Below are 110,011 nucleotides of genomic sequence, written 5' to 3'. Positions count from 1 at the left end.
TTTCGCTGCGGCCTCGTTGCGGCGCCGACGTTTCGGCAAGCGGCGGGGCAGTCGGGGCCGCATGCCGGCCGACCCGGCCGAGCGGGGAGTAGCGACCATGCGCATCACCGCGATCGTCGAAGCCTTGGTTCAGTCCGGTGCATCGCCGGAGATGATCCTTGGCGCCGTGCGCGCCGCCGAAGCCGGACAGCAATCGGAGATCGAGCGGCGGCGGGCCAGCGATCGCGAGCGGCAGCAGCGTCACAGGGCGCGCGTGACGTCACGCGATGTCACGGCGACCGGCGTCAACCCCCTCTCTGATAAAGAAAGCTCCCCCGCACCCCCTAAAGAAACTAACTCTCCCGACACGACTCCGGAAGGCGGCGGCGATCAACTCCGTCTTCACCGGCAGGAAGCCGATGCGGCGCGGGCCCCACGGGGCCAGCGCAGGGCCAGCCGGTTGCCGGCGAGCTTCGTGCCCGACTGGGACTTCGCCGCCGGGCTCGGTTTCGGATCGGCCGAGGCGGCGATCGAATTCGACAAGTTTCGCGACTACTGGACCGCCAAGTCCGGCCGCAACGCCACCAAGCTCGACTGGGCGGCGACGTGGCGGAACTGGATGCGCAATGCCGGCCGGCCGGCGCTTCCGCCCCGCGCCGCAGGCCGGCCGGGTGCGCGGAACCCGGCCGGTGACGCCGGACCGCCGCGACGCGGCTCTCGCCAGCAGGCCCCGCCGCACGAGACCGCCTTTGCCCGCCACCAGCGGGAATGCAGGCAAGCCATTGAAAACGAACTCAAAGGAAACCGAGACGATGACGCATTCGGAGATGATGACCTTGCCGGCGGAGGCCCGGCTTTCGACCTTGAGCCGGGAGATTACCGCGCTCACTGAACGGCTGGCGCCGGCCAGCGAAGCGGCGGTGTTGCGCAGCCTCGATGCGATGCAGACGGCCGGCATGACCATGCCGCAGGGGATCGAGCCGAAGAAGATCCTCGCCGTCTACCACTATGCGCTCGCCGGCGTGCCGGGCTGCGGGCTCGCGGCTGCGACGCAGAAGCTGATCCGCGGCGACTATGCTGCCAACGCCAACGTGCTGCTCGGCACGATCCCGAAGCCGCCGGTGCTGGCGGCGCTGGCAAGGGCTGAGGCGCTGAGCATGCGGGCGGAGCTTGCGCGCAAGCGCGAGACGGTCGCCGCGCTCGACAGCCTGAATGGCGGCCGTTCGGAGGCCAGTCGCGCCCGTGTTCGCGCGCGGCTCGAAGCGTTTCGCCAGACGCATAGAGCAGCCAAGGCCGCGAGCCAGACCGGAAGCACGCCGGCAACCAGGGAGATCCACCATGCAGCCTGAGGTAGCGGAATTGGCAACGGGTGAGGCGGTCACCGGCAGGGCCGCGGGCAATGGTGCGGCGACGGCGAGGGCGGTGCCCGGGGTGGACGGTGCCGCCGCCGATGGTGCCGCTGCCGCGGGCAGGGGGCGCCGCCAGCGCGGTGGACAGGAGCCCGGCGCCAGCACCCCGGGGAAGCGGCGGACGCCGGCGGGCGACACGACCGGACACGGGGCGGCGGGGCCGGGCGATGCGCATGCAGAGGGTTTGACCGGGATGGCCGTGGCCGGCGGCGAGGCGGCACCCGGCGCGACGCTTGAGGATCTCGCCGGCATCGTCGCAGTTCAGGTGCGGGCGCAGGCGCGGCGGATATCGGAGCTGGAACTGGCGCTCGCCGACGCCGAGGCGCGGCTTCTCTCGCAGGCGCGGGTGATTTGCGGGGCGGCGGATGCGGCGGGCGGCGATCTCTTCGGCCGACGGCCGGTGCGGGAGATTATCGAGGACGTGCTTAGCGCCTATCCCGGCATCACCTGGGAGGAGATCATCGGCGTCGGTCGCGAGCGGCGCCTGGTCGAGCCGCGCCATCGCTGCATGGCGGCCGTCTACGAGGAGCGCAAGGATCTGTCGCTGCCGGCGCTCGGCCGCATCTTCCGCCGCGACCATACGTCGGTGCTGCATGCGGTGAACAGGTGCGGCGCCAGCCGATGAGGCAACCTTCCGATCTTTAGCCGATCCTGCATCCACGCCGGGCCGGGCGAAACCGGCCGGCGGCCATGATGAGCGAATGAAACGAGGAAACGACACGATGACATCCAAGGCAGAACGCATCCGCATCAAGCGCGCCAGCCGGGCGGGCCGGCCACGCAAGGCCGATGTGGCGCGCTATCCCGGCGGGCAGATCAAGCACGGTGAGACCGAGCGGGAGGCGCGCTCCGTGGCGCTCGACGCGCGCAAGCGCATGCATTTTTCCGGCAGGCGCGACGTCGACGTGGCGAGCCCCTTTGCCGGCTACACGCTCGGCCGCATGTTCCTCGACGGCAAGCTGACGGCGCATGAGCGCGAGGCCGGAGACGAGTATGCCCGGCAGATGGCGCGCTATTACAGCCTCACGGGCATTCCCTTTCCGAGCGTCAGGGCGCAGTCGCTCTTCAGCGTCAAGGGCTTTGCCGGCGAGACCAGCGCCGAGCGCGCCAGGAGCGCCCGCCAGGCGGCGAACCGGATGATGGAACTGGAAGGCGTGCTTTTGAAACTCAAGGACGGACCGCAGGTGAAGACGACGGTCTTCAACGTCTGCATCATGGACTACGAGATGCTGCGCACCATGCCCGAACCGCAGCTTGCCTGGCTGAAACGCGGGCTGACCGAGCTGCACTGGCACCTGGGGCTGTCGCGGGAGAAGGAGGTGGGGTGAGGTGCCCTGCGTGCCCGGCGCCACGGCGACGTCTTTCTCCGCGCAGGTGGAGCGCCGAAGCCGGGTCCTGCGGGAGGTTTCCGCGAGGCAGGCAGCCTGGCGCCATCACCGACCTTGATCGGGCCAGTCGTCCAGCAAGGTGATGCCGAATTTCGACGATGCCGTGCGCAGTCGATCAAGCTGCTCGGGCGTCGGCGGTTCGGCCGCTTCGCCTGGCCGGCGTTCGCGGCCGGCCTCTTCCAGGAACCGGTCGAAGATCGCCGGTGTGCCGATCAAGATATAACGCGCCGGCCGTCGGCTGATATTGATCAATTGGTGCGGCACCCCGCGCATGAGAAAGATGCTCTGGCCAGCGGTCAGCCGGTGCGGGGTGCCGTCGATCACCGCCGTCATTTCGCCCTCGAGCATATAGACGGTTTCATCGTCGCCCTCATGTACGTGGATCGGTGTCCTACAGCGCCGCGCGTCTTATCAGACGCGCAAAGGTCGCTGTAGCACTTTGAAGTGCTGCATGTTTTTGTCCTTTAATCGGCTACGATTAAAGGAAACATGCAGTAGTATCGCCCCCGCTGACATTTTCAAACAGGCAGAACTGGCCGTTGGTCTGGCTGCCGGCGAGCAGGCGCTTCATGACGACGCCGGCGAGGATGAATTCTTTCGTTTCCATGCTGCTCATCGCAAACATCCTTTCGCACTCTTGCCGGGGCGGGCGGCCGCAGTTTGAAGACCTGCGGCACGCGGCTTACACATCTGAATTAAAAAGAAATTTCCGTTAATAGCATGATCGACCGCCGCCTCAGGAAGCGTTCGCCAGCTTTTCTTCGCGGGCGATGCGGGCGTCGAGGTCTTTCAGGCGATGCTTGAGGGCGGGGTTGTCGGGCTGCAGCGACAGTGCGTCCGTCAGCATGGCGCGCGCCGTCATCAGATTGCCGTCGCGGATGTGGCGGTTGGCGCGGTGATAGAGGAAGTTGATCCGCTCGACCAGCGAGAAGCCATGGCCGATGCGGGCATGGAGGCGATCGGCCAAGGCCGGGTGGCGGGCGATGGCCGTGACGGCGATCTGGTAGGGGCGCATGGGCGCGTCGACCCGGGCGTTGCGGGCAAGGGTGCGCAGGCCGGCGCGGTCGTCGGCGCGGCAGGCCTCGATGAGCGACAGCGCGCGGGCCGTGCCGGTGAAGGCCCGGACGGTGCCGTGGCCGGTCATGTGCACGGGGACAAGGTGCGTCTCCGCCTGCAACGCGGCGATCCGCTCCGCATGCCGACGGTCGACGGCGTGGAACGGATCGTAGAAGAGATAGGCGCGGCCGGCGGCATGATCGGGCGCGATGCCCATATTGGCGTGCAGGTCAGGCGCGAAATGGCGGCTAAAGCGGCCATCGAAAGGCACGGCCTGGGGATCGATGGAGAGCTGCGGGCAGAAGGCGATGGCCGTGGTGGCATTGAAGCGCCGGCGGTAGCGAAGGGCGGCATAGCCACCCTGGGAATGGCCGTAGAGGATGCGCTCGGGTGCTGCACGCAGGATCGGTGCCGCGGCCTCGACCGCCCTGACCACGCTTGCGGCCGGAAACCAGTTGGGACGGCGGCTGATGAAGCCGAGGGCGGCGATATCCGCTTTCTCGCAAAAGCGCTGGCCCCAGTAGCGGCTGCCGTTTGCCTGCATTTCCATTTCGTTGAAGGTGATCAAAAGGTAAGGCGAGGCGCCCGGGCGATGGATGACCTCGAGGTTTTCGTCCGCGTAGATGAGCAAAGTGGAGCTCCGAAGTATTTCGAGATTGAAAATAGTATAGTTGTAATTTCAACCCGAATTTATGCCCGCCGATAGTGGTGTCGACTATACTTCAATTTCTGCGCGGAATTCCAGATGCTGGAGGTTTCTTTGCGCGCTTATTTGAACGACCGCTTATCCCGTTCGCTCAGGGAGTAACCATATTTAGGGGGTTCGCATGACAGACCGTTGCCGGCGCATTAATGGCGGACCGACAAAAATTCCGCAGGATGCTGGGGATTGGCCGTCGCATCGGCCCAACGACATGCCGCAGCATAGTCGGCGACACCCGGCAATGGAAGAAGGAGCACATCAAGGAAATCTTCAAGATGCTCCATCCGAACAAGCAGAAGATCGTCAGCGATCTCGTCGGCTACTACAGGGCTTCCCGGCTTTGAGGTCATGGAGAACCTGGTCTTGTGGGTTGACCGTCTGAGAGGAGGATCGGGATGCCTATCTATCCTTCAAGTGGGATTTCGACGGCGTTCGGGAGTTCAATGAAAAGGTTACCAAGCCACGAAAGAAGCCGGGCCGCCCCGTCCTCGTGCCTCGACGGCCGGGCGAGGAACGCCGAACAAGTCGACGCTATTCCAATCCGAATGCCCTGGTGCCGAGAATTCTGCCCAGATTTCCGGCCGCACGTCCGTCGGTCGCGCTTGCCGCTGAATAATCCGACACCATCAGCACCTTGGCGACATTTCTTGGGAATTAGTCGCATCTGCCACCAAATCGCTCATTTAACCTGTTGCTACGGCGATGTGGCTTGGATTTGAGATGCCCGGTGCATCTTGGCCTCATGCAGATTCCAGATCGTCAGAAGCAATGTCGTCACGGCGAAGAAGGCCAGCGCTGCCAGATGGATTTTACCGATGCGGCGCGCGAAATAGGATTTGGCTTTGGCCTCGACAGCCAGCCCCGCAACTCGACGCTCTCTGTCGTCTTCCAAGAGATATCGAGCTCTGCGTCCAACAGAACGATCCTGCGCGCTGGACCGATCATCGTCCTTTGGCCCTGCACTCAACCCCTGACGCACGCCGCTAAAGAGCAGGATCGCCAGCAACACCCAAAACACCAAGAAGGACAGGCCAGAAAGCTGCCCGCTGGGGGTAGTCATATCCATTGAAGTCTCCAGGCTTTGGAGCAACGATCGCCTCTGCCATCAAAAAAGCAACTGAAGCAGAATTTCAACCTCAGGACGCAGAATCCTGTTGGGCGACACGGTCGTTCACCACGCCGGTGGCCGTTGCGACCATAATTCCGGATTGTTCAGTATCCTCAAGGGTTATTGGAGATCGTGACTCCCTTCCCCGAATCGTGACATTCCCTGTCAGCCCGCCACCGACCGACCTAAATCCCTCTTTTCAGACCATTGGCGAGGGGAGGGTTCTCTTATCCTTCTACAAGATGTTGTAGTCCCCTGAGCGAAGGGGATAAGCAGTTTTGAACGGACAAAGGATGTTCTAGTAGTACAAAACTGGCTCTTGGTACCCGGTGAAAGGCCCGAGGCGAGCGGTCGCTAATCGACCTGATACTGAACAGTGATATGCTGGAACGGCGCCGTCTAAAGGCGACTGCCCCGACTTGAGCAGCGGAGAGCATCAGGGATGCAAGAAATGGTCGGACCAAACGGCGTTCTTACGAGTGTGTTCGGAATTAGTGTCTTTGTACCGGCGTCGCTCTTCATTATCCTGATCGGGTATATTGTATTGAAAGACCTGCCTCTTATGGACAAGCAGGGGCGGTATCTCAGTTATTTCTTCACCCACAGAAAACGAGAGGCAAAGGTTCTGGCCACAACATGGGTGATTGCTTTCTGCTTCTTCGTTACAACATGGTTTCTATCAACGCTTTAGCAGCCTTGGGGCCCATACCGGGTCGAGAGCGGCACCTCGTTTCCGACACCAAGTGGCGGGGTTTCACCGGCGCCGAGGCTCGGCCGCGCAGCGGCGGGTAAGCAGCTCGGCTTCCCCCTCCGTCGACTAAGGCGCGTCGCGATCTTTCAGATTCGCTCGTTGCGCTTTAAGCCTTTGATATTTCGCATGTCGTTACCGCAAAACCGCTTTAGATCTTCACCAGCATCGCCGTCGTGTACATGAAGGCGAGGCCGGCGGTCAGGCCTGACATGACCGGCACGGTCAGCAGTCCCGTCAGGCGTCCTTCATGGGTTCGGGTCATCGCTGCGGCCACCTCGACGATCACCTGCAGGATTGCGCCGGCGCCGATCGCGAGTGCGAGCGCCGACCAATGCGGGGCGTAGGAGAGGCTGCCCAGCCACATGCCGAGGACGGCGGGTCCGCCCGCGAGCAAGGCCAGCGCACCGAACCGCCAGAGCGGCGGTCTTGCCTTCAGGATCGGCGCGGCGATGGCAATGCCTTCGGTGATGTTGTGGAGGGTGAAGCCCATCACGAGGAAGGTTCCGAGGCCGGCTGCGCCGGCGGCGAAGGCGGCGCCGATGGCGAGGCCTTCGCCAAGATTGTGCAGCCCGATGCCGAGGGCGATGTAGGTGGCGAGCGCGAGCCCGCTCGGCCGTCCCTCCCGCCGCGCGATGGCCATCAGCAGCAGGAACGCCGCGGCGGCGGCGAGGAAAACCATGGCCGAGCCCTGGAAGATGGCGGCGGACTGCCCGGCAAACTCGAGCGCCTCCTCGATCGTATCGATGAACAGGAAGCCGAGCAGGCCGACCGTCATCGCCAGCAGGAAGCTCATCATGGCCGCTCCGGCCCCGCGAAGCGCCGGATAGAACATCAGGCCGATCACGATCGGGACGATGCCGACAAAGGCACCGAGCAGGGCCTGCGATGTCAGGGTATCGGAGGACGCGACCGGCGTCGGCACGGCGACGGGGACTTCATGCTCGAAGGTTGCCCCGGTATTGGTGACCAGCGTCACCTTATGCGCCTCCCCAAGCACCCAGGGGAACGGGACCGAAACCCAGGCGGAGCTGCCGCGTGCGATCGGCCCGGCCGGGGTCTGCTCGAACTGCCAGTAGGCGGCGTCCACCTGAACCTGCGCAATGGTCATCGCCTCGGAACCGCCGCCGCGGACGAGAAGGCGCAAGCCGTCATAATCGAGGATCGTGCGTTCGACCGTCAGGTTCTCGACCGGCGGTGCGCCGTTGTTGAAGCTGGCGAGCGGGTTGGCGACCATGAGCCACCAGAAAGCGGCGATCAGGACCGCGAGCGGGGCCAGCAGCCACAAGAGGTTCCGTCGCCTTGGCCCGGTTTCGACGGCCTGATTGCCTTCGATCGTCACACGTTCGTTCATGACAGTGCCTCGACGACATCGAACATGCCCATCCAGCCGAGTTCGGTGAACTCCGACTGGTGTGCGTGAAACATGTAGAGACCGGGTTCATGGTTCTGGTCGGCGTAGCTGAATTCGAGAATGCCGCGTTGCGCCTGGCATTGCGTAATGAGATCGACCGTCTTCAGCGTCGGCGTCAGCGACGTTCCGGTATCGAAGTAATTGAAGAAGTTTCCATGCAGGTGGAAGGAGTTGATCGGGTCGAACTCGGTCACGTTCATCAGATAGATGCGGACCGGCCGGTGGCGCACGATCTTGATCGGCTGCTTGGCGAAGCAATGGGCGATGGTGTTGCAGGCGTAGAACTCGTTCTCGCCATCGAAATTGGTATCGAAAGCATTCATCACCATCGCCAATTCCTGCCATTCGGCGTTTTCGGGCGTGCCGAGCAGACGCGAACGCGCGACGTCCAAGAACTCGGGATGGCGGTTAGGGTCGGGGTCGACCACGAACATGCCGTACATGCCCTTGTGCATGTGCCTGGCGAGCGGCAGCGCGTGACAGTGATAGAGGTGGCAGCCGAACGGCTTGGCATCGAATTCGTAGACGAATTCCTCGCCGGGCTGGATCACGCCCGCGCCCGGAACACCATCCATGCGCGCCGCGTGGATGCCGTGGAAGTGCATCGAATGCGGATGGGAGCCGTAGTTCTTGAAGACGATCCGCAGCCGGTCTCCCTCCGTGGCCCGAAGCGCCGGGCCGGGGACACGACCGTTGAAGGTCCAGGCGGGAAACATCACGCCCGGCGCGATCTCGATTTCCTTCTCCTCGGCCCTCAGCTCGAAGCTGCGCAGTCGGCGGCCGTCCGGCAGCGTCGATACCTCGCCCGTGTACCAATCGGTCAGCATCGCGGTCGGATCGAAGCCGTTGCGGGCAGTGTCGACGTCACCGACCGTGATCATCGCCCCGTGGGAAACCGCATGATTGGGCGCGGCCCGTGTCGGTGTTCCAACGCCGGGGGAACCGCCGTGGTTGCCATGGCCGCCATGACCGGCAGGCATCGGCTGCTGGCCGAGGGTCTCGCGGGCCGTCACGGCCGCCCCCGCCGTGGCGGCAAGGCCAGCGCCGAGAAATCCCCGTCGACTGAGAAGGGATGGCAACCAACGCGCCATGATCGCCTCCTTATATAGCAATTTCGATCAATAGAAGCACAATGACAAGAATATAGCAATGGCTATATTGCCGATTGTCACCCCGCGCGCCCGATGCCTGCTGCATGTCTTCCTCCTTAGATCGGCCGCGATTTTAAAAGACGCGCGGCGCTTTAGCGGCGTGAAAAACTGTAGTCCGTTGCAATATGGTATAGCTGAGGCTAAGATTTTTCCTGTGAAGTGCATCAAGGAAATCGCATGTCCATCAAGCCGACACCAGAGACCTTCCAGGGCGTCCTCGTTGACGCGGATACGCAGATCGAGAGCTTTCGCCAGACGCGCAACAGCCGACGGACCGAACTCGTCGAAGACTATGTGGAGCTGATCGCCGACCTGATCGCCGACGGCGGCGAAGCGCGCCAGGTCGACATCGCCCACAGACTCGGTGTCGCGCAACCGACCGTCGCCAAGATGCTCAAGCGTCTTGCCGCCGAGGGGTTCATCCAGCAAAAGCCCTATCGCGGGGTTTTCCTGACGGCCCAAGGCAATGAACTTGCCGAGCGCAGCCGCGAACGGCATCACATCGTCGAAAGCTTCCTCTGCGCGCTCGGCATCAGCCCGGAGACGGCGCGCATCGATGCGGAGGGCATCGAGCACTATGTGAGCGCCGAGACCCTCGAGGCATTCAAGATGCACCTCGCCAAGCTCAGCTAGAGATACCGGAGCTGCGCCTGCTTGCCCGCAGGCGCATAACAGCGCCGCGTGTTCTGTCAGACGCACGAAGGTCGCCGCAGCACCGTGACGTGTTTTTGGACTGCCGGGACTGGTTCCGTCGCTCAGACTCGATCGAGGAACGCGAGCACCCGTTCAGTCAGCAGCTTGGCGGCCTCCGCGTCGTAGGAGGGCAGCGAGCTGTCGGCGAAATAATGCTGGTCGCCCGGATAGAGGAACAGCGCGGCGTCCTCGGCCTTCTCGACGAGTTCCCGAGCGGCGTCGATATCGCCTTCGCCGACGAAGATCGGGTCGTTGTCCATGCCGTGGATCTGTACGGGCACGCGTTGCGGCCAGGGGCCGAAGGACCACTGGCCGCTGATCGGAATGCAGGAGTAGAAGAGCAGGGCACCACGGGCGCCGGGTCGGGTCTGCGCGAGCTTCTGCGCCGGCAGGACGCCGAAGGAGAAGCCGGCATAGACGAGACCTTGGGGAAGCGGCTCGGCGAGGCGCACGCCGCGCTCGCGCATCTCGTCGAAGCCGACCTCGCCGATATAGGCGAGGCCTTCCTCGATGCTCTCGAAGATGCGCCCCTCGAAGAGATCGGGCAGGTGCACCTTATGCCCGGCGGCCCGGAGTTCGTCGGCGAAAGCGTGCATGCCCGGGGTCAGACCCTGGGCGTGGTGGAAGAGCAGGACCTCGGCCATCGACGGTATCTCCTCTTCAAAATTGATCTGGCGTTTCAATTTGATGTCGCCGCCTGGAGGTTCAAGCGGCGTTGCGATCGATTGAGAAAATTTTCCTGTCGCAGCGATAGCACATTTCCTTGACGTCTTGTTGCCATCTTCCACCGCTTCCTTGCGAATCCGCATTGGCCACGATTCTGAAGGAAAGATGTCATGACAGGGAAGCTGCGTATTGCCGTGTTGTTTGGCGGCCGCTCGGCGGAGCACGAGGTTTCGCTGATGTCGGCGCGCAACGTCGTCGCCGCGCTCGACCGCAGCCGCTACGAGATCGTGCCGATCGGTATCGCCAAGGACGGGCGCTGGCTGCTCGTCGAGCTTGAAAACGGCGCGCTGCCGCCGGCCATTCCGGCGGTGGGAACGCAAGTTGCGCTGATCCCGGGCGGCAAGGGGCGGGCGGTGACCATCGCCGCCGACGGGACACAAGGGCTGCTGCCGGCCGTCGACCTGATCTTTCCTGTCCTGCACGGGCCGTTTGGCGAGGACGGGACGGTGCAGGGCTATGCCGAAACGGCCGATGTCGCCTATGTCGGCTGCGGCGTTGCCGCCTCGGCGGTGGCGATGGACAAGGCGCTCGCCAAGCGGCTGCTTGCAGCCGAGGGGCTGTCGGTCGCCCGCGCCATCGCCCTTCACCAGGGGGATGGCTATTCCGGCGAAACCATCCTGGAAACGCTGGGACTGCCGGTCTTCGTCAAGCCGGCACGGCAGGGTTCATCCGTCGGCGTCAGCCGTGTCGACAGCCTCGAGGGGCTTCAAGCCGCGCTGGACGAGGCGTTTCGCCACGACGACAAGGTGCTGATCGAAGAGTTCGTGCAGGCCCGGGAGATCGAATGCTCGGTGCTGGAAGACGCCAAGGGCGGGCTCACCGTGTCGCGGCCGGGCGAGATCATCCCGGCCGAAAGCCACGGCTTCTACAGCTACGACGCCAAATATGTCGATGCGGGCGGCGCGATCGTGAAGGCGCCGGCGGATCTGGCCGAAGAGGTGAGCGTGCAGGCGCAGGAGATGGCGGCGCGGGCCTTCCGGGCACTTGCCTGCGCCGGCATGGCGCGGGTGGATTTCTTCCTGCGGCCGGACGGAAGCCTTGTGATCAACGAGATCAACACCATTCCCGGCTTCACCAATATAAGCATGTATGCCAAGGCGCTTGCGGCAGACGGCATCTCCTACGGTGCGGCGGTGGAAACGCTGATCGCGCATGCGCTGGCGCTGCGCGGGACGCAAGCGCAGCGGCCGTGAGGCGCCCGCAACCACGCCTGCCGGTTGAGTTTTCATATTAGATTTGCCGCATTCATTGTGGGTTCACGTCATTCCGCGAAACTGGCGCCTGTTTCCAAATGGACAGGTGATGAAATGAAGAAGATTGCCATCGTCGTAATGGCGGCGGTTACGGCTCTTTCGGGCATCACGCCGGCGAACGCCGTGCCGGCTGTCGCCATCGAGCGGGTGCAGAAGAGCGATGTCGACCTGGTGCGTGACAGACATGGTAACGGCCACGGCTGGGGCCATGGCGGATATCGTCCGCGCTGGCATGGTCGGTACGGGTCCTATCGCCCGGGCTACCGGCCGGGCTGGCATGGCGGCTACCGCTATGGCTACTACAACGGCTACCGCGGCTACCGCTACGAGCGCTACGGCTATCGACGCCACTATGACGGCTGGTGGTATCCGCTGGCGGCCTTCGGCGCAGGAGTCGTGATCGGCGGCGCCATTGCCGCTCCGCCGCGCCGGTACGAGCCGGGCATGAGCCAGCGTCATGTCGACTGGTGTTACGCGCGCTACCGCTCCTACCGCGCCTACGACAATAGCTATCAGCCCTATGGCGGCCCGCGCCAGCAGTGCTACTCGCCCTATTGATCGAGGCGACGTATTCAGAAAAAGGGGCCCGCCGGTCGTCGTGACCGGCGGGCCTTTTTGTTGGGGCTTGCAAGCCGGCTAAAACGCTCGTTGCGTTTTACGCTTGATGCTTCGAATGCCGTGATCGCAAGACCGTTACGAACTTTGCGCTACGGGCCTTAAAGCGCGTCGCGATCTTTCAGATTCGCTCTTTGCGCTTTAAGTCTTTGATATTTCGCATGTCGTTATCGCAAAACCGCTACGCACTTTTGCGCCACATGCTTTAGCGGCTGCTTTTCGGAAGTTCCTCGTCGAAGCGGGTCTTTTCGCGCGCCGGGTCGTCCTCGATGATCTTCTCCTCGCTGTCTCCGGGCAAGGCGTCATCCGGCTTCACATTGGCCTCGTCGCGGCTCGGAACGGGCGGCACCCGGCCCTGATCGACCGGCGGCGGGTCATCGCCTTCCGGCAGCTGGTCGGCCGGCACGGGCGGAACCTTGCCGGGGCGCGCGCTGCTCGGCCCGGCCGGCCCAGGCCCGTCTTCCGGTGTCTGCCTGAGATCCCGTGATTTCGGGTGCGGCTTGCTCATCCTCGCATCTCCTCGGTTGATCCTCGTTCAAGGAGTAAGGCTAAGGGGGCGGGAAAGGTTCCGATTTCAGGGGAGTGGCGCGCTCCGTTTGCCTCGGGCATCGGGACATGCTGTAGCGCAGGGACTGCGCGTGCCGCGGCTGTGAGGCGGGGACGGGTCTGAAGCACGTCGGAATCTTCCGGATTCGCGCCTTGCCCTTCACGTTATTGATTTCGCATGTCGTTGTCGCAAAGCGGCTACGAACTTTTGCGCGACAGGCGTTAGAATTTCAACCGCGCGTCGTCGTGCTCGGGAGGTCGGTGGGCGTCCTTGCGGCGCATTCCGTAGGCAAGCGCGAGCCCCAGGATGGCGGAACCGACGACGATGGCGGCGAGTGCGAAGAAATTCTCCATGGCATTTTCCTCCCGAGGGGAAGCTTAACACAGAATGCGCGCAAACAAATGGCGCGGCACCGAGATTGCGCGTCATGGTTACTCAACGCGTATCGGCGCCGGAGGTTCAATCAACAGGCGACGAGGCGAGACGCGACATGCTTAAAGCGCGTCGCGATCTTTCAGATTCGCTCCTTCGCGCTTTAAGTTCTTGATATTTCGCATTAAGTTCTTGATATTTCGCATGTCGTTATCGCAAAATCGCGGCGCATTTTTGCGCGACATGCTTAGTAGCCGGAGCTTCCGCCGCCCTGGCTCATGCCCTGGGCGCCGCCTTGCATGCCCTGGCTTCCCTGGCTTGGGGCGGGGGCGGTGTTGCGACTGGCCTGGTCGGTGGTGCAGCCGGCGAGCGCGACAAGCGCCGCGAAAATCACAACAATCAGGTATCGTGGGGTCATGGAACCCTCCCGTCGTCGTGGGGGCGACCCTTGGCCGTCTCACCATCGAACCGGACACGACGTCGTGCGCCGATCGCCACTATATCACCAAATCGATGACGCGTGCCGGGGGGAGGCGGATGGGGCGAGCGCTGCCGCCGAAACGAAGCCGGCCAAGAAAAACGAACATAACGAGAACAAATTTTGTCCGAAGGGCTTGCCAAGCGTCAGGATGCGGGCTAAGGATATTACAGGCTGGCCGTTTCGTCATTGAAGCGGCCTTTTTGATTCCGGGCTTCAGCCGAGCGGCGCTCGCGATAACGGCGCAACCCGGTCATCGCCGATCGTTACTTTGCAGGCCTATGTGGAAGACGGGCTGGCGCTCGTCACGCTTCCTGCTTGACAATCTTGCCGGAAACGATGCGGACAGGTTCGGGGCGCGGGCGCCCGATGCTGCGAAGCCAGCGCGAGGCCTCTTTCGGGTCACGCTCGACGCCGAGCCCCCTTTGATAGATGGTGACGAGACGGGCTTGCGCGGCGGGATGACCCTGGCGGGCGGCCTGCCGGTTCCAGTGAAGCGAGGCGGCGTAGTGTTCCTCGCTGCCGTCGTTGAAGTAGATTTCGGCGAGTTTTGCCTGGGCGTCGACATTGCCGGAGGTCGCCAGTTCAAGCAACCTGGGCGAGATATTCGCTGCGGAGGGCCGCGGGCTGAAAATGGTCTTCAACTTACTGAACGCGTTGCGGATCATCTGACACCTGTTGCATCCATCGCATGGTTCCCGCGGCGGGACTTCCAGACTGACAAACTATTCAAAAATTGAACTACTTCGGCTCTTTCCCGGCTGCCGCCTGACCGGTATCGGCACCCATCACGCATTTCCGCCGGCAAGGCTCGAGGCAGGGCGATCTGGCGCGACGTATTGATGACTTAATACAACCTGAAGTCAAGTTTGCCGGCGTGACTTTCGGCGTGACACCAGCAATTTTTTGTGAGCTGCCGTCACGCCTGGCGCACCCTTTCGCGGCGGGTGCGGCTGGCGCTTGCCGATTGCCAAGTGCCAAGCCAAGTGGCCGGCTGCTGCAGGCGCCAAGGCAGGGTCGCTGGCCGGCGGTCGGGCCGCGTGCCATCTCTGTCAATGCCGTGCCGGCAACGGGTGCCTTGGTCCAGCGGAGCAAATCCCATGACAAGCAAACCGGCCAAGGACCCGAAGACCGGGCGCTTTTTGCCGCGTGCCGATCGCGCGGGCGCGATCCCCCGGTCGCGCGCCCGCAAGGCGGTGCGCACCAGGCTCGGCGAACTCTTTCTCGAAGACATGCTTTCGGCCTGGGAAGCCCGAGGGGCGGCGGCGATCCATGCGCTGATCGAGAAGAACCCGCATGATTTCCTCAAGGCCGTGGCGGCGCTGATGCCGAAGGACTTGACCATCAATCCAAACCAGATCGGCGAGATGACGGATGAGCAACTTCTCGAGCGGATCCGCAAGCTCGACCAGACCATCGGCCCTTTCCTTGCTGCTCAGGGAGCGGATGGAACTGGCGATGGAGATCGGGCGGCGGCAGAACACGAATAGGCTGCGCTACTACCGGCCCTATGCGAAGCAGACAGAATTCCACGCGGCCGGTGCCCGCTTTCGCGAGCGGCTGTTCATGGCCGGCAACCAGCTCGGCAAGACGCTGGCCGGTGCCGCGGAAGCGGCGATGCATCTGACAGGCGACTATCCCGAATGGTGGGCGGGCCGACGGTTCGAGCGACCGATCACGATGATCGGCGGCTCGGAATCGCACGAGCTGACACGCGATGGCGTGCAGCGGCTGCTCGTCGGCCCGCCGATGAGCGAGGAGGACTGGGGCACCGGCTATCTGCCGAAGGCGGCACTTTCCGGCTGGACGCGGCGTTCCAGCGCTTCCGGCGCGCTCGACAGCGTGACGGTGCGCCACGTTTCGGGCGGCACCTCGACGCTGCTTTTGAAAGCCTATGAACAGGGCCGGGCAAAATGGCAGGCGAACACGGTGGACTATGTCTGGTTCGACGAGGAGCCGCCGGAAGACGTCTATTTCGAGGGCATCACCCGCACCAATGCGACTGGTGGTTCCGTCGCCGTGACCTTCACGCCGCTGAAGGGCATGAGCGCGGTCGTCGGCCGCTATCTGCTGGAGCCTTCCGAGGACCGGACCGTGGTGACCATGACGATCGACGATGCCGAGCACTATACGCCCGAGGAGCGCGCGAAGATCATCGCCAGCTATCCGGCGCACGAGAAGGAAGCGCGCACCAAGGGTGTGCCGACGCTGGGCTCGGGCCGGATCTTCCCGGTGACGGAGGAGCAGATCCGCGTCGAGCCCTTTGAGATACCGCGGCATTGGGTGCAGATCGGCGGGCTCGACTTTGGCTGGGACCATCCCTTTGCTGCTGCGCTCTGTGCCTGGGACCGGGACGCCGATATCTTCTACGTGACCCGCTGTTACCGCGAGCGCGAGGCGACGCCGATCATTCATGCGGCGGCGTTAAAACCCTGGGGTGCCTGGCTGCCCTGGGCCTGGCCGCATGACGGGCTGCAGCACGACAAGGGCTCGGGCGAGCAGCTGGCCGCGCAATATCGCGGGCAGGGGCTGGCGATACTGCCGGAGCGCGCGACCTTCGACGACGGCAGCAACGGCGTCGAGGCTGGGATATCCGACATGCTGCAGCGGATGCAGACCGGGCGCTTCAAGGTGTTATCCACCTGCGGCGAATGGTTCGAGGAATTCCGGCTCTACCACCGCAAGGACGGCCGGATCGTCAAGGAACGCGATGACGTGATTTCGGCCAGCCGCTATGCGCTTATGATGAAACGCTTTGCCCGAGTGAAGGCGAATGACGCCTGGGCTTTTACTGATCGGAAGGTTCTCTAATCAGCCCTTCCAGGGCTTTGTTCCGACAAGTGTCTCGCTCCGGCGCACCAGGGCCGATGACCGATAGCGCCAGAGCCCGGCGCCGGTCGCGCAACACAGTGCACATCAATACAACGGTAGGAGAAATCAATGGTCACGAGCGTGGTTACTACGTCCGGAAACACGACATGCATGGATTTCAGCACGAACCAATGGCACGGCTATGTGGGCGGAAGCACGCCCTATGGCCTCTGGGTGGATGGTCCTTTGCACCCGTGGCGCGATGCCAACGGGACGCCGACGTTCATTACCGGTCATTCCGAAGGGTACCGCTACAACGTCGTCTACGACTGGCATGATGGCAGAACCTGGACCAACTGGAACGCGGGCAGGCATTGGAACTCCCCTCGCGACACAGTTGAAGGGCACTATGCCAACCGGCATTGGATCATGTCCCCATACGCCCGCGGCTCGCTGGTGGTTGGCCTGACGCACCACGAATTCTACCAATCGTCCACGACAATCGGTGGGGTGCCAGGCTTCAATTCCCATGCCTACGGGTTCAATACACGCTGGGTCAATGCAATCGGCTATGTGCGCTCGGCCAATGACGGCCAGGCCTGGACTGTCCCGAATCCCGGGGATTTCGGTCAAAATCATCACAATGTTCGCTGCGTGCTGATCCCGGAGCCGTGGTCCTATCAGTCCATCAACACCGCCTACGGGTTCCTGCATCCTTCGAACATCGTGAAGGAAGGCAATTACTACTATGCCTTCGTGGAGGTTCGTAACCTGCCGGGGAATACGACGCTGCTCGACAACGGCTTCGCGATCATCCGCACGTCCAACCTCGACGCTTCGGTCGGCTGGCAATTCTATAACAATGCCAACCAGTGGGAGATGGTGAACCACCAATACTATCAGGGCAACATTGCCCCGCAGCAGCCGAAGATCTTCTTCAAGGTGGCGGGCTACAACCCTTACACCATGTATGACCAGAACGGCCGCATGGCGCAAAGCATCCGCTATCATGTGCCCACGCAGAAATGGGTTCTGTTCGGCTATACCGGACTGCAGGCGAATGGTTTTTGCTACTGCGTGTCGGATAGCTTGGCCAACCCGCAATTTGAGGCGAACGGCCGCCGAATGGTCAGCCTCGCTGGCGGTGGCGCCATGAACGAATATCACAGCAATCACTACATCAGCGTGTTCGATCCGAATTCCCAGGATCAGAACTATCAGACGATCCTCGGCAACAGCGCGGTCGTCATCACAGCCGATGAAGGCGTGCGGTACAAGATCGGCACGATCCAGATCAGCTGATTTCACAAGCAAAAACAACGCGACGACGTTCTTCGGCCAGCCGCTACGCGCTGATGATGAAACGCTTTGCCCGGGTGAAGGCTGATACCCCGCCTGGGCCTTTACCGATCGGAAGGTTCTTTGATGGCAGCGATGACGAAAACGGAACTGACGGACCTGGTGAGCCAGCTCGTCAGGGATTGCGAGGACTATCGCGACCAGCTCTCGGCGGCGCGTGTTCGGGCGATGGAATATTACGATGGGGTGATGGCCGACGTGCCGGCGGAGGCGAACCGCTCCAAGGTGGTTTCGCGCGACGTGCGCGCGGCGGTGAAGAAGGTGCTGCCTTCGCTGATCCGCACCGTGCTCGGCAATGACAAGGTGGTGGAGTACCAGCCGGTCAACCAGGGCGACGAGGCGGGGGCCGAGCAGGCGACCGACTATATCAACTACGTCGTCTTTCCCGAAAGCGACGGCTATGACGCGGTGCAGGACGCCGCGCACGACGCGCTGAAGCTCGGCAACGGCGTGATCCGCTGGTGGTACGAGAAGAAGAAAAGCGTCGAAGTCTCGACCCATAGCGGGCTCGACGAGGCGGCGCTGGTGCAGCTCATTGCCGACGACACGGTGGAGGTGCTGGAACAGGCGCAATCGGTCGAGCGGATCGAGCTGCCAACCGGACCGGTGGAGCAGCCGGTCTTCACCGTGAAGATCCGCCGGACGGCCGAGCGTGGGGCGACCCGACTTGCGGCGGTGCCGCTCGAAGAATTCCTCGTTCATCCCGACGCGATCTCGATCGACGAGAGCCCGATTGCCGGGATCAAGCGGCGGATGCGTCGTTCGGACCTGATCGCCATGGGCTATGACCGCGATCTGGTCGAAGGCTTTGCCATTGCCGGCAATGCCGACGGCGAGGACGAGGAATTTGCCCGCAGGCGCGGCATCTTCGGCGACGGCGCGGAGACCGCGACGGCGCTGCAGGAGGTGGACTATTACGAGCTCTATGTGAAGGTGGACGCCGACGACGACGGTATTGCGGAGCTGCGCCGGCTGGTCTTTGCCGGCGGTACCGGGGCCGACAATCTGCTCGAAGATGCGGAATGGGACGAGGTGCCCTTTGCCGACCTCATCACCGAGCGGCGGCCGCACCAGCGCGAGGGCAATGCGATCACCGACGACATGGCGGAGATCCAGCGGGTGAAGACCGTGCTTCTGCGCCAGACGCTCGACAATCTCTACTGGCAGAACAACCAGCAGCCGATTGTGCAGGAAGGGGTGATCCAGAACCCGGAATCGGTGTTGAACCCGAAATTCGGCCAGCCGATCCGCGTCGGCCAGGGCGTCGATGTGCGCGGCGCCATCGGCTATACGGCGGTGCCGTTCGTGGCGCGGGAATCCTTCTCCATGCTCGGCTATCTCGACCAGGAGGCGACCGACCGGACCGGCATTTCCGACGCTTCGAGCGGGCTGGCACCGGATGCGCTGCAGAACATGACGGCGAAGGCGACGGCACTCGTCGAGCAGGCGGGCATCGGCCAGACGGAGCTGATGGTGCGCACCTTCGCGCAAGGGCTTCGCCGCGTATTCAAGGGCCTGCTTGGTCTTGTCATCAAGCACCAGGACCGGCCGCGCGTAGTGCGTCTGCGCGGGCAATGGGTGAGCTTCGACCCGCGCCACTGGAACGCCGGCATGGACGCGACCGTCAACACCGGGCTTGGCGCGGGAACGCGCGAGCGCGACATGCTGATGATCCAGATGATCCAGCAATTGCAGGAAAAGCTGCTGACGACGCTCGGGCCCGATAATCCTTATGTCTCGCCCGACAACCTCTACAACGGCATTGCCAAGACGGTGGAGGCGGCGGGGCTGAAATCGCCGGACCTCTATTTCACCAAGCCGACGCCTGAGGATATCCAGCGGCGGATGCAGGCGGCTGAGCAGCAGCAACAACCGGACGCGGCGATGCAGCGCCTGCAGATGGAGGCGCAGCTTGCAGCCGAGAAGGCGCGCATGGAGAGCGAGACCGCACGGCGCAAGCTGGAGATGGAGCGCGAGCTGAAGCTTGCCGAGATCCAGCAGAACGGGGCACTCAAGCGCTACCAGATCGACGCCGAACTGAACCTCAAACGCGAGCAGAACCTGGCCGAAATGGCCGGCGGCACGGCACCGACTGCGGCGCATATCGGGGGACTGCCGGGATGAGACCGAGATTGTATTGTAGGCTAATTGTGCGAGAAATTATGGCTTGGGAGCATGCTGTGACTTAGTTGCTCTCAACCGCACACGATAATTATTTGAAGCGCGCGGCTCTCAATACAGAGTTGTACTCTTGGATGTGACCGTCAACACCGGGCTCGGTGCCGGCACGCGCGAGCGCGACATGCTGATGATCCAGATGATCCAGCAGTTGCAGGAAAAGCTGCTGCTGCCTGTTTCCTTAAATCGTATCCGATTTAAGGACAAAAACATGCAGCCATCCAAACTGCTACAGCGACCTTTGCGCGTCTTTTAAGACGCGCGGCGCTGTAGGCCACAATATCTTGTCTTTCTGATCGCTTACAGTTCGCTTAAGCCTGTTGTCGGAAAACTGGACGCCGGAAGGAAGCTGGTGTCGGCGAGCGCTTAACTTCTGGCCGGTCGTATTGATTTGGCATCGGTGCGATTGGCGGCACCCTCCAGGACCTGCTAAGAGCGGGGAAACTCGCAGCGGAGGGGCGTGAATGTTTCTGATCGACCGTGAACTTGAGGCACTCACCGCCTTTCGGCGCGACCTGCACCGGCGGCCGGAGGTGTCGGGCGAGGAACGGGAGACGGCGGATACGATCCTCAAGGCTCTGGCCGAGACGAAGCCGGATGCGGTGATGACAGGCCTTGGCGGGCACGGGGTGGCGGCGATCTATGAGGGCGGAGAGCCGGGGCCGACGGTGATGGTGCGGGCCGAGCTCGACGGACTGCCGATCGAGGAGATTTCGGAGATTTCCCACCGTTCGGAGATCAAAGGCAAGGGGCATCTCTGCGGCCATGACGGGCATATGACGATCCTGATGGCGCTGGCCAAAGGGCTTGGACGCGAGCGACCGGCGCGGGGCCGCGCGATCCTGATGTTCCAGCCGGCCGAGGAAAACGGCGCGGGTGCCGCGGCCGTGCTTGCCGACCCGAAATTTGCGGAGATCAGGCCGGATCTGGTCTTCTCGCTGCATAATTTTCCAGGCCTCGGTTTCGGCCATGTCGCCCTTCGTACTGGTCCGGTCAATTGCGCCTCGCGCGGCATGCGGATTTCGCTGTCCGGCAAGACGGCGCATGCCTCGACGCCGGAGGACGGCATTGCGCCGACCTTCGCGATGGCCGCGCTGCTTTCCGGGCTGACGGCGCTCGGGAACAATGGGCCGCTCGACGAGACCTATACGCTTGTCACGGTGACGCATGCGCGGCTCGGCGAGGCGGCCTTCGGCATCAGCCCCGGCCATGCCGAGATCTGGGCGACGCTCCGGACTCTCACCGACGAGCGCATGGCCGATCTCGTGGCCCGCGCCGAGGCGCTGGTTGCCAGGGAGGCGGAGGCTGCCGGGCTGAAGGTGACGATCGGCTACGAGGACGTGTTCCACCAGTGCAGCAATACGGAAGTCGCGGTCACTGCGCTTGGGCGGGCCATGGACGAGGAGGGCGTCAGCCACGACAAGGGCGAGGGCGTGCTGCCGATGAAGGGATCCGAGGATTTCGGCCTTTTCGGGCGCGTGGCGCCAGCGGCGATGTTCTTCCTCGGCGCCGGCGAAAACCATGCGCGGTTGCACAATCCGGACTATGACTTCCCAGACGATCTGATCGGCATCGGCGCCAGGGTGTTCATGCGGGCGATCCGCAACGAACTGGGGTGAGGGCGGCGGGCGATCGCTTGCACGGCGGGTGTCGTGGCGGCGCTCGGTGACAGTGCGCAGTTCCGGAGGAGAGCCGTTTCACGTCGCGTCGGATATGCGCTGAGGAGGAGCAGGGGATGAGGCAGTCCAGCATTCGAGTCGCGCTTTGCCTGGTGATGGCCATCGCGGGGATGACCGCCGCTCACGCGGCGGATACTCCCGTTGCGAATGCCGCTCCCGAGCCGCGACAGACCGAGAATTCCAGTTTGCAGGACTTCATCAAGGCCAATCCGGATTGCCTGGAATTCACCGACCAGTGCTCGCATTGCGCGGTCGTCAACGGTGTTGCCGAATGCTCGACGGCGGAGATCGCCTGCATCAAGCGAGAGAACCAGTGCACCAGGCGGGCGGGGAAATAGGGCGGCGTTAAAGCCCACGAATGAAGGTGAGCGCCCCCTGCTGCTTCCGTTGCCAAGCTCTGAGTGCAAATCCCAATACGGCTCATCCCAAAAGCACCCCTAAAGCACCGATGTTAGCGCCATGTTCAGGATCGCCGGTTCTGGACACCTATAGAAGCCGGCCCAACAACCACCAATTTGCGCAACAGTGCGCGGCCTTCATCTGACGCACCTCGATGGGTCGTCGGAACGAGCGGTCGCGCGTGTGAGAAGGAGAATGACATGCCTCAGAAGAGATTACTGCGTGGAGTAAGGAATTTTCGAAACGAGCTGTTTCTGAGGATGCTGGACGATAAGGCCAATATGCCCGAAGCATATGCTGATAGGATCGCCCGAGAATACGGGAATGATTGGCACAGCGCATACGATACATACTGGCAGGATCCGGAGTTTTGGGAAAACGCCTATGAGAATGATCCTGTTCATAGCCGTGTTGGCCCCGAAACAGTTCCAGTAAAACGTACGTCGCGGCTGCCGGCAGTCCCTGCCAGCGATCCATCTGCTGGCGGTGGTTTCTGGGACGGCCTGTTCCCCGGCCGATCCTCGCTACGAGAGGCGCAGGGCCGATGGCGTGAGTAGTCCGAGGTGCCAATTGCTCTTCGCTAAAACCCGCGGGTGACGGCGAGGTAAGCCACCAGGCACAGAACCCAGAAAAGCGCGGCTGCGACCATGCTCATGTCGGAGTTCAGGAGCAGGCGTCCATCCTCCTGGCGCTTCAGGCCCAGCCAGTTGAAGCCGGTGCCGGAGGCATAGATATCCTCGACCTGCACCCGACCGAAGTTGAAAAGTGGAACGATCAAACGTGCTACGCGGTGCAGCAGAAAGCCGACGACGATGAGATCAAAAATCCCGAGGACGAACCCGGCGATGGTGTCCAAGGCAACTCCGACTTTCTTCATGCACCAATTCCCCTAACAGTGGAGCCAATGGCGGCGAGGCACAGCACCCAGAAGCAGATGGCTATGATCTTTGCCATGCCGGCGCTCATTATCAGACGGCCATCCGCCCCACGTTTCACGCCGAACCAGTTAAATCCAGACTGATTGTCGTAGAAATCTTCCACCACAAGTCTGCCGAAACTGAAAAGGCGCACAATTAGGCGCGCGGTTCCGTAGAGGAAAAACTCGGCAACCAGCCAACCGATGTTGTCCATCGCCAGCCAGAAAGCGCCATCGAGCGCGAAGCTTTCGAACCATCGTTTCTTGCCTTGCTTTTCCATCGCGAAGTCCTGTCGGAAAGATCCTTAAGGCCGCGCTGCGCTGCCCGGTCAGGTGGCATTTCAGCTCCGGCTTCGCATACAGGTAGCGCGGAACAAAAGCAGAATCAATCCCGCACACGATCGGCACGCACCGCGAGCCGCCGACCAATTCAGATTGGCCGGCATTGCATGCGGGAGCGCAAGCAGTTCCTGGCCGGCAACAGCCATTTTGAAAGGGACAATCCATGGATGATTTCATTTCCTACGAGGATCCCTTTAGAAACCACCCGCGGTTGCCAAAGAACTGGCAAGATATACCCTGGAACAATCCAACGCGGGAGCAGCCCATTTCACTGAGGACAGCGCTCGATAAATGGAAGGAGTGAGCCGCAGCTACGGCTATTTGAGGTTTTCGAACGCGATGTAGAGTGTGCCGAGTTCCAGGCGGCCGGAGTTGGCCCTGTAGTAGAGCACTTCGGCGTGCGGTCGAACGCTTCCGACGGAGGTCTCGTCGGTTCCATTCGCGAAGAAGCAACAGGGATTGTCGCCATCCCAGGATGCAACACGTAAGCGGTAGCTTTTGTACCCCATGAAGAAGTCCACGCCAACCTCGTAATCGCCGACCGTGAGGGTGCAGATGCTGTCGTAGCCGCACCAGCTCGTCGCGTGATCGAAGGTCTTGTCGGCCTTGAGCAGGAAGGCCTTGACGAGCACACGCGGCTTTCCTGACTGGCCGATCGCCGAGGCCGGCGAAGCCGCGGCGGCGAGAAGCAGGGCGGACAATATCAAGCTCGATAATCTTCTCACGGGTTCCTCATTCGATAGACGAGCGGGTATCGGTGACTGACGCCAAACGGCCGGCAGGCAAAATCTCATTGGTAATCGCGATGGCGACCCAGAGTAGCAAATCGCCCCGTTTCGCACATCGGTAGCGCGGAACAAAAGCAGAATCAAGGCGACGTTCGACGCAGAATTTCGGTCGAAAACGACTGCTCTCCAAACGAGGCCAACAGCATGAAACCAGAGGAACGGGCGGCGGCTGCGCGCGCCATTCTCGATGTGCCCTATTTCAACGAGGTGATGAACGAGCTGGAATGGGCGGCGATCAATGGCTGCATTCATGCCGGCCTCACCGACGATCAGGGCCGGGCGGCCTATGCGGCCGAAGCCCGCGCTATCAGAAACTTCCGCGCCAGGCTCAAGTTCCTCACGGAGCAAGCCAAGGCTGACGGCAAGGGCGCACCCGCCTGACGGGCAAGCGCTTTCATGAGGCTGTGTCAGGCAGGTGCCTGTTCGGCCCAATGCATTGAAATATCCTTTAAAAAAAGGTCACGCCATGACGAACGATAGTGCCAACCCGCCTTTTGGCGGGAGCAAAACCGTTGACCCCGCGACCGGGCTTGACGATGCCGATCTCGATTTCTGGGAACCCGAAGACGAGGCCAACCCGGAGCCGGGAGGGGCAAGCGAGTACGGACGGGATGAGACCCGTGGCGAGGGCCACGACGACCCCGAACACCCCGACGACGAGCCGGCCGAGCCTGACGAGGATGCGGCGGCCAACGAAGCCGAGGATTTTCTGGTTGTTCTCAAGGGCGGCGAGGAAGTGCCGTTTTCCGAGCTGAAGCTCGGCTATATGCGCGACCGCGACTACCGCCACAAGACGCAGGACATCGCCAATCGCGGGCGGGCGCTGGAAGGCATGGCAAGCCGCGTGGCGCAATCGGCCAACGCCTTTGCCCATCTCATCGCCAGCGAGATCCCGCCCGAGCCGCCCGAACACATGGCCGCACTCGACCCGGACGGCTATCGCCGGCAATGGGCGCTGCACCAGGCGGGGCTCGAGAGGATCGACGAGATCCTTTCGATTGCCGAGGCGCCGGCAATGGTGATGGGCGCGCTTTCGCAAGCCGCGAGTGACGAGCAACTCGAGGCGGAAAACTTGAAGCTGATCGAAGCCTTTCCCGAAACGGCCGATGCGGAGGGGCGGCTTTCCTTCTTTGCCGGTGCCTTCGACGTGGCCGAGGCGCTCGGCTTTTCCGAAGCCGAAGTGCGCGAGGTCACCGACCACCGCCTGTTCAAGCTTGCGCATTATGCCCGCCTCGGCCTTGCCGCCGAGCAGGCGAAGAAGCGGGCAATGAGCAAGCTTGCCCGAGCGCCGGCGCCGGTGGTGAGGCCAAGGCCGGCCGGCAAGGCAGAGCAGGCGCCGGGACGGAGCCGGGAGGCGATGCAGCGGCTCGCGAAGAGCGGCTCGATCCGCGACGCGATGGGCGTCGATTTCGACTGAGCGGTTCTGGAGGGCTGTTCATCACAAACAGAGTCCGGAAGCCAATGTAACTCATTGTTTTAACTGGGCTCTGCCTGGAAGTCGCCCTTTCCGAAAACCTCCGACCAAGACTGATCTCGCAGTGCGCGCGCTTTTTTGGGCGCGGGCGGTGCGGCCTTCTCAAACAATCAAGGACACTATCATGGCTGTCGTAGCAAACACCTTCACGACCTCGCAGGCCGTGGGCAACCGCGAGGAGCTTTCCGACGTCGTTTCCCGCATCACGCCCGAGGATACGCCGATCTATTCGCTGATCGAAAAGGGCAAGTGCAACACGCACCACCCGGAGTGGGAGACCGACGAACTGGCCGCCCCCGGCGAAAACATCCGCCAGGAGGGCGACGAATACACCTTCGGCACGATCATCGCGCCGACCAGGCTCGGCAACTACACCCAGATTCTGCGCAAGGACTGGATCATCTCCGCCACCCAGGAAGTGGTGGCGGAAGCCGGCAACGTGCAGAAGCGGAAATACCAGAAGCTGAAGAAGGGCGTGGAGATCCGCAAGGACCTGGAATATGCGATCACCGACACCAATGCTTCGGTCTCGGGCGCCACGCGCGAGCTCGGCTCGCTGCCGACCTGGCTCACCACCAACGTCTCGCGCGGAGCAGGCGGCGCCAATGGCGGCTTCAACCCGACCACCGGCCTGACGGTGGCGCCGACCGACGGCGCCCAGCGCCCCTTCACCAAGGCGATCCTCGACCAGGTGATGCAGACGGGCTACCAGAACGGCGCCAATTTCCGCCACGTCTCGGTTTCGCCCTACGTCAAATCGGTCTTCGTCACCTTCATGTCCGACGCCAATGTGGCGCCGTTCCGCTATGCCGTCTCGCAGGGCGGCGAACGCAACACGATCGTGGCGACCGCCGACTATTACGAAGGCCCGTTCGGCACCGTGATGATCCACCCGAACCGGGTGCAGGCGGGCAATGCGAAGCTCGCGCGCAACGCCTTCTTCCTCGACACCGACATGCTCTCCTTCCTGTGGCTGCGCCAGATCCAGGAGGACAAGGCGGTGGCCAAGACCGGCGACGCCGACAAGGGCGTGATCATCGGCGAGGGCACGCTGAAGGTGCACAACGAAAAGGGTCTGGGCGTTGCGGCCGACTTGTTCGGGTTGAGTGCGGCGAGCTGATTTTTCGCAGCGAGCAACCGCATCATCATCCTTGCTTGCGGGCGAGGGTGATGATCGCCGTTTAAGACGCAGCTGACACTACACGTAATCTCACAGGCTGGAAGAAGGAACGGTACGTTGGATCAAAGGAACAGCGGTAAAAAAATCAAGCTTCACTTCGATGGCAAGCGGCTGAATGCCACCGAAAACGGTCGCTATTCCGGCGGCTGGGACGGGGTGAGTGGCGCAGAATACTATCAGCGACCGTCTGACCAGCATCTGCCTGACAGGGGCCCGATACCGGAAAGCGTCTATTCCGTCGGCGAGCTCCAATATCCGCCGCGGGGAGGCTGGGACCGGTTCTGGGGGCACCTCAATCGCGGAAAATGGCCGAAACTCGAGAGGGCCTGGGGAAATTCGCGGGCCTTTCTGCAGCACAAAGCTGGCGACAATCCGGCTTTCGACCATCGCGGCGGGAACGATTTTTCAATTCACGGCGGCTCGGTTCCCGGCTCGGCTGGTTGCGTTGACCTCACGGATCAGATGGACCGTTTCGCTGATTTCTATAAGAAAACCGGAGAGTCGGCTGACCTGATTGTTTCCTATCCGGAATACCAGAACGATATATACCCTGACCCTGCTTCGGATGGTGGCGCCAGTCCCGGTTCTCAGTCGGGAATACGACGACCGGGTCAGGATGGGCCGAGGTCAGGACGCCGACAGCAGGATGGCCGCTGGAATCCGGACCCTACCTCGCAGAACCGGCGGCCGTTTGGCGGCATTTCGCTCAGGGACGCCCTGAGATTCCTGGAGTGATGGTGGAAACGATGCCTCAATCATTGAGAAATGAGCTTTTGTTGCTCTAGCCCACCATTGCATTTGTTCTCTTTGTGTTCTATTTGTGCGATGGTTGATTTGGTGGACGAGATGCAGCCTTTGATGGTGTAGGCGGCAATTGATATCGGCGGTGTGAGCGATGATCGTCACCCAATTCAGGCGTGGCTCGTGTTGTCGCGCTGCGCTACAGGAGGTGTGGAGTTGAGATTTTTTGCTCTCGTACTGGTTGCCTTGATCGCCAGTTCTTCAAATGCGTCCGCTTCCTCAGGAGAGCGCGTCCTCAATGCGCTTCTGGCCTGCAATCAGCAATTTTTCGCTGTTGTCGAAGATGAGAAGGAGACTTTCGGGCCGGTGACGATTGAATACCGGATGGAAGATGGTGAGATCGCAGATTACATCGTGTCTTTCGAGAAGCCGGTCGAGATCTGGGGCCTTCAGTTTATTGGCTACCGGCAATCGGTTCTGGCCCACGGTCGTGCCTATGCGTGGGCACTCATTGCGGACCACGACCCTGCCACGACTTTCAACGCAGTCAAGAAGCACTACGCGGAGGCCGCGCAATTTTCAAATTACAGGGACAGCTGGATCAGGAGCTATGGCGAGCCAGGCAAAAGGACACGTCATCTCCTAGTGCACGTTCTCGCATCCGAGCAGAGATCGCAGTCTCTGTTGGCATGTCAAATGACAAGAGATGCCATGGGTTGGCTTTCGCCCTGGCCCGATCCAGCGGATATTTTTATCGATGACAAAGACCGGGCTGGTTGGTTTTCAACGTGGCTGCCATGATCCCCGCTTCGTCGACGCCTTCTTCGGATGCTCCGGGCTTTTGGGATTGTTTGAACGCCACAGGTTACCAAGGCGATCCTCGACCAGGTGATGCAGGCGGGCTATCAGAACGGCGCCAACTTCCGCCACGTCTCGGTTTCGCCTTACGTGAAATCGGTCTTCGTCACCTTCATGTCCGACGCCAATGTGGCGCCGTTCCGCTACGCCGTCTCGCAAGGCGGCGAGCGCAACACGATCGTGGCGACCGCCGACTACTACGAAGGCCCGTTCGGCACCGTGATGATCCACCCGAACCGGGTGCAGGCGGGCAACGCGAAACTGGCGCGCAACGCCTTCTTCCTCGACACCGACATGCTCTCCTTCCTCTTGCTGCGCCAGATCCAGGAGGACAAGGCGGTGGCCAAGACCGGCGACGCCGACAAGGGCGTGATCATCGGCGAGGGCACGCTGAAGGTGCACAACGAAAAGGGCCTCGGCGTTGCGGCTGATCTGTTCGGGCTGAGCGCGGCGAGCTGATTTGGCGAACGCGATGTGTGGGGCGGGCGTTTGGCCCGCCCTTTGCCGTTTCGGCGCAGTGCCTCAGGAGTGCTACCTACCGGAACGCCTCCGCATACCCATTCACCAGGGAGAAAACACTTGGCCAATCCAATTGCCAAATACGTGAACTATGACCGGCATAACAAGACTGTCGAGGCTTTCAACGGCCAAAAGTATCCGGAGCTCAATCATCTATCGCCTGAAAGGCTGCGAGAACTGAGCGGTATCAGGAATGCGAATGCGCATGCCTATGTGAGCGCCATGATAGAGCGTGAAAATTTTCCGGGATTGGCCAAGTCTCTCGGCACGGCCCGAGAGTGGCAATCCTGGCTTTCCGACAAGTGGAACGGGAATGACAACACCAAGGACCACCTGCGTGATGAGTGGAACAATGATGTCGGCCGGCAGATAGGACGCTACGCCAAGGAGCGCGATCTTGGCGAAGCGGATGTCATGGGACTGGTGGATTATGCCCGACGGAACGGCGACCTGATCCGCTCGATCAGCGACAGTGTGCCGGACCCGCGTCTGCAAAGCTATTCGGAGTCGTCCGAGCGTCCATCCTGGTCAGGACCACCTCCTCGCGATTTGCCGCCTCTGGAGGCGCTGCACGAAAAGCGGGACTTGCAGAGAATGCAGGCCAACGCCGACAACTGGCAGTCGAAACCTCCTGTACGGGAAGAAGCGTTCTGGAGCGGGCTTTTTCCCGGTCGCGGCACGCTCAAGCAGATGATGTCGTCATGGGGTGACTAGCTGTTCGCGCAAGCTGCAGAAACAGCGCGATCTCAACCTTGCGTTCGTTCACGGAATGTTCTAATGGACAGGCATCTGGTTAAATTCCGCAGGCGAGGAGGCGGCATGAAAAAGTGGCTAAAGGCAATAGTTTACACTGTTGTCGCCCTATTCGGGCTGTTCGTCGTGCTGGTTGGGCTGGTGCTTGCGACAATCGATCCGTATTCGTTTGAAGACATGAGCCGCGGCGCAGTTTGCGAACGAAGTGGCGGCGATGTAGCGCCGGAATGCACGATGCCGCCGGAAAGCGCCGAGAAGGTGTTGGCTGCGTTGTTCGCGTGTGACGCCCAATTCTTCAAGACCCTTGACGAGGAGAAGGCTGTTTTCAAGAGGGCCGATATCGTGGCTCACCCCTACAATCTTCTCGATACGGGCGAGCCGCGGACTTCCGTCGTCACGTTCTCTGAGCCTGTCGAGGCTTATGGACTTCACCTCACCGGTTACGCGCAACAGGCATCGCCGGGAAAGAGCGACTACGCGTGGGGGGTTTATGCGTTGGAACAGCCCGCGGACGTCGAGCGCGCGCTGGAAACGGCCCGCAACGACGCTTCGGTAGCGAACGCCGGGGACGACGCGTTTGAGGTCACCGCATCCGATACCCCTGATTTTCCTGGAACACGGCTTGGTTGTCGCGCTGCCGGGGCCAGGGCCTCCAGAATCGAGAACTTGCCTTCGGTTTACGACCTGTTCCTGTCTCGAGACATCAGTACGGCACTTGCCGATAAGTTCGATCTCTTCGTTGCGTCGGCGATGAAGACCATTTCGGATTTCGGGCGATAGAAAGGTCCTATCGACGATCGTCGAGGCATGCAGTGGTCATGTCGTTCTCTTAGCATTACAGTTGCATTTTAGTTTTCAGATGCGCTCGTCGCGCGGCCGCCTGATGGGCGCGTCTCCAGCATGACCATGCGATGACGTAGGCGGGGGTTATGCGACGCTGGGCGAGTCTGATGGCGATGCGCCGGACTTCCTGGATAGACCAGCGGATCAAATCCTGATGGTCGGCATCCGCAGTCTTTTTGGGGGCGCCACGTCATTGGCGCGGTATCGGATCACCGCCATCATGGCGAAGGCGAGCATGACCAGGGAGACGTGGCGATGCCAGCCATGCCATGACCGGGTTTCGTTGTGATCGAGTCCGAGCTCGTTCTTGGCGGTCTCGAAGCTGTCTTCGATCGCCCAGCGATGGCCTTCAACGGAAACGAGCGTCTGGATGCCAGTCCCGGCCGGGCACCATGTGGTGAAGAAGGCGAGATCACCGTCGCTGATATTGCGACGGATTAGTAGGCCACGGGTCCAAAGCCCCGATTTCGTCTCGTTATATTCGTCGGCATCGAGATCGGCGAGTTCGCAGTAGGCCCAGTCATGAAGCCGCGCGCCTTTGGTGCCCTCACCGGCGGAAAGACGTTGCCATGCACTTGGATCGAGATCACGGGCGATCTCCTGCGCTGTGCCGGCGACCGGAGGCTTACCCGACCAGGAGCCGAAATGGTGGTCCGATTTAACCCCAAGAACGTAGCCTTTGCAGGCTCGGCGGAGAGTCCCTTCGACGTCCCCGACGCCATACACCGCATCTGCGGCCACCCATGAAAACGGCACATCGGCTGCCAGCGCACGCCGTATCATATCGACAGCCAGGCCTGGCTTGGTAGCGAAGGCTGTAGCCTGAGGAACATGGGCTGCTGCGAGTCTTGCCGGATCGCCGGTCCAGCTCTTGGGCAAGTACAGGGCTCGATCGATAAAGGCATGACCGCGAGCGGACACATAGGCGGCGAACACACCGATCTGGCAGTTCGTTATCTTGCCAGCCGAACCTGTATATTGACGGGCAACACCGCACGATGTCTTGCCCTGCTTGAGGAAGCCCGTCTCGTCGATGACCAGGACCGCGTCATCCGTGGCGAGGTTTTCTACGACATACTCTCGCACGATGTCGCGAAGTGCGTCCGCATCCCAGCGCCCGCGCCCCAGAATGGCTTGTTGCCGCCACGGGCCGGGATCACCGGCCGCCTCAGCACGCATCCAACCAGTCTTCCGCCGCTCGTCACCCAGCAAACCGTCCAGGAAAAGGTTCGCAGAGGCTGCAACGCGCTCCTGCGTAAACAGTCCGCGCATACGAGCCTTCACGTCACGCAGCGATGATGCCCAAAGCTCAAGCGTCGTCTCGATCGATGCACCTGCCATCCATGACCTCCGAATCATGGAGACCCATAGATTCAGACCATAGATAAATATGCAACTGTAATGTTAGGTGGAGATATAAGACTTCAAGGATTGGGCCAAGCAGAACGGCTGCGACGAACAATCGTATGAAGCAAACTACGGCTTTCTGGAGCATGAGCTTCTGCCGGAAAAGAAAGTTCTGGAGAAACTGCACCAGGCGGACACGGCCAATGAAGCCGCGCGTATCATCGAGCGAGAATATCTGAGATCAGGCGAACCCAAGCTTGCCGAACGTCAAAAGCTGGCGCGCCGTGCCATGAATCTTCCAAACTATGAGCCGCCCGTGCCGACACCGCGCCCTTCCGATGGGCCGCCTTGGTACCCGCTCCGGAGTAACTCAATCCGCTAAACGGACTCCGCTGCGCGATCGACAGGTGCAGCGGAGACACGGAAAGGCGCTGGGCGCCGGCTCAATATCACGAGATCGGTCGATGTGCCGTTCATGACGCGTCTCCGACTGAACAGCGCTGCCAAATTCCCGTTGCGTATGTTCTTGTAATGCGGAACGGGTTCTCAGTGGATGTGAAGCTGCCCGGTTGCGCTGGCATCAAGAGCGCGGGCGGCGCTGCACTAACCTTTGCTTGAGCAACAAGATTCAAGCTACAAGGCGAGTTCGGCAGATGGAGTCTGACATTCTTAAGCGTCTTTGCGCGGTGTTCTATCTGCTCGTGCTTGCAACGCCTGCGGAAACGAAGGCTGGTCGCTTGACCTTGAGGCCGAAGCGACCGGCTATACGCCCTCTGAGGCACTCGGCTTTGCTGACGGTTTCATCGGCTGCACCACACCTCTCGCTTCCGGCCAGACGCCGCGGCCGGCCTCTTTCGGAACGAACATGGAAAGTAGCGACCAGGGGATATCGTTGGCCGACGGGTTTTGCGCTGGCGCCGACTGACGGCACTTGAGCGCTCCTTCACCAAGGCGATCCTCGACCAGGTGATGCAGACGGGCTACCAGAACGGCGCCAATTTCCGCCACGTCTCGGTTTCGCCCTACGTGAAATCGGTGTTCGTCACCTTCATGTCCGACGCCAATGTCGCGCCGCTCCGCTATGTGGTCTCGCAGGGCGGCGAACGCAACACGATCGTTGCGACTGCCGACTACTACGAAGGCCCCTTTGGCACGATGATGACGACCTGTTCCTGTCTCGAGACATCAATACGGCACTCGCCGATAAGTTCGATCTCTTCGTTGCGTCGGCGATGAAGACCGTTTCGGATTTTGGGCGATAGATCTCTGCAACAGGCCGCAGCTCTGAAGGATGCCGCAGGCGATTGGTTCGAATGCGCTCCTTACAAAGGCCGAGTTTCACGGCCAGCCCATTGGAAGTAACTGGTCGGACGAAGGTTTGCGGACAGATTTGTCGGCTGCACCACGGGCGCGCACTGCCGGGAAGGAGCCGCCGGTACCGGTGTCACTTTCGGAATGAAGACAAGGAAGGGGCGCAGTAAATGCCAGGCGATGCCCTTTGGCCAACGTCCACCAACTGGATCGCGTGCGGGGCGGGCGGCGCCAAGGGCGACGCTGAAGGTGCAAGACAAGCATAGCCTATCGGCAGTCAAGAGTTGGGTGGTGCACGCGGCGCTCCCGCCGCCACCGCAGCGCGGCTCAAAAAACGAATGATCATTGGCAAGGCGGTTCTTTGGAGCCGCCTTTTTTCATGGAGAAATCGATGACCGAAATAAAGAAATCGGTGCCTGTCCGTCTCGTCTACGATGTCTGGTTCCGGGATGGCGAGCGGACAGCGGCCGGGGCCGTCGTGTCGCTCGGCCTGGAGGAGGCGAAGGCGCTGATTGCCGCCGGCAAGGCCGAACGCGCCGATCCCTTGCCGGGAGAGTGAGCGATGCTGATCCGCGATGGGGCCTGGACGCTCTACGATCACGACAGGATGACGGGCCGCTCGGTCTGGCACCTCTTCGACGGGGAGAAGGACGTCTATCGCGTCGATTATCCCGTCGACAATCTGCTTAGCGAAAACCGGGACGTGCGCAACAGCGCCGAGCAGGCCTGGCGCGGCGACTGGCACCGCGTCGCCTCGGTCCCGCTCAATATTGCGCATGCCTCTGGCCTGGTGACGGCGCATTCGGAAGGCGACGACCGCTTCGTCAAACGCTTTCTCAACGACGGCGATAACCGTGCCTGGCGCACCAAGGAGGGCCGGCTATGAGCATTGCAGACTACGCCGCATTGCTTGTCGATGCAGGAGAATACAGCGGCCGCAACGACATCGCCCACCTCTTTCCTCGTTTCATCGGCCTTGCCGAGCTGAAGCTCAACCGGATGCTGCGTGTGAGCGATATGGAGGCGACGGCGGCGATCACCGTCGGCGATGGCGATGCGCCGTTGCCGGCGGATTTTGTCGAGGCGCGACAAGTGCTGAGCGCGAGCGGTCGGCCGATCCGTGCCATGGCCTTGCAACAACTGGCCGAGAGCAATCTTGCCGGAGCCTGTGAGCCACTCGGCTATGCGATCGTCGGCAACAGGATCAAGCCTTTCCCGGCGGGAAGCTACGGGCTCACCATGACCTATTATCGCAAGATCCCTCCGCTGACGGCGGAGAACCCCGTCAACTGGCTGCTCGAAAGGGCGCCGGACGTATATCTCTACGGGCTGGTCGAGGAGATCGCCATCTGGGAGCGCGACGCCGGCAAGGCGGGAGCGGCCCAACAGCTGAAAATGTCGGCGCTTGCGGGGCTCGGTGTTGCCGACGAGCGCGCCCGCTGGGGCGACGCGCAAATGACTGTCGCAGGGGTGACGCCATGACCTTGCTTTCGGTAATCAACGAGGTCTGCGATATCGTTTCGCTCGACCGCTTCGACAGCATCTACGGTTCCAACGATCCGAACGCCCAGACGATGGTGGCGCTGGCACAGGAGGCGGGCGAGGAGATTGCCCGCCGCGGCGACTGGCGCCGGCTGCTGAAGCAGCATGTGGCGATCCTCTCGCCGCTGACCCTGCCGGCGGACTGCCAACGGCTGACGCCGGGCGGCGCCGTGCGCACTGCATCCGGCGCCTTTTTTCGCCCGATCACCAACAGCTCGCAATGGGCGGTCGCAACGAGCACCGCTTCGGCGCAGCCCTATTTTTTCCTGCGGGACAACCAGATGCTGTTCTCGCCAGCGTCAGCAGGCGTCGGAGCCATCGTCGACTACATCTCGAAGAACTGGGTGCTGGGCGACCCCTTCGAGGAGCGCGACACGCTGCAGGCGGATGACGACCGGACACTGTTTCCCGAGCGGCTGCTGGGCAAGGGCATTCTGTGGCGCTGGAAGCGGCAGAAGGGTCTGCCCTTCGACGACAGCCTGGCCGAGTTCGAGGCGGATCTGCTGCAGGAACTCAACGCCGACCGGGGGGCATCATGAGAGTGGACCTAAGGCCTGGACGCGTCGGCCAGAACAATCGCGGCGCAACCAGCATCGGGCGGCACCAGACCTCGCAGCCGATCACCTTCCCGGCGCCGAAAAACGGGCTCGTGACGACGGCCGACATGGCGGCACAGCAGCCAGGATCGGCGAGCGTTCTGCGCAACTTCTTCCCGACGCTCGTCGGCTGCCGCATTCGCGGCGGTTCGCAGAAGCGGGGGCGGGTGGCCGACGGCGGCACGATCCGCAGCGCCTTCAAATACAAATATGGCGCCACGGAGAAGCTCTTCATGGCGACGGATACGGCAATCTACGACATGACATCGCCGGCCGCACCGCCCGCGACGACGGCAGCCGCCGTCAGCGGACTTTCGGGCGGCGACTGGTGCACCTTCCAGCACACCAATGCGGGCAACTCTTTTCTCATCTGCCTCAACGGCGCCGATCAGCGCCGGGTGTACAACGGCAGCACCTGGGCGACGACGCCGGCGATCACCTTTCCCGACGCGACCACCATGGCGCAGCTCAACTACGGCTGGCTGTTCAAGAACCGGCAGTTCTTTTTGAAAAATGCCACGCTCGACGCCTATTATCTGCCGGTCAACGTGATTGGCGGGGCGGCGGCGCTGTTTCCGCTGGGCGGCGTGATGAAGAAGGGCGGCTCGCTGCTGACGGGCTTTTCCTGGTCGCTCGAAAGCGGCGACGGCCTTTCCGATCTCTGCGTCTTCGTCTCGACCGAAGGGGAGGTGGCGGTCTATGCCGGCGCCGACCCGAGTGACGCCAACAGCTTTGCCCTGAAGGGCGTCTACCAGATCGGCAGGCCGCTCGGCAAGAACGCCTGGATCCGCGCCGGCGGCGATATCCTGATTGCCACCAGCGACGGGCTGACGCCGATTTCGCAGGTGTTCCAGCGCGATCGCCAGGCTCTCAGCCAGGTCTCGGTTTCGCGTCCGATCGAGGATGACTGGCGGCGGGCGGCCAATGCCACCGGCGCCGGCTGGGTGGTGAAGCAATGGCCCGAACAGAACCTGGTCTTCATCGCCTTTCCCGGCAACAGCGTCGTCGCGGATACGACATTCGTGCTCAATGTGCTCAGCGGTCGCTGGTCGACGATCAGCAACTGGCGGGCGAGCTGTTACGAGACGCTGCAGGGCGGGCTGTTCTTCGGCGCCGACGCCGGCTTTTGTTGGCAGGGCGACACGACGGGGACCGACGACGGGCTGACCTTTACGGCCGCCTATCTCTCGCAGTTTGCACCCCCCGGCCAGTTTGGCCAACGCGCGCAAGCCACGCTCGCCCACATGTTCTCCCGGGCGAAAAGTAAACCGAAAGTGCGGCTTTTTGCTCGAGCGGACTTCGACCGATCGATCCCTGCGGCCACCAGCGTGACGGCCGGCGATGCCGCATCCTCCGACTGGGACGTCGGACTGTGGGACAAGGCCGTCTGGGACTCGCTGACGCAGCAGCTTCGCTACAGTTTTCGGCAGAATGTGCGGGCGGCAGGCGACATGCTGGCAGTCGGTTGCGCCATCACATCCGGTGGAGCGGCAAGGCTCGATCTGGAAGTGGATCTTGCGACGCTGCAGATCGAGGCCGGGGAGGCGAGTGCATGAGGATCATCTGGGGCGGTGCCGGCGACCCCACGGTGAACCAGACGATCGCGGACTTCGTGGCCGGCCATATCGCCGGCTGCGAACGCGGTTTTGCCGACTTTACCACCATGGGCGTCGTCGAAGGCGACGCGCTCCTGGCCGGCGTGGTGTTTCACAACTTTGCACCGGAGGCCGGTGTTATCGAACTGTCGGCCGCTTCCACCAGCAAACGCTGGCTGACGCGGCCGGTGCTCAAGGGCATGTTCGGCTATCCGCTCCAGGAGATCGGCTGCCAGATGGTCGTGCTCAGGGTTTCCGAGCGCAATGCCGGCATGATCGCGATTGCCGAACGGTTCGGTTTCACGCCGCACCGAATTCCCCGCCTTCGCGGGCGGGATGAAGCGGAAATCATCTTCACACTCACAGACAACCAATGGCGGGCGCACCCCGCCAACCAGAGGTAGGCACCATGGGAAAACCCAAAGCTCCTAAGCCGCCGGATCCGCGCGAGACCGCGGCGGCGCAGACCGCGACCAACATCGGCACCGCCATTGCCAATGGTACCCTCGGCAATGTCAACCAAGTGACGCCGGACGGCAGCCTGACCTATTCGCAGACGGGCAGCACCAAGTGGAAGGACCCGTTGAGCGGCGCTTTCTACGACATTCCCACCTGGACGGCGACGCAGACGCTTTCGCCGGCACAACAGGCGATCAAGGACCAGACGGACGCCGCCGAAAAGAACATGGCGACGCTCGCCAACAGCCAATCGGCACGGTTGAACGATCTGCTGGGACGGCCGCTCGATCTTTCCGGCGCACCGGCGGCGGGCAACCCGAACGCAATCAACCTGCCGCAGTATCAGCAATACGCTCCCGGCCCGGCGCTGCAGACGACACTGCCCAATACGGGCAGCGCTCAAGGAACGGTCGCCAACGCCGGAACGATACAAACCTCGCTTGGCAATGCAGGCGACATCAAGCGCAGCTACGAGACGAACTTCGACACGAAGCGTTATGAGGATGCGCTGATGGCGCGCATGAACCCGCAGCTCGACCGAGACCGCGCGGCGCTGGAGACACAGCTTGCCAACCAGGGCTTACAGCCAGGCTCCGAAGCCTATAACCGGGCAATCGACCAGGCAAACCGCCAAGCGAATGACGCTCGCTTCGGCGCAATCCTCAATGCCGGGCAGGAGCAATCCCGGCTCGTGGGTCTTTCGCAGCAGGCGGCGGCCTTCGAGAATGCGGCGCAGCAGCAGGCCTATGGCCAGATGCTGCAACGCGGCCAGTTCGCCAACCAGGCGCAGAACCAGCAGTACGCCCAGAACGCCAACAACCTTCAACTGGCAAATGCCGCCCAGCAGCAGAATTTCAGCCAGGCGCTTGCCGCTGCCGGCTTCAACAATGACGCCGTGCAGCAGATGCACCAGAACAACCAGTCGACGACCACCGCCAACAACGCGCTGAAGGACCAGAGCTACAACGCCCAGCAGGCGCAGCTTGCGGCGCAGAACGCGGCGCGGGCGCAATATCTCAACGAGATGTATGCTCAGCGCAACCAGCCGATCAACGAGATCTCGAGCCTGCTTTCCGGCGCCCAGGTGAGCAACCCGAATTTCGTGCCGACACAGGGACAACGGATCGAGCCGGTGGACTATGCGGGGTTGGTGCAGAACAAGTATCAGGGAGAGCTTGACGCCTATCGAGCGCGCCAAAGCGCCGCCAGCGGTGCGCTCGGCAATCTGCTGGGCATGCTGCCCTTTGGCAAGAACGTCTCGGACCGCCGCCTAAAGAAGGACATCAAGCGGGTCGGCACGCTCGACGGGCATTCGCTGTACGAATACCGCTACAAGGGCGAGCCCGGGGGTGGCCCGAAACACCTTGGCGTAATGGCGCAGGAGGTGGAGAGGACTCGCCCCGATGCCGTCAGCCGCGGGGCCGACGGCATGCGCCGCGTCGACTATGGCCGGCTTTTTGCCGCCGGACGGAAGAAGCGGTAGGGCCGCCGATCCAGGCTTCGTGCCTTCCATGCCGTCCGTCGACGGCGTCTTTCCGTACCCTTCGACAGCCATGAGACCGGCACGCCGCCCGCAACAAGGCGCGCGCTGCCCGCCAGGGCGCGCCTGCGCGCAGCACCGCGCATTCCATCGATATCAGGAACAACAGGGAAGCTTGCGGCCCGCACTTCCATGGAGACAAGCCATGCCCAGAACAGGTGGCGTCTATTCACCTCCCGCCGGCACCAAAGGTGTGCCCAATACCACGATCCAGAGCGTGCCCTACAACACGCTGATCGACGACCTGACGGCCGACGCCAATGCGCCGCGCCCGCTGACCGCGGGTGGCACGGGAGCAACAAGCGCAAGCGGCGCCCGGATGGCCCTCGGTCTCGAGATCGGCACCAATGTCCAGGCGCAGGACGCAGGCCTGCAGTCGATTGCCGGCCTGACGACAACGCCCAATCAGATGCTCTACACGACGGGGACCGACCTCTATTCGACGACGGCACTGACACCATTCGCCAGGACCATCCTCGACGACGTGGATGCGGTGTCGGTGAAAACGACTCTCGGGCTGGCGACGGTAGCCTCGTCTGGATCCGCGAGCGATTTGACCTCTGGCACGCTGGCCGATGCGCGGCTGCCGGGGGCGATGTCGGGAAAGACGTTTAATGGAAGCGTAGTAGTTTCGTCGGCCGCGAGCGCAGCGCTAATTTTGAATGGCCCTAGTACGAATGGCATTGAAGTGGGGCGAACGGACGGTACGGCTACTAACACCTACATAGATTTCCATTCGTCTGGGAATAACATCGACTTTGATGCACGAATTTTAGCCTCAGGAGGAAATGGTTCTATCGGCCAAGGCGGGTTAACTGTCACCGCTCAAGGAGGGGGGCTTACGCTGGCCGGAACTTCACTTTCAGGAACGTCAGCATATTTTTCCAGTACATTGACGGCTCAAGACGTCCTCTCCAACGGCTCGATCCAAATCCGAAACAGTGGCAATCGCGTATTTTGGTTGATGAACGCTTCCGGTATCAACCGCACCGCGGTCTTCCACGACGACGGCAGCGAATATGTCGGCATTAATCTTTACAACACCTCGGGTTCGTTTGTTAGGGCTTTGCAGATTTGGCAAGCTGGTGAGTTGACGTGGAATGGAACTAACTTCGTAATTGAAGGCAACGGTTCCACTTCTTGTCAGTTGCGGATGAATGTCGACACGGATAGTCAATATCGCTTTATCGGCACTAATTCCAATGAGCTTTACATTCAGAGATCCTCAAACAATTTCGGCAGCGCGACTACGCTGTTGCGGTGGGATAATAGTAACGACGCGCTCTTCTCCAGAGACATCTACGCGAACCGCGTAGTTTCGAGCTCCTCTGGCCTTGGGACCAATTTTGCTGTTGGTGATGATATTTGGATTGGCGACGTCAACGTTGCCAACCATATGAAGATTAGCGGACGGCAGGATGGAACCAAGGGATTTGTCCGCTTTGGCAACAGCGCCAATGCTCTTGGTGTGGATGGAACCACTTCTGTAGACAGATTAATCTGGGGTTCTTGGTTACTGCAGAGCGACGGGAATCAGTATTTACCCTACATTGGTAAATGGATGAACGTTGCTTTTGAAGAAAAGGCTACTGTCTACACCGGTTCCAACCAGGACGAAACAAACTTGCCCGTTGGCCATTCTGTGCTCTGCTACTCAAACGGTGTGCGAAACCGGAACCAGGGGTATGCCACTTACCTCTCCACTGCCGCCTATCAATACACCCTGGATGTCGGGGCGAGCTCTCAGTTGGGCGGGACCTGGCGGGCGCGCGGGCAGATCACCTATTCCAGTGGCAACTCCATGGTACAGATGCAGAGGACTGCGTGATGGCGCTTTCGTTGAATGAGGTCTATTCCGTTCAAAAGACCAGGGAAGACGGCGTGTTGCTGGTCAAATGCAACATCACCGATCTGCAGGATGCGGTTTACGATTGCGATTACGTATCGCGGCCTGAAGATGGCTTTGGTCTCAATCCGACTATCCGCAAGTGGCTCGACGACAACCGCGATTTTCCGGTCGCCGACTATGTTCCCCCGACAGATGAAGAGAGCCGCCGGGTGATGCCGTCGCTCTCCGCGCGGCAATTCCGTCTCGGTCTCGTCGGCGCGGGCGTTTCGCCTGAGGCGGTGGTCGTCACGATTGCCGCCATGCCCGCGGGCACCGATCGGGACCGGGCACAGATCGAGTGGGAATATGCCGAGACATTCCAGCGGGGGCACCCGCTCGTCGCGACGATTGCGATCGGGCTCGGCCTGTCAGAGCTGCAGGTCGATGCCCTGTGGCTCGCGGCGGTCAATCTCTAGGTACTCTTCACAAGACAGGTGACTTATGAATCGGTCGGTATTCTTTGCCGCTCTCCGGCGACGGGGAAGCGCGGCACTCGGCAGATCTTTTTCTCAGCAGCAAGAGACGGGCGTCGAGGCGATCCTCGCGGAGGCGCGGCGCCGCGGCGTCAGCCTTTGCCATCTCGCCGCGATACTCGCAACCGCCTATCACGAAACCGGCGGCTCCATGCAGCCGGTTGAGGAAAATCTCAATTACACCGCGAAGCGGCTCACGCAGGTGTGGCCCGCTCGTTTTCCAACGATTGCGGGTGCCGAGCCTTACGCCGGTAATCCGCGAAAGCTCGCGAACCGGATCTATGGCGGGCGGCTCGGCAATGTCGAGGCCGACGATGGGTGGCGTTATCGCGGGCGCGGTCTGGCCCAGATCACCGGCAGGGCGAACTATGCGAAGTTCGGCATCGCGGCTGCCCCCGATCAGGCGAAGGAGACGGCAACGGCCGTGCGCATCCTGATCGACGGCATGGCGGCGGGGCTTTTTACCGGCAAGCGGCTTTTGGACTTCGATACCGGCGAGAGTCTATCCGAGGCTGCGACCGGCTATCGTTATGCGGCATCCCGCGCGATCATCAACGGTGATGTCCGGCAAAATGGTCCAAAGATCGAGGCCTATGGCAGGGCATTCGAGACAGCATTGCGTGAAGCCGGATATGGCCAGAGCGGCCAGGAAAGGAGGGGTTCGACCGAGCCGGGTGTCGTCGTCGTGCTTCGGCCCGGAAGGTCGGGGTCAGGGGCCAAAGGTCAAGGCGACAGCACCGCTTTCCGGTCCATTGGCAAGACTTTCGAACGCCTTGCCGCCGCGATCGTCGCGATTATCGCGAGGTGGGCGAAATGAGCGCCGTGGTGATCCGCATAGTGTTGCGCTACGGCGCGGGCTTGCTTGTCGCGAAGGGCCTGCTGGCGCCTGAAACCGGTCCTGCGCTTGCCGATGATCCCGACATCCAGATGGTGGTGGAGGTTGGCGTCGGCCTGGTTGCCGGCGTGCTCTCCGAAACCTGGTATGGGCTGGCACGACGTTTCGGCTGGGCGAAATGATGCTGTCCTGGCCGAAGCTTCTTCTCGGCGGGCTGTTGCTCGCCGGCGTCGTCTGGCTTGTCCATGAGATCCGTGCGGACGGTGCTCGTGCTCTCGCCAGTCTCATCGAAAGGCAGAACAATGACGCTCAGAGCCGCGCTCGTGAAAGGCGCCTTGATTACGATTCCTGCCTTGATTCAGGCAGGTTGTGGAACTTCGCAACCGGCCAGTGTTCCGGGCCTGCGGGGCGTGGTCGGAACTGATCTCATCGGCGCACGCGGTGCGACGCCTGCGGACCAACGCCGGATCGACCGCACGGTTGTCGGGCTTTGTGCAGCGGAAATCTGGACCCGGGCGGAATGCGCCCGACATGGGGAGCGCGCCGATGTCGGCAGTTGAAATCGATGTAGCCGTTCACCGCCAGCTCGGCGAATTGGTCGCGGGCATGCGCGGCTTGCAGGAATCCATTCGCCGGATCGAGGAGGGCGCCCAGCGCGCCGAAGACAAGACCGCGACACGGCATGCCAATGTGCATCTGCGCATGGAGCAGCTTGCCGATCGGGTTGGCGAACTCGAGGCGTCGGTCCTGGCGATCGGTACGGACGTCGGGGAGATGAAACCGGTGACCGACGACGTCAGGCGCTGGAAGCTGATGGGGATAGGCGCGCTGGGCGTCACCGGCATTGCGGCGATGGCGCTGGGCGTCAGCTTTGCCGAAGCGATCCGCCGCATCGTCTTTGTCGTCATTGGCAAGGGGTGAGGGGCCGAGTGCCTGAAATGAACGAACACGAAAACGCCGCGCGCCCCCTTGGGCGCGCGGCGTTTTTTGCGTTTCGATCGCGCCTAAGGCTGATGCGTCTCGCGTCTCAGGCTGCGTCGGCGAGGATCTGACGCCTGTCGCGCATGACCAGGGTGGCGATGAAGAAAGCCTGGACGAGCAGCAGGGCATAGGCGGCGAGGATGACGCCGCAAGGTACGACAAAATTCAGTTGCGGTGCGGCGCCGAGGATGACGGGCACGCTCCAGGAGACGATCGAAATCACGCCGCACCCGATCAGCGCCGTCTTCGTGGCGGGTTTGGCGCCGGCGAGCAGCGTCGAGCCAATCTGCTGGCGGACGAAGGGCAGTACGAAACGATGAATGGCAAGGCCGTTGACGGTAAGGATGCTGACGATCGTCACCTTGGCCCAGATCTTCGGGTTCAGCAGCTTTTCCGTGTCAGTCAATTGGTAAAGCAGGAGGAAACCAAGACCAGAACCCCACAGCAGAAACAGTCCGGCTGTGATAAAGCGGCTGATCCATTCGACGTGACCGACCAGTTCGGCGCTGACGATCATCCGGCGGTAGCGCGACAGCATCAGATCGAGAAACACGGCGCCGCCGAGGCCAAGCACCATGCCGGAGAAATGCACCAGCCGCAGCGATGTGCGGATATATGAGACCAGCGCCGGTGCCGACGACAACGAAAAATCCAGAACGCCCAATTTCAATTCCCCCAAGAAGGCACACCAATGCGTTCGCACCCCTGGAGGGGGCACGTCCGATGCCGACGGACTGTCGTGATTGTTGCTTCCGGCCTGGTCGCCAATGACGCCGGCGACCAATGTCGGAGTGTGCTCCTTCTATTAAAAGGTGAGTTTGAGTGTCAAGTATACGATGACGCTAATTCAGTAATTTATAGAGTGACGAGGATGGTCCCGGCAGGGATGCGAGGTCGATCACAACGCAGGCAATGCGTTCGACGTGCCTGCAACCATTCGCCGGCCGCCGTCCGGCACGGAGAAGCGCAGGCGGTATTCTTTCGGCGAAAGGCCGAGGATCTTGCGGAAGATCTTGCGATAAGCGTTGGTGTCGTCGTATCCGCTCTGCCAGGCGACCTGCTCGATCGACAGATGCGAACGCTCCAGGAGATCGCGTGACTTGGCGATCCTGAGCCGCTGGCAATATTCGGTGGGATTGAAACCGGTCGCCTTCTGGAAACGGCGCAGGAAGGTGCGGTCGCCGAGCCCGGCGCGTTCCGCCATCATCTGCAGCGTCACGCCTTTGGTGCTGGTGCCGTGCAGCCAGTGCTGAATCTTGAGGATGACGTTGTCGCCGTGGTCGAGCCTCGGCGCAAAGACGCTGTAGTAGCTCTGCTCGCGCGCGCCGGGGTCGATGATCATGAAGCGCGCGGTCGCCAGCATGATGTCGGTTCCCAGGAACCGGTCGACGAGTTTCAGCCCGAGATCGATCCACGCCATCATGCCGCCGGCGGTGATGATGTCGCCCTCGTCGATCAGCAACCTGTCGGTGTCGACGCGGATGTTGCCGTAGCGGCCGGTGATCAGGTCCTGGTGCGACCAGTGCGTGGTGATGGTGCGGCCAGCGGCGAGGCCGGATTCCGCCAGCAGATAGGCGCCGCCGCAGACGGAACAGATCGTCGTGCCGCGCTCATGCTGCTCCCGCACGAAGGCGGGCAGGCCCGCGATGCGATCGCCGACCGGCAGATCGGACAGCGTCGGCGGCAGGATCAATGCCACCAGGCCCGAAGAGGGACCCTGGTGGGTGTCGCGCGATTTCGACACCGAGCCGTCTTCCTGAAGCCTCCAATGGCTGATGCGGATCTGCGGAGCATCCACTCCGCTCTGTTCGGCCGACTGCATGCTGGCCACCTGGAACATGTCGGTCAGGCCGTGGATCGCCGACATCAGGGCGCGGGGATAGACGACGATGCCGATCTCCGCCGGTTCGTTTTCCGGTCGTTTTGTCACTTCTGCCCCCATCGTTGTCAGCTTTGCCGGTCGAGAGGTTAGGGCCGCCGATTTATCAATTCAACCATCGCTTCCACGGAATGGAAGCCGGGCAACAGAGATCAAGAGGCGAGGACAATGACACAGGCAAAAGCAGTTTCCGCAAGCGTTTCCAGTGGCCTTTCACGGCGCACGGTTCTTTCGGCGGCATTTGGCGCCGCCGCCACCGCCGCCGCGGTCAGCGCAATGAACACGCCGGCCAAGGCCGCATCCACCACCGCATCAACCGCCGGCGTCTCCGGCACTGAGGGAGCAAAGACCATGGGCAGCCGCATCATCACCCGCGATGGCGTCGAGATCTACTACAAGGACTGGGGGCCGAAGGATGGTCCGGTCGTCGTGCTCAGCCACGGCTGGCCGCTGTCGTCGGACAGCTGGGAAGCGCAGGCGTTCCATCTCGCCAACAATGGGTTCCGCGTCATCACCCATGACCGCCGTGGCCACGGCCGCTCGTCGCAGCCCTGGGACGGCAACGACATGGATCATTATGCCGACGATCTGGCCGATCTCATCAATGCGCTCGATCTGAAGGACATCTTCCTCGCCGGCTTTTCGACCGGCGGCGGCGAGATCAGCCGTTACATCGGCCGCCACGGCACGGGCCGTGTTGCCAAGGCCGGGTTGATTTCGGCGGTGCCGCCGCTGATGGTCAAGACCGACGCGAACCCCGGCGGCCTGCCGAAGGAGGTGTTCGACGGCCTGCAGGCGGCGAGCCTCAAGGATCGCTCGAAGCTCTATCGCGACATCGCCTCCGGTCCGTTCTTCGGCTTCAACCGGCCGGGTGCGGTCGCCTCTCAAGGCATGATCGACAGCTTCTGGCTGCAGGGCATGATGGGCGGTCACAAGAACACCTATGACTCGATCGTCGCCTTCTCGCAGACCGACTTCACCGAGGACCTGAAGAGGTTCGACGTGCCGACCTTGATCATCCATGGCGACGACGACCAGATCGTGCCGATCGACGCGGCGGCACGGGCGTCGAAGAAGCTCGTCCCGCATGCCGAGCTCAAGGTCTATGCCGGCGCGCCGCATGGCATCACCGACACGCACAAGGATCAGCTCAACGCCGATCTGCTGGCCTTTGCCAAGGCGTGACATCGCCGGCCGGTGTCGCCGCGTGCGGCACCGGTCGTTCGCCAAACGCATCCAGATCCCCGAATTGCTCCAGCCAAGGACCAGAGCCATGACCGCCTCCCGCACTTCTTCTGACGCTTTCCGCATCCATCGTCGCGAATTCCTGGCGGCCTCCAGCGCGCTTGCCGCTTCACTTTTGCTGCCGAAGGGCGGCTATGCCGCCGACAGCCATCGCCTCCAGCATGGCAATTTCGACATTTCCGTCGTCAGCGACGGCTTCCTGATGCTGCCTGTCGAAATCGTGTTGCCGGATGCCAAACCCGAGGAGCGGCCGGAGATCATGCGCCGCCTTGGCGGCACGCCGGAACACGCGCCGTTCCAGACCAATATCCCTGTGATCCGCGCCGGCAATGACCTGATCGTCGTCGACGACGGCTCCGGCACTCACTTTCAGGAAAGCGCCGGCAAGCTGAGCGCCAATCTCCTGGCGGCCGGTATCAACCCAGACCAGGTGACGAAGGTGGTGCTGACCCATGCCCATCCCGATCATTCCGGCGGAACCGTCAAAACCGATGGCAAGCTCACCTTTGCGAACGCGCAGTATTTCGTCTCGGAGAGGGAGTGGCAATTCTGGACGGATCCGAACTTCGAGAAGGTGATGCCGCAGGTGCTGCATGGTTTTGCCAAGGGCGCGCAGCGCGACCTGTTTGCCGTTCAGGACAGGCTGACCCTGGTCAGGCCCGGCGACGAAATCGTCAGCGGCATGCAGGTGCTCGACACGCGGGGCCATACGCCCGGCCACATCTCGCTCCAGCTTGCCGGCGGCGACGGCGCCGGGCATGAGGGCCTGGTGATTACCGGGGACGCCGTGACCAGCAATATCGTCTTCTTCGAGCATCCCGACTGGCATTTCGGCTTCGACACGGATGCGGAGCTTGCCTTGAAGAACCGCAAGGCGCTGATCGATCGGGCGGCATCGGAGAGGTTGGCGCTGCTCGGTTACCACTGGGCCTATCCGGGCATCGGGCGGGCCGAGCGAAACGGAGCTACCTATCGCTTCGTGGCGGCGTAGCCGCGCTCTTTCAGGGCGGCGGCATGAGCCACGGGCGCGTCTTCCAGGAGACACGCCCATCGCTCCATCGTCAGAGAGCGAGCTCACTGTCCTTGATGTCGCTGATCGGCGCAAGGAACGGCAGTTCGAACGGGCGCAACTCATGGCGCTCGGCGGTGAGCCGCGGCCAGTCGGGATTGACGAGCGCGCCGCGGCCGAGCGCGATCATGTCTGCCCCGGCTTCCATCACCGCTTCGGCGCGCGAAAGATCGTGCAGGCTGCCATTTGCAATGAGGAAGAGACGCGGCGCGTGGCGACGGGCAAGCGCGACGAGCGAGGCCTCTCCGCCCTCGAAGGCCGGCTGCCAGGCTTCGAACTCGGTCACGTGCACGAAATCGGCCGGGCTCTCGGCTAAAGCCCCGAAGACCCTCGCAGCACCCTGTTCCCGCTCCGCCCATTTGTGCCGGAAGTCGTTGACCTTGCCCTGCGAGATGCGCAGCCCGAGCGGCACGGAAGGGCCGATCACCGCGCGCACCGCCTTCAGGACCTCGAGTGATAGCCCGAGGCGCTCGACAATGTCGCCACCCCAGCGATCGGTGCGCCGGTTTGAGAAGTCGGTGAAGAACTGGTCAAGCAGATAGCCGTTGGCGCCGTGGATCTCGATGCCGTCGAAGCCGGCGACCTCGATCGCCAGGCGGGCGGCATTGGCGAAGCCCTCGATCGCCTCGGCAATCTCGGCCTCGCTGATCTCGCGCGGCAAGGCATAGGGGCCGTCACCGTGGTAGCCGGTCAACTGGCTGCCCTTCGGACGGATGGCGGAAGGGCCCACCGTATCAGGACGATGGGGATTGCCCTGTGCCAGGGCGCCGCCATGCATGAGCTGCGCGAAGATGCGACCGCCGGCAGCATGGACCGCGTCGACGATCGGGCGCCAGGCTGCCGCCTGTTTCCTGTCGGTGAGGCCGGGCTGGTCCCTGTAGGTCTGGGAATAGGTCTTGTCCGTGTAGATGCCTTCGGTCGTGATCAGGCTGAAGCCGCCGCGGGCGAAGCGTTGGTAGTAGCTGAGCATGCGTTCGCCCGGGACGCCGGCGGCCGAAGCGCTGATGCGGGTCATCGGCGCGACCGACAGGCGGTTGGTGAAGTCGAGCCCCTTGAGGGTGATTCCGGTGAGAACGGGAGACGGCAAGATCTGCGGCGCGTTCATGTCAGCGGTCTCCGTCGAGCGCGATCGCTTCGATCTCGATCAGCGCCTGCGGCGAATAGAGCGAGGAGACCTCGATGATGCTGTCGGCGGGGTAGGGTGCGGAAAACCACTTGCGGCGGAGTTCGATGATCTTTCCGAAATTCTCCATGGAGCGCAGGAAGATCGTGACCTTGACGATCCTGTCGAGCCCGGAGCCGGCCGCCTTCAGCGCGCGGTCGAGGTTGCGGAAAGCCTGATCGGCCTGGCGGTCGAAGTCGCCTTCGCCGACGAGCGCGCCGTCGTCGCCGATCGCCGCCTGGCCCGAAACGAAGACGAAGCCGTTGGCCTTGATCGCCTGGGAGAGCAGGAAGGGCGCATAGGGATCCGGCTTGGTGACGACCTGTTCGAGAGACATGACTTGTCCTTTCATGCTTGAGATTTTCTCAGCTCGGCGCTGTTGCCTTGGCTGTTGCAGGCAATATGCTGGGCCGAAGTCAGGCTGACAAAGGACGATTCCTCAGCCGACAGATGAGTTGAATTCATCCATTGGGGGGGTGCGATGAGAAAGCTGCCGCCGCTCGGCGCCTTGCGGGTCTTCGAAGCGGCTGCCCGGCGGTTGAGCTTCAAGCTGGCCGCCGAAGAACTGAATGTTTCGGCGACTGCCGTCAGCCACCAGATCCGGCAGTTGGAGGAATTGCTGGAGGTCAAGCTCTTCGAGCGCGAGACGCGACAGGTGAAGCTGACGGCGGCCGGCAAGACGCTGTTCCCGGTGCTGCGCGACGGTCTCGATCGTTTCGAGCAGGCGATTGCCGACGTTCGCCGTCAACAGGCGGGCAAGGTGGCGCGTCTAACCTCCACCGTCGCCTTCGTCGCCAAGCGGTTGGCACCGCTTGCCGGCTCCTTCCGCGAAGCCTATCCGGACTGGACGCTGAGGCTCGACGCCTCCCACCGGACGGTCGATCTGGAGGCGGATGCCGATGCGGCGATCCGTTTGGGCGGCGGTGACTATCCGGGCCTCGTCATCGAACCATTGTTTGCCGATCGTTTCGCCCCGGTCTGTACGCCACGGCTGGCACCGGCGAGTACTGCCGATCTCAGACACATGACGCTCATCCATTACGACTGGGGAACGCTGCGCCGCCACGATGCCCGTGCGCCGGTGTGGCGGCACTGGCTGGAGCAGGCGGGCATCGCAAATGTCGATGCGAGCGCGGGGCTTTCCTTTACCGATGAAATCCATGCCGTTCAGGCTGCGGTGGCCGGGCAGGGCATTGCCCTTCTCAGTCTCACGCTCGTGGCGGAAGAGCTTGCCTCGGGCATTCTCGTCCAGCCCTTCGAACTGACGCTCGAGAGCGACCGCTACGATCTCGTCTATAGCCCACGGATGGCCGATCGGCCGGCCACCCGTCTGCTGCGGACCTGGGTTCTGGCCCAATTCGGCGGGGGAGACTGCCGCTCCCTACCGTAATCGCCGATCTTCTCAATCGTCGAAGAGGAATTCCGGCTGCCAGCGCCGGCTGGTCAGGCGCAGGGACCGGTCGGGTTCGATGATGTAGGTTTCATAGACCTTCCGGCCATAGGAATCGATGAACTGGTGCGGCACGATGCTGCCGACCGGCGCCTTCTTCAGCTTGGTGCGCGGCTGGCCGCCATAGGTGATGCTGCCGGGGATCGGCTCGAGATTCGTCGAATAGCCGTAGTAGCTGGAGCCGCCCGCGGTGCAGCCGCTGAGAAGCAGAACGACGGAGAGGGCGGCAAGGGCGTGTTTCATGGCGGCGATCCTCGAATTGCGGGGGGCGCTTGTTGCGGAAGGCGCAGGCAGGTTCCTTGCCTTCGGACGGATTGCGGAACGCGCTGCAACGCTTTGATCTATTGTACAATTTCCTGATGCAAATCCAAGAGTGGGCAATCATGTCGGCAGCCATGGGTTTCGGCGGTGCTCACCTTGGGCGGGGCGACGGACGAGACAGCGCCGTGACCGCTCCAGGCCGCCGGGTGATGTGGGTGCGTTGCGGCCGTAACGGGAGAATTTCGCCTTCGTACCCAGATTTGTCGCTGAGCCGAATTCCGGTCCGGGGAAAGATACGTTACTTCTCCCGTGAACGTTCCGGCGGGTCGTGCGTTTCGGCTTCGTGCCTTACTCATTGCTCCGTCCGTCCCTTCCTGTGTAGACCGGGTATTGCATGACCGCCGAACAGTCTCTCGCGTTTATCGTCATCGGCGCCATGATGGCCTTCTTCATCTGGGGCCGGTTTCGATATGACGTGATCGCCTGTTCGGCGCTGATGCTGGCGGTGGCGGTCGGCATCGTGCCATTCGATCATGCCTTTGACGGTTTCAGCGACGATATCGTCATCATCGTCGGCAGTGCGCTGATCGTCAGTGCCGGGGTTGCGCGCTCGGGCGTGGTGGATGCGGCGATCCAACGGTTCCTGCCCAATATTTCGTCCGTGCGGGCGCAGCTCGCGCTGCTGGTCATCACCGTCACCGTGCTTTCCGCCTTCATCAAGAATATCGGGGCGCTCGCGATCATGCTGCCGGTCGCCTTCCAGTTTGCCCGGCGGTCAAACGTCCAGCCCTCCATCTTCCTGATGCCGATGGCCTTCGGGTCCTTGATCGGCGGATTGATGACCCAGGTCGGCACCTCGCCGAACATCGTCGTTTCGCGCGTTCGCCAGGAACTGACCGGCGAGAGCTTCACCATGTTCGATTTCACGCCCGTCGGCGCGACCTTGGCGCTTGTCGGCTGCATCTTCCTGCTCTTTGCCTATAAGCTGGTGCCGCAGCGCACCAGCCAGCAGGTCTCCGTGCACCAGGCGATCGAGATCACCGACTACACGTCCGAGGCCGTGGTCGCTCCCGGCTCGCCGGCGATCGGCAAGCCGCTCAGCAACCTGGTCAAGCTCGGCGACGGTGGTGCCGTCGTCATCGCCATCTTCCGTCGCGGCCTGCATCTGGCGCCGCTGCCCGACATCAAGCTCGAAGCCGAGGACATTCTGCTGTTCGAGGGTGGCCCTGCGGCGCTGGATCGCATCGTTTCCCAAGCCAAGCTGAAGATTGCCGGCGACCGTTCGCCCAATGGTCGCGAGAAGGCCGGGTCCGAGATCGAGGCAATCGAAGCGGTTGTCGGCAGCGGCTCGCCGCTCGAGGGCATGTCGGCCCAACGGCTGGCACTCTTCAACACGCACAACATCAACCTGCTCGCCGTCAGCCGCCAGGGCGAAAGGCTGAAGCAACGGCTCGGCAGCATCCGCCTGAGGGCAGGCGACGTCGTGGTGCTGCAGGGCGCGCGGCACGAATTGACATTCTTCCTGCAGGATTTTGGCTGTCTGCCGCTCGCCCAGCGCGAGATCCTGCTCGGCACCAGACGCAAGGCGCCGCTGCCGATCCTCGTTCTCGCCGCCGCCATGGGCTCGACGGCAGTCGGTGTCGTGCCGGTACCGATCGCCTTCTTTGCCGCTGCTCTTGCCATGGTGGTGCTGCGCATCATTCCCTTGCGCGATTTCTACCGCTCGATCGACGGGCCGATCCTCGTCATGCTGGCGGCGCTGATCCCGGTCAGCGATTCCCTGCGAACGACAGGGGGGACGGAGCTCATCGCGGGGTGGCTCGGCACCGTCGCCGCCGGCCTGCCGCCTGCGGGCGCGCTGACCCTGATCCTGCTTGCGGCGATGGCCGTAACGCCCTTTCTCAACAATGCCGCCACGGTGCTGGTCATGGCGCCGATCGCGGCCAGCTTTGCCGGGGCGCTCGGCTACAAGCCGGAAGCCTTCCTGATGGCGACCGCCATCGGCGCCGGCTGCGATTTCTTGACCCCGATCGGCCACCAGTGCAACACGCTCGTCATGGGCCCGGGCGGCTACCGCTTCAGCGACTATCCGCGCCTCGGCCTGCCGCTTTCCGTCGTGATCGTCATCGTCAGCGTGCCGACGCTGATGATGGTGTGGCCGCTGCGGTAGTTACTCAATGAATTACTCGGCCGGTGAACCTGTGCAAGGGCCTCTGTTGGTCCGGGGCGGTCACTCCCATTAATTATGGCTCAGGAGAATTTCGGCGCTTGAGGTGTGCCCGTAGATAATAAAGAAGCCATCTTCTTCCCTGAACGGGATACGCAGGTCTTTCAGAATGTCGCGCAAGGGGGCTGCGCAGTCGTCAATGCGGGGAGCCACCAATTGCCCCATGTGCACGCTGACTCTCGGTGCAACCTTGAGCCATTCAATAAAGATACCCATCGACGCTTCAGGCGTTCTCGCCCAGTCACCCCAATATGAAGGAGCCGCCTCAAACACCTCTGGATCGGCCGTCTCTGAAAGAACGAGCTTCGCCTGATAGGGTGGCGGGAACGGAAGCTTTTGGGCTATGGCCGTGCAAAGTGCCCGCCATTTGGTGTCATTCATATGAGATGTCAGGCCGCGCTGCTCGACGGCGCGGCGCACCTTGGCGGCCTCGTCCCTGCTACGCAAGCCGATGTACAGCATTCTACGATCCTATCCACCAAGAGCGCGGTTATAGGTCCCAGACTAGCCATTGACCTACCGTTGAGCAAGAACGGCCGTTGGTGCGAGGCGCTTGCGGCCTTTGGCTATATGGAGCGGTCCGAGTTCGGCGCGCGATTTGGGCGTTGGACCGAAGCAGGGCGCGCGCTTTTGCGTTGCGACGATCGTGCAGCTACCGCGGCAGAAGACTTCCCAATCCCTCCTGCAACTCCATAACAGCGAACCGCTCCTGCCGAAGCACCGGTGCCCTGTATCGGTTCATACGCTACCCGAGAATCGTGACGAGCACCGCCCCCCAGAGCGCCAAGAGCACGTTGCCGATCGCGTAGCCGAGACCATAGCCCAATGTCGGTACCTGGCTTCCGGCACTTTCCTGCACGGCGGCGAGCGCCGGCGCCGACGTTCCGGCGCCGCAGCAGGTGCCGGCGAGCACGCCTTCATTCATGCGGAACACCCAGCGGCCGAGCGCCAGGGCCGCGAGATGCGAGACCAGGCAGATCAGGAAACTGGCGATGACGAGCGCCGGGCCGGACTGGACGAGGCCCGTGACGAAGCTCGGGCCGGCCGAGATGCCGACGCAGGCGATGAAGGCACAGAGCCCGACGCTGTCGAAGAACCAGAGGGTCGCCTCCGGCACGAAGCCGAAGGTACGCCGGACCGAGCGCAGCCAGCCGGCAACGAGGCCGGCGATCAGCACGCCGACCGCAACGCCGAGGCCGATTTCCAGCGCTCCGAGTTTCAGCGCCGGTATGCCAATGAGGCCGCCGAGGAAAATGAAGACGCCGACATAGACCATGTCGGTCGCCGTCGTCTTGCGATCGGCATAGCCGAGCAGGGCGGCTACGTCCTCGACATGGCGCTTGGCGCCGGCGATCGACAGTACGTCGCCCCGGCGGACCGTCAGCCCGGGGAAGATCGGGATCGGCTGGCCGGCACGCAGGATGCCGCGCAGGAAGACCGAGCGCGCTTCCGGCTGCTGCTTGAGCTGCCACAGGCGTTTGCCGGCGACATCCCTGTTCGTCAGCACCACGTCGAGGATTTCGACCGGGATGTCGAGAAGCTCGCGATCGTCGACCTCGGTGCCGATCCGGCCTGCATAGTCCACCAGGAAACCGCGAAGGCCCGCGACCGCGATGATGTCTCCGGCCTGCAGCCGTTCTTTCGGGGCGGGGGAGATGATCTCGTTGCCCCTGCGGATCTGCTCGATATAGGCCTTCTGATGCTCGGGCACCTTCGCTTCTGCTTCCGCGACGGTGAGGCCCACCAATGTGTCGGCGATCTCGAAGGCGCGCGCTTCGATTTCGCGGCGGGCGGTATCGCCGCGGTTATGGGGGGCGATGTTGAGCTCGGCTTCGAGCTCGGCGCAGGCCTCTTTCAGGCTGCGGCCAAACAGGCGCGGTGCGAGCTGCGACTGGACGAGGATGGCGGTGACGACGCCGACGAGATAGGCGACCGCAAAGCCGGTGGCCACGGCGGATTCGAACTGGCTGGCGGCTTCGGGTGTCGGCGCCGTCTTGCGGAAGGTATCGATCGCGACGCCGACGGTCGCCGATTCCGTCGCCCCGCCGGCAAGCACGCCGGCGGCCGTGCCGAGATCGAAAGCGAAGAAGATCGAGAGAAGGACCGCTACCGCGAGGGCTGCGACGCAGAGCGTCACCGTGACGGCGATCTGGGGCAGGGCATCGGCATTGAGGCTCTGGAAGAATTGCGGGCCGGTGCGATAGCCGATGGCGAAGAGGAACAGCAGGAAGAACGCCTGCTTCACGTCGTTGGACAGTTCGGCGCCAGTCTGGCCAATGAGCACGCCGGCCAACAGGCAGCCTGTGACGGCGCCGATGGTCACGCCGAAGATGGTGATCTTGCCGATCGCGTAGCCGATGCCGAGCGCGAGGAACAGCGCGAGCTCCGGATGCGCCCGCAGGATGCTGAAAAGGTGGTCGATCACGCGGCGTCTCCTCCTCGCTCAGGCCGAATGGGTGCCTTCAGCCTGATGATGCGCTGCCTGACTGCCGGCAGGATCCCGCCGGAAAATCGGGGTGTGGCTGAACTACAGGGGCGTCTGCTTCTGGCTGAACCGCATGTTCCTTCAAACGCGATCGCAGGACAAAAACACGCGGGCATTCAAAGTGCCTGCGCCGGCCTATGTGTGTCTCACAAGACGCGCCGCGCTGGAGGCGGAAGCGGCCGGCCACCGACTGGTCGGCCGCCTCGATTGGTCAGCTGATCTTCAGGCCCTTGGCCGCCTGGTAGGTCTGGACGTAGCCGCGCGCCACGGAGCGCACGGCGCGGCCGATCTGCGAATAGGCATCGTCATTGAGATTGGCGAAGGAAACGCGCGCCGACCAGCTTGGCGCATCGAAGCCGGAACCGTTCAGGAGAACGATGCCGTGGTCTTCGGCGAGCCGGAAAGGAATGTCGAGCGGGTGGATGTTGTCCTTCACCCAGGTGACGACATCCTGCCCGACATATTTGCGCAGCCAGAACTCGAAATCGATGATGCCGTAATAGTGGTCGAAGTAGATGCCCGGGTTGGACTCGACCCCCATGCCCTCGACGAGGTTCCAGAAGCGCTTGACGCAGATGGCGATGCAGGCCTTCTGGTAGGCCTTCTCGACGTCCATCAGTTCGACCAGGCTGAAGAGCGTCATCATGACCTGCTGGGGAAGCGAAAGGCCGGCGGTGTGGTTCAGCGCCACGTCGCGGCTGTCGGCGACGATGCGGTCGATGAACTTCACCTCGCGCGGCTTCGGCGTCATTGCCTTGTAGCGCTTTTCGAGCAGTTGCTGGATCGGCTCGGGATGCGCCTTGATCTTCGCGTCGAAGATATTGTCCTCGGCAACGGCGATCACACCGAGGCGCCAGCCGGTGCAGCCGAAATATTTCGAATAGGAATAGACGCCGATGGTGTTGCGGGGCAGATGGCCGAGCAGGGACTGAAACCCGGGCACGAAGGTGCCGTAGACGTCGTCGGTGAGGATGATCAGATCAGGACGCTTGTTGTTGACCAGATCGACCAGTCGTTTGATCGAATCCGGATCGAGGGCCACGGCCGACGGGTTACCGGGATTGACCAGGAACAGCGCCTTCACCTCGGGGTTTTCCAGCGCCTTGATATCCTCGTCGGTGAACTGGAAGCGGTCTTCCTGCTCGGCGCTGACATTGATCGTCTTCAGCGTGTAGTCTTCAAGCTGCGGCATTTCGAGGTAGGGCGTGAAGATCGGCGTGCCGAGCGCGATCGTGTCGCCGGCGTTCAAGATGCGGGCGTTCTTCAGCGCCTTGAAGATGTAGCACATGGCGGCGGTGCCGCCTTCGACCGGATAGAGATCGAACTTCACGTCCGGCCGGTGGCCGGCGCACATTGCCCACATCAGATATTCATGGGTCACGATCTCGTTGTGGTGCAGCGCCCGGTCCGGAACCGGATAGTTGTCGCCGATGATCGAGTCGGTCAGTTCGTGCACGAAGGCATCCGGGTCGAAGCCGAAGGTGGTGATGGCGTAGTCGACCGCGCTTTGCAGGGTCCTTGCCGGCGGAACGCCTTCGTCCTCTTCGTCCACGTCGGACGTCACCTGCAACTGCTTCTTGATCCATTTCTGGAAGCGCTGATGCGCGCCGTCCTGGGGCGGCATGCCCGCGACGCCGGCCTTTGGGTCGTAATAAGCGCGCTTGGCTTCCGTCAGCGCGAACTGGCCGAGCAGGAAGAAGGCTTCGCGGGCCCGCGTCGCCGTCCAGTTGGGGTTGCCGCGGCCGGCATTGAGGAAGGCCTTTGCGGATTTCTGGGCGCTGACCTTGGCGAGCTTGATCAATTCATCCTTGATCTCGAACGGGCTGAGGTCGGAAATGCTGTCGTAGAAGTTTCTGTCCAACATGATCCACACTCCCTGTGAATTTTGAATGATGTTTTGATTTCAGGCCCGCCTCAGGCGAGCATGATGACGATGACGAGGCCGAAGATGGTCAGCAGCGTGTTGCCGATGGCGTAGGGCATGCCGTAGCCGAGCGCAGGGACCTTGCTCTTGGCCGCTTCCTGGATCATGCCGAGCGCCGCCGTCGTCGTCCGGACGCCGGCGCAGGCGCCAAACAGGATCGCCGGGTGGAAGCGGAAGACGAAGTGGCCGATGAGCACCGAGGCGATCATCGGGATGGAGGTTGCGACCACGCCCCAGATGAAGAGCGAGATGCCGACTTCCTGCAGGCCCGCGACGAAGCCCGGGCCGGCGCCGATGCCGACGACGGCGATGAAGATGTTGAGGCCGAGCGTGTTCATCAGCCACAGCGCCGGCGAGGGGATCCGGCCGAAGGCGGGGTAGGTGGTGCGCAGCCAGCCGAGCACGAGACCGGCCAGCAGGGCGCCGCCCGACGTGGAAAGGCCGATCGGGATGCCGCCGATCGTCAGTGTCAGCGCACCGACCATCGCGCCGATGAAGAGGCCCCAGCCGAGGAAGGCGATGTCGGTGGTTTCGACCGGACGGTCGGCAAAACCGAGCGCCTTGATCGCCGCTTCGACATGCCGCCTGGCGCCACCGATGGTGACGATGTCGCCCCGTTCGACGGTGGTGCCCGGCAGGACCGGGATCTCGACCAGCGAGCGCACGATCTTGCGGGCATAGACGCCGCGTGCCCAGTCCTCGGTGCTGACATCGGCAAGCGTCTTGCCGGCGAGCGCCTTGTTGGTCACGTAGACGTCGACGACCTCGGCCTCGGCGTTGAGGAGTTCCTTGTCCTCGACTTCCGTCAGCTTGGAATCCAGGTTTTCGACGAGCAGGGCTCTGCGGCCGGAGAAGGCGACGATGTCGCCCGGCTGCAGCACGGTATTACCATCCGCCTCGATGATCTCGTTGCCGCGGCGCAGGCGTTCGACATAGACGCGGATGCCGGGAAGCAGGTTTCTGACCGGAGTTCCGGTGAGGCCGCTCGCCTGATCGATGCGATAGGCCCGGAGCCCGAAATCGTGATAGGCGCGGGTAATCCCGGGTTCGCTGCTCTCGGAGCCGCCGCCGAGCTTTGCCTCATATTCCTTGCAAGCGGCCGGAAGATCGATACCGAGAAGTCTTGGCCCAAGCTGGGCGAGGATAATCGCGGAGCCGATCGTGCCCCAGATATAGGTCACCGCATAGGCGATCGGAATCTGGTCGGCAAAGGTCTTGGCCTGCTCGGGCGTCAGCCCGAGCGAATTGATCTGGTCGGTCGCAACGCCGATCGCGGCCGAGATCGTCTGCGATCCGGCATACATGCCGGCGCCGTAGCCGAGCGGAAGGCCGGCAATCAGCGCGCAGAGATAGGGAACGACGAGGCACAGCACCAGGACCGAAAGGGCGAAGGCGATCTGCTTCGGCCCGTCGGTGCTCAAGCCCCGCACGAATTGCGGGCCGACACCGTAACCGACGGCGAACAGAAAGATCAGGAACAAGGTGGATTTCAGGTCACCGGACACCTGGATGCCGAGCTGCCCGATAAGAACGCCCGCAAGAAGCGTGGCGGTGACGTTTCCGAGATTGAAGCCCGCGACCTTGATGGGGCCGATCAGGAAACCGATGCCGAGGGCGAGGAAGACGGCAACCGGAGGATAGGTCCGAAGCGTCTCGACGAAGAAGTCAATTGGGTTCACTGCTATCCCCTGTAGAACGTTGAGTGGCCATCACTTCATTTCGGGACTTGCGCGGCTAGGTTGATTTTCGGTGGCTTGTCGATGCCCAATCCCAGTTCGCCAATAGTCTCTTCGGCCGTTGATTTTCTCAACGGTCATGGGGTTACGTAAGCGTAACGTACGTTAAACTTCCCGGATTTTGGGCATAGTGCGTGCCAAGGAGGGCGCGTCGGCGTCGGTCCGCAAGCATCGGTCCGGGCGGTGGTGATCGGCGTGGGAAGGCAGCTTCGGGAGCGCGGCGGCGTTTCGTTCCGATCCGCGGGCGCGGTCGCGTCGCGGCACGACCACCAATTTTTGCATTGATCTTTGTAATGTTATTTTATAACAGTCACGCATGACGAAACGCCGCATGTTGATAGATTCGGAGCCCATGCCCCCAGCAGTTGTTTCATCCAGCGATTCATGCGAGGAAGGCGTTGATGGTGCTGCGTCCGCGGAAATGCGGAAGCGGCTGAAAAGGGAACACGGAACGGACGACCCTGACGGGACCGAAACCGTGGCTGCCCCCGCAACTGTGAGCGGAAAGCGCATTCACACCATGTCACTGGCGACAAGCCGGGAAGACGTGGATGCGCCGCGACCCGCGAGCCAGGAGACCTGCCATCGAACCGATCAACCACAACGGACGGGGTGTTCCGATGGAAAAGAACTGGCTTCCAAGCGACGGTCATCCGTCCTCCTGCCGTTTCGCCATCTCTTGCCGTCAGTCCCACGGAGAGAGAACATGGCCGAGACGACTTCCCGACAGCACAAGATAACGGTCTCTACCGATTGCCGCTTTACCGGTGGCCCGTGCATGCCCGGCGCCGAGCTCATAAAGCGTCTCAACCGCAGCATTGCCGCGCTCGGCGAGCCGCTCGATCGCGATTTCTCGATCGCCGGCACGGTCTGCATGGCGGCCTGCACGCGACCCTGCACCATCGCTTTCCAGGCGACGGGCAAGGCGACCTATCTCTTTGGCGGCATTTCGCCCGAGGAGGATATCGACGATCTCGTCCGCTTTGCCGCCACCCATGCCGAGCGCGGCGACGGCATGGTGCGTGCCGCCGACCGGCCGCGCGGGCCGAAAGGCAAGACGCTTGCCCGCATCCCGGCGGCGATGCTCGTCTCCGAAGACGTTGCGGGTCACTTCCAATGACGGTGCGGGGAGGGATGAGACCATGACCTGCACCGCAACAGGAGCCGCACTTCGCGTCGAGGGGCTTTGCTGGGGGCCGCGCCCGGGGCTGAAGCTGGTCGACGACATGGACTTCGCGATCGCGGCCGGCAGCCGGCTTGCGATCCTTGGGCCGAACGGGGCGGGCAAAACCTCGCTCTTGCGCTGCCTTTACCGGGCGGTGCAGCCGAACGCGGGCCGTATCAACATCGACGGCGTCGACCTCTGGTCGATTTCGGCGCGCGAAGCGGCAAAGACGATCGCCGTCGTGCTGCAGGAAATGCCCGGCGATTTTCCGTTCAGCGTGCGCGACGTCGTGATGATGGGGCGTATCCCGCGGCGGGAAGGGCTCAACGGCTGGACGGAGACGGACCGCGAGCGCGTGCAGCACGCGCTCTCCCATCTCGATCTCGCCCATCTTGCCGGCCGCCAGTTCTCGACGCTCTCGGGCGGCGAAAAGCAGCGGGTGCTGATCGCCCGGGCGCTTGCCCAGGAGGCGCGCGTCATCATCCTGGACGAGCCGACCAATCATCTCGACATCCGCCACCAGCTCGAAATCCTCGAGCTGTTGCAGACGCTGAAGCTGACGATCGTCTCGACGCTGCACGACATCAATCTCGCCGCCGAATTCGCAACCGACGTGGCGATCGTGACGGCGGGGCGGCTGACGGCCTTCGGAACGCCCGAGGACGTGCTGAGCCCGCGGGCACTCTCCACCGCCTTCGGCGTCACCGCCACCGCCCACGGCACTGTCGCTGCCGGCGGCGCGCGCTTTTCCTTTTCACTTCCTCGACAGGGATCCATTTCATGAAGATCAACATTGCTTCCTCTGCCTTCCTGTTTCTCATCGCCACGGCTGCGCCCGCGCTCGCCTATCCGGTCACGGTCAAGAGCTGCAACCGCGAGGTGACCTTCGATGCCGCGCCGAAACGGGCGATCGCCAACGACGTCAATCTGGTCGAGATGATGCTGGCCTTGAAACTGCAGGACCGCATGGTCGGCTACACCGGTGTCTCCGGCTGGAAGACGCTGGATGAGAAGTTGCGCGAAGGCGTGAAGGAACTGCCGGAGCTCTCGGAGAAATATCCGACCAAGGAAGTGCTCCTCAACGCCGACGCGGATTTCTTCTTCGCCGGCTGGAACTACGGCATGAAGGTCGGCGGCGAGGTGACGCCCGAGACGCTGGCCCCCTTCAAGATCAATGTCTACGAACTCACAGAATCCTGCATCCACGTCATGGCCAGGGAAAAGCCTTCGATGGACGACATGTTCGTCGATCTCCTCAATCTCGGCCGCATCTTCGGCGTCGAGGATCGCGCCGAGGCGCTGGTCGCGGGTTATCGCAGCCAGCTCGCCGACATCACCAAGGCCAATGCCGGCCGCGGCAAGCCGATCCGCGTCTTCGTCTATGATTCCGGCGAGGAAAAGCCGTTCACCTCGGGCCGCTTCGGCATCCCGACGGCGATGATCGAGGCCGCCGGCGGCGCCAACATCATGGACGATGTCGACAAGAGCTGGGTGGAAGTCTCCTGGGAGCCGGTGATCGATCGCAATCCGGAGGTCGTGGTCATCGTCAACTACGGCGAGGTGAAGGCCGAGGACAAGATCGCCTTCATGAAGAACAATCCGGCCTTTGCCAATATCGATGCGGTCAGGAATAACCGTTTCGTGGTGCTCGATTATGTCGAGGCGACGCCGGGGCCGCGCAACGTCGACGCCATCGCCCGGCTCGCCAAGGCTTTTCACGGCGAAGGCCTGTAACCGATGCTGGCCGAGGATACGTCGCCTGGTCCCGTTGCCGTTTCGCGGGTCCCTCCCGTTCGGGCGATCCGCGGCGGGGTAGGGCTGTTCGCGGCCCTGCTGCTGCTTCTCGCGACCGTGACCGCGGGCGTGTCGCTCGGCTCGGCGCCGATTCCTGTCGCCACCGTCTGGTCGATCGTTGCAAGCAAGCTCGTGCCCGGCAGCATCGAGGCCCTCTGGTCGGCAGGCCGAGAAAGCATCGTCTGGGACGTGCGTCTGCCGCGGGTCTTGCTGGCGGGGCTCGTGGGTGCCGGCCTGGCGCTGACCGGCGCCGTGCTGCAATCGGTCACGCGCAATCCGCTCGCCGATCCGCATCTGCTCGGCGTCTCCTCGGGCGGCGCGCTCGGTGCGATCGTGGCGCTGCTCCACACCGGAATGATCCTTGGTCTTCTCACGGTGCCGCTCTTTGCCTTTGGCGGCGCGCTCCTGGCAACCGTGCTGGTCGCCTTCGTTTCCCGCGCACTCAGCACCAGTGCCGATCGCCTGGTGCTCGCCGGCGTCGCCGTCGCCTTCGTGCTGACGTCGATCGGCAACCTCATGATCTTCCTCGGCGACCCGCGGGCGACCCACACGGTGATCTTCTGGATGCTCGGCGGCCTCGGCCTCGCGCAATGGCCGCATCTCATCTATCCGGCGCTGGTGCTCGTCGTCTCGCTCGGCTGGCTGGTCGTCCGGTCGCGCGAGATCAACGCGCTGGCCATGGGCGATGAGACGGCGACGACGCTCGGCATTCCCGTGCGCCGCTTCCGCCTGACGCTCTTCGTCGTCACCGCGCTCCTGACCGGGGTGATGGTGGCCTTTTCAGGCGCAATCGGCTTCGTCGGGCTGATGGTGCCGCATTTCGTGCGGCTCTTTGCCGGCAGTGACAATGTCCGGGTCATTCCGCTCTCGGCCTTCTTTGGCGCCTTGACGCTGATCATGGCCGACCTCGCCGCCCGCGTCATCATGGCGCCGGAGGACATGCCGATCGGCGTCGTCACCGGCATCGTCGGCGGCATCGCCTTTGTTGCCATCCTCACCCGGCGCGCGTAAGGCGTGCATCGACATTGGGCGTGCGTGCATGGACATGGGCCGGTCCGCGCCTATGTCTTAGAGCATCCCACTTTCAAGTGGAATCACTTGAAAGCGGAAAGATGCTCTAGAATCAAAGTGCTAGAGCGACCTTAGTGCATTCATCTGAATGCACGGCGCTCTACAGCGCCGCGCGTCTAATCAGATGCGCAAAGGTCGCTGTAGAACTTTGATTTGCTGCATGTCTTTGTCCTTAAATCGAGGTCGATTTAAGGAGACATGCAGTAGCGCATGCATGGCTGCCGATCAGGCGTCGAAAGGGGCGGGAGTGGCAGCAGAGGGGCACGAGGAAGCAAATGACGAAGGACGTTGAAATCTGCACGCCTGACGACGTTTTGAACTTCTGGTTCGGCGAGCTCAGCTATGACGACTGGTTCACGGTGAGCGGCGAACTGGATGCGGCCTGCATTCGTCGGTTCCAGGCGTCGCATCTGGCGCTCGCCCGCGGGGTGAGCGAGATCTGGCGGGCGACGCCGGAAAACCGGCTGGCGGCGATCATCCTGCTCGAGCAGATGCCGCGCAACATGTATCGCGGCACGCCGCTGGCCTTTGCGACCGATTGCCTGGCGCTGCACGAGGCGAAGCTCGCCGTGGGCATCGGCGCCGACATGGCGATCAAGCCGGAGGCGCGCGCCTTCGTCTATCTGCCGTTCGAGCATTCGGAAAACCTGACCGACCAGACCATGTCGGTGAAGCTTTTCACCGAACTCGGCGACGCCGACTATCTCGACTATGCCATCCGGCACCGCGAGGTGATCGAACAATTCGGCCGCTTCCCGCACCGCAACGCCTTCCTGGCCCGCGTCTCGACGGAGGCCGAGCTTGCCTATCTGGCACAGCCCGGCGCCGGTTTCTGACGAAAAATCCGGCGTTGGAGTGCAATTGGCAGCGGCTTTTGCATCTTTCCGCCGTCTTTCGTATTCACATCGCATTGTGATGACCACTGACGCGATTCCGCATCACGGTCTCAACCTGCAAGGATCATGAAATTGCGTTCTGTCGGAAAATTGCCTGCCATTCTCCTCTGCCTGCTGGCGCTTGCCGCTGCGGGGCCGGTCATGGCGCAAAAGCCGGCGCAGCCGGCACAGGCGACGGCTCAGAACGCAGCACAGCCGGCGCAGAAGACGGCGCCCGCTCAGTCGGGCCAGACGGCAACGCAACCGGCCGGCAAGACGGCGCCGGCGCAGGAAGGTGCGCAACCCGCTGACAATAGTGCGACGCCGGGCGCGACTCCCGGCGCTGCCACCGAGCCGGCCGCGACTCCCGCTCAACCGGCGCAGACGGCAACGCCGCCCGCCGAGCAGACGGTACCGGCCGATGCCGCGCCACCGGCTCAAACCCAGGCGACCGAGCAGCTCGCCAAGGCCGGCGAGGAGCTCAAGCGGCTGACCGACCTCGTCGACAAGGCGAAGGACGACGATACCGCGCTTGCGGAACTGAAGGTCCAGGTCGATGCGCTCTCGAAACAGATCATCGGCGTATCGGTCTCGACCCGTCCGCGCCTCGACGAGATCAAGGCGCGGCTCACCGAACTCGGCGACCCGCCGGGCGAAGGGCAGCCGCCGGAGGCGGACATCGTGTCCGCCGAGCGCAAGCGGCTCGTTGCCGAGCGCGGCGCCATCAACGCGCTGACCGGCGAGGCCGAGGGCCTCTCGGTTCAGTCGACCAAGCTTTCCAACGCGATTACGGCCACGCGCCGCGCGCTATTTTCCAACACGCTGCTGAAGAACACCGAAGTCTCCGGCACGATGTTCAACGACGCCCTGTCGGCGACGGCCGACGAGACCCGCGTGCTGACCCGCAGCGTCACCAGCTGGTTGAGCTTTGCCTGGAACTACAAGCGCGTGCAGTTGCTGACGGCGCTGTTCCTGTCGCTGCTGGCTGCGCTCGTCTTCCTCGCCGGCAGCCGCAGGCTCTTCCGCCCCTGGATCCAGCACGATATCACCGACGAGGAGCCGAGCTATTTCCGGCGTCTGTCGGTGGCCTTCTGGTCGACCATGATACCGACGCTGGCTTCCGCCGCCTTCGCCGTGTCGAGCTTCTTCTTCCTGCACTCGTTCAACGTGCTGCGCTCCGACATCGCGCCGATCGTCGCCATCACGCTCGGCGTCAGCGTGGTGGTGTTCTTCATCACCCGGCTTGCCCAGGCAGTGCTTTCGCCGCGCGATCCGCGCTGGCGGCTGGTCCGAGTTTCCGACCGCGGCGCCCGGATGTTGATGATCGCGATCTTCGCCATGGCGCTGGTCAACGGCCTCGACTACCTCTTCGGCGGCGTCAGCGAAGCGCTCGGTTCGCCGGTCGTCTTGACCGTGGTCAAGAGCTTCGTCGCCTCCATCGTCATCGGCCTGATCATCATCGCCTCGGCCTGGATCCGGCCGACGCTTCGCAAGGACGACGACTTCGACGCGCATGGCCGGTCCTGGCCGCGCTTGGTTTCGATCGGGCTTGTGCTGATCGGTCTCTCGCTGATCGTCGCTGCGGCCTCCGGCTATGTCGGTCTTGCCCGATTCATCGCCACCCAGATCATCATCACCGGCGCGATCCTGGTGACGATGTATATCGGCATTCTCACTGGCCGGGCGGTGGCGAAGCAGGGCGCATTCGGCGAGACGGCTGCGGGACGCTATCTCGAACGGCGCTACAATCTCGAGCAGGTGGCGCTCGATCAGATCGGCCTCGTGGCGGGTCTGAGCATCTATGCGCTCGTCGTCCTGTTCTTCATTCCGCTGATCCTCCTGCAATGGGGCTTCCAGATCGCCGATATCGAGGCCTGGGCCTATCGCGCGGTCACCGACATCAAGATCGGCTCGATCACCATTTCGCTGGTCGGCATTCTCGCGGGCATCCTGTTCTTCGCGCTCGGCTATGCCGTTACCCGCTTCGTCCAGCGCTGGATCGACGGCAACATCATGGCGCGAAGCCGCGTCGATGCCGGCGTGCGCAACTCCATCCGCACCGGCATCGGCTATACCGGCGTCGGCCTTGCCGGCCTCATCGGCCTGTCGGCGGCGGGCATCGATCTCTCCAACCTCGCGCTCGTCGCCGGTGCCCTCTCGCTCGGCGTCGGTTTCGGCCTGCAGAACATCGTCTCGAACTTCGTCTCGGGGCTGATCCTGCTCGTCGAGCGGCCGTTCAAGGTGGGCGACTGGATCGTCAGCGGCACGACGGAAGGTTTCGTCAAGCGCATCTCGGTGCGCGCCACCGAGATCGAAACCTTCCAGCACCAGTCGATCATGATGCCGAACTCGCTGCTGATCAACGCGTCGGTCGGCAACTGGACCCACCGCAACAAGCTCGGCCGTTCCGAAATCGCCGTTACCGTGAGCTATGCCAGCGATCCGCGCCGGATCATGGAGCTGCTTTCCGAGATCGCCGCCGCCCATCCGATGGTGCTGAAGAACCCGTCGCCGAGCGTCGGCTTCACCGCCTTCGGCGACGAGCGCATGACCTTCGAGCTCAGGATCTACGTCGCCGACGTGTTGACCGGCGGCGGCGTGCGCAACGACCTGCGCATCTCGATCTACGAGCGCTTCCGCGACGAAGGCATCGGCGAGCCGTTCCCGGTGAAGATCGAGGACGTGCCGGTCGAGGACCAGACCGGCATCGAAAGCGACGAGCCGGAGAAGGTGGGCGAGCCGAAGGGCGCCACGTCCGCCGAAGCAAGGGCGTCCGCCGAGGCAAGGGCGCCGGGCAGGACGAGCGCTTCCGGCAGGAAGACCGCGTCCGCGGCGCCGCTCGACGAGGAGGGCGAGGTGGAAGAAACGCGCAATCGCCGAAGCGCCAGCCGCCGCGCGAATCCAAACCGCTGATAAACGGCGCATTCACGGCCTATTCAGCCAGCCCAGGATAAAAAGCATGCAATTCTTCCGGTGAGCGCTTGCAGCGCCGCGCGTCGGATCAGACGCGCAAAAGGTCGCTGTAGCACTTTGATTTGCTGCATAATTCCAATTCTCAAATCGATTTCGATTTAAGAAATTATGCAGTAGGCTGGCACCGGCTGAAGAGGTGGCCGGCGCAACGTCGCGAAACCGACGGGGCGGCCGGCTCGGCGAGAGGGGCGGCGCGTCGGGCGCCGATGGGCGATGAAGAAATTTGTGATTGCATTGCTTTCCGGCGTGCTCGTGGCCGGCGCGCTGGCTGCGGAAGCGGCATCGGCCGCGACCGTCACGAACAAGGACGGCGAGACCGCCGTGCTGGTCGTCGTCGAGGGCGAAAGCCGTATGGAAGTGGCAATCGCATCCGGAGCGACGGAAATGATCTGCCCGAGCGGCTGTTTCGTGACGGCGCCGAGCGGCGACCGCATCGGCCTGCAGGGCGACGAGAATGTCGAGATCGTCAACGGCAACGTCGTCGTGAAGTAACCCTCCATCCTACGGCAACGGTGCAAGGGGCGTGCGCCGTTGCCGGCAGCGTTCAGGCTTCGAGCGTGCGGCCTATCCCATAGGATGATCGCATCAAGCAGCTACGGAACCAGTCGCCGCAATGGCGGTTTAAAGATGGTTGATGATCCATTACCGGGGTCATGGCACGGGCCGGAGTCTTCCTCTTGGCTGGGCCCAATTTGAGAAGCACACTCTTTCCCTTGGCCCCACGTGACGGCGGGGCCATTTCTTTGCGGCTCTGCTTCAAAAACCCTCGCGGTTGGTTGCCTTATTGTCGGATCAGCCCATACTGTTCTTACCTCCGGGCAGGTGATACGGGCCCCGGCGGCTGGAAGACTAATCGCTTTCGCCCCAATTCAGGAGGTCGCGCGATGTTTTCCACGGCCAATCCAAAGGCGCTTCTCCCTCACGAAATGAACCAGATCGAGCAGATCTTCACCGACATTCTGCGCGCGCGCGGTCTACCACGCGATTGCGAGACAGCACGCTCGATCGCAAGACAGCTGATCAGTGGCTACCAGAGGGGCATCCGCGACAGCGTCGCCCTGAAATACATGATCAGTTTCGACAAAAGATCGGTGTCAGGCGCGGATGCCGATACACACGACCAGGGCAGCCGGGAGATTTCAGTGCCGGAGATTGCCGGTGGAATGAACGACCAGATCAGCCCCGACGACCTCGATATGCTTCAGGGCATCATCGACCGCGTGTGCACCTGTTGCAGCATTCCGCGTCATGGAAAGCGGGCCGATCGCCTGGCTCGGCATCTGACGGATCGGTTCCGCAAGGGAATGTCCGATGAGGGCGCGCTGTTCGAGACCGCCATGTGGCTGGAGCTGCACCCTTTAGATCAACACCGCTCGGACGCCTGAATGCGGAGCGCCCATTCGGGGCGGTTCCTGCTTGATTTACGCAATCTGAAGCGGCGGGGCTTGCTCGCGCGACACTGGCGGCCTTGGGGGAGCCTCTACTGGAGGCAGAGGCTCCTGGGGGCTGTTCGCGACTACAATGGATGAGGCCTCTGCAGTCGCTCCTCACATGCTACACTCGAGCGATTGGAGCACAACTCATCCATTTTGGGTAAGGATCGGCCCCGTCAGATCGAGGCCGATGCGGTGACCGTCACCCAGGCTGGGTATGAGGTCGAGGAAGGAAGGACCGCCATGAAACTCCAGCTTATCCGCAACGCCACCCTCAAGCTCGACTACGGCGGTCACACGGTGCTCGTCGATCCGTTCCTTGGGCCGAAACACAGTCTGCCGTCCTTTGCCGGGCGGTCCCCCAATCCGCTGGTCGACCTGCCCGTCGCGATCGACGAGATCCTTGCGGGTGTCGAACTCGTCATCATCTCGCATCTGCATGAGGATCACCTCGACGATACCGCCAAGGAGCGGGTGCCGAAGGGCCTGCCGATCTTCTGCCAGCCGGGCGATGAGGAGGCGATACGTGCAGCCGGCTTTCGCGACGTCACGCCGCTCTCCGGCAAAGCCAGTTGGCAGGGCCTGACGCTGACCCGGCGCGACGGCAGCCATGGGCTTGGTCCTGTCGTCCAGGACATGGGGCCTGTCATCGGTTTCAGCCTCGAGGCGAAGGGCGAACCGACGGTCTACTGGGCCGGCGACACGGTCTTCTATCCGCCCGTCGAGACGACGATCCGCGAAACCAGGCCGGACATCATCGTCACCCATTCCTGCGCCGCGCGCTGGAACGGCGATCTCATCGTCATGGATGCCGAGCAGACGATCAAGGTCTGCGAGATGGCGAAGAACATCGCCGCGCACATGGAGGCGCTCGATCACGCGACGCTCAGCCGCAGCGAGCTCAGGGCAGCCGCCGATGCCCATGGCATACCCTTGACGAAGCTGGTGATCCCTGATGACGGCGAAGTGCTGACGTTGATACCGCCGGTGGTGTGAGGCGCGGCGCGATCTTTCAGTTCGTGCGTAGGCTTCACGGAATCGAAAATATGCTGATTTCGTTGGTGATGCCGCGTAGCGCGACATTGTGCGACTGCGGATTGAGGCCGCGGTCGCTGAGGAGATTCGAGGCGCGCGGGTCGTCGAGCACGGAACTGGTGGCGAAGATCTCACGCGAGCTTGCAAGGTGCTGGACGCGCGAGGCGATGTTGACCGTCTGGCCGAAATAGTCCTGGCGCTCGTTGAGGCTGACGGCGATGCACGGTCCCTCGTGAATGCCGATCTTCAAGAGCAGATCCTCGGAGCCGCGATCCTCGTTCAACTGGCGCATCGCCTCCCGCATCCGCATGGCCGCCGCAACCGCCCGGTCCGGCGTCGGGAAGGTCGCCATGACCGCATCGCCGATCGTCTTGACCACGGCGCCGGCTTCGGCGGCAACGATCTCGTTGACGACGCTGAAATGGGTCTTCACCAGATCGAAGGCCGCGAGATCGCCGACCCGTTCGTAGAGCTCGGTGGAGCCGCGCAGATCGGAAAAGAGAAAGGTGAGGCTGGTGATCTTCAGCCGCTGATCCACGTCGATCGTGTCGGTGCGGTAGATGTCGCGGAAGGTCTGGTTGGAAAGCAGCCGCTTGGCCGTCAGGAACGGCCGGCGACGGCCGAGAATGTCGTGCAGGGCGTCGTTGGCGATGCACACCGAGGGCAGGGTGCGGACATCCGTATGGTTTTCCACCTGGATGCGCAGCGGTCCCGGCGGCATGGTCAGCGCCTCGTCGTGGCGGTGGCCGCGATCGAAGACCAGCGACAGGGTGCGCCGCTCCCTGGTCGGCTCGCCCTTGACGTCGATGAACTGCGCGGCATGCGTCACCGGTTCGAAGACGATGATGAACTCCGCGGGCAGTTGCAGCGAGATGACGGCCTTTTCTCCGGGCGGCAGCTCCAGCGCCTCCAGCACGAAATCGTCGATCCTGGCTTCGTAGTCCTCTTCCGGCAGCTCGATGCCGGAGCCCCAGTAGATCTGGCGGAAATACTCGAAGGGCGACAACTCGTGCGGGCTGTGGGCTTCGATATGGCGCACCCGCGGGTTCACGGTGAAGGTGACCTCCACCATCTCGTCGAGCGTCGGCTCATAGCCGGCGGCGCAGAGCGAGCAGGTATAGGTATCGCTCTGCACGGTCTTCAGCGAGGTGTTGGCGTCGAGCACGCCGCCGCAGCCGGGGCAGAGCACGTTCCAGGAGAGTTCGAAGAGGCCGAGGCGGGAAGCGTGCAGGAAAGCCGCGATCGTCTTTTCCTCGTTCAGCCCGTGCTCGGCCGCGAAGGCCAGCGCATTGACACGGCAGAGCTTGCGGTCCGGCGCTTCCCGGACAAAGCGCTCCAACGCGTCGGCGATCTCAGGCTGCACGGTTTGGCGCAGCATGTCGAAGAGAGGCTGAGCTTCACTCATGGTGGCATCTTATACTGAAAAGAGCCGGCGCGGCAGCCGGTTTGTCGGGCAGGTTCGAGTGCCGGAGACGGCGCGGGCCGGCCTTCCGCCACTGTAATCCACCCGACGACGAGGCCGGAGAACGGCCTCGCAGCTCATTCCGAACTACGCCGCCTTCCGGTCGCGGCCGAAGGGGTCGCCGCGCACCGATTCCGTGTGCAGCGCGGCCACCCATCCGCCGTTCTCGCGGATCCAGGTCGTGGCGTCGGCGGCCTTCAATGTCAGAGGCTGCCCGTCGACCTCCATCTCTTCGGTCACCGTGTAGGCGATGACGGCCACGTCCTCCCGTGGAAAGATGACGCTGACGTCGTCGAGCCGGAACGATCTGAGGCTCCAGGAGCCCTCGGCCTGCTCGGCCATCCGGCGGTAGTCGTCCCGGGTGAGCACGGTCGCACCTTGCGCCCCCACGACGATCGACCGTTCGGGCAGCATCGCCACGGACGCCTCGGTATCCTTCTCCATAATGGTTCGCCAGAATTCCTGTTCGAGGTCGATGATCTCCTGTCTTTCGGCATGCATGGTTCGTATCCTCCATCCGGAATACCCGCAGAAGACGTGGAAAGCCGAAAAGTTCCCTGCCGACACCAGGCCTGCGGGACCAGGCACGGCATCGCGCGCTGAGATCGCTTTAAAGATCGCCGTTACGGGAACCCAACGCCCGCGTGCGTCGTTTCCCGGTCTGACATCAGCCGTTGCGCGACAGGATAAGGTCATGACGATGCTCTCGGGAAAGTGCCTTTGCGGTCAGGTGCAGGTTTCGGTGCGCGGTGAGCCAACGCGGGTCGGTATCTGCCATTGCACCGATTGCCGGCAGGAAAGCGGCTCGGCCTTCACCTTCTATGGCATCTGGCCTGCCGATCGCTTCGAACACACCGGCGAGACCTCGGTGTTCCAGGGGCGCCGCTTCTGTCCCCGTTGCGGTTCGCGGGTCTTCTCGGCCGACGACCAGGAGGCGGAAGTCAAGCTTGGCATCCTGTCTGAAGCGCCGACGCCGCTTGTGCCGAGCTACGAGCTCTGGATCAAGCGCCGCGAGCCGTGGCTGAGGCCCGTCGAGGGAGCCGCGCAATACGAAGAAGACCGCATATGAAGACAAGCGCCCGCGTGCGCCTTGCGAATATCCCCCAGAGCTTCGACGTAGCGGCCGAGCGGATGCGCGGTTCATTTTTCGCTTCCCTTAAATGAGCATCGATTCAAGAGTAGGATTGTGCTTTAGATCAAGGCGTTGCTGCGGTGCCGCGTTGCGTGTGAAGTCGGCGGGCTGCTGGGGGAGTGTATGTCGGCACGGCCATTGTTGAGGATATCGGACGTTGCCAATGGCCTTTTGGCGGCGGCGGGTCTCATTGTGGTTGCCGCGCTGACCGCGCCGAACTTTGGCGCCGGAGTGCGGCTTGCCCTCGAGGGGTTCCTCGCCGGTATCTGGGGCGTCTATGCGCTGCAACTCACCGACACGCTGATCGCGCTTCGGACGAAGGGCGGTCCTGTGCCGATGTCCGAAATCACGATCGACCTCCTGGCCGTCGTCGTTCCGCTGGTCGGCTTCCTCCTTGCCGGCCCGCAGGATCAGAGCCTTTATTGCGGCATCTGGCTGTTAAAGCCGCTGCGCCATTCCACCTTCTTCCGGCTGCTGGGCCGGGTCGTGTCACGGGCTGCCCCCAGTCTTGTCGGTGTCACCTCGCTCTTCGGCATCGTCCTCTTCGGCGCATCGCTGATCGCCTATCTCATCGAGCGTGATGTCCAGCCCGACAAGTTCGGCAGCATTCCCCAGGCCATGTGGTGGGCGGTGGTCACGCTGTCCACCACCGGTTATGGCGACGAGATCCCGCAGACACTGGCCGGGCGGGTGCTTGCCGGGCTGGTGATGATGAGCGGCATCGGCATCTTCGCGCTCTGGGCCGGCATTCTTGCCACCGGCTTCTTCGAGGAGGTGCGCCGCCAGGATTTCGTGCGCAATTGGCAGTTGGTGGCCGCGGTGCCGCTGTTCCAGAAGCTCGGCTCGGCCGCCTTCGTCGAGATCGTCAGGGCGCTGCGTCCGCGGATGGTGCCCGCCGGCGCCGTCATCTGCCGCAAGGGCGAGGCGGGTGACCAGATGTTCTTCATCGTCGAGGGGCGCGTGAGCATCGCGACCCCATCGCCGACACCGGTCGAGCTCGGCCCCGGCAGCTTCTTCGGCGAGATGGCGCTGATTTCGGGCGAGCCACGATCGGCGACCGTCACTGCCGCCACCGAGGTCTCGCTGCTGTCGCTCTATTCGGAGGATTTCCAGATGCTGTCGAGCAGCAATCCGGAGATCGCCGAAGTCATTCGCAAGACGGCCGAGGCGCGGCGCGGCCAGGCACCCAAGGGCTGACGGCAGCGCTGCGTCGGGAGTGACCGCGAAGTCCCACCTTGACACCCGGCCGCGTCACTTGGCCGGCCGCTCATTAACACCAGAGAAAGCCTTTCTCCTCTAGCATGGCGGCTGCAAGTTACAGTGACTTTGCGGGCATGAGGAACGCTTGGGCGCTGTAGGGGGACACTCTTTCACATAGGCGTTCAATGTCGTTTTTTGGCATTTCCGGAATGTATTATTCCGGCGAATCCCTTGGCGAGCACCGCATCGTGCTGGCCGAGGACTCCAACCTCTTCTCGTCGATGGTGTCGAAGCGGCTGAAAGAGCTGTTCGACATCGATGTCATCGTCTGCCGTGATTATGACGACCTGCAGTTTGCCGTCGAAAATGCGACATTTCCGGCGTCGCTCGCCATCTCCAACATCAACCTCCCGGGGGCGGAGAACGGCGAGGCGCTCAACTACCTGATCGATATGAGCGTGCCGACCATCGTCTTCACCGGCTCCTTCCAGGAATCGACGCGCGAGAAGATCCTCGCCAAGGAGATCGTCGATTACGTCATCAAGGACAGCGTCTTTGCCGTCGACATGCTGGCGGAATCCGTCTGCCGCTTCCTCACCAACCACAAGCATCACGTGCTGATCGTCGACGACAGCCCGACGGCGCGCGCGCTTTTGACGACGCAGCTCAAGCGCTACAACTTCCGCACCAGTTCGGCCGACAGCGGCGCAGCTGCGCTCGAACTTCTGAAGAACAACCCCGATATCGGCCTGGTCATCACCGACTACAACATGCCCGATATCGACGGCTTCGAGCTGACGCGGCGCATCCGCGGATCCTATGGGCCGCATCAGTTGCGCATCATCGGCGTATCGTCGTCCACCAACCGGCTGCTGTCGGCGCGCTTCCTGAAGGCGGGCGGCAACGACTTCGTCGTTCGTCCCTTCGTCAACGAGGAATTCTACTGCCGCGTCAACCAGAACCTGGACACGCTGACGAAAATCCGCACGCTCAGTGAAAAGGTTAGGGTTCCGGCGCAGGTTTCGGCCTGATACGAGAAATAATCCCCAAAATATTATGGCAAAGGGCGCGAACTCCCGCGCTCAGGTTGCTGCATTAACGAAATTGCAATCCGTTCGGGCTTCAATCCGCCGCAACAGGAGCGGGGAGCCCGGTCACGCCAGATCACGCCGGCCAAAGGGCCGGTGCGGTCAGTGGCGGGTTTATTCACATATTCGGAGCCAGCGTCACCCCTTGAGGGCAGCACGCCTGCGGCTCGAGAGGGGTTGCAGGGACGTGAGATTGCGCCGCACGCCGGGCCGGGTGAATTCTGTGCAAAAGCACAGCGACAAGCGCATGCTGCTTGTCGAAGATTCCCGGATGTTCGCGACGGCGCTGAAATACGGGCTCGAGTCCGTCCACGGCATCCGCGTCACTCATTGCAGCTCGCTGGCGGCGCTCAAGGAAACGCTGGAGCAGGCGCCGGAAAGCTTCTCGCTTGCGGTGCTCGATCTCAACCTGCCGGATGCGCCCAATTGCGAGGCGCTCGAATTCGTCCTCGACAATCAGGTGCCGGCCGTCGTCTTTACCGCGGCCTTCAACGACCATACGCGCGAAGAGATCCTGTCGCGCGGCGTGCTCGATTGCGTCATCAAGCACCAGCCGGAATCGATCAACCTTTTGATCGGCGCCGTCGACCGGGCGCTCACCAACGGCAAGACGACGGTGTTGCTTGCCGATTCCGATGCCGCCTCGCGTAGCGAACTCTCGGGCATCCTGAGAAGGCAGCGGATCGCCGTCTGCGAGGTCGCGTCCGCGGCCGACGCGCTGCAGGTGCTCGACAGCGGCGAGGCGGTCGATCTCGTCGTCACCGATCTCGATCTCGCCGACATGTCCGGTGCGGCACTTCTTGCCGAAGTGGAGCGCCGGCAGGGCGACGGCGCGCTGCCGGTGATCGGCCTTTCCGACAGCGGCGACCGGCGCGCCGGCGCCCGTTTCCTGGAGGCCGGCGGCACCGATTTCATCCAGAAACCGTTCCTCGAAGCGGAATTCAACGGCCGCATCGCCCAAACCGCCGGCGTGCAGAAGCGCCTGCAGACCCTGCAGCGGCAGGCGGCGAGCGACTATCTGACCGACCTCTACAACCGCCGCCATTTCTTCCTCGCCGGTCCGCGCCTGGTGGAACAGTGCCTGAGACGCGGCGAGCGGACCGCGATCGCGGTGCTCGACATCGACCATTTCAAGCGGCTCAACGACACCTACGGCCACGAGATCGGCGACATCGTGCTGAAGCATGTGGCCAAGCGGCTTTCGGCGCTGCTGGGGGAGGAACACCTGCTTGCCCGCCTGGGCGGCGAGGAGTTCGGCATTCTCTTCAACGGCTGCGACGTGCGGCGCGCCTTTGCCTTTTGCGATGCGCTGCGGCTGGAACTGGCGAAATCGCGGATCGTTGCCGACGACGAGGAACTGACGATCACCGTTTCGATCGGCCTTGCCACCATCGAGACGGCGGAAGCCTTCGAAAACTACCTGCACGCCGCCGACCAGTTTCTCTATATGGCGAAACATGCGGGCCGGAACCGGGTGATCTCGGAATTGGCGCTGCTCGACGCGCTGGCGTCCTAAGCCTGTCGCAGGCCCCGCCGTCCCGAAAAATCCACTGCCCAATCTGTCGGCTTGGAACGAAGTCGGACGTCCTTTGGTTACCCGCACATGATCAAGCGGGACGAAGAGGAGCCGACGGATGAAGAATGTTGTTTCAAATCTCTGGTTCGAGAAGGAGGCGCGCGAGGCGGTCGAATTCTACGTATCGCTCGTGCCCAATTCGGCGATCACCCGCATCGCCACATTGCCGGCCGAGAGCCCGAGCGGACCGCCCGACAGCGTCAAGATCATCGAGTTCACACTCGGCAAGCAGGAATTCCTGGCGCTCGAAGCCGGGCCGCTCGATCCGTTCAATCATTCCTTTTCGATCATGATCCAGTGTGACACCCAGGAGGAGATCGACCGGCTGTGGAATGCGATCCTCGAAAACGGCGGAGAACCCGAGCAATGCGGCTGGATCCGGGACCGCTGGGGCCTGTGCTGGCAGATCGCCCCGCGCGTGTTGGGCGACATGATCGCCCATTCCGACCGCGTGCGCGCCAAGCGTGCGGCGGAGGCCATGCTCGGCATGATCAAGCTCGACATCGCCGAACTGGAGCGGGCGTTTCACGGTCAGGTTTAGGAGCCGGGAGTGGCTGTTCCGACCGTCAGGACGGCGGGCGGGGCAGCCGCGTCACTTCCGTCCCTGCGGATAGATCGTTTCGCCGCGCTTCAGCATCTCGACGAAGGTCGCGATCTTCTTCTTGCGGCCGGCCTCCGTCTTCATATTGTGGGTGCGGAAGGCCAGCGCGAAGCGGTTCTGCTCGCTCAGTTTGGCGAGCATCGCCTTTGCCAGTGGCTCGGCGTCGATCGCCGCCTGCAGGTCGTCGGGAATCTTCAGGTCCTTGCCGCTGGCATAGGCGCGGTCCCAGCGTCCATCGGCCTTGGCGGCGTCCACCTGGCGCAGGCCATATTCCGTCACGCGGCCTTCCTTGATCAGCCGGGCGACATTATCGACGTTGATCTTGCTCCAGATGCTTTTCCTGCCGCGCGGCGAGTAACGTTGCAGGAAGCTCTTGTCGTCCAGCCCCTTGCGCACGCCGTCGATCCAACCCCAGCAAAGCACCACGTCGATCGCCTCCTTGGGCGTGATCGAGGGTAGGCCGGAGCTTACCTTGTGGATCTTGATCCAGACTTCGTCCTCGCTCTGGTGATGGGCGCCAAGCCAGTCGTAGAAGCTCTGGAAATCCTTGAACTCGTGGACCTTGGCGGGATCGATCTCAACCGGTGCCATGGGATGGCGTTGCTCCTGATGATGGCGTGTCTGGGTTCTCGTGCGCGGAGCGAAGGCGTCGACGGCTTGCCGGGTGATTCCCGCACGCAATCGACCTTCCTATCGAAATGGTGGGCGTGCAACCGGATCGGGTCGCCACACGCGACGAGTTGCCTCGAATGCAGGAGCAAGCAAAAGGCGGGCAGGGCTGCCCACCGCCACCTTCTCCATTCGTCATCCTCGGGCTTGACCCGAGGATCCATGCCGCACGGAGAGCTGGCGCCTGGATGCTCGGGTCAAGCCCGAGCATGACGGAAAGGGAGGCTCGCGGTCGGTCCCAAAACGAAAAGGGCGGATCTCTCCGCCCTTCAGCCTGTCTCTATCGGGCTGTTATCGCGCCATCTGCAGCGTCAGCTTGCGGTCCGCGCGTTCCTGCTGGGGCGAGCGGTTGTAGAGTTCGCGATAACACTTGGAGAAGTGCGAGGCGGAGACGAAGCCGCAGGCAACGGCCACTTCGACCACCGGCATCGATGACTGGATAAGCAGGTGCCGGGCACGGTCGAGGCGGATTTCCAGGTAGTAGCGGGCGGGCGAGCGGCCCATTTCCTGGCGGAACAGCCGCTCGATCTGGCGGCGCGAAAGATCTGCGCCCTCGGCGATTTCCAGAAGCGACAGCGGCTCGGCGAGGTTGGCTTCCATCAGTTCGATGATCGACAGCACCTTGGCGTTCTGCACGCCGAGGCGGGCGCGCAGCGGCAGGCGTTGGCGGTCATGCGGGCCGCGCACACGGTCGGTCAGCGCCTGCTCGCAGACGCGGTTGACGAGGTTCTCGCCGAAGTCCTGGTCGATCAGGTTCAGCATCATGTCGAGCGAGGCGGTGCCGCCGGCGCAGGTGTAGATGTTGCTGTCGATCTCGTAGAGGTCGGCATAGACTTCCGCCTGCGGAAAGCTCTCGGAAAAGCCCGGCAGGTTTTCCCAGTGGATGGCGCAGCGCTTGCCGGTCAACAGGCCCGCCGAGGCCAGCACATGGGCGCCCGTACAGAGACTGCCGACGGCGACGCCGCGGTTATAGACCTCGCGCAGCCAGGCATTGACCGACTTGTTGTTGAAATCTTCGACATAGATGCCGGAACAGACCAGCACCATCGACGGGCGGTTTTCGCCGCCGAGGAACTTGCGCTCGTCGGCCAGCGACGAGTTGACCTCGAGCGCGATGCCGCTGGAGGAGAGGACTTTTTCGCCGTCGGTCGAAGCGAGGCGCCAGGTATAGGCCTCGTAGCCGAGCATGCGGTTGGCGATGCGGAGCGTTTCGATCGCCGCCGAAAAGGGCAGCATGGAAAAGTTCGGCACCAGGAAGAAGACGAGAGAACGCTTTTTGGTCAGTGGCTTGTTCATGAGGCTTCCCATGCTTGGCGATGCGGGTATATTCGTCGCTTGGAAGATACTCTTCGGCTTGTCTATTTGCGACATTGACATGGAAAGCCGCGACCGCAAAGTGATTTCGCATTGCGACATCGGGCGGCAAAGGGCGGTTCCGTGGATCTTTCAGGCTTTTGTAAGGAAAGCGACAGTTTCTCCAGCACCGCTGACGTTATCTGACAAGAACTGCCAGAGATACGCAATAATTGCAAAGTGAGCGCAAAGGTTGTGTTTGCCGATTGCGACGTTTTCGATGCGGAAGCGAGGTGTCGGTATGAGGCAAGTCGCTCTCCGCTGGTCATGCGTTGGACTTGCTGCAACCACAACCCGGACCCGCGCCAGCGGATCGGCCGAAAATGCTCTCAGCCTGTCCTTGGGTCTCCAGCGGGCGGATCGAAAACAATTCGCCGACTTGGGATCCTCAGCTCTTCAATCATACCGGGTCCTGCATGGATGAAACAGGCACTGCTTGTATTAGTAAGTGTTAAATGGTAGTGATTTCTGTCGCATGCAATCACCGGTCGGTGGCACTGCCTTGGAGCACTTCACGGCTCGGTACCGCGTCTCGTCCGGAGGGTTGCTCCTGGCGTCTCTGAAACATTCGGGCGGGGGCATTGCCGGTATGGCGCAATCGAAAAATGTCCAGGTCTGGGCCAGCCGCGCTTTCATGGACTCAACACGGATCAAGGGGTTTACCGCTGATCCGCTGCCAACGGGCATGAGCCTCGGTCAGATGGCCAAATTGAACGAAGCGGGCGAGCGGATGTCCGCGGAGCATTTTCCGAAGGAGATCTTCGCCAAGTATCCGGACAAGAAGGAAAAGAAGCAGGCCGATCTCGTGCTTGCTGCAGGCGCGGTGGTGGTTTCGGCGGCCTGTGCCGATATCCTGCGGCAATTCGACCTCGGCCATTCCTCGCTCTATCCGATCAAGCTTCTCCAGCACGACCGCAAGACGCCGGTGGAGGGCGAGTATTTTTGTCTCAATATTGGCGAGCGCAAGGATGTTTTCCTGCCTGAATTGTCGCGGGGGGTCACGACCCTCGGCTCCGGGAAACTGCTCGTCCGATCCTATCTGCCTGATGATGACGTTGCCGTCAGCCCTGCCGCACTCGAGGGCCCCGACCTGTGGGTGAGTCCGCCCTTGATCGAAATATTTTTTCTGAGCGACCGCCTGACGCAGGCTTTGCGGGCAGCAAAAATGGGCAGGGTCTTTGGTTTCCGCGCCTGCCGCATCGTCGAAGCCGACTAGTCATCCGAGGGGCGGGTCTCTGGAAAGATATCGGTCAAAACAAGAAGGGCACCGCCTTCTTGGCGATGCCCTTCATGGGGATCAAGCATTTCGTCTCGCCCTTCGAGGGCAGCTGACGCCATCCTTCATTGTTCCGTCTTATGCACCGCGTCGTCGACCGACGGGAAGCCGATGTCCTTCAGCGTGTCATAGGACAGGTTTTCGAGCGCCCGTTCCTGGCGGTGACGCTTCCACGCCGCCCAGGCGCGGACGCGCAGGTTGAAGAGACCCGGAAGGGACGAGTGGGAGGATGCCCGTTCCGAGGCCGATGAAAAATGAGTGTTGGACATTTCATGGCTCCTTCTGAGTTTCTCAGCAGGTCGCGACCATGACGTTATCTATGGCGCAACCTGATCTATCATTCCAACGAATATGTTTGATGCTTTTCATCAAACATGGTGATCGATTAGCGGGTCTGCAAACATCACGTCGTCGCGGACCCTCTGGGGCAGTCTGGCCAGTTCGCGCTCGGTTTCCACCCGATTCCTGGCAATCTGCTTCCGGCGCCGGCGGCTCGCGATACCCTCGAGCACGGCGATCACGTGATTAAGGGCGGCAAGCACCATGTCCGTGCTACGTCGCTCTTGATATTCTGCCACCATCCGCAAGCCGGCGGTGTTACGCAGGGAACGGTTGGGCGTGGCGATGACAAGCTGGGCGGCGGACATGGGTTTCTCCTTCCTTCGTCGTCCTTGAGCTTGACTATCGGGCATCGGTGATATTCAATCAAACGAAATGAAGTGAACCAATCTTTCAGTTTTTCTGATCGAGGATGCCGCCATGAACATGATGATGCGCCACGCGCTTCCGCTTCTTGAAATGGACGTGCTGAAGACCTTCGTCGCCATTGCCGAGACCGGCAACTTCACCACCGCCGCCGAGACCGTTTACCGCACGCCGTCTGCCGTCTCGATGCAGATCAAGAAGCTCGAGGAGATGCTGAGTTGCACGCTCTTCCTGCGTGACGCCCGCTCGGTGACGCTGACGCCGAAGGGGGAAACGCTGCTCGGTTATGCCCGCCGGCTGCTGTCGCTCAACAATGAAACGGTTTCGCGCTTCCTGCTGCCGGACATGAATGGCGTCGTGCGCGTCGGTGCGCCCGAAGATGTCGGCGAGCGCATCCTGCCGGAGGTGCTGAAGCGTTTCGCAGAGTCCTATCCCAATGTGACGATCGACGTGTCGATCGGCATGAGCAACGCCATGCGCAAGAAGGTCGACGAGCATCGGCTCGACATCGCCATCTTCAACAGCCTGACCGAGGGAACCCCGAAAAACGGTGAAATCCTGATGCAGGAGAAGCTGGTCTGGGCCGGCGCCAAGTGCGGCAACGCCCATCTCAAGGATCCGCTGCCGGTCTCGATGTGGGAGGATGGCTGCGTCTGGCGCGCCGATGCGGTGGAGAAACTGTCGCGCGCGGGCCGCAAGTTCCGTATAGCCTTTCTCAGTGCCTATACGACCGGCCAGCGCGCCGCCGTCCTTGCCGGCCTCGCGATCGCGCCGCTGCCGCGCTATCTCGTCCAGGGCGAAATGGTGCAGCTCGGCGAGCGCGACGGCCTGCCGGATCTCGGCCACTACAATATCGGCCTGCAGGTGATCAATGATGCGCCGGCGCCGGTGCTGGCGGTGGCCGACCATGTGCGTGACGCCTTCGCCGAACTGCAGATGCAATAGGCCGCGCTCGTCATGCTCTTCGCCGTCGGCGCGGCTCGGGCAATATATGGGCCGCAGCCCCTGGCCGATGGCCTTGGCGATGACGGCGATCGGCGCCGTTCTGGTGGTGGTGACGATCGTGTTTGGCGGTTAGCCTTCGCGGCAGGGCCGCGCGCGACGCGATCGCAAGAGGCGTTCCAATTCATGCAATCTTCGCCGCCGATCCATGGCGAAAGGGGCAGGTTCCTGGTCTGCGTCCGGTGCCGCCTTATCGAAAGCGGATGCGATGCTCCAATCCATCGTCATCCATTGACGTCGGCATTTTTCTTCACAATAGGGTCAGCCGACGAATGTGGCGAGCCCCAGCCACGCAGCAGCAGGAGTGTAACAGTGAGCGAACCGACCGTAGCCGATGCAACAAACCGCATTTATGAATCGCTCCAGGCGGACAATGCCGACATCGACCTGCATATTGCGACCCTCAAGGCAGCGTTGACGCGAGAGGGTATGAAAGAAGCCGTGTTCGATCCGGCGAGGCTCGTGCAGAACAACCGTTCGGGCAGGAAGCTGATGCAGGCATACTTTCGCCAGCGCGGCGTGACGGTGAAATTCGCGGGTTCGTGAAACCTTCCGATGACGTCAAAGGCGGCCCAGCATGACGGCTGACCTGATTACCCTCGTTGAGGCCTGACAGCGAGCTTGGCCTTCGCACTCGAACTGAAGTGCCGCGTCCGCTGTCGCCTGCGACGGACCAGATGCGGTTGGCTAACCCGCCGGCGCGCCTGAAAGGCGAAGCGCCTGGCGGTCGAAGGCTTACGCCTTGATCGGTGCCTGGCGGATATGGATCTCGATCAGCCGCTTCAACTCGGGGAGGTCTCTCGCTTCCAGCGCATCGACCATCAAATGATGCTCGCGCGCCGATTGCTCGATGCGCGCCAGGCGCCGCGCATTCCGCCGAATGCGCGGCGCTTTTGCGTCAGAAGAACTTGACTTTCATAAGTCTGCCCTTATGATAAGTCATGACTTATGAAGGAAAAGTGCTCGCTGCGCTGGCGGATCCGACGCGAAGGGCGATCTTCGAGAAGCTTGCCAAGGGACGCTCCTCGGTCGCCGACGTCGCCCGATCCTTGCCGGTCTCGCAGCCGGCGATCTCGCAGCATCTGAAGGTGCTGAAGGAGGCGGGGCTGGTCAGCGACGAGCCGCTGGGCCAAAGGCGCATCTATTCGATCGATCCGGCCGGGCTCGGGCCGCTTCGGCAATGGCTGGACCGCTTCTGGGAGGATCAGCTTGCCGCCTTCAAGGCGCTGGCCGACAGCGACGAGGCTTCGGGAGCGGGGCCGAGGAAACCGGAGCGATAGGGCGGAAGCGATCGGCGCACGTCCGCCGACATCGGGAGCAATGGAGGAAAGGACATGCATAGGATCGAGCCGGCGCCGGTGGTGAAATCCGTAACCGTCAATGCGCCGCCGGAGCGCGCCTTCGAGATCTTCACGGCGCGCATGGGCGACTGGTGGCTGAAGACCCACAGCCTGACGGCGAGCGGCCAGAAAACGGTTGTCGTCGAGCCTGCCGACGGCGGGCGCTGGTATGAGATCGGCACCTCGGGCGAGGAGAAGGAATGGGGGCGGGTGCTCGCTTACGACCCGCCGAAGCGCATCCTCTTCGCCTGGCAGCTCAATGCCGATTGGACCTTCGATCCGGATTTCGAGACGGAGGTGGAGGTGACCTTCGAACCGACGGCGGAGGGCGGCACCACCGTGCGGCTCGAACACCGCGACCTCGCCAACTACGGCGCGAAGGCGGAGGTGGCCCGTGCGTCGCTCGATTCCGAAGGGGGCTGGGCAGGGCTGCTCGGGGCCTTCGCGGCGAAGGCGGCGTGAGGCTTCGGCCGGTTGGTTTTGGCACTGCCTCGAGGCAATTCGCGACCGAACTTGTTTCGGACACAATCGCTCCCTATATAGCCGCCATCGGCATTGCTGATGAGCGCTGAATTTTTCGCCGCTCGCAATTGCCGCGTCGCCTTAGACTTTTGACCACGGATGTACTGGCACTGGTGTGAGAGCGATGATGAGGAAGGTCGGTGCGGTTTCGCCCCGGCCTTTTTTGTTGGCCCCACTACGGAATGACAATCGTCATCTGGTCATGCGCTCCCACCGCTTTGAGGTTCGACACAGCGCCAAGCCGCGCACGTTCATCTGAGGTTCATGGCGGATTCCGGAAAATGGCCCGACGAAAAACAGTTGGATGATATCATGAAAAGAATAGGTGCAGTCCTCGTAGCCGCCGCTACGGCACTGTCGGCGGTCTCGGCTGAGGCCGTGCCCATGTCTCCCGTTTCGGTGGGGCAGTCAGCTTCCCAGCCGGTCGAGTTGGTCCACCACAAGCCCGGTCATTACGGCGGCCCGCCGCACAAGCGCGGCTACAACGGCTATCGTTACGATGCGGGCCCTCGATACGGCTATTACAATGGCTACCAGGGTTACCGTTACCGTCGCGACGGATACCGTCGGCACAGTGACGGATGGTGGTATCCTCTGGCCGCATTCGGGGCAGGCGTAGTCATCGGTGGCGCGATCGCGTCGCCACCCCGCAGGGTCTATTCCAACGCGCCGTCAGCGCATGTCGAATGGTGTTATGACCGCTATCGGTCGTACAGAGCCTACGACAACTCTTTCCAGCCGCATTATGGGCCGCGCCAGGAATGCGTGTCGCCGTATTACTGAGCCGCACGCCCAATTGACGGCGGCCACGGGTTCGAAGCCTTGACGGCCGTCGACGCGGCAAATCAAAGTGCTACAGCGACCTTTGCGCGTCTGATAAGACGCGCGGCGCTGTGGGACCACCTTCATCCGCCGTCAGTTTGCCCTTCGGCAGTGACGGCGATGGAAACATTTCGGGAAGGCATGGACATCGGCGGGCGCCGTCTCCTGACGTGGCCTTCCGATCAATCCGACGGCATGCTCCCACGAGGAGCGGGGCTGGAGCGAGCGTTGCGGCCAGCCGCTATTTCGTCGGCGTCGGCCGTACCAGCGTGACGACGCGCGGCTTCGAGGGCGCATCCAGCCATTCGATCCACTTGTCCCGTTCCTCGATCGTGTCGAAGAACCGCCAGAGCTTGTAGTCTTCCTCGGTGGTCTGCAGCATCTCGCCGATCGAGACGAGCTCCATCGGCAGTTCCACCTCGTTGCCGTCGAAGCGGATGAAATAGATGCCTTCGGCGGCGGGACGAATGACCTGCCCCGTGCCGTAGGTGCCATCGGGATCGTCGACGGTGAAGTACATGCCGGTCAGAGTGTCAAAAATCTTGTCGTTCATGGGTCTTGGGTGCCAGTTCAAAAGATACGGTTCATCAGACCGTCGCTTGCTGCCGGAATTAAGGCAAGCTGAAATCTCCAGTATCCACGTCTGGTGAAAGGTATGCGGCCCAGACGTCCGCCCCTCATCCCGCTGCCGCGACCTTCTCCCCGCAGGCGGGGAGAAGGGACGTGCCGTGCCCGCCCGTCCGTCTGATCCGTTTGCGATTGCCGCCATTTCTCGACAACAGCCGTCGGATCGCAAGCGTGCCACGGTCTCGTTCCCTCTCCCCGCCTGCGGGGAGGGTTAGTCCTCGGGTTGAACCCGAGGAGAGGGGCGGATGCTCTGCGCTATCTTAGGCGCTGCTCCCCGAACACCGACCTACTCGCGGCTGCGTCTCCGCCTGCGCCCGCCGCCTTCGCCATCGTCGGCATTCACCTTGCGCTCCGGCAAAGTCACCACCGTCGAAAGCTTCGGGAAGGCGTCGACCTTGTTCGGCAGTGCCATGGCGTTGACGAAATGCTCCTGAAACTTTGATTCAAGCGCCGTCTCTATCTTCTCGATTCTGCTGACGGTTTGCTCGATCTCGCGGCGGTGGCCGCGGTTCAAGAGCGCCATCAGCGCGCCGGTGCCGGCGGCGTTGCCGACGGCCTTTACCTCGTCGAGGTCGCAGTCCGGGATCAGGCCCAGCACCATCGCGTATTTCGGGTCGATGAAGGAGCCGAAGGCACCGGCGAAGCGGATGGTGTCGACGTGATCGATGCCCTGTTTCTCCATGAGCAGCTTGATGCCGGCGTAGAGTGCCGCCTTGGCGAGCTGGATGGCGCGGATGTCGTTCTGCGTCACCGTGATGCGCGGCTCGCCGTCATGCAGCAGGTAGGAGAAGGTGCGCCCGTTCTCGATGATGCGCGGGCTTTTCGCAGCCATGGCGCCATCGACGACGCCGTCCTGCGAGATGATGCCGGAGAGATACATCTCGGCGACGATCTCGATGATCGCCGAGCCGCAGATGCCGGTGACGCCGATGCTGGCGGCAGCCTCGGCAAAGCCTTCCTCGTCCGACCACTTGTCGACGCCGATCACGCGGAACCGCGGCTCCAGCGTTACGGGGTCGATGCGCACGCGCTCGATCGCGCCCGGTGCGGCGCGCTGGCCCGAGGAGATTTCCGCACCCTCGAAGGCGGGGCCCGTGGGCGAGGAGGCGGCGACGACGCGGTTCCTGTTGCCGAGCACGATTTCGGCATTGGTGCCGACATCGACGAGCAGCATCATCTTGTCCTGGCGGTAGGGGCCTTCGGAAAGCGTCGCACCGGCCGCGTCGGCGCCGACATGGCCGGCGATGCAGGGGAGCATATAGAGCCGGGCGCCGCGGTTTACGTCGATCTCGAGCTCATGCGCCCAATATTGCAGCGCGCCGGAGACGGCGAGCGCGAAGGGTGCCTGGCCGAGTTCCGTCGGGTCGATGCCGAGGAACAGGTGGTGCATGATCGGGTTGGCGACGAAGACCATGTCGAGAATGTCGTGACGGTCGACCTCGCCCTCGGCGCAGACCTTGCCGATGAGGCCGTTGACCGCCTCGCGCACGGCCTTGGTCATCGCCTCGCGCCCATCCGGGTTCATCATCACGTAGGAGACGCGGCTCATCAGGTCTTCGCCGAAGCGGATCTGCGGGTTGGAGGCGCCCGAGGAGGCGGCGATGCGGCCCGAAAGCAGCGATACGAGATGCATGGCGATCGTCGTCGAGCCGATGTCGCAGGCCACTCCATAGGCCTCGTTCTTCAGGCCCGGCCAGAGGCCGACGATGAAGGGGCGGGAACTATCCATGTCGCGGTGGATGGCGGCGGTGACGGCCCAGTTGCCCTTGCGCAGGATGGTCTGCACCTGCGGAATCAGGTGCGGTGCGATCAGGAGATCCTTCCAGCCCCAGTCCTTCTCCAGCATCACCTTCAGCCGGTCGAGGTCGCCGAGCGGCTTGTGCATGTCGGGTTCGTCCACCTCGACATAGCAGAGCTGGACGGCGGCATTGCGCTCGATCACCCGGTCGGTCGCGGCCTTGCGCACGACCTGGGCGTTGATGACGGTGTCCTGCGGCACGTCGACGACGAGGTCGCCGAGGATCTGGGCGGAGCAGGAGAGGCGGCGGCCATCCGGAAGGCCGCGGATCTTCTCGTAACGCTCTTCCTTGGCGCCCTTTTCCGAAATGTGCTCCAGCGAGGAGACGATCTTGTGCTTGGCGAAATTGCCTTCCTGCACCTCGATCTGACAGCGCCCGCAGGTGGCGCGCCCACCACAGACGCTCTCGACATAGACGCCGAGCTTGCGCGCGGCATCGAGAACCGGCGTACCAACCGGGAAGCGGCCGCGCTTGCCCGAAGGCATGAACAGCACCAGAGGTTCCTTTTGCGCGGCTTCGGTCATGTTGGTCTCGATCTCGGAAGTGCCTTCGATGCGCATGCTTTCAGGTCTTTCGTCAGGTCCGCTCTTTCCAGAGTGAAGCACCGGTAGGGTGATTCATCTCGCGAGCGAAGCATGGGTAAACGGTTTCAGACTGCACCGGAACGCCGCCCGATAGTTGTCCAATCCCGACATGGAACGATCTCAAAGCATCATTTCAAGTGGTGGTGACGATGAAGGGTAAATTGCTCACGGCTTCTTGCGCGACAGACGCCGGGCGTTGCTGCGCACCCGTTTGCCATAGGGCCTCAGCGCCGCGGATGCAATCGCCGTTCCGTGGCCGGAGGCCGTGCCGCCGGTCATCAGCCGCATGGTGTTGTCGAAGGCGGCTTTCCAGAGTGCGACATTGACGGCGACGACGCTCTCGGCCGCCGCCGCGATCTTCTCGGAGATCATGCGGTGAAGCTCGGTCACATCCTGCGACTTGCCCGTCAGCGCCGCCATCTGCATCTCCTGCAGCCGAACGGCGATGACGAAGGGCGCTTCAAACCAGAGCGTTGCGGCATCGAAGCGAAGGCGGCGTGTCATGGTGATCCCCACTTTGCGTTGGCAGATGGAAGCGGTGAAGTGCACTGCTACCGTGTCCCGCCCAGCCTATGACGGTGAACGGAGAAGGACGGCAAAAAGCGCAGTTGGCTTCTCGTCGTCCTTCTCCCTTCAAAAACGTTCAGTGCCGAAGCAGGATTATTCGCGGGCGCCGCCGGCGCCCGCACGGGCCGCGCGGCCGCCACGGCGACCGCCGCCACCGCCAGCCGGAGCGGCCGCAGCAACGACGTGGCCGCCTTCGGCGGGCTTGTGGTCTCGGTAGGTCATGATCCAGTTGGTGCAGTTCGGGTCGGTGCCATTCAGCACGTTTGCGGCGCGTACGGCTTCCATTTCCTGCGGGCGGCAGGGGTTCATGATCGCTGAGGTCATGCCGGCGCCGATGACCATCGGGATGAAGCCGGCGTTGATGCCGTGGCGGTGCGGCAGGCCGAAGGAGATGTTGGAGAGGCCGCAGGTGGTGTTGACCTTCAGCTCTTCGCGCAGACGCCGGAGCAGCGCAAAGACCTGCTGGCCGGCGGTGCCCATGGCGCCGATCGGCATGACCAGCGGGTCGACGACGATGTCATGCGGCTTGATGCCGTAGTCGGCGGCGCGCTCGACGATCTTCTTGGCGACGGCGAAACGCACGTCCGGATCTTCGGAAATGCCGGTTTCGTCGTTGGAGATGGCAACGACCGGCACGTCGTACTTCTTGCAGAGCGGCAGGATCGCTTCGAGCTTCTCCTCCTCGCCGGTGACGGAGTTGACAAGCGGGCGACCCTTGGCGACACGCAGGCCGGCTTCGATCGCGGCGGTGACCGAACTGTCGATCGACAGCGGCACGTCGACGAGGCCCTGGACGATTTCCAGCGTCTTGACCAGCAGCGGCGGCTCGGTCTCGTTCGGGTTGACGGCGGTGACGCCGGCATTGACGTCGAGCATGGTGGCACCCGCGGCAACCTGCTCCAGCGCATCCTTGATGACGGTGTCGAAGTTGCCCTCGATCATCTCGGCGGCGAGCTTCTTGCGGCCGGTCGGGTTGATGCGTTCGCCGATGACGCAGAACGGCTGATCGAAGCCGATGATGATCTCGCGGGTGGCGGAAGCGACGATGGTGCGGGTCATGCGGGGTCCTTTGTCTTGAAAGCGTCGGGCTATGTAATCACGCCCTTGAAATCGATGATAGGCGTCGAATGGCCGGCGCCGATTTGTCTGCTGGTCAGTGCGGATGATGGGCCGCGGCTTCGGCCATCTGCTGCTGGTTTTCTTCCTTGCCCTCGCGGATCTGCTCCAGGCGCTCGGCAACCAGCGCGTCGGCCGGCAGTGTCTCGCGCTTCCAGGGCTTGCGGCCCTTCAGCACGCCCGATTCATGCACGATCTCTGCGACATATTCTTCCTGGCGGTAGGCCATCACGTGGATGCCGGAGACGCCTTCGATCTCCTTCACCTCGTTGATGATGTCGATGCAGAGCTGCTTGCCTTCCTTCTTCTGGTCCTGCGCGCCTTCGAGGCGGGTGATCACGCTGTCCGGAATATGGATGCCCGGCACGTTGGAGCGGATCCAGCGGGCGGTCTTGGCCGACGCCATCGGCCCGACGCCGACGAGGATATAGCATTTCTCGTGCAGGCCGAGGTCGCGCACCTTCTTCATGTATTCACGGAACATCGGCACGTCGAAGCAATACTGGCTCTGGACGAACTGGGCGCCGGCCTCGATCTTCTTGGCCAGGCGATAGGGGCGGAAGTCGTAGGGCGGGGCGAAGGGGTTGATGGCTGCCCCCAGGAACACATGCGGCGGCGTCGTCAGCTTGCGGCCCGAGAGGAACTTCGAGTTGTCGCGCATGATGCGCACGGTTTCGAGCAGCGACATGCAATCAAGGTCGAAGACGGGCTTCGCGCCCGGCTGGTCGCCGGCCTGCACGCCGTCGCCGGTGAGGCACATGATGTTCTGCACGCCCATGGCGGATGCGCCGAGCACGTCGCCCTGGATGGCGATGCGGTTCTTGTCGCGGCAGGCGATCTGCATGATCGGCGCGTAGCCCATGCGGGTCAAAAGCGCGCAGATGCCGACGGAAGACATGTGGCAGTTGGCGCCCGATGCGTCGACCGCATTGATGCCGTCGACCCAGCCGTCGAAGATCGCCGCGCGCTCGTAGACGTCCTGCGGGTTGGCGCTGTCGGGCGGGTTGAGCTCGGCGGTGACGGCGAATTCGCCGCGGCGCAGCACCCGCTCGAGACGACCGCGGGAGGAGTGGCCGGGCAGGGGCTCGAGCGGCGCGCCGGGATCGAGGGGATTGATGTCGGGGCTCATGCCTGGCCTTCCTTTGATGCCGCTTCACGGCGCGCTGCGGCTTCCGCCGTCACGCGCAGCCAGGACGAGGTTTCGCGCAGCGACTGGTTGACCGGCTTCTGCACATTCATGATCGCATCGCCCTTCACCATGTTCTGCGAGCCCTTCCAGGCCTGCACCCAGACGCAGGGCATGTCCGGCTCGACCTCGCAATTGCCGTTGGCGCGAACGCCGCCGCAGGGGCCGTTGCGCAGCTGCTTCGGACAGTTCATCGGGCAGGACATGCCGGTCGAAGACAGCGCGCACTGGCCGCACATGCGACAATCGAACAGGAAGCCCTTAACGTGGCGCTCGACGAAGGTCACGGGACGCTCGACCCGGCCGTAACCGATGGCGTTCCACAGCGGGTGAAGCAGCAGGAACAGGTCGGCGAAGCGATTGTAGAACCATTCGAGGAAACGGGAGTGCCGGACCGCCCAGAGACGGACCGTATATTTGTGGCGCGAGCGGCGGCTCGGCGAGACGCCTTGGGGGGTGTAGGCGCCGGTCGCGGCCTTGGCGGCGGGCGCGGCATTACCCTTCATGATCTTCGGCTCGCCCGCAGGCTTGGCGTCAGCCATTGTCCCGGCCTCCGGCTTTGACGAGCGCGACGAGGCGCTCGCGGTCATAGGCGGCTTCGAGCTCGGCAACGGCGCTGTCGGCCTCGGCGTCGAGATCGTCGGAGACCGGTACCGGATCGGCCTTGCGCCACTCGGCGAGATAGTCGTCGGTTTCGGCAGCGCCGGTGCGCATGGCGCACATGTCGATCGCTTCGGTGAAGCGCAGCGAGAGCTCGCGCTTCGCCGTCGTGCGGCCCTTCTTGATGATGACCTGGGCCGGAATGTCGCGCCAGTAGACGATAATGCGATCTGCCATCGGGTGTTGTTCTCCTCCCCCTGCATGTTTCCTTTGATCTGAGCCGATTAAAGATCAAAAACATGCAGCACTCTAAAGCGCTACAGCGACCTTTGCGTGTCTGACGGGACGCGCGGCGCTGTAGGTGCGACAATGCGCATGTACCGGCTTCCGGGCTCATCTCGCCACGACGTCGGATATGTCCAAAAACGACGCCGGCGCAGAAGCCATATCAGGCGTCTTGGGCGTGATGCGCAAGTGTCGGTTGACGCTTGGCAGGGCGACCTCCGCGATCAGGGCGGATTGCCCGCAGTTTCAGGCTTTTAGGTCGCAGCCAGCCGACAGGAGCGCAAGAATTCCGTCTACCAGATACGACGCGTCAGGCCGTTCCACACCCAGGTCCAGATCGGCGGGTGAAACCATTGCCGTGACGGGCCTGCGACATCGACAGTCCTCAGATTTCCGGCAAGCGCATCCTCGACCGCGGCAATCGCGATATCGGTGGAGGCGGCGGTCTGCAGCAGCGGATAGGTGTGCATGGTATCTTCAGGCGCGGGTTTCTGGCGCGACTGATAGAGCACGCCGCCGGTATCGACGCCCGCATCGACCAGATGCACGGTGGCGCCGAAATTCTTCGCGTCGCCGTTGACCAGTGCCCAGTAGCCGCCCATCAGCCCACGATAGGCGGGGTTGATGCCGGCGTGGAAATTGATGATCGGGCAGGGGATCGCCGCAAGGGTTGCGGCCTTCAGCATGCGGCAACTGATGAGGAAGACGACATCGGGCTCAAGCGCGCGAAGCTGCCGGACGGCTTCGGCATCGTTGATCGAGGCGACGGGTTTGACCGGGATCGACGGATCGGGCGTGCCCGAGACCTTATAGGTGGCGAGGATCTCTTCCGCCCGCTTGCGGGTGAAGCGCTTGCCAAAGCGCGAGGCGATCATGGTGGCAAGCTGGCCGAGCGCGGTCACCCAGCCGAACTTGCGGGCGCGGCGGCGCAGGAAGGGGCCCTTCGGTTCCGGCTGTTCCCCGATGACGGTGACATCGGCAAAGCGCGCAGCCAGCGCATTGATCATGATCCACGGATTTTCGCCCCCCGCCGTCACCACGACGATGCGGCCCGGGCGCTTGGCCGCGGCTTGATTCTGGCTGGCGATTTCGGTCATGGCGGCCCCGCGGATGAACAGGGCCACAGATATGCCGGCTTCCCGTTACCGCCGGCTTAACCGGTTCCAGTACCACTCGGCCACACCGCCGCCGAGCACGACCAGAGCCACGGACTCGACCATCTTTATGTCGTCGGTCAGGTTGCAGACCTCGCCGACCAGCAGCGCAAGAAGCATCCCGGCAGCGCATCCAAGCGCGTAAGGCAGGTAGTCGAGGAATTTCACCGGTTTCCTCCACGTGGATGCAAAGGGGCTGCTTCGGTCTCAAAAGCCGGCCCCGCGGTTGCGCGCGAGCAATGTACAAGTTAGCGCAGAATCGCAATCGAGGAAGAGCTGATTTTTGCGCCTGTGCCGCGTGATCGGTGAGGGCTTGTTGGTCGGGCCTTTGCGCATTTCGACGACGGCGAGGACATTGCCCCTCTCCTCGGGTTTAACCCGGGGACTAACCCTCTCCCCGCAGGCGGGGAGAGGGGACGTGGGCACCGGCACGGCCGCCGCCAGGCTCGGCTGCCGGTGAGATGGCGATCAGCAACGGTCGCTGTGGTCCGAGCGGACGCCACGAGCCTCCTTCCCCCGTCCTTACGGGGAGAAGGTCGCGGCAGCGGGATGAGGGGCTTGTTCCGCCGCGCCATAGCCTCACGACGCAGCAGTGATGCGCCGGTGAATACCCGCGAGACTGTCCTTGAACCGCTCGAACGTCCCGTGCTCTGTCAGTTCGCGCAGCACCTGCTCGTTGATGCCGCCGCGTGTTGCATAGTCGGCGGCCAAGTGTGCGAAGCTGGCATCCGGCGTTGCCTCCGGCGCCTGACCCAGAGCCCCAAAGAGGGAGGCGACATAGTCGCGACCTTTCGCGTCTTCGACGCCGTGATCCTTTAGCCAGCTATGGATCGTTTCGAGATATTTGAAGTAGCTGGCATAGGTGGCGGTCGCGACGCTCAGCGCATCGAATTCGCTTTCGCTCGCAACCTCGATCGCCTTGCCGAGCCTGCCGAAAAACGCCGCGATTTCCGGATCCGGCGGAAAGATGATCGTCGGTCCCTGGCGGATCGCGATCATCGGCATCGGCAGGGCCTTGGTCACCCGCTTCACCGGACCGATCATCGCAGCGATCTCGTCGCAGGAGAAGGTCGCGATCAGGCTGACCACATGATGATCGGGCCGGAAGCGCAAGCCGGGCAGGACGTCGCGGGCAATCTGCGGTCGGACGGCGAGCATGACGGTGTCGCAATCATCCAGCACGTCCTGATTGTCGACCGCAACGCGCACATCCGGAAACCGGGCAGCGAGGCCTGCCGCGATCTCTTCGTTGCGCGGCGAGAGCACCACCGTTGTGGATTCGCCCGGAAGCGATTTGAGCCCCGTGACGATCGCAGAGGAGAGGGCGCCGGTGCCGATGAAGCCGAGTTTCATGGGATGTCCTGTCGCTTTGGTGCGTTGCCGCTGCACAATAGTGCCCGGCGCCCCGGCGGCAAGTCATCGCGATTGGCTTGCCCACAATCCTTTGCCGCCGCGGCGGGAACCGGGCCACTCACGATTGGCCGGAGACTGCTGCCATGTCCAGCGGCCGCATGCACGGCTTCGCGCCGTGCATGCCTATTTCATATAGGCGCGCACCACGTCCACCAGTTCCGCTGCCGCTTCGTCGCGCTCCTTCTGCGACAGGTCGGCCGCGGCCAGATGCATGTGGATGTGGTCTTCGACAACTTCCGCCATCAGCCCGTTGACCGCACCGCGGATGCCGGCAATCACCTGCATGACCTCGGTGCAGCCCTTTTCCTCTTCCAGCATCCGCTCGACCGCCTCCATCTGCCCCCGGAGCCGACGGACCCGGTTGATGAGTTTCTGCTTTTCGCGGATGGTATGGGTCATCGGATACTCCGGTTTCGGGCGCCGTTACTATGCGGCCCGTGGTTCCACCTCCACCGTCACATGCGACAAATCGTGAATGGCGGCAAGCTTCTCGCGATAATAGGAGGGCGCGCGCGGGTTGTCGGCGACAATCGAGACGATGGCGCCGTGGTGGCCTGGCCCGAGCTGCCAGACGTGCAGATCGACGATCTCGGCATCCTCCTTGGCGACGATCTCTCCGATTTCCTCCGGCAAGTCCTCGCCTTCGGGAATGTAGTCCAGCAAGGTTGCGCCGGTGTCGCGGATGAGACCGAAGGACCAGCGCGCAATGACGATTGCGCCGACGATGCCCATCGCGGGATCGAGCCACAGCCAGCCGTAGATCGCGCCCAGGCCGAGAGCGGCAATCGCGAGAACCGAGGTCAGCGCGTCGGCAAGCACGTGCAGATAGGCAGCCCGCAGGTTCCGATCCTGTCCGCCATGGTGTCCATGGTGATGCCCGTGGTGATCGTGGTGGTGATGGCTGTGATCGTCCTTCAGCAGCCAGGCGCAGACGAGGTTGACGATGAGGCCGGCGACGGCGACGAGAATCGCTTCGCTGAAATCGATCGTGACCGGAGCGTTGAGGCGGCGGAGGCTTTCCCAGCCGATCAGCAGCGCGATGAGCGCCAGAACGATGGCGCTGGAGAAGCCGGCGAGATCGCCAAGCTTGCCGGTGCCGAAGGTGAAGCGGCGATTGTTCGAGTGCTTGCGCGCATAGAGATAGGCGAGCGCGGCGATCAGCATCGCGGCCGCATGGGTCGACATGTGCCAGCCGTCGGCAACGAGCGCCATCGACCCGAAGATCTGACCGGCCGCGATCTCGATCACCATCATCGTCGCTGTGACCGCGATGACGATCCAGGTCCGCCGTTCGTTGCGCTCGTGATTACCACCGAGGAAAACATGGTCATGGCGCGCCGCGAGCACGCGCGCCTCGTCGTGCGAAGGCGCGTGGTGCCCATGATGGTGATGATGATGGTCGTGCTGGTGATTGCTCATGCCGATGACTCCAATATGATATAGGGGGGTACCCTATTTTGAGGCCGGCGTAAAGCGCTCGTTTTCGCTGGCGTTCCGCGGGCGATCGTTGTCGTCGGGAAGAAGGAGCCGGCACCTTTGGAGCCGCGGTCGGCTCTAGAGAGGGCTGCGCTCACATGCGTTCTCGCCGCCGCTCTAACCCTCTGTTTTGCCGCATTTGTGCGACGTCAGGTGTTTCCACCTGACTGCAAAATGCTCTGGCCGGCTCCGCCGAGAGCGATGGCCGAGCCCGTAAACGGCAGGACCCGCTTGTAGCCCATAGGCGGCGGCTCGATCTGTGTGGCGGCGGACGTGCCGAATTGCGTGATGCCCGCGCCGAGATACTCTGCCAGATTGTGGCGACGCCCGCCGAAATCGAACGAAGCGCTTGCGATCAGCCGGGCCGAAAACACATTGGTGCCAAACAAGGCTGCCGTCGTCCCGCCGATGGTGTCTGAGAGCGTGGTGCCGACCACAAGGCTGGTCCGCCGGAACGTCGCGATGCATTCGCCTTCTGCGAAGGAGGCGGGGTCGTCGAAAGTTCCTCGCGGCTTGCGTTGCAAGTAGAGGGAGAACTCGCCGACGGGGTCGAGCCCGAGGGACAGCGCGCCGTTTGCCATCTCCTGCGCCTTGAACGGCTTGGCGGCGAAGGTGAAATGCGCCGTCGTTTCGCCCGGCTCACCGTCGAAGATCTCGGCATCGGACAAAGGCAGGTGCAGGAAATAACCGTAGTCGGCCAGCGTGCCGTCGTTCGCCTCGTAGAAGCGACCCGTGGCATACCAGGCGAGTTCGGCAGGAAACAGTGCGCTCATGGCGGGCAGTCCTGTGGTCAGCGATGGCGTTGCAGCCAGCAGGTTGTGCAGCTTTCTGACCCGGGCGGAAAGGTCCGCCGCGGTCTGCGCGCTGCTGGAAGGCGCTATTCAGCCGATAGCGTAAACATGCGCCGGCATGGTCGGCGAATATTGGCCCTCTTTGCTACACGGCGCGCCATGGAATGACACGGCGCAGGCGACCCGCGCGCCTTCGCCTCACGCCCTCAGGAGTGACGTCGCGAGATCCCCGTAGCCGGTGAAGCGGTACTCGTATTCGAGCCCGAGGTAGTCGGCGGCCTTCTTCGCCTTTTCCTGTAGGGCCGGATCCTCCTGCTGCGAGAGATAGACCAGCTTGCGGTAGTGGCCGAAATACATGTCCCTCAGCTCCGGATGCCGGTTGAGGCCGAGCGGTTCGATGACGAAGGCCTCGAACTGGCGGGCGAGGAAGTCGGTCAGGAAGAAGGCGGTGATGTCGTCGTCCCAGCGGCGGGCGAAATCCGCGTTGCCGACGAAGAAGGAATAGCAGTGCGGGCCGGGGATGCGCTCGACCTTTTCCTCCTCGCACAACCGGTCGAGATGGCCGCCGGTGCCGCAATCGGCATAGGCGATGAAGATGCGCTCGAAGCCTTCGGTGCGCGCCTTGGCAATCGCGTCACGAATGCCAGGCGTGATCTTTTCCGGCGTGTTGTGCCAGATGGCCGGCAGACAGTTGAGGTCGATGTGGGAAAGACCGTTTGCTTCGCAGATCGCCAGGATTTCGCGCGCGATGGCGCCACAACCGATCACGTGAACTTTTTTCGGTTGTGCAGGTTCTGTTGGCGGCGATAATTTTTCCATCTTGATTCCACTTGGCTATGCGGGAAGGAACCGGACCATGAAAGTAAAAAACCTCGCCATCGTCGGCGCCGTTCTCGTTGCCATGGCAACGCTGAGCGCCTGCGGCAACACCATCCGCGGCATCGGCAGGGACACCGCAAATGCGGTCAACGCGACACAGGACGCCGGCCGCAGCGTGGCGAAGGCCGCCAACTAAAGCGGTGCCCGTCACCTGACAGCACGCCGTCGACGCGTTCATCATATATAAGAAAGCCGGCCGCAGATTTCACTTCTGCGGCCGGCTTCATCAATTCGGATGACCCGAAGCTCAGCCAGCCGCCAGGCGGTTGTGCTTGCGCTTCATGAAGTCCTTGGCGGTTTCGACGGCGATCGCCGCGTCGCGGCAATAGGCGTCGGCGCCGACGGCCTTGCCGAATTCCTCGTTCAGCGGCGCACCGCCGACGAGAACGACGTAGTCGTCGCGCATGCCCTTTTCCTTCATCGTGTCGATCACGACCTTCATGTAGGGCATGGTGGTCGTCAGCAGCGCCGACATGCCGAGAATGTCCGGCTGCTCGCGCTCGATCGCTTCGAGGTAGTTCTCGACCGGGTTGTTGATGCCGAGGTCGACGACATCGAAGCCGGCGCCTTCCATCATCATGCCGACGAGGTTCTTGCCGATGTCGTGAATGTCGCCCTTGACGGTGCCGATCACCATCTTGCCGAGCTTCGGCGCGCCGGTTTCGGCGAGAAGCGGGCGCAGGATCGTCATGCCGGCCTTCATGGCGTTGGCCGACAGCAGAACTTCCGGCACGAACAGGATGCCGTCGCGGAAGTCGATACCGACGATGCGCATGCCTTCGACCAGTGCCTGGGTCAGGACGTCGTAAGGCGTCCAGCCGCGTTCGAGCAGGATGCGGGTCCCGTCCTCGATTTCCTCCTTCAGACCATCATAGAGGTCGTCATGCATCTGCTGCACGAGTTCTTCGTCGGAAAGGTCCTCGAGAATGATTTCATCGTCTGCCATATTGGGGTTCCTCGGTTCCTGGCACGGCCGCGCGAAAATTTCGGGCGCGTCCACCAATCCATAGCGTTCGATTTCTAAAAATCTGTTTTCGAAAGCGACGTCGCAGATGACAAAAAGCGACGGGAGAGCAGGTTCTTTTGACGCCTGCATATTGTTAACAAAAACAATATATTCGCGCCACGCGGTTTTTAGCGTCGTGGGATCGCTTCTCGGTAGTGTTCGAGTTGCGCCACTCCTTGGCGCATTGAGACCCGCAAGGACCCCGATGCTTGGTAGCATTAGGGCCAATCGATGCTTGAAGGCGCAAGAAGTGACGCGCGGGAGAGGAAAAGCGAATGAGCGACGTGACAGATCAGGGCGCGGGTGAAGGCGGCGGCCGCCGCGCGCGTGGCGAGGGACGGGGAGCGGCAGCACGGCGTGCGTCGCGCACCGGCGGCGGTCCGGGACCGTCTCTGCCCTATATCCAGCGCAAGATTCGCGAGTATGAGGTTCTCGACGAGGAAGGCCTGCAGCTCATCGAGCGCAATGCCGATACCGTGCTCGAAGAGATCGGCATCGAATTCCGCGACGACGCCGAGGCGCTCGAACTCTGGAAGCAAGCCGGCGCCGACGTGCGCGGCCAGCGCGTGCATTTCCCCAAGGGGCTCTGCCGCGAACTCCTGAAGACCGCACCCTCGGAATTTACCTGGCACGCCCGCAACCCGGAGCGCAGCGCCCAGGTCGGCGGCAAGGCGACGATCTTCGCGCCGGTCTACGGCCCGCCCTTCGTGCGCGACCTTGAAGGCAACCGCCGCTATGCGACGATCGAGGATTTCCGCAATTTCGTGAAGCTCGCCTATATGGCGCCGTCGATGCATTCGTCCGGCGGCACGGTCTGCGAGCCGGTCGACATTCCCGTCAACAAGCGCCACCTCGATATGGTCTACAGCCATATCAAATATTCCGACAAACCCTTCATGGGCTCGGTCACGGCGCCGGAGCGGGCGGAAGACACGATCGCCATGGCAAAGATCGTCTTCGGCGACGACTTCGTCGAAAACAACTGCGTTACGCTCAACCTCATCAACGCCAACTCGCCGATGGTCTTCGACGAGACCATGGTGGGGGCGCTGAAGGTCTATGCCCGCCACAACCAGGCCTGCGTGCTTTCGCCCTTCATCCTCTCCGGCGCCATGAGCCCGGTGACGGTTGCCGGTACGCTGACGCAGATCCTCGCGGAAGTTCTCGCCGGCGCCTCGTTCACCCAGCTCATCCGCAAGGGCGCGCCGGTGCTCTTCGGCACCTTCGCCGCCTCGATCTCGATGCAGTCGGGCGCGCCGACCTTCGGCACGCCGGAGCCGTCGCTGGTCTCCTATGGCGCAGCCCAGCTCGCCCGTCGCCTGAAGCTTCCCTTCCGTACCGGCGGCTCGCTCTGCGGCTCCAAGGTTCCGGACGCGCAGGCAGCGCACGAATCGGCCAACACGCTGAACATGACGCTGCTTGCCGGCACCAATTTCGTGCTGCATGCGGCCGGCTGGCTCGAAGGCGGTCTCGTCTCGTCCTACGAGAAGTTCATGATCGACCAGGACCAGCTCGGCATGATGCAGAAGATGGCCGAAGGTGTGGATCTCTCGGAAAACGCCCAGGCGCTCGACGCGATCCGCGAAGTGGGTCCGGGCAGCCACTATCTCGGCTGCGCCCATACCCAGGCAAACTTCCAGACCGCCTTCTACCGTTCGCCGCTTGCCGACAACAACTCCTTCGAACAGTGGGAAGTCGAAGGCGAAAAGCGCATCGAGCAGCGCGCCAATGCGCTCGCCCGCACCTGGCTGGAGCATTACGAGGCGCCTTACCTGGATCCGGCGATCGACGAAAAGCTCAAGGCCTATATCGCGAGCCGCAAGGACTCGATGCCGGACGCTTTCACCTGAAAGGCTCCCGAGCGCGCCAGGGAGCAAGGCGGAGCGGCGCAGGTGGCCGACATGATCCAAAAGGAGGTCTGGCGCCCGCATTACGAACACCAGGGGCCGAAACCGAAATGACGGCGCCTTCCGCGACAGCGGACAAGATGATCGAGATGGTCCGTGCGGCGCTGGCGCCGCACGGACTTTTTTTGCGTGGAACCGTGAACCTCCCGTCCGCAGAGGCAGCGCCGCTGCTTTCCGATGGGCGGCGGGCGGCCAGCGTGCTGCTCATCGGCAATATCGGCGGCTCGCTTTGGCAACCCTTCAGCGCCTGGCGGGATGGCCTGCCGGATCGCGGCGGTGCCGATTCGCTCGATACCTGGTCGAAGGCGGTGATCGGGCCGATCGCCGAAGCGTGCGGCGCGACTGCCTATTTCCCGTCGGATCCTCCCTGGCAGCCGTTCCAGCAATGGGCGATGCGGGCCGAAGGCCTGAAGGCGTCGCCGCTCGGCATCCTCATCCATCCGCGCTACGGGCTCTGGCACGGCTATCGCGGCGCACTCGGGCTTGAAATTGCAGTCAGCGACGCGGACGAGCGCACAGAGACGCACCCTTGCGATCGCTGCGTTGAGAAGCCTTGCATCTCGGCCTGTCCGGCCGATGCGCTTGCCGGCGAGCGCTTCGATGTCGGCCTCTGTCGCGGCCATCTGCGCAGCGAAGCGGGCAGGGCGGGCTGCCTTGCGGCAGGCTGTCTCTCGCGTGATGCCTGTCCGGTCGGGGGCGCCTATCGCTATCCCTTGGAGCAGCTCCGTTTCCATATGGCGGCGCTCGAGCTTTGAGCGGAAACCACATGCGGTTTTTAGAGCAATTCCAGGAAAAGTGTGAAACGGTTTTCCGTCCGGAATTGCGTAATTTCAAAAGGCGCTAGATCCTTTCACTGTTTCCATGAAACAGTGAAAGGATCTAGCCTGCGTCTCGATTTCGCGCATGAGACGCGACCGCATTGCCGTCTTTGCCCGCAAAGATGGTGGAAATCGCCAAAATGACTAAAATTGGAGATGTCTTGGAAAGATAATATTATCGAATTTACACGCGATCTGGACGGCGTGGCGTTGGAGTCCATCGTATGAGAGGCAGCCCAGTCGTATCCGTGAGCAACTATCCTCCGCACCTCTCGCGCGAGGAGGTGGAAGCGCAGATATCACGTCTCGACAGTATCCACGCCGCAAACAGCCAGATCCTCGAGGATGCCTTGAAGCGCCTGCTGGCGATCGGTGCCGGCCACGCGGCCGTCATCGCCGCCTGCATCGCGGGCTTCGATGCGCTGGTGGACCGTTCTGTCCTCGGCGGCGACCTTCTTCCTGATGCGATCGGCATTCTCCGCAAGATCGCGTTGACCGTCAGCGCCCTTGGCCTGTTCTTCACCTTCCTGGCGATTGGCAACAATTTCAGCGAGGTGCAGAAGGAGGCAAAGCGTCACGCGGTCAAGCTTGCCACGACGCTCAGGGAAAAGCGGCTCTTGCTTTCCCTGTCGCAGGACGTGCTCAACCGCGATCCCGGCTCCTATGTGCTGATGGGCGTCGGCGGGCTTGCCTGCCTGTGCGTGATCTTCGGGATTGCCGCCGCCGCCGGATGCTTCGGCCTCGTCATGGCCATGGGGCTGCTTGCGGGCGGCTGACGACTGACGCCTTTCGGTGGCGTTGCGCCAGAACCGCCGCAATCTCAGTCATGCTTGATGGCTGATTCGATTGGACCTTTTTGCCATGCCGCTTTTTCCCAAACCTTTTCTCGTCGGTGCTGTTCTCTCCGCCGGTCTTGCCGGGCCTGCGCTCGGCGCCTGCCGCGACGTCAGCCATCTTGGCCAGGACTATGTCGCCTGCAGCTTCGATCCGGCGACAAGCGATATCCGCCTTTACAACAAGGATCAGGCGGGCGTCCCCTTCCGCTCCTTCCGGGCGCTATCGCTCGAACTGCGCCACCGTGACGAATACATGGCCTTCGCCATGAACGGCGGCATGTATCACGACGACCTGTCGCCGGTCGGCCTCCACATCGAGGAGAGGCGCGAGCAGGCGCCGCTCAACACCAATACCGGCTGGGGCAATTTCCATCTGCTGCCGAACGGGGTGTTCTATGTCGGGGACGGCAAGGCGGGGGTGATGGCGGCGGATGCCTATCGCGACGCCGGGATTGCCCCACGTTTCGCCACGCAATCCGGGCCGATGCTGGTGATCGACGGCAAGCTGCATCCACGTTTCCTGCCCGACAGCACCAGCTTCAAGACCCGCAACGGCGTCGGCGTGACGGCCAAGGGTGAGGTGGTCTTCGTCGTCTCCAAACGCCCGGTGCGGTTCCACGATTTCGCGACGCTCTTTCGTGACGCACTGGATTGCCCCAATGCGCTGTTTCTCGACGGCACGATTTCCAGCGTCTATGCGCCCGAGATCAACCGCCATGATCGGCTGTTTCCGCTGGGGCCGATGATCGCCGTCGTCGGGAAATTTCCACGCTGACGTTCTTTGGGCGCGGGATGCGGCCGGAAACCGCGGGCACTGTTCCTGATCCCGATAAAAATATTCTTTCCACCCAAGGAATGGTTTGCCTGCAACGTCTAAGGTTCAAATGAGGTGAGGGCGGGCACGGATTTGGACGCTGAACTCGTCGAGAAGGCGGTGAATGGAGACCGGCAGGCTTTTGGCCAGCTTGTCGAGCGGCACTATGATTTTGTCCATGCGGTCGCCTGGCGCTGGTCCGGCAATGTCTCGGATGCCGAGGATATCGCCCAGGAGGTGTGTCTGCGTCTCGGCAGTGCGATCCGCGGCTTTCGCGGCACCAGCCGCTTTCGCACCTGGCTCTACACGCTGACGCTGAATGCCGCGCGCGACCACAAGAGGCGGCAGGCGCGCGACGACCGGCGCATGCAGGCCTATGCCAGCGAGCAGGTGGCGATCGCCCCGGCTGAGGATCCCGACGAGAAGCAGCGCGAGGCACTATGGGCGGCGGTGCGGGAACTGCCTGAAAAGCAATGCGACGCGGTGCTGCTCGTCTATGCCGAGGGGCTGAGCCATGCGGCTGCGGCCGACGTGCTCGGCTGTTCGGAGGCAACCATATCCTGGCATATGCACGAGGCGCGCAAGCGGCTCAAGACATTGCTTGGCAAGGAGGCAGTGTGACCATGAGCGACGATTTCGAAAAGCTTGGCGGGCTCAACCCGCCGAAGGCTTCTCGGCAAGCGCGCGCCCGCGCGCTCGCCGCCGCCATGCAGGCCTTCGATGAGCAGCAAGAAAATGCGACCTCCACCCAAGGATCGGTCTGGCCGGTTCGTCAAAGCTCCATCTTCAACCGGATATGGAGCCCCATCATGAACCGGAAACTGCTTGCCGGATCGGCACTGGCAACCCTTCTCGTCGTGCCCGCCGCGGCTTTTCTGACGCTTGAGCTGACGCGCAGCGGTGCACCCTTCGGCGAGAGCGCGCAGGAGATGGCGCTGAAGGAAAAGCCGAAGCAGGAGGCGGAACCGCAGGCGGCTGCGAAGAAAGCGGCCGCCGAACTCGCGCGCCAACAGGAAGCGAAAACCGTGGAAGCGCCGGCCGCTGTGCAGGCGGAGCGCGAAGCTGCAGCGTCCGCGGAAGCCGGCGCGCTTGCCAACCGCATGGCGAGCGACAGCGCCGCCCCGCTCTCTGCCGTCGGTGCCGTGCAACCGCAGATGACCCTTCTGCCGGCGCCGGTCGCTCAGGACGAAATGCTCGCCGCGCCTGAGGAAAACCGGGAACGCTTCGGCAAGGCCGAGAGCAATCCGGTGAAGAGCGTTGCCACCGATCCGGTCTCGACCTTCTCGATCGACGTCGACACGGCATCCTATGCCTTCGTCCGCCGCTCGCTGATGGAAGGGCAGATGCCGGAGCCCGACGCCGTGCGCGTCGAGGAGATGGTCAACTACTTCCCCTATGACTGGCCGCGGCCGGCAACCGCTGCCGAACCCTTCAAGGCGACGGTGACAGTAACGCCGACGCCGTGGAACGGCGGCACACGGCTGATGCACGTGGCGATCAAGGGCTATGACGTCGTGCCGGCGGAGGCGCCGAAGGCAAACCTCGTCTTCCTGATCGACGTTTCCGGCTCCATGGACGAACCGGACAAGCTGCCGCTGTTGAAGGGCGCCTTCCGGCTGCTCGTCGAAAAGCTGAAACCCGAGGATACGGTCTCGATCGTCACCTATGCCGGCAACGCCGGAACGGTGCTGGAGCCGACCGCGGTCAAGGACAAGGCGAGGATCCTTGCGGCGATCGATACGCTTGAGCCGGGCGGCTCGACCGCCGGTGCCGAAGGCATCGATGCCGCCTACGCTCTCGCCGAGAAGGCTTTCGTCAAGGGGGGGGTCAACCGCGTCATGCTGGCGACGGATGGCGATTTCAACGTCGGCCCGTCGAGTGACGAGGACCTCAAGCGTCTGATCGAGGAGAAGCGCAGGAGCGGCATCTTCCTTTCGGTCCTCGGCTTCGGCCGCGGCAACTACAACGACGCGCTGATGCAGACGATCGCCCAGAACGGCAACGGCACGGCCGCCTATATCGATACGCTCGCCGAAGCGCAGAAGACGCTGGTGGAGGAGGCGGGCTCGTCGCTCTTCCCGATCGCCAAGGACGTCAAGCTGCAGGTGGAGTTCAACCCGGCGGCGATCGCCGAATACCGCCTGATCGGCTATGAGACCCGCGCCTTGAAGCGCGAAGACTTCAACAACGACAAGGTGGATGCCGGCGACATCGGCTCCGGCCACAGCGTCACCGCGATCTACGAGGTGACGCCGAAGGGCAGCCCGGCGGTGCTGAACGACGACCTGCGCTATGCGACGGCCGAGAAACCGGCGGCCGAGGCAAGCCCGAACAGCGGCGAGCTCGCCTTCCTGAAGATCCGCTACAAGAAACCGGATGGCGACAGGAGCGAGCTGATCACTACGCCGGTGACCGAGGCCAATGCGGTGCCGTCGCTCGCCGAGGCGCCGAACGACGTCCGCTTTTCCGTCGCGGCTGCGGCCTTTGGGCAGAAGCTTTCCGGCGTGACGGCCCTGGCCGACTATTCCTACGGCTCGATCATCGACCTTGCTGCTGCTTCAAAGGGCGCCGATCCGTTCGGCTATCGCGGCGAGTTCGTCAACCTGGTGCGGCTGGCCAAGGGACTTGGCGGTACGCGGAACTGAGGGGGCCTGAGTTGTCTCTCATCCGCCTTGCGAAAGGCGCGCCATGCCCCTCATCCCGCTGCCGCGACCTTCTCCCCGTCATGACGGGGAGAAGGGACCAAGCCGTGACGGTCTCGCCCAGACTATGATTGGGCAACGGGAACGCCGAGGTCTGGCCCGGAGGGTGCGCCCAGCGGCTCTCTCCCCGCTCGCGGGGAGAGATGTCCGGCAGGACAGTGAGGGGCATTTGTCAGGCTGCGCGAGGAGAGGGCAACCACCCTTTCCGTCATCAAGTCAATTTGATTGGGCGACCACGTGCGCCCGTGCCTCACGCCTTCGGAAAGGCGCGCCCCAATCCGCCGGACTTTGAAAGCCCCGCCTTGAACGCCTGGTAGGCCGCGTGCTGGCTGGAGCGGCCGGCTTCCGTCAGGCGCATCTGCAGGCGCGCCGGCGCTTCGCTTCCCAGCCACTGGCCGAGCTTTTCCAGCTTCAGCGAGTTGAGGAACCTGGCTTCGGAGGCAAGGTCGAGGTGACGGTAAAGGCCATCCATCAGGCGCTCGTCCTGCTCGGGGTTTTCCATCAGCAGGCGCAGGAAGGACTGATCCGCTTCGCCGAATGCCCCAAGCTTTTCGGCAACGGTGTCGCGGTCGGGAAAGGAGGCTGGGCCGGCGTTCATGTCAGTGTCACCCCGTCTGCGTTTCCGACCGCGCGGCGCACTCTGCGAGGCGCACGGGTCGCTGAACGAATCTCTTTGTCATCGGGGATAGGCCAGCGGCCATCGGTGCGCAAGCTGTGGCGCATATGCTGCGTCTGAATAATTTGTCCAATATTGACAATAAATCCAAATCCAGCAATATGCGGCGCATGACCATTGCACCCGCCTTCACCTCCATCCTCGCCATGCATGCGCCGACGGCGGCTGCGATCAGCGCCTTGCTCTATCCGCATGGAGAGGTCGTGCTGCATGACCTGAAGACCGGGACGATCGCGGGGATCTGGAACTGTTTTTCCGGTCGCGCGGTCGGCGAGGATTCGCTGATCGAGGAAGAGTTCGCTGCGGTCGGCAGCGCCGACGCCGTGCTTGGTCCCTACGAAAAGACCGGGGCGGATGGCCGGCGGTTCAAGTCGATCTCCGCCGTGCTGCGCGATGGGACGGGCGAAGCGGTCGGCCTGCTCTGCGTCAATTTGGACATGTCGATGATCGATACGGCGGTGAAGCTGCTTTCGGCCTTCGCCGGTGCCGAGCAGCCACGGCCGCAGACACTCTTTGCGCGGGACTGGCGCGAGGAGATCAACGCGACGCTGCATGCCTGGCTTGGGGAGAGGGGGCTGGCCCTCTCCGCCTTGAAGCGCGGCGATCGTGTGGCGCTGGTGGCAGCACTCGACGCACGCGGACTGTTCCAGACGCGCAACGCCGTCGACCATCTTGCAAGCCTCATCGGCGCCTCGCGCGCCTCGATCTACAATTATCTCGCTGCGGCACGCGGCGAGGCACCCTGATTGAAACGCGCGCATTCCGGACGGAGACGTGCTCCGCGTCCCGCTGGAATTGCCTGATCCGCAAACCGTTTCGCGCGCCGTCGGCGCCCGAGGAGGAGACTTCCATGACGACCTTGCCCGATTTCCGGCTCGAAACCCATTTCTCCCGCTGGGAGTTCAATGCGCGCCACCACATGACCGCGAGCGACAGCCAGACGATCAGCATGCGCGAACTGCTGGCACTTGCCGACGACGAGGATCGCGCCGCCTGGGACAGCGTGACGCTCGGCTACACCGAGACCTATGGCGCGCCAGCGCTCCGGGCGGCGATCGCCGCCACCTATGAAGGGCTTTCGGCTGCCGATATCCTCTGCTTTTCCGGCGCGGAGGAGGGGCTTTATTGCGCCATGCTGGCGCTGCTCGGGCCCGACGACCACGCGATCGTGACGGTGCCCAACTATCAGTCGATGGAAACTTTGCCGGTAACGATCGCCGGCGCCGTCACCGGTGTGCCGCTCCGGCCGGAAAACAACTGGCGGCTCGATATCGCCGATGTGCGTGCGGCCTTGCGCCCGAACACCCGGCTGATCTGCGTCAACTTCCCCAACAACCCGACCGGCGCCATTGCCGACCAGGAAACGTTCCAGGCGCTGGCGAGCCTCTGCGCCGAGCGCGGCATCCATCTCTTCAGCGACGAGGTCTATCGCGGCCTCGAGCGCGATCCCGCGCTGCGCCTGCCGCAGGCGGCAGAACTCTTCGAGCGCGGCATTTCGCTGAATGTCATGTCCAAGGCCTATGGGCTTCCGGGCCTGCGCATCGGCTGGATCGCCTGCCGCGACCATGCACTGCTGGAGCGCATGGAGAAGATGAAGCACTACCTGTCGATCTGCAATTCGCGCCCATCGGAAGTGCTGGCGACGATCGCGCTCAAGGCCCGCGCGGCGATCCTCGACCGCAACCGGGCGCTGGTCGCCAGCAATCTGGACAAGCTCTCGGCCTTCTTTGCAGAGTTCCCGGCTCTCTATGAATGGCGGGCACCGGATGGCGGCTGCGTCGGTTTTGCCCGCTATCTCGGCGCCGACGGCGTCGAGACCCACTGCCGGCGGCTGGTGGAGGAGGCGGGCGTTCTGCTGCTGCCGTCGAGCCTCTTCGTTTCGGATCTCCTGCCGGTCGTAACCGATCGCTTCCGTGTCGGCTTCGGCCGCAAGGATATCGAGATCGGGCTCGATGCCTGGCGCCGGCATATCACCGGGCTCCGGGCATCGGCCTGACGCGCGCGCAGGCGGGCGGATATCCAATGTCCGTGGTGCCGGCTGGCGGTCGTGCCCCGAAATTGCGCGAATGTGGATATAAACCAGTCACAATGGCCCTGCCGTTAGGGTCATGTTAACGAGCGGCTCCTGCCACCCGAGTGTTTTCCCGCTGATGCAATACAGACCCGAAATCGATGGACTGCGCGCGCTTGCCGTGGTTCCAGTTCTTCTGTTCCATGCCGGTTTCGGCGTCGTTGCCGGTGGTTTTGCCGGCGTCGACGTCTTTTTCGTCATCAGCGGTTTTCTGATCACCTCGATCATTCACCGCGAAATCCGCGACGGCAGTTTCAGCGTCGTCCGCTTCTACGAGCGGCGAGCCCGCCGGATCGCGCCCGCGCTGCTGCTGGTTTGCGCCGTCTCTATTCCCTTCGCGCTGATGTGGATGCTGCCGGAAGAGCTCAACAATTTCGGCAAGAGCCTCTATGCGGTGAATTTCTTCGCCTCGAATTTCCTGTTCTGGGGTCAGACGGGTTATTTCGCGCCGAGCAACGAGCTGATGCCGCTGCTGCACACCTGGTCTCTGGCGGTCGAGGAGCAGTTCTATCTCGTCTTTCCGCTGCTCCTGCTCGGGCTGCGCCGCGCGTCGGCGGCAACGGCCCTGAAGGTCGTGCTGGCTCTCGTGGCCCTGAGTTTCGCCATGACGCAGCTTCTGGCACGCGTCGATCCGGCCGCGAATTTCTATCTCCTGCCCAGCCGCTTCTGGGAGCTCGGCGTGGGTGCGGCTCTGGCGCTTGTCAGCGCCGAGAGGCTCGATCTGGCAAAGGGGCGCCGCGAAATGCTCTCGGCGCTTGGCCTCTCGGCGATCGTCGCGAGCTATCTCTTCGTTCCGCAATCCGCCTTCTTTCCCGGCTGGACGACGGTGCCCGTGGTGCTCGGCACGGCGCTCGTCCTTGCCTTTGCCCGCGGCGATACCGCCGTCGGCCGGTTGCTGTCGCTGAAGCCGCTGGTGGCGATCGGCCTCATCAGCTACAGCCTTTACCTCTGGCACCAGCCGGTCTTCGCCTTCGCGCGGCTGAGGGCGATCGATGGCTTCCCGGCCGTAGGCTATGTGCTGCTGATCGTGCTGTGCTTCGCGCTGGCCTATCTCAGTTGGCGCCTCGTCGAGCAGCCCTTCCGCAAACCCAAGCGCTTCGGGCGCGCCGCTGTCTTCGGCGCTACACTTGCCGCCGGATCGACGGCGATCGCACTCGGCTTCGGCTTCGATGGCTCGGACGGACTGGTTGCCCGGAACCGCGAGTTGGCGGCGTTGACGCGGCCGAGCGTCGGCCTTGGCAAGAAATGCGATGCCGTCGCCGATCTCAGATGCGCCACCAGCCCGAAGCCAGAGGTCGCGGTCTGGGGAGATTCCTTTGCCCGCCACCTCGTCGACGGCGTCATCGCCTCGAAGCCGGACGTGCGGCTGGTGCAGCTTGCCAAGAACAATTGCGGACCCTTCCTCAATCTGGCGCCCGTCGTTCCCCGGCTCGGCCGCGCCTGGCCGCAGGATTGCGTGCGTTACAACGACGACGTCCGCCGCTTCCTGCTCGCCAACCGCTCGATCCGCTACGTCGTTCTCTCCTCGCAGCTCAGCCAGTATCTGCAGGAGGAAACCGTGCTCGTCGATGGCCACAAGGAGGTGCCGTCGGGAACGAGCGTCCTTAGCGAGGGCTTGCGAGAGACGCTTGCCTGGCTGAAAGCCAACGGCTTCGAAGCCGTCTTCGTGGCACCGACACCGCATGACGGGCGCGATACGGGGCTCTGCATTGCCAGGACACGGCTGCTCGGCCAACCGGATCAGCGCTGCGAACCGGCGCTGAAGGACGTGCGCAAATATGACCGGGATGTGCTGAAGGTCGTCGCCGACATTGCCGACGAATATCCGGTCGTCAGCTTCATGAACTATCTCTGCGATGCGGATAGCTGCAAGGTCGAGGACAAGGGCGTGCCGCTCTTCGAGGATTTCGGGCATTTCTCCGAGCAGGGCTCTCGCCAGATGGGGCGCGCCTTCGACTTCTACCGTTCCTTCGTCGCTGCCGCGGAGAGCGATGTTTTTTCTTGGCGTCGGCCGCTCGGCCCGTCGGCCCTAGACAGCGCCCGCCTCTGACGGCGCGCCGTCGCCGGGCGCTCTCCACCAATCCCAAAAGCAAACGCCCCGGATCATGCGATGCCGGGGCGTTTGCTTGTTGATCTGCCTTGCTACTGCATGTTTCCTTTAATCGTAGCCGATTAAAGGACAAAAACATGCAGCAATTCTAGATCCTTTCACTGTTTCATGGAAACAGTGAAAGGATCTAACCTTTTGAAAATTACGCAATTCCGGACGGAAAACCGTTTCACACTTTTCCTGGAATTGCTCTAAGTGCTACAGCGACCTTCGCGCGTCCGATAAGACGCGCGGCGCTGTAGGTCAGGCGCGGCGGCTGCGGCGCTCGCGGCTCGGGGCGGCGGCCGTTTCGTTGGCGGTCTTGTTGCGCAAGGGGCCGATCTTTTCGATGATCAGATCGAGCGTCGGGCGTTCGCGGCGCACATGCTCGTCGAGTGCGACGCGCATGGCGGCGAGGTGGCCGCAGGTGGTGCCGCAGCAGCCGCCGATGATCCTGGCGCCGGCATCGGCCGCAAGGCGCACATATTCGGCCATCAGCGGCGGCGTGCCGGAATAGTGGATCTCGGAGCCGCGGAATTCCGGAATGCCGCAATTGCCCTTGACGATCACGGTCGCCTCGGGGGCGGCTTCGGTCATGTCGAGCAGCGAGGAAAGGATGTCGGAAGCGCCGACGCCGCAATTGGCGCCAACGGCGACGGGGCCGTTGCCGAGATCGCTGGCGACACCGTGGATATCCTTCGGATGCAGGCCCATCATCGTCTTGCCGGCGGTATCGAAGGAGCCGGTGTAGACGTAGGGAAGGCCAACCTTGGCGGCGGCTTCCGCGGCGGCGCGGATTTCGTCCGGCGAGGACATGGTCTCGATCCAGGCAACTTCGGCGCCACCGGCCTTCAGGCCCTCGATCTGCTCGACGAAGGCGGCAACGGCATCCTCATAGGAAAGCGCGCCAAGCGGGATCATCAGTTCGCCGGTCGGGCCGACGGAGCCGGCGGTGATGACCTTGCGCGGTGCCTTGTCGGCAACGGCGCGGGCGATCTCGGCGGCGCGCTTGTTCAGCGCATGCACGCGGTCGTCC

At 62.9% G+C, this 110,011-nt stretch carries 119 protein-coding genes, 3 pseudogenes and 1 riboswitch (1 of these 123 running past the window's edge); of the genes and pseudogenes, 75 read left to right on the top strand and 47 right to left on the bottom strand.

Annotation, left to right across the window (positions count from 1 at the left end):
• Positions 1-97 precede the first annotated feature (97 nt).
• The 4 genes from QM996_RS09380 to QM996_RS09365 all read left to right on the top strand — a co-directional run bounded on the left by QM996_RS09380 (position 98) and on the right by QM996_RS09365 (position 2,716).
• On the top strand, positions 98-871 hold the full coding sequence (locus QM996_RS09380; RefSeq protein WP_500270194.1) for a hypothetical protein: 774 nt from the start codon (positions 98-100) through the stop codon (positions 869-871).
• Positions 792-1,328, top strand: coding sequence for a hypothetical protein (locus QM996_RS09375; RefSeq protein ID WP_500270193.1), 537 nt, complete (start codon positions 792-794; stop codon positions 1,326-1,328). Before QM996_RS09380 ends, QM996_RS09375 begins: the two co-directional genes overlap by 80 nt.
• Positions 1,318-2,013 carry a helix-turn-helix domain-containing protein gene (locus QM996_RS09370; RefSeq protein ID WP_500270192.1) on the top strand — a complete coding sequence of 232 codons (696 nt, stop codon included), beginning with the start codon at positions 1,318-1,320 and terminating at the stop codon, positions 2,011-2,013. The genes QM996_RS09375 and QM996_RS09370 overlap by 11 nt, the downstream gene beginning before the upstream one ends.
• Positions 2,014-2,110: 97 nt before the next feature.
• Positions 2,111-2,716, top strand: a complete 606-nt coding sequence (locus QM996_RS09365; RefSeq protein ID WP_500270191.1) for a hypothetical protein — start codon at positions 2,111-2,113, stop codon at positions 2,714-2,716.
• Between the two features lie 105 nt (positions 2,717-2,821).
• Here the strand turns inward: QM996_RS09365 and QM996_RS09360 are convergent, their stop codons facing one another.
• The 3 genes from QM996_RS09360 to QM996_RS09350 all read right to left on the bottom strand — a co-directional run bounded on the left by QM996_RS09360 (position 2,822) and on the right by QM996_RS09350 (position 4,463).
• Positions 2,822-3,124 (bottom strand): cupin domain-containing protein, encoded by a 303-nt coding sequence (locus QM996_RS09360; protein ID WP_500270190.1) that lies wholly within the window; start codon positions 3,122-3,124, stop codon positions 2,822-2,824.
• Positions 3,125-3,254: 130 nt separating this feature from the next.
• The gene (locus QM996_RS09355) at positions 3,255-3,392 is read right to left on the bottom strand and encodes a hypothetical protein (protein ID WP_500270189.1); all 138 of its coding nucleotides are present in this window, start codon (positions 3,390-3,392) and stop codon (positions 3,255-3,257) included.
• Between the two features lie 120 nt (positions 3,393-3,512).
• Entirely contained in the window at positions 3,513-4,463 is a 951-nt protein-coding gene (locus tag QM996_RS09350) for a hypothetical protein (protein ID WP_500270188.1), read from the bottom strand.
• Positions 4,464-4,711: 248 nt separating this feature from the next.
• On the opposite strand from QM996_RS09350, the gene QM996_RS09345 reads away from it, so the two are divergent.
• On the top strand, positions 4,712-4,879 hold the full coding sequence (locus QM996_RS09345) for a hypothetical protein (protein ID WP_500270187.1): 168 nt from the start codon (positions 4,712-4,714) through the stop codon (positions 4,877-4,879).
• 350 nt (positions 4,880-5,229) lie between these two features.
• Here QM996_RS09345 and QM996_RS09340 read toward each other — a convergent pair whose 3' ends face one another.
• Positions 5,230-5,601: a hypothetical protein gene (locus QM996_RS09340; RefSeq protein ID WP_500270186.1), complete on the bottom strand. Its 372-nt coding sequence runs from the start codon at positions 5,599-5,601 to the stop codon at positions 5,230-5,232.
• Positions 5,602-6,085: 484 nt separating this feature from the next.
• Between QM996_RS09340 and QM996_RS09335 the strand changes: the two genes are divergently transcribed.
• The gene (locus QM996_RS09335) at positions 6,086-6,334 is read left to right on the top strand and encodes a hypothetical protein (RefSeq protein ID WP_500270185.1); all 249 of its coding nucleotides are present in this window, start codon (positions 6,086-6,088) and stop codon (positions 6,332-6,334) included.
• A 208-nt stretch (positions 6,335-6,542) separates the two neighbouring features.
• Here the strand turns inward: QM996_RS09335 and QM996_RS09330 are convergent, their stop codons facing one another.
• Positions 6,543-7,745 carry a ZIP family metal transporter gene (locus QM996_RS09330; protein ID WP_500270184.1) on the bottom strand — a complete coding sequence of 401 codons (1,203 nt, stop codon included), beginning with the start codon at positions 7,743-7,745 and terminating at the stop codon, positions 6,543-6,545.
• Positions 7,742-8,896 carry a cupredoxin domain-containing protein gene (locus QM996_RS09325; protein WP_500270183.1) on the bottom strand — a complete coding sequence of 385 codons (1,155 nt, stop codon included), beginning with the start codon at positions 8,894-8,896 and terminating at the stop codon, positions 7,742-7,744. The genes QM996_RS09330 and QM996_RS09325 overlap by 4 nt, the downstream gene beginning before the upstream one ends.
• Positions 8,897-9,133: 237 nt before the next feature.
• On the opposite strand from QM996_RS09325, the gene mntR reads away from it, so the two are divergent.
• The gene (gene mntR / locus QM996_RS09320; RefSeq protein WP_500270182.1) at positions 9,134-9,589 is read left to right on the top strand and encodes a manganese-binding transcriptional regulator MntR; all 456 of its coding nucleotides are present in this window, start codon (positions 9,134-9,136) and stop codon (positions 9,587-9,589) included.
• Between the two features lie 122 nt (positions 9,590-9,711).
• On the opposite strand, the gene QM996_RS09315 is transcribed toward mntR, so the two are convergent.
• The gene (locus QM996_RS09315) at positions 9,712-10,293 is read right to left on the bottom strand and encodes a dienelactone hydrolase family protein (RefSeq protein WP_500270181.1); all 582 of its coding nucleotides are present in this window, start codon (positions 10,291-10,293) and stop codon (positions 9,712-9,714) included.
• Positions 10,294-10,485: 192 nt separating this feature from the next.
• Here QM996_RS09315 and QM996_RS09310 point away from each other — a divergent pair, with 192 nt between their 5' ends.
• Together QM996_RS09310 and QM996_RS09305 are read left to right on the top strand one after the other, a co-directional pair.
• Positions 10,486-11,568, top strand: coding sequence for a D-alanine--D-alanine ligase family protein (locus QM996_RS09310; protein ID WP_500270180.1), 1,083 nt, complete (start codon positions 10,486-10,488; stop codon positions 11,566-11,568).
• Positions 11,569-11,682: 114 nt separating this feature from the next.
• Positions 11,683-12,186, top strand: coding sequence for a BA14K family protein (locus QM996_RS09305; protein ID WP_500270179.1), 504 nt, complete (start codon positions 11,683-11,685; stop codon positions 12,184-12,186).
• Between the two features lie 262 nt (positions 12,187-12,448).
• On the opposite strand, the gene QM996_RS09300 is transcribed toward QM996_RS09305, so the two are convergent.
• The 4 genes from QM996_RS09300 to QM996_RS09285 all read right to left on the bottom strand — a co-directional run bounded on the left by QM996_RS09300 (position 12,449) and on the right by QM996_RS09285 (position 14,308).
• Positions 12,449-12,751, bottom strand: coding sequence for a hypothetical protein (locus QM996_RS09300; protein ID WP_500270178.1), 303 nt, complete (start codon positions 12,749-12,751; stop codon positions 12,449-12,451).
• Between the two features lie 260 nt (positions 12,752-13,011).
• Positions 13,012-13,143 (bottom strand): hypothetical protein, encoded by a 132-nt coding sequence (locus QM996_RS09295; RefSeq protein WP_280137725.1) that lies wholly within the window; start codon positions 13,141-13,143, stop codon positions 13,012-13,014.
• 266 nt (positions 13,144-13,409) lie between these two features.
• Positions 13,410-13,580 carry a hypothetical protein gene (locus QM996_RS09290; protein ID WP_500270177.1) on the bottom strand — a complete coding sequence of 57 codons (171 nt, stop codon included), beginning with the start codon at positions 13,578-13,580 and terminating at the stop codon, positions 13,410-13,412.
• Between the two features lie 365 nt (positions 13,581-13,945).
• The gene (locus QM996_RS09285) at positions 13,946-14,308 is read right to left on the bottom strand and encodes a tetratricopeptide repeat protein (protein ID WP_500270176.1); all 363 of its coding nucleotides are present in this window, start codon (positions 14,306-14,308) and stop codon (positions 13,946-13,948) included.
• A gap of 432 nt (positions 14,309-14,740) precedes the next feature.
• Here QM996_RS09285 and QM996_RS09280 point away from each other — a divergent pair, with 432 nt between their 5' ends.
• From QM996_RS09280 to QM996_RS09245, 8 genes are all read left to right on the top strand, one after another.
• The gene (locus QM996_RS09280) at positions 14,741-15,130 is read left to right on the top strand and encodes a hypothetical protein (protein WP_500270175.1); all 390 of its coding nucleotides are present in this window, start codon (positions 14,741-14,743) and stop codon (positions 15,128-15,130) included.
• The gene (locus tag QM996_RS09275) at positions 15,087-16,451 is read left to right on the top strand and encodes a terminase large subunit domain-containing protein (protein WP_500270174.1); all 1,365 of its coding nucleotides are present in this window, start codon (positions 15,087-15,089) and stop codon (positions 16,449-16,451) included. The genes QM996_RS09280 and QM996_RS09275 overlap by 44 nt, the downstream gene beginning before the upstream one ends.
• 171 nt (positions 16,452-16,622) lie before the next feature.
• Entirely contained in the window at positions 16,623-17,753 is a 1,131-nt protein-coding gene (locus QM996_RS09270; protein WP_500270173.1) for a hypothetical protein, read from the top strand.
• Positions 17,754-17,876: 123 nt separating this feature from the next.
• The gene (locus tag QM996_RS09265) at positions 17,877-19,934 is read left to right on the top strand and encodes a portal protein (protein WP_500270172.1); all 2,058 of its coding nucleotides are present in this window, start codon (positions 17,877-17,879) and stop codon (positions 19,932-19,934) included.
• A 127-nt stretch (positions 19,935-20,061) separates the two neighbouring features.
• Positions 20,062-20,244, top strand: coding sequence for a hypothetical protein (locus QM996_RS09260; RefSeq protein WP_500270379.1), 183 nt, complete (start codon positions 20,062-20,064; stop codon positions 20,242-20,244).
• Between the two features lie 208 nt (positions 20,245-20,452).
• Complete coding sequence (locus QM996_RS09255) at positions 20,453-21,607, top strand: zinc-binding metallopeptidase family protein (RefSeq protein WP_500270171.1); 1,155 nt, start codon at positions 20,453-20,455, stop codon at positions 21,605-21,607.
• 116 nt (positions 21,608-21,723) lie between these two features.
• Complete coding sequence (locus QM996_RS09250) at positions 21,724-22,005, top strand: hypothetical protein (RefSeq protein WP_500270170.1); 282 nt, start codon at positions 21,724-21,726, stop codon at positions 22,003-22,005.
• Positions 22,006-22,266: 261 nt separating this feature from the next.
• Positions 22,267-22,623: a hypothetical protein gene (locus QM996_RS09245; RefSeq protein ID WP_500270169.1), complete on the top strand. Its 357-nt coding sequence runs from the start codon at positions 22,267-22,269 to the stop codon at positions 22,621-22,623.
• Between the two features lie 23 nt (positions 22,624-22,646).
• Here QM996_RS09245 and QM996_RS09240 read toward each other — a convergent pair whose 3' ends face one another.
• From QM996_RS09240 to QM996_RS09230, 3 genes are all read right to left on the bottom strand, one after another.
• Positions 22,647-22,943, bottom strand: coding sequence for a hypothetical protein (locus tag QM996_RS09240; RefSeq protein WP_500270168.1), 297 nt, complete (start codon positions 22,941-22,943; stop codon positions 22,647-22,649).
• Positions 22,940-23,263 carry a hypothetical protein gene (locus QM996_RS09235; RefSeq protein WP_500270167.1) on the bottom strand — a complete coding sequence of 108 codons (324 nt, stop codon included), beginning with the start codon at positions 23,261-23,263 and terminating at the stop codon, positions 22,940-22,942. Before QM996_RS09235 ends, QM996_RS09240 begins: the two co-directional genes overlap by 4 nt.
• 378 nt (positions 23,264-23,641) lie before the next feature.
• Positions 23,642-24,031: a hypothetical protein gene (locus QM996_RS09230; RefSeq protein ID WP_500270166.1), complete on the bottom strand. Its 390-nt coding sequence runs from the start codon at positions 24,029-24,031 to the stop codon at positions 23,642-23,644.
• Between the two features lie 225 nt (positions 24,032-24,256).
• On the opposite strand from QM996_RS09230, the gene QM996_RS09225 reads away from it, so the two are divergent.
• The 8 genes and pseudogenes from QM996_RS09225 (at position 24,257) to QM996_RS09190 (ending at position 30,417) form a co-directional block, all read left to right on the top strand.
• Entirely contained in the window at positions 24,257-24,493 is a 237-nt protein-coding gene (locus tag QM996_RS09225) for a hypothetical protein (protein ID WP_173516919.1), read from the top strand.
• An 85-nt stretch (positions 24,494-24,578) separates the two neighbouring features.
• On the top strand, positions 24,579-25,529 hold the full coding sequence (locus QM996_RS09220) for a hypothetical protein (protein ID WP_500270165.1): 951 nt from the start codon (positions 24,579-24,581) through the stop codon (positions 25,527-25,529).
• Between the two features lie 181 nt (positions 25,530-25,710).
• Positions 25,711-26,706: a DUF5309 domain-containing protein gene (locus tag QM996_RS09215; protein ID WP_500270164.1), complete on the top strand. Its 996-nt coding sequence runs from the start codon at positions 25,711-25,713 to the stop codon at positions 26,704-26,706.
• 117 nt (positions 26,707-26,823) lie between these two features.
• Positions 26,824-27,501 carry a hypothetical protein gene (locus tag QM996_RS09210; RefSeq protein ID WP_500270163.1) on the top strand — a complete coding sequence of 226 codons (678 nt, stop codon included), beginning with the start codon at positions 26,824-26,826 and terminating at the stop codon, positions 27,499-27,501.
• 222 nt (positions 27,502-27,723) lie between these two features.
• Positions 27,724-28,308 carry a hypothetical protein gene (locus tag QM996_RS09205; protein WP_500270162.1) on the top strand — a complete coding sequence of 195 codons (585 nt, stop codon included), beginning with the start codon at positions 27,724-27,726 and terminating at the stop codon, positions 28,306-28,308.
• A 66-nt stretch (positions 28,309-28,374) separates the two neighbouring features.
• Positions 28,375-28,824: pseudogene (locus tag QM996_RS09200) on the top strand (SU10 major capsid protein); the annotation flags it as partial.
• A gap of 120 nt (positions 28,825-28,944) precedes the next feature.
• Positions 28,945-29,598 (top strand): hypothetical protein, encoded by a 654-nt coding sequence (locus QM996_RS09195; protein ID WP_500270161.1) that lies wholly within the window; start codon positions 28,945-28,947, stop codon positions 29,596-29,598.
• Positions 29,599-29,703: 105 nt separating this feature from the next.
• Positions 29,704-30,417 carry a hypothetical protein gene (locus QM996_RS09190; protein ID WP_500270160.1) on the top strand — a complete coding sequence of 238 codons (714 nt, stop codon included), beginning with the start codon at positions 29,704-29,706 and terminating at the stop codon, positions 30,415-30,417.
• A gap of 207 nt (positions 30,418-30,624) precedes the next feature.
• On the opposite strand, the gene QM996_RS09185 is transcribed toward QM996_RS09190, so the two are convergent.
• Positions 30,625-31,839, bottom strand: a complete 1,215-nt coding sequence (locus tag QM996_RS09185; protein ID WP_334141648.1) for an IS701 family transposase — start codon at positions 31,837-31,839, stop codon at positions 30,625-30,627.
• Positions 31,840-31,915: 76 nt separating this feature from the next.
• Here QM996_RS09185 and QM996_RS09180 point away from each other — a divergent pair.
• The 15 genes and pseudogenes from QM996_RS09180 to QM996_RS09110 all read left to right on the top strand — a co-directional run.
• Positions 31,916-32,209: pseudogene (locus QM996_RS09180) on the top strand (phage tail tip lysozyme); the annotation flags it as partial.
• Positions 32,210-32,726: 517 nt separating this feature from the next.
• Positions 32,727-32,988 (top strand): annotated as a pseudogene (locus QM996_RS09175) (SU10 major capsid protein); the annotation flags it as partial.
• A gap of 541 nt (positions 32,989-33,529) precedes the next feature.
• Positions 33,530-33,697 carry a hypothetical protein gene (locus tag QM996_RS09170; RefSeq protein ID WP_500270159.1) on the top strand — a complete coding sequence of 56 codons (168 nt, stop codon included), beginning with the start codon at positions 33,530-33,532 and terminating at the stop codon, positions 33,695-33,697.
• 3 nt (positions 33,698-33,700) lie between these two features.
• Positions 33,701-34,024, top strand: coding sequence for a hypothetical protein (locus QM996_RS09165; protein ID WP_500270158.1), 324 nt, complete (start codon positions 33,701-33,703; stop codon positions 34,022-34,024).
• A complete protein-coding gene (locus tag QM996_RS09160; RefSeq protein ID WP_500270157.1) occupies positions 34,021-34,620 on the top strand; it encodes a phage adaptor protein in 600 nt (199 codons plus the stop codon). Before QM996_RS09165 ends, QM996_RS09160 begins: the two co-directional genes overlap by 4 nt.
• A complete protein-coding gene (locus QM996_RS09155) occupies positions 34,617-35,219 on the top strand; it encodes a phage adaptor protein (protein WP_500270156.1) in 603 nt (200 codons plus the stop codon). Before QM996_RS09160 ends, QM996_RS09155 begins: the two co-directional genes overlap by 4 nt.
• Positions 35,216-36,832, top strand: a complete 1,617-nt coding sequence (locus QM996_RS09150) for a hypothetical protein (protein WP_500270155.1) — start codon at positions 35,216-35,218, stop codon at positions 36,830-36,832. Before QM996_RS09155 ends, QM996_RS09150 begins: the two co-directional genes overlap by 4 nt.
• Positions 36,829-37,275 carry a GNAT family N-acetyltransferase gene (locus QM996_RS09145; RefSeq protein WP_500270154.1) on the top strand — a complete coding sequence of 149 codons (447 nt, stop codon included), beginning with the start codon at positions 36,829-36,831 and terminating at the stop codon, positions 37,273-37,275. The genes QM996_RS09150 and QM996_RS09145 overlap by 4 nt, the downstream gene beginning before the upstream one ends.
• A 5-nt stretch (positions 37,276-37,280) precedes the next feature.
• Positions 37,281-38,813, top strand: a complete 1,533-nt coding sequence (locus tag QM996_RS09140; RefSeq protein WP_500270153.1) for a tail fiber domain-containing protein — start codon at positions 37,281-37,283, stop codon at positions 38,811-38,813.
• A gap of 202 nt (positions 38,814-39,015) precedes the next feature.
• Positions 39,016-40,698, top strand: coding sequence for a hypothetical protein (locus QM996_RS09135; protein WP_500270152.1), 1,683 nt, complete (start codon positions 39,016-39,018; stop codon positions 40,696-40,698).
• The gene (locus tag QM996_RS09130; RefSeq protein WP_500270151.1) at positions 40,698-41,174 is read left to right on the top strand and encodes a hypothetical protein; all 477 of its coding nucleotides are present in this window, start codon (positions 40,698-40,700) and stop codon (positions 41,172-41,174) included. Before QM996_RS09135 ends, QM996_RS09130 begins: the two co-directional genes overlap by 1 nt.
• 25 nt (positions 41,175-41,199) lie before the next feature.
• On the top strand, positions 41,200-42,048 hold the full coding sequence (locus tag QM996_RS09125; protein WP_500270150.1) for a hypothetical protein: 849 nt from the start codon (positions 41,200-41,202) through the stop codon (positions 42,046-42,048).
• Entirely contained in the window at positions 42,045-42,248 is a 204-nt protein-coding gene (locus tag QM996_RS09120) for a hypothetical protein (RefSeq protein WP_500270149.1), read from the top strand. The genes QM996_RS09125 and QM996_RS09120 overlap by 4 nt, the downstream gene beginning before the upstream one ends.
• A gap of 120 nt (positions 42,249-42,368) precedes the next feature.
• Positions 42,369-42,626, top strand: a complete 258-nt coding sequence (locus tag QM996_RS09115; protein ID WP_500270148.1) for a hypothetical protein — start codon at positions 42,369-42,371, stop codon at positions 42,624-42,626.
• A complete protein-coding gene (locus QM996_RS09110; RefSeq protein ID WP_500270147.1) occupies positions 42,613-42,987 on the top strand; it encodes a DUF1515 family protein in 375 nt (124 codons plus the stop codon). The genes QM996_RS09115 and QM996_RS09110 overlap by 14 nt, the downstream gene beginning before the upstream one ends.
• A gap of 106 nt (positions 42,988-43,093) precedes the next feature.
• Here QM996_RS09110 and QM996_RS09105 read toward each other — a convergent pair whose 3' ends face one another.
• A complete protein-coding gene (locus tag QM996_RS09105; protein ID WP_500270146.1) occupies positions 43,094-43,690 on the bottom strand; it encodes a hypothetical protein in 597 nt (198 codons plus the stop codon).
• 255 nt (positions 43,691-43,945) lie between these two features.
• Positions 43,946-44,977: a GlxA family transcriptional regulator gene (locus QM996_RS09100; protein WP_500270145.1), complete on the bottom strand. Its 1,032-nt coding sequence runs from the start codon at positions 44,975-44,977 to the stop codon at positions 43,946-43,948.
• Between the two features lie 117 nt (positions 44,978-45,094).
• Here QM996_RS09100 and QM996_RS09095 point away from each other — a divergent pair, with 117 nt between their 5' ends.
• Together QM996_RS09095 and QM996_RS09090 are read left to right on the top strand one after the other, a co-directional pair.
• The gene (locus QM996_RS09095; protein ID WP_500270144.1) at positions 45,095-46,111 is read left to right on the top strand and encodes an alpha/beta fold hydrolase; all 1,017 of its coding nucleotides are present in this window, start codon (positions 45,095-45,097) and stop codon (positions 46,109-46,111) included.
• A gap of 88 nt (positions 46,112-46,199) precedes the next feature.
• Positions 46,200-47,162, top strand: a complete 963-nt coding sequence (locus QM996_RS09090; protein ID WP_500270143.1) for an MBL fold metallo-hydrolase — start codon at positions 46,200-46,202, stop codon at positions 47,160-47,162.
• Positions 47,163-47,232: 70 nt separating this feature from the next.
• Here QM996_RS09090 and QM996_RS09085 read toward each other — a convergent pair whose 3' ends face one another.
• A complete protein-coding gene (locus QM996_RS09085; protein ID WP_500270142.1) occupies positions 47,233-48,345 on the bottom strand; it encodes an NADH:flavin oxidoreductase in 1,113 nt (370 codons plus the stop codon).
• 1 nt (position 48,346) lies between these two features.
• Positions 48,347-48,739, bottom strand: a complete 393-nt coding sequence (locus QM996_RS09080; protein ID WP_173516896.1) for a RidA family protein — start codon at positions 48,737-48,739, stop codon at positions 48,347-48,349.
• Positions 48,740-48,883: 144 nt separating this feature from the next.
• Between QM996_RS09080 and QM996_RS09075 the strand changes: the two genes are divergently transcribed.
• Complete coding sequence (locus QM996_RS09075; RefSeq protein WP_500270141.1) at positions 48,884-49,792, top strand: LysR family transcriptional regulator; 909 nt, start codon at positions 48,884-48,886, stop codon at positions 49,790-49,792.
• 12 nt (positions 49,793-49,804) lie between these two features.
• On the opposite strand, the gene QM996_RS09070 is transcribed toward QM996_RS09075, so the two are convergent.
• The gene (locus QM996_RS09070; RefSeq protein ID WP_500270140.1) at positions 49,805-50,095 is read right to left on the bottom strand and encodes a hypothetical protein; all 291 of its coding nucleotides are present in this window, start codon (positions 50,093-50,095) and stop codon (positions 49,805-49,807) included.
• Between the two features lie 412 nt (positions 50,096-50,507).
• Between QM996_RS09070 and QM996_RS09065 the strand changes: the two genes are divergently transcribed.
• Positions 50,508-52,283 (top strand): SLC13 family permease, encoded by a 1,776-nt coding sequence (locus QM996_RS09065; protein ID WP_500270139.1) that lies wholly within the window; start codon positions 50,508-50,510, stop codon positions 52,281-52,283.
• 69 nt (positions 52,284-52,352) lie between these two features.
• On the opposite strand, the gene QM996_RS09060 is transcribed toward QM996_RS09065, so the two are convergent.
• The 4 genes from QM996_RS09060 to aspT all read right to left on the bottom strand — a co-directional run bounded on the left by QM996_RS09060 (position 52,353) and on the right by aspT (position 58,428).
• Positions 52,353-52,802 carry a DUF6678 family protein gene (locus QM996_RS09060; protein WP_500270138.1) on the bottom strand — a complete coding sequence of 150 codons (450 nt, stop codon included), beginning with the start codon at positions 52,800-52,802 and terminating at the stop codon, positions 52,353-52,355.
• Positions 52,803-53,085: 283 nt separating this feature from the next.
• On the bottom strand, positions 53,086-54,765 hold the full coding sequence (locus tag QM996_RS09055; RefSeq protein ID WP_500270137.1) for an aspartate:alanine exchanger family transporter: 1,680 nt from the start codon (positions 54,763-54,765) through the stop codon (positions 53,086-53,088).
• Between the two features lie 271 nt (positions 54,766-55,036).
• Complete coding sequence (locus QM996_RS09050) at positions 55,037-56,689, bottom strand: bifunctional aspartate transaminase/aspartate 4-decarboxylase (protein WP_500270136.1); 1,653 nt, start codon at positions 56,687-56,689, stop codon at positions 55,037-55,039.
• Between the two features lie 50 nt (positions 56,690-56,739).
• Positions 56,740-58,428: an aspartate-alanine antiporter gene (aspT, locus tag QM996_RS09045; protein WP_500270135.1), complete on the bottom strand. Its 1,689-nt coding sequence runs from the start codon at positions 58,426-58,428 to the stop codon at positions 56,740-56,742.
• 442 nt (positions 58,429-58,870) lie between these two features.
• A riboswitch (cobalamin riboswitch) is annotated at positions 58,871-59,086 on the top strand.
• Between the two features lie 105 nt (positions 59,087-59,191).
• Between aspT and QM996_RS09040 the strand changes: the two genes are divergently transcribed.
• The 9 genes from QM996_RS09040 to QM996_RS09000 all read left to right on the top strand — a co-directional run bounded on the left by QM996_RS09040 (position 59,192) and on the right by QM996_RS09000 (position 68,792).
• A complete protein-coding gene (locus QM996_RS09040; protein WP_500270134.1) occupies positions 59,192-59,605 on the top strand; it encodes a DUF1636 family protein in 414 nt (137 codons plus the stop codon).
• Between the two features lie 22 nt (positions 59,606-59,627).
• Entirely contained in the window at positions 59,628-60,434 is an 807-nt protein-coding gene (locus QM996_RS09035) for an ABC transporter ATP-binding protein (protein WP_500270133.1), read from the top strand.
• Positions 60,431-61,384, top strand: a complete 954-nt coding sequence (locus QM996_RS09030) for an ABC transporter substrate-binding protein (protein ID WP_500270132.1) — start codon at positions 60,431-60,433, stop codon at positions 61,382-61,384. Before QM996_RS09035 ends, QM996_RS09030 begins: the two co-directional genes overlap by 4 nt.
• 3 nt (positions 61,385-61,387) lie before the next feature.
• A complete protein-coding gene (locus QM996_RS09025; protein ID WP_500270131.1) occupies positions 61,388-62,455 on the top strand; it encodes a FecCD family ABC transporter permease in 1,068 nt (355 codons plus the stop codon).
• A 335-nt stretch (positions 62,456-62,790) separates the two neighbouring features.
• Positions 62,791-63,351: a DUF924 family protein gene (locus QM996_RS09020; protein ID WP_500270130.1), complete on the top strand. Its 561-nt coding sequence runs from the start codon at positions 62,791-62,793 to the stop codon at positions 63,349-63,351.
• Between the two features lie 126 nt (positions 63,352-63,477).
• Positions 63,478-66,303 carry a mechanosensitive ion channel domain-containing protein gene (locus tag QM996_RS09015; RefSeq protein ID WP_500270129.1) on the top strand — a complete coding sequence of 942 codons (2,826 nt, stop codon included), beginning with the start codon at positions 63,478-63,480 and terminating at the stop codon, positions 66,301-66,303.
• A 273-nt stretch (positions 66,304-66,576) separates the two neighbouring features.
• Positions 66,577-66,855: a hypothetical protein gene (locus tag QM996_RS09010; protein ID WP_173516883.1), complete on the top strand. Its 279-nt coding sequence runs from the start codon at positions 66,577-66,579 to the stop codon at positions 66,853-66,855.
• Positions 66,856-67,247: 392 nt separating this feature from the next.
• A complete protein-coding gene (locus QM996_RS09005; protein WP_500270128.1) occupies positions 67,248-67,748 on the top strand; it encodes a hypothetical protein in 501 nt (166 codons plus the stop codon).
• Positions 67,749-68,039: 291 nt separating this feature from the next.
• On the top strand, positions 68,040-68,792 hold the full coding sequence (locus QM996_RS09000) for an MBL fold metallo-hydrolase (protein WP_500270127.1): 753 nt from the start codon (positions 68,040-68,042) through the stop codon (positions 68,790-68,792).
• Positions 68,793-68,826: 34 nt separating this feature from the next.
• Here the strand turns inward: QM996_RS09000 and QM996_RS08995 are convergent, their stop codons facing one another.
• The gene (locus QM996_RS08995; protein ID WP_500270126.1) at positions 68,827-70,236 is read right to left on the bottom strand and encodes an adenylate/guanylate cyclase domain-containing protein; all 1,410 of its coding nucleotides are present in this window, start codon (positions 70,234-70,236) and stop codon (positions 68,827-68,829) included.
• A 144-nt stretch (positions 70,237-70,380) separates the two neighbouring features.
• Complete coding sequence (locus QM996_RS08990; protein ID WP_500270125.1) at positions 70,381-70,794, bottom strand: nuclear transport factor 2 family protein; 414 nt, start codon at positions 70,792-70,794, stop codon at positions 70,381-70,383.
• A 193-nt stretch (positions 70,795-70,987) separates the two neighbouring features.
• Here QM996_RS08990 and QM996_RS08985 point away from each other — a divergent pair, with 193 nt between their 5' ends.
• The 5 genes from QM996_RS08985 to QM996_RS08965 all read left to right on the top strand — a co-directional run bounded on the left by QM996_RS08985 (position 70,988) and on the right by QM996_RS08965 (position 75,830).
• Positions 70,988-71,362, top strand: coding sequence for a GFA family protein (locus QM996_RS08985; protein ID WP_500270124.1), 375 nt, complete (start codon positions 70,988-70,990; stop codon positions 71,360-71,362).
• A 186-nt stretch (positions 71,363-71,548) separates the two neighbouring features.
• Complete coding sequence (locus tag QM996_RS08980) at positions 71,549-72,622, top strand: cyclic nucleotide-gated ion channel (protein ID WP_500270123.1); 1,074 nt, start codon at positions 71,549-71,551, stop codon at positions 72,620-72,622.
• 188 nt (positions 72,623-72,810) lie between these two features.
• A complete protein-coding gene (locus QM996_RS08975; RefSeq protein ID WP_247960151.1) occupies positions 72,811-73,656 on the top strand; it encodes a response regulator in 846 nt (281 codons plus the stop codon).
• A gap of 280 nt (positions 73,657-73,936) precedes the next feature.
• On the top strand, positions 73,937-75,229 hold the full coding sequence (locus QM996_RS08970; RefSeq protein ID WP_500270122.1) for a diguanylate cyclase: 1,293 nt from the start codon (positions 73,937-73,939) through the stop codon (positions 75,227-75,229).
• Between the two features lie 118 nt (positions 75,230-75,347).
• The gene (locus QM996_RS08965; RefSeq protein WP_500270121.1) at positions 75,348-75,830 is read left to right on the top strand and encodes a VOC family protein; all 483 of its coding nucleotides are present in this window, start codon (positions 75,348-75,350) and stop codon (positions 75,828-75,830) included.
• A 51-nt stretch (positions 75,831-75,881) separates the two neighbouring features.
• On the opposite strand, the gene QM996_RS08960 is transcribed toward QM996_RS08965, so the two are convergent.
• Both QM996_RS08960 and QM996_RS08955 read right to left on the bottom strand, forming a co-directional pair.
• Entirely contained in the window at positions 75,882-76,481 is a 600-nt protein-coding gene (locus tag QM996_RS08960; RefSeq protein WP_500270120.1) for a YdeI/OmpD-associated family protein, read from the bottom strand.
• 369 nt (positions 76,482-76,850) lie between these two features.
• Entirely contained in the window at positions 76,851-77,855 is a 1,005-nt protein-coding gene (locus tag QM996_RS08955) for a GlxA family transcriptional regulator (protein WP_429807409.1), read from the bottom strand.
• 10 nt (positions 77,856-77,865) lie between these two features.
• Here QM996_RS08955 and QM996_RS08950 point away from each other — a divergent pair, with 10 nt between their 5' ends.
• On the top strand, positions 77,866-78,096 hold the full coding sequence (locus QM996_RS08950) for a hypothetical protein (protein ID WP_500270119.1): 231 nt from the start codon (positions 77,866-77,868) through the stop codon (positions 78,094-78,096).
• A gap of 516 nt (positions 78,097-78,612) precedes the next feature.
• On the top strand, positions 78,613-79,128 hold the full coding sequence (locus tag QM996_RS08945; RefSeq protein WP_500270118.1) for an imm11 family protein: 516 nt from the start codon (positions 78,613-78,615) through the stop codon (positions 79,126-79,128).
• Positions 79,129-79,253: 125 nt separating this feature from the next.
• Here QM996_RS08945 and QM996_RS08940 read toward each other — a convergent pair whose 3' ends face one another.
• Together QM996_RS08940 and QM996_RS08935 are read right to left on the bottom strand one after the other, a co-directional pair.
• The gene (locus tag QM996_RS08940) at positions 79,254-79,457 is read right to left on the bottom strand and encodes a hypothetical protein (RefSeq protein WP_173516870.1); all 204 of its coding nucleotides are present in this window, start codon (positions 79,455-79,457) and stop codon (positions 79,254-79,256) included.
• A gap of 99 nt (positions 79,458-79,556) precedes the next feature.
• Positions 79,557-79,835 carry a hypothetical protein gene (locus QM996_RS08935; protein ID WP_500270117.1) on the bottom strand — a complete coding sequence of 93 codons (279 nt, stop codon included), beginning with the start codon at positions 79,833-79,835 and terminating at the stop codon, positions 79,557-79,559.
• Between the two features lie 112 nt (positions 79,836-79,947).
• Here QM996_RS08935 and QM996_RS08930 point away from each other — a divergent pair, with 112 nt between their 5' ends.
• The 5 genes from QM996_RS08930 (at position 79,948) to QM996_RS08910 (ending at position 83,540) form a co-directional block, all read left to right on the top strand.
• A complete protein-coding gene (locus tag QM996_RS08930) occupies positions 79,948-80,838 on the top strand; it encodes a LysR substrate-binding domain-containing protein (protein ID WP_173516868.1) in 891 nt (296 codons plus the stop codon).
• 369 nt (positions 80,839-81,207) lie between these two features.
• Complete coding sequence (locus QM996_RS08925) at positions 81,208-81,441, top strand: hypothetical protein (RefSeq protein WP_500270116.1); 234 nt, start codon at positions 81,208-81,210, stop codon at positions 81,439-81,441.
• 395 nt (positions 81,442-81,836) lie between these two features.
• Positions 81,837-82,175 carry an ArsR/SmtB family transcription factor gene (locus tag QM996_RS08920; protein ID WP_500270115.1) on the top strand — a complete coding sequence of 113 codons (339 nt, stop codon included), beginning with the start codon at positions 81,837-81,839 and terminating at the stop codon, positions 82,173-82,175.
• Between the two features lie 54 nt (positions 82,176-82,229).
• Entirely contained in the window at positions 82,230-82,697 is a 468-nt protein-coding gene (locus tag QM996_RS08915) for an SRPBCC family protein (protein ID WP_500270114.1), read from the top strand.
• 372 nt (positions 82,698-83,069) lie between these two features.
• Complete coding sequence (locus QM996_RS08910; RefSeq protein WP_500270113.1) at positions 83,070-83,540, top strand: BA14K family protein; 471 nt, start codon at positions 83,070-83,072, stop codon at positions 83,538-83,540.
• 280 nt (positions 83,541-83,820) lie between these two features.
• Here the strand turns inward: QM996_RS08910 and QM996_RS08905 are convergent, their stop codons facing one another.
• The 14 genes from QM996_RS08905 to QM996_RS08840 all read right to left on the bottom strand — a co-directional run bounded on the left by QM996_RS08905 (position 83,821) and on the right by QM996_RS08840 (position 95,996).
• Entirely contained in the window at positions 83,821-84,132 is a 312-nt protein-coding gene (locus QM996_RS08905; protein ID WP_429807457.1) for a hypothetical protein, read from the bottom strand.
• Positions 84,133-84,492: 360 nt separating this feature from the next.
• Positions 84,493-86,565, bottom strand: a complete 2,073-nt coding sequence (locus QM996_RS08900; RefSeq protein ID WP_500270112.1) for an ASKHA domain-containing protein — start codon at positions 86,563-86,565, stop codon at positions 84,493-84,495.
• A 189-nt stretch (positions 86,566-86,754) separates the two neighbouring features.
• On the bottom strand, positions 86,755-87,093 hold the full coding sequence (locus QM996_RS08895; protein WP_500270111.1) for a hypothetical protein: 339 nt from the start codon (positions 87,091-87,093) through the stop codon (positions 86,755-86,757).
• A gap of 156 nt (positions 87,094-87,249) precedes the next feature.
• Positions 87,250-88,215, bottom strand: a complete 966-nt coding sequence (locus QM996_RS08890; protein ID WP_173516854.1) for a methyltetrahydrofolate cobalamin methyltransferase — start codon at positions 88,213-88,215, stop codon at positions 87,250-87,252.
• Between the two features lie 94 nt (positions 88,216-88,309).
• On the bottom strand, positions 88,310-89,401 hold the full coding sequence (locus tag QM996_RS08885) for a methylenetetrahydrofolate reductase (RefSeq protein WP_500270110.1): 1,092 nt from the start codon (positions 89,399-89,401) through the stop codon (positions 88,310-88,312).
• Positions 89,398-90,000 carry a methylenetetrahydrofolate reductase C-terminal domain-containing protein gene (locus QM996_RS08880; RefSeq protein WP_500270109.1) on the bottom strand — a complete coding sequence of 201 codons (603 nt, stop codon included), beginning with the start codon at positions 89,998-90,000 and terminating at the stop codon, positions 89,398-89,400. Before QM996_RS08880 ends, QM996_RS08885 begins: the two co-directional genes overlap by 4 nt.
• On the bottom strand, positions 89,993-90,295 hold the full coding sequence (locus tag QM996_RS08875) for a virulence factor (protein ID WP_173516851.1): 303 nt from the start codon (positions 90,293-90,295) through the stop codon (positions 89,993-89,995). The genes QM996_RS08880 and QM996_RS08875 overlap by 8 nt, the downstream gene beginning before the upstream one ends.
• A gap of 341 nt (positions 90,296-90,636) precedes the next feature.
• Positions 90,637-91,440 (bottom strand): formyl transferase, encoded by an 804-nt coding sequence (locus QM996_RS08870; protein ID WP_500270108.1) that lies wholly within the window; start codon positions 91,438-91,440, stop codon positions 90,637-90,639.
• 45 nt (positions 91,441-91,485) lie between these two features.
• Positions 91,486-91,665, bottom strand: a complete 180-nt coding sequence (locus QM996_RS08865; protein WP_500270107.1) for a hypothetical protein — start codon at positions 91,663-91,665, stop codon at positions 91,486-91,488.
• Between the two features lie 411 nt (positions 91,666-92,076).
• On the bottom strand, positions 92,077-92,850 hold the full coding sequence (locus QM996_RS08860; RefSeq protein ID WP_500270106.1) for a pyrroline-5-carboxylate reductase: 774 nt from the start codon (positions 92,848-92,850) through the stop codon (positions 92,077-92,079).
• Positions 92,851-93,033: 183 nt separating this feature from the next.
• Entirely contained in the window at positions 93,034-93,309 is a 276-nt protein-coding gene (locus QM996_RS08855; protein ID WP_173516842.1) for a metal/formaldehyde-sensitive transcriptional repressor, read from the bottom strand.
• A gap of 27 nt (positions 93,310-93,336) precedes the next feature.
• Positions 93,337-94,329, bottom strand: coding sequence for a cation diffusion facilitator family transporter (gene dmeF, locus QM996_RS08850; RefSeq protein WP_500270105.1), 993 nt, complete (start codon positions 94,327-94,329; stop codon positions 93,337-93,339).
• A gap of 206 nt (positions 94,330-94,535) precedes the next feature.
• Complete coding sequence (locus QM996_RS08845) at positions 94,536-95,159, bottom strand: hypothetical protein (RefSeq protein ID WP_500270104.1); 624 nt, start codon at positions 95,157-95,159, stop codon at positions 94,536-94,538.
• Positions 95,160-95,375: 216 nt separating this feature from the next.
• Positions 95,376-95,996 (bottom strand): DUF1638 domain-containing protein, encoded by a 621-nt coding sequence (locus QM996_RS08840; protein WP_500270103.1) that lies wholly within the window; start codon positions 95,994-95,996, stop codon positions 95,376-95,378.
• A gap of 82 nt (positions 95,997-96,078) precedes the next feature.
• Between QM996_RS08840 and QM996_RS08835 the strand changes: the two genes are divergently transcribed.
• Positions 96,079-96,192: an entericidin domain-containing protein gene (locus tag QM996_RS08835; RefSeq protein ID WP_429807674.1), complete on the top strand. Its 114-nt coding sequence runs from the start codon at positions 96,079-96,081 to the stop codon at positions 96,190-96,192.
• 111 nt (positions 96,193-96,303) lie between these two features.
• Here the strand turns inward: QM996_RS08835 and QM996_RS08830 are convergent, their stop codons facing one another.
• Positions 96,304-97,002, bottom strand: coding sequence for a corrinoid protein (locus QM996_RS08830; RefSeq protein ID WP_500270102.1), 699 nt, complete (start codon positions 97,000-97,002; stop codon positions 96,304-96,306).
• Between the two features lie 335 nt (positions 97,003-97,337).
• On the opposite strand from QM996_RS08830, the gene QM996_RS08825 reads away from it, so the two are divergent.
• The 6 genes from QM996_RS08825 (at position 97,338) to QM996_RS08800 (ending at position 104,082) form a co-directional block, all read left to right on the top strand.
• The gene (locus tag QM996_RS08825) at positions 97,338-98,912 is read left to right on the top strand and encodes a trimethylamine methyltransferase family protein (protein ID WP_500270101.1); all 1,575 of its coding nucleotides are present in this window, start codon (positions 97,338-97,340) and stop codon (positions 98,910-98,912) included.
• Between the two features lie 107 nt (positions 98,913-99,019).
• Entirely contained in the window at positions 99,020-99,724 is a 705-nt protein-coding gene (locus QM996_RS08820; protein WP_500270100.1) for a ferredoxin, read from the top strand.
• Positions 99,725-100,011: 287 nt separating this feature from the next.
• Positions 100,012-100,563, top strand: a complete 552-nt coding sequence (locus QM996_RS08815; RefSeq protein WP_500270099.1) for a hypothetical protein — start codon at positions 100,012-100,014, stop codon at positions 100,561-100,563.
• An 85-nt stretch (positions 100,564-100,648) separates the two neighbouring features.
• Positions 100,649-101,398 (top strand): phosphodiester glycosidase family protein, encoded by a 750-nt coding sequence (locus QM996_RS08810; protein WP_500270098.1) that lies wholly within the window; start codon positions 100,649-100,651, stop codon positions 101,396-101,398.
• A 132-nt stretch (positions 101,399-101,530) separates the two neighbouring features.
• Entirely contained in the window at positions 101,531-102,058 is a 528-nt protein-coding gene (locus QM996_RS08805) for an RNA polymerase sigma factor (protein WP_500270097.1), read from the top strand.
• A gap of 2 nt (positions 102,059-102,060) precedes the next feature.
• Positions 102,061-104,082, top strand: a complete 2,022-nt coding sequence (locus tag QM996_RS08800) for a vWA domain-containing protein (protein ID WP_500270096.1) — start codon at positions 102,061-102,063, stop codon at positions 104,080-104,082.
• Between the two features lie 307 nt (positions 104,083-104,389).
• On the opposite strand, the gene QM996_RS08795 is transcribed toward QM996_RS08800, so the two are convergent.
• Positions 104,390-104,737, bottom strand: a complete 348-nt coding sequence (locus QM996_RS08795) for a hypothetical protein (protein WP_500270095.1) — start codon at positions 104,735-104,737, stop codon at positions 104,390-104,392.
• A 188-nt stretch (positions 104,738-104,925) separates the two neighbouring features.
• On the opposite strand from QM996_RS08795, the gene QM996_RS08790 reads away from it, so the two are divergent.
• The 3 genes from QM996_RS08790 (at position 104,926) to QM996_RS08780 (ending at position 108,936) form a co-directional block, all read left to right on the top strand.
• Positions 104,926-105,561 (top strand): helix-turn-helix transcriptional regulator, encoded by a 636-nt coding sequence (locus QM996_RS08790; protein WP_500270094.1) that lies wholly within the window; start codon positions 104,926-104,928, stop codon positions 105,559-105,561.
• A 104-nt stretch (positions 105,562-105,665) separates the two neighbouring features.
• Positions 105,666-106,811 carry a PLP-dependent aminotransferase family protein gene (locus QM996_RS08785; RefSeq protein ID WP_500270093.1) on the top strand — a complete coding sequence of 382 codons (1,146 nt, stop codon included), beginning with the start codon at positions 105,666-105,668 and terminating at the stop codon, positions 106,809-106,811.
• 154 nt (positions 106,812-106,965) lie between these two features.
• On the top strand, positions 106,966-108,936 hold the full coding sequence (locus QM996_RS08780; RefSeq protein WP_500270092.1) for an acyltransferase family protein: 1,971 nt from the start codon (positions 106,966-106,968) through the stop codon (positions 108,934-108,936).
• A gap of 303 nt (positions 108,937-109,239) precedes the next feature.
• On the opposite strand, the gene bmt is transcribed toward QM996_RS08780, so the two are convergent.
• Positions 109,240-110,011, bottom strand: partial view of a betaine--homocysteine S-methyltransferase gene (gene bmt / locus QM996_RS08775; protein WP_500270091.1) — the 3' portion only. Its footprint extends 245 nt past the window's final position; only the last 772 of its 1,017 coding nucleotides appear in the window; its start codon lies off the right edge, out of view; its stop codon occupies positions 109,240-109,242.

Origin of the sequence: Sinorhizobium chiapasense, from assembly GCF_045277575.1 — a bacterium.
Taxonomy (GTDB): Bacteria; Pseudomonadota; Alphaproteobacteria; order Rhizobiales; family Rhizobiaceae; genus Ensifer; species Ensifer chiapasense_A.
Note: the sequence above shows the minus strand (reverse complement) of the source record. Positions and strands in the feature narration are given on the sequence as shown.

Coding starts and splice junctions, on each gene's coding strand:
- QM996_RS09380 (WP_500270194.1), top strand. CDS start 98: ATGCGCATCACCGCGATCGTCGAAGCCTTGGTTCAGTCCGGTGCATCG.
- QM996_RS09375 (WP_500270193.1), top strand. CDS start 792: ATGACGCATTCGGAGATGATGACCTTGCCGGCGGAGGCCCGGCTTTCG.
- QM996_RS09370 (WP_500270192.1), top strand. CDS start 1,318: ATGCAGCCTGAGGTAGCGGAATTGGCAACGGGTGAGGCGGTCACCGGC.
- QM996_RS09365 (WP_500270191.1), top strand. CDS start 2,111: ATGACATCCAAGGCAGAACGCATCCGCATCAAGCGCGCCAGCCGGGCG.
- QM996_RS09360 (WP_500270190.1), bottom strand. CDS start 3,124: ATGCTCGAGGGCGAAATGACGGCGGTGATCGACGGCACCCCGCACCGG.
- QM996_RS09355 (WP_500270189.1), bottom strand. CDS start 3,392: ATGAGCAGCATGGAAACGAAAGAATTCATCCTCGCCGGCGTCGTCATG.
- QM996_RS09345 (WP_500270187.1), top strand. CDS start 4,712: ATGCTGGGGATTGGCCGTCGCATCGGCCCAACGACATGCCGCAGCATA.
- QM996_RS09340 (WP_500270186.1), bottom strand. CDS start 5,601: ATGGATATGACTACCCCCAGCGGGCAGCTTTCTGGCCTGTCCTTCTTG.
- QM996_RS09335 (WP_500270185.1), top strand. CDS start 6,086: ATGCAAGAAATGGTCGGACCAAACGGCGTTCTTACGAGTGTGTTCGGA.
- QM996_RS09330 (WP_500270184.1), bottom strand. CDS start 7,745: ATGAACGAACGTGTGACGATCGAAGGCAATCAGGCCGTCGAAACCGGG.
- QM996_RS09325 (WP_500270183.1), bottom strand. CDS start 8,896: ATGGCGCGTTGGTTGCCATCCCTTCTCAGTCGACGGGGATTTCTCGGC.
- mntR (WP_500270182.1), top strand. CDS start 9,134: ATGTCCATCAAGCCGACACCAGAGACCTTCCAGGGCGTCCTCGTTGAC.
- QM996_RS09315 (WP_500270181.1), bottom strand. CDS start 10,293: ATGGCCGAGGTCCTGCTCTTCCACCACGCCCAGGGTCTGACCCCGGGC.
- QM996_RS09310 (WP_500270180.1), top strand. CDS start 10,486: ATGACAGGGAAGCTGCGTATTGCCGTGTTGTTTGGCGGCCGCTCGGCG.
- QM996_RS09305 (WP_500270179.1), top strand. CDS start 11,683: ATGAAGAAGATTGCCATCGTCGTAATGGCGGCGGTTACGGCTCTTTCG.
- QM996_RS09300 (WP_500270178.1), bottom strand. CDS start 12,751: ATGAGCAAGCCGCACCCGAAATCACGGGATCTCAGGCAGACACCGGAA.
- QM996_RS09295 (WP_280137725.1), bottom strand. CDS start 13,143: ATGGAGAATTTCTTCGCACTCGCCGCCATCGTCGTCGGTTCCGCCATC.
- QM996_RS09290 (WP_500270177.1), bottom strand. CDS start 13,580: ATGACCCCACGATACCTGATTGTTGTGATTTTCGCGGCGCTTGTCGCG.
- QM996_RS09285 (WP_500270176.1), bottom strand. CDS start 14,308: ATGATCCGCAACGCGTTCAGTAAGTTGAAGACCATTTTCAGCCCGCGG.
- QM996_RS09280 (WP_500270175.1), top strand. CDS start 14,741: ATGACAAGCAAACCGGCCAAGGACCCGAAGACCGGGCGCTTTTTGCCG.
- QM996_RS09275 (WP_500270174.1), top strand. CDS start 15,087: ATGGAACTGGCGATGGAGATCGGGCGGCGGCAGAACACGAATAGGCTG.
- QM996_RS09270 (WP_500270173.1), top strand. CDS start 16,623: ATGGATTTCAGCACGAACCAATGGCACGGCTATGTGGGCGGAAGCACG.
- QM996_RS09265 (WP_500270172.1), top strand. CDS start 17,877: ATGGCAGCGATGACGAAAACGGAACTGACGGACCTGGTGAGCCAGCTC.
- QM996_RS09255 (WP_500270171.1), top strand. CDS start 20,453: ATGTTTCTGATCGACCGTGAACTTGAGGCACTCACCGCCTTTCGGCGC.
- QM996_RS09250 (WP_500270170.1), top strand. CDS start 21,724: ATGAGGCAGTCCAGCATTCGAGTCGCGCTTTGCCTGGTGATGGCCATC.
- QM996_RS09245 (WP_500270169.1), top strand. CDS start 22,267: ATGCCTCAGAAGAGATTACTGCGTGGAGTAAGGAATTTTCGAAACGAG.
- QM996_RS09240 (WP_500270168.1), bottom strand. CDS start 22,943: ATGAAGAAAGTCGGAGTTGCCTTGGACACCATCGCCGGGTTCGTCCTC.
- QM996_RS09235 (WP_500270167.1), bottom strand. CDS start 23,263: ATGGAAAAGCAAGGCAAGAAACGATGGTTCGAAAGCTTCGCGCTCGAT.
- QM996_RS09225 (WP_173516919.1), top strand. CDS start 24,257: ATGAAACCAGAGGAACGGGCGGCGGCTGCGCGCGCCATTCTCGATGTG.
- QM996_RS09220 (WP_500270165.1), top strand. CDS start 24,579: ATGACGAACGATAGTGCCAACCCGCCTTTTGGCGGGAGCAAAACCGTT.
- QM996_RS09215 (WP_500270164.1), top strand. CDS start 25,711: ATGGCTGTCGTAGCAAACACCTTCACGACCTCGCAGGCCGTGGGCAAC.
- QM996_RS09190 (WP_500270160.1), top strand. CDS start 29,704: ATGAAAAAGTGGCTAAAGGCAATAGTTTACACTGTTGTCGCCCTATTC.
- QM996_RS09185 (WP_334141648.1), bottom strand. CDS start 31,839: ATGATTCGGAGGTCATGGATGGCAGGTGCATCGATCGAGACGACGCTT.
- QM996_RS09170 (WP_500270159.1), top strand. CDS start 33,530: ATGACCGAAATAAAGAAATCGGTGCCTGTCCGTCTCGTCTACGATGTC.
- QM996_RS09165 (WP_500270158.1), top strand. CDS start 33,701: ATGCTGATCCGCGATGGGGCCTGGACGCTCTACGATCACGACAGGATG.
- QM996_RS09160 (WP_500270157.1), top strand. CDS start 34,021: ATGAGCATTGCAGACTACGCCGCATTGCTTGTCGATGCAGGAGAATAC.
- QM996_RS09155 (WP_500270156.1), top strand. CDS start 34,617: ATGACCTTGCTTTCGGTAATCAACGAGGTCTGCGATATCGTTTCGCTC.
- QM996_RS09150 (WP_500270155.1), top strand. CDS start 35,216: ATGAGAGTGGACCTAAGGCCTGGACGCGTCGGCCAGAACAATCGCGGC.
- QM996_RS09145 (WP_500270154.1), top strand. CDS start 36,829: ATGAGGATCATCTGGGGCGGTGCCGGCGACCCCACGGTGAACCAGACG.
- QM996_RS09140 (WP_500270153.1), top strand. CDS start 37,281: ATGGGAAAACCCAAAGCTCCTAAGCCGCCGGATCCGCGCGAGACCGCG.
- QM996_RS09135 (WP_500270152.1), top strand. CDS start 39,016: ATGCCCAGAACAGGTGGCGTCTATTCACCTCCCGCCGGCACCAAAGGT.
- QM996_RS09130 (WP_500270151.1), top strand. CDS start 40,698: ATGGCGCTTTCGTTGAATGAGGTCTATTCCGTTCAAAAGACCAGGGAA.
- QM996_RS09125 (WP_500270150.1), top strand. CDS start 41,200: ATGAATCGGTCGGTATTCTTTGCCGCTCTCCGGCGACGGGGAAGCGCG.
- QM996_RS09120 (WP_500270149.1), top strand. CDS start 42,045: ATGAGCGCCGTGGTGATCCGCATAGTGTTGCGCTACGGCGCGGGCTTG.
- QM996_RS09115 (WP_500270148.1), top strand. CDS start 42,369: ATGACGCTCAGAGCCGCGCTCGTGAAAGGCGCCTTGATTACGATTCCT.
- QM996_RS09110 (WP_500270147.1), top strand. CDS start 42,613: ATGTCGGCAGTTGAAATCGATGTAGCCGTTCACCGCCAGCTCGGCGAA.
- QM996_RS09095 (WP_500270144.1), top strand. CDS start 45,095: ATGACACAGGCAAAAGCAGTTTCCGCAAGCGTTTCCAGTGGCCTTTCA.
- QM996_RS09090 (WP_500270143.1), top strand. CDS start 46,200: ATGACCGCCTCCCGCACTTCTTCTGACGCTTTCCGCATCCATCGTCGC.
- QM996_RS09085 (WP_500270142.1), bottom strand. CDS start 48,345: ATGAACGCGCCGCAGATCTTGCCGTCTCCCGTTCTCACCGGAATCACC.
- QM996_RS09080 (WP_173516896.1), bottom strand. CDS start 48,739: ATGTCTCTCGAACAGGTCGTCACCAAGCCGGATCCCTATGCGCCCTTC.
- QM996_RS09075 (WP_500270141.1), top strand. CDS start 48,884: ATGAGAAAGCTGCCGCCGCTCGGCGCCTTGCGGGTCTTCGAAGCGGCT.
- QM996_RS09070 (WP_500270140.1), bottom strand. CDS start 50,095: ATGAAACACGCCCTTGCCGCCCTCTCCGTCGTTCTGCTTCTCAGCGGC.
- QM996_RS09065 (WP_500270139.1), top strand. CDS start 50,508: ATGACCGCCGAACAGTCTCTCGCGTTTATCGTCATCGGCGCCATGATG.
- QM996_RS09060 (WP_500270138.1), bottom strand. CDS start 52,802: ATGCTGTACATCGGCTTGCGTAGCAGGGACGAGGCCGCCAAGGTGCGC.
- QM996_RS09050 (WP_500270136.1), bottom strand. CDS start 56,689: ATGTTGGACAGAAACTTCTACGACAGCATTTCCGACCTCAGCCCGTTC.
- QM996_RS09040 (WP_500270134.1), top strand. CDS start 59,192: ATGGCCGAGACGACTTCCCGACAGCACAAGATAACGGTCTCTACCGAT.
- QM996_RS09035 (WP_500270133.1), top strand. CDS start 59,628: ATGACCTGCACCGCAACAGGAGCCGCACTTCGCGTCGAGGGGCTTTGC.
- QM996_RS09030 (WP_500270132.1), top strand. CDS start 60,431: ATGAAGATCAACATTGCTTCCTCTGCCTTCCTGTTTCTCATCGCCACG.
- QM996_RS09025 (WP_500270131.1), top strand. CDS start 61,388: ATGCTGGCCGAGGATACGTCGCCTGGTCCCGTTGCCGTTTCGCGGGTC.
- QM996_RS09020 (WP_500270130.1), top strand. CDS start 62,791: ATGACGAAGGACGTTGAAATCTGCACGCCTGACGACGTTTTGAACTTC.
- QM996_RS09015 (WP_500270129.1), top strand. CDS start 63,478: ATGAAATTGCGTTCTGTCGGAAAATTGCCTGCCATTCTCCTCTGCCTG.
- QM996_RS09010 (WP_173516883.1), top strand. CDS start 66,577: ATGAAGAAATTTGTGATTGCATTGCTTTCCGGCGTGCTCGTGGCCGGC.
- QM996_RS09005 (WP_500270128.1), top strand. CDS start 67,248: ATGTTTTCCACGGCCAATCCAAAGGCGCTTCTCCCTCACGAAATGAAC.
- QM996_RS09000 (WP_500270127.1), top strand. CDS start 68,040: ATGAAACTCCAGCTTATCCGCAACGCCACCCTCAAGCTCGACTACGGC.
- QM996_RS08995 (WP_500270126.1), bottom strand. CDS start 70,236: ATGAGTGAAGCTCAGCCTCTCTTCGACATGCTGCGCCAAACCGTGCAG.
- QM996_RS08990 (WP_500270125.1), bottom strand. CDS start 70,794: ATGCATGCCGAAAGACAGGAGATCATCGACCTCGAACAGGAATTCTGG.
- QM996_RS08985 (WP_500270124.1), top strand. CDS start 70,988: ATGACGATGCTCTCGGGAAAGTGCCTTTGCGGTCAGGTGCAGGTTTCG.
- QM996_RS08980 (WP_500270123.1), top strand. CDS start 71,549: ATGTCGGCACGGCCATTGTTGAGGATATCGGACGTTGCCAATGGCCTT.
- QM996_RS08975 (WP_247960151.1), top strand. CDS start 72,811: ATGTCGTTTTTTGGCATTTCCGGAATGTATTATTCCGGCGAATCCCTT.
- QM996_RS08965 (WP_500270121.1), top strand. CDS start 75,348: ATGAAGAATGTTGTTTCAAATCTCTGGTTCGAGAAGGAGGCGCGCGAG.
- QM996_RS08960 (WP_500270120.1), bottom strand. CDS start 76,481: ATGGCACCGGTTGAGATCGATCCCGCCAAGGTCCACGAGTTCAAGGAT.
- QM996_RS08955 (WP_429807409.1), bottom strand. CDS start 77,855: ATGAACAAGCCACTGACCAAAAAGCGTTCTCTCGTCTTCTTCCTGGTG.
- QM996_RS08950 (WP_500270119.1), top strand. CDS start 77,866: ATGCTTGGCGATGCGGGTATATTCGTCGCTTGGAAGATACTCTTCGGC.
- QM996_RS08945 (WP_500270118.1), top strand. CDS start 78,613: ATGGCCAAATTGAACGAAGCGGGCGAGCGGATGTCCGCGGAGCATTTT.
- QM996_RS08940 (WP_173516870.1), bottom strand. CDS start 79,457: ATGTCCAACACTCATTTTTCATCGGCCTCGGAACGGGCATCCTCCCAC.
- QM996_RS08935 (WP_500270117.1), bottom strand. CDS start 79,835: ATGTCCGCCGCCCAGCTTGTCATCGCCACGCCCAACCGTTCCCTGCGT.
- QM996_RS08930 (WP_173516868.1), top strand. CDS start 79,948: ATGAACATGATGATGCGCCACGCGCTTCCGCTTCTTGAAATGGACGTG.
- QM996_RS08920 (WP_500270115.1), top strand. CDS start 81,837: ATGACTTATGAAGGAAAAGTGCTCGCTGCGCTGGCGGATCCGACGCGA.
- QM996_RS08915 (WP_500270114.1), top strand. CDS start 82,230: ATGCATAGGATCGAGCCGGCGCCGGTGGTGAAATCCGTAACCGTCAAT.
- QM996_RS08910 (WP_500270113.1), top strand. CDS start 83,070: ATGAAAAGAATAGGTGCAGTCCTCGTAGCCGCCGCTACGGCACTGTCG.
- QM996_RS08905 (WP_429807457.1), bottom strand. CDS start 84,132: ATGAACGACAAGATTTTTGACACTCTGACCGGCATGTACTTCACCGTC.
- QM996_RS08900 (WP_500270112.1), bottom strand. CDS start 86,565: ATGCGCATCGAAGGCACTTCCGAGATCGAGACCAACATGACCGAAGCC.
- QM996_RS08895 (WP_500270111.1), bottom strand. CDS start 87,093: ATGACACGCCGCCTTCGCTTCGATGCCGCAACGCTCTGGTTTGAAGCG.
- QM996_RS08890 (WP_173516854.1), bottom strand. CDS start 88,215: ATGACCCGCACCATCGTCGCTTCCGCCACCCGCGAGATCATCATCGGC.
- QM996_RS08885 (WP_500270110.1), bottom strand. CDS start 89,401: ATGAGCCCCGACATCAATCCCCTCGATCCCGGCGCGCCGCTCGAGCCC.
- QM996_RS08880 (WP_500270109.1), bottom strand. CDS start 90,000: ATGGCTGACGCCAAGCCTGCGGGCGAGCCGAAGATCATGAAGGGTAAT.
- QM996_RS08875 (WP_173516851.1), bottom strand. CDS start 90,295: ATGGCAGATCGCATTATCGTCTACTGGCGCGACATTCCGGCCCAGGTC.
- QM996_RS08870 (WP_500270108.1), bottom strand. CDS start 91,440: ATGACCGAAATCGCCAGCCAGAATCAAGCCGCGGCCAAGCGCCCGGGC.
- QM996_RS08860 (WP_500270106.1), bottom strand. CDS start 92,850: ATGAAACTCGGCTTCATCGGCACCGGCGCCCTCTCCTCTGCGATCGTC.
- QM996_RS08855 (WP_173516842.1), bottom strand. CDS start 93,309: ATGACCCATACCATCCGCGAAAAGCAGAAACTCATCAACCGGGTCCGT.
- dmeF (WP_500270105.1), bottom strand. CDS start 94,329: ATGAGCAATCACCAGCACGACCATCATCATCACCATCATGGGCACCAC.
- QM996_RS08845 (WP_500270104.1), bottom strand. CDS start 95,159: ATGAGCGCACTGTTTCCTGCCGAACTCGCCTGGTATGCCACGGGTCGC.
- QM996_RS08840 (WP_500270103.1), bottom strand. CDS start 95,996: ATGGAAAAATTATCGCCGCCAACAGAACCTGCACAACCGAAAAAAGTT.
- QM996_RS08835 (WP_429807674.1), top strand. CDS start 96,079: ATGGCAACGCTGAGCGCCTGCGGCAACACCATCCGCGGCATCGGCAGG.
- QM996_RS08830 (WP_500270102.1), bottom strand. CDS start 97,002: ATGGCAGACGATGAAATCATTCTCGAGGACCTTTCCGACGAAGAACTC.
- QM996_RS08825 (WP_500270101.1), top strand. CDS start 97,338: ATGAGCGACGTGACAGATCAGGGCGCGGGTGAAGGCGGCGGCCGCCGC.
- QM996_RS08820 (WP_500270100.1), top strand. CDS start 99,020: ATGACGGCGCCTTCCGCGACAGCGGACAAGATGATCGAGATGGTCCGT.
- QM996_RS08815 (WP_500270099.1), top strand. CDS start 100,012: ATGAGAGGCAGCCCAGTCGTATCCGTGAGCAACTATCCTCCGCACCTC.
- QM996_RS08810 (WP_500270098.1), top strand. CDS start 100,649: ATGCCGCTTTTTCCCAAACCTTTTCTCGTCGGTGCTGTTCTCTCCGCC.
- QM996_RS08800 (WP_500270096.1), top strand. CDS start 102,061: ATGAGCGACGATTTCGAAAAGCTTGGCGGGCTCAACCCGCCGAAGGCT.
- QM996_RS08795 (WP_500270095.1), bottom strand. CDS start 104,737: ATGAACGCCGGCCCAGCCTCCTTTCCCGACCGCGACACCGTTGCCGAA.
- QM996_RS08790 (WP_500270094.1), top strand. CDS start 104,926: ATGACCATTGCACCCGCCTTCACCTCCATCCTCGCCATGCATGCGCCG.
- QM996_RS08785 (WP_500270093.1), top strand. CDS start 105,666: ATGACGACCTTGCCCGATTTCCGGCTCGAAACCCATTTCTCCCGCTGG.
- QM996_RS08780 (WP_500270092.1), top strand. CDS start 106,966: ATGCAATACAGACCCGAAATCGATGGACTGCGCGCGCTTGCCGTGGTT.